Origin of the sequence: Acrocarpospora phusangensis (genome assembly GCF_016862995.1) — a bacterium.
GTDB lineage: Bacteria > Actinomycetota > Actinomycetes > Streptosporangiales > Streptosporangiaceae > Acrocarpospora > Acrocarpospora phusangensis.
The window spans coordinates 1-90,076 of the sequence record NZ_BOOA01000035.1; the positions used below are offsets into that span (position 1 = coordinate 1).

Below are 90,076 nucleotides of genomic sequence, written 5' to 3' on the forward strand. Positions count from 1 at the left end.
AAGCGCGCTGCCAAGCTGCGCTACACCCCGGTGCGAGGGCCTTGAGTGCCCTGCGCCTCGGCAAGTCTAGCGGACTTTGGGGATGCTTGCGTCACCGTTAACGGGTGGGTCGGGCGGGGACCAGGGTCAGGAGGGTGGCTTCGGGGGGGCAGGCGAAGCGGACGGGGGCGGTGGGGGAGGTGCCGAGGCCGGCGGAGACGTGGAGGTAGGCGGAGTCGTGGCGGGAGAGGCCGCGGACGCGGGCGCGGTCGATGCCGCAGTTGGTGACGAGGGCGCCGTAGAAGGGGACGCAGAGCTGGCCGCCGTGGGTGTGGCCGGCCAGGAGGAGCTGGTAGCCGTCGGCGGCGAACCTGGTCATGTTGCGGGGTTCGGGGGAGTGCATGACGCCGAGGCGGAGGTCGGCGTCGGCGGGGGCCGGGCCGGCGATGTGGTCGTAACGGTCCAGGTCGATGTGGGAGTCGTTGATGCCGCCGACGTGGAGGTCCAGGTGGCCGACCTTCAGGCGGGCGGTGGCGTTGTTCATGTCCAGCCAGCCGGCCGAGGTCATCGCGGTGCCGAGCTCCTGCCAGGGCAGGTTGGGGATGGCCCGGCGGGAGTCGCCCTTGGACGTACGCCACAGGTAGCGCGCCGGGTTCTTGAAGTGGGGGGAGTACATGTCGTTCGAGCCGTACACGAACAGGCCGGGGAGGTCGAGGAAGGGCTCGACGGCGCGCATGTACGCGGGGATGGCGTCGGGGTGGGCGAGCGTGTCGCCGGTGTTGACGATCAGGTCGGGGTCGAGGGAGGCGAGCGAGCGGACCCAGTTGATCAGGCGGGTGCGGCGCGGGGTCAGGTGCAGGTCGGAGATCTGCAGGATCCTGATCGGTCGTACGCCGGGGGGCAGCACCGGGACGTCGAAGCGCCGGAGGCGGAACCAGTTGCGTTCGACGACACTGGCGTAACCGAGCCCGGCGACGCCCAGGCCGAACAGGGACAGAGGTACCGCGACAGCTTTCCGCACCCCTTCATCATGCCCGAATCCGCGCGCGCCTCAGGATTAACTACGCGAGATGCGGCCGTACGACACGGCAAGATAGACGCATGAGTGCGTTGAAGGACAAGCTGAAGGCCGACCTCGCGGCCTCGATGAAGGCCAGGGACGAAGTCCGGTTGCGGACTGTCCGGATGGCGCTGGCGGCGATCGGTGTCGAGGAGGTGGCGGGCAAGACGGCCCGTGAGCTCTCCGACGACGAGATCATCAAGGTGCTCACCAAGGAGGCCAAGAAGCGGCGCGAGGCGTCGGAGGCGTTCGCCGGGGCCGGGCGGGCCGAGCAGGCGCAGGCCGAGCTGGACGAGCAGGCGGTCCTGGAGGAGTACCTGCCGGCGCAGCTGTCGGACGAGGAGCTCAACCGGCTGGTGGACGAGGCGATCGCGGAGAGCGGGGCGTCGGGTCCGCAGGCGATGGGCCAGGTCATGAAGGTCGTGAACCCGAAGGTGGCCGGCCGGGCCGAGGGCGGCCGCGTCGCCGCCGCGGTCCGCGCCCGCCTCGCGGGCTGATCCTGCGAGGTCGTCGCCTCTCGCGCCGTGATCCGGCGTCGTTGCTCGCCGACACCAAGATCAGTCGCGCACCGGGAGGCGGGTGTAGCGGCCTCGCCCCAGATGTGCGAAGGGGCCCTCCCGTGACGGGAGGGCCCTTCGTGTGTCAGCGGTTGATGGGGACCACGACGTCACCGTCGCCGGGGCCGCCGTCGTCGGGACCGCCACCGGGCCCCCCGTCGTCGTCTCCGGGGCCGGGTCCGCGGCCGTCGCCGCCGTCCTCGTCACCGTCCGGCTTGGGCTTGGGCTTCGGAGCGCAGAAACTAGGCGAACACCCACCGAATTCCGACATGTCCACCGGAGTGAACTCGGTCGGGTCGACCTTCTTCAGGGCGCCCAGCATGGTGTCCTTCCAGATCCGGCCCGAGATCGTGGCGCCGTACACGTACGCGTACGGCTTCCCGCCGATCGTCACTCCGGTCAGGTCGTAGCGGAAGGCGCCGCGGGGGTCGCCGATGCTGACCGCCGAGGCCAGGTCGGGGGTGTAACCCGCGAACCAGGCGGCGGTGTAGCCGTCGGTGGTGCCGGTCTTGCCGGCCGCGTCCCGGCCGATGCCGCCGACCTCCGTCATGGTGCCCTGCGTGAAGACACCGGACAGGATGTGGGTGGCCGCGTCGGCGACCTTCTCGTCGAGCACCTGCTCGCACTCCGGCTCGTACGGCGTCGCCTTGCCGTCCCGGTCCACGATCTCCGTGATGACCATGGGCGCGCAGTACTTGCCCCGGGCCGCGAGCGTCGCGTACGCGTTGGACACCGTGACCGGGTCCATCTCGTTGACGCCCAGCGTGAAGGTCGGCACCTCGCGGAGCTTGGTCCCGTCCGCCCGCTGGATGCCCAGCTTCTGCGCCGTCTTGACGACCTTGCAGAGCCCGACGTGCTCCTCCAGCTTCATGAAGAACGTGTTCACCGAACCCCAGGTCCCGGTGGTCAGGGTACGGAACCCGCCGCTGCCCTCACTGGAGTTGAAGACCTCGTGCGTCTCGCCCGAACGGTTGCCCTTGCAGTCGCGGAAGGGCGTGTGCGCGTTGTCGGGGATCGCGTACGTCGACCCGGTGCTGAAGCCGTCGTTCAGCTTCATGCCCTCGTCGAGGGCGGTGACCAGGGTGAACATCTTGAAGGTGGAGCCCGCCTGGAAGCCTTCGCCGCCGCCGTGCACCCCGTTGGCGGCCAGGTTGTAGCTGATCTCGTTCTTCTTCTTGTTGTCGCCGAACTTGCGGCTGGCGGCGAGCGCGCGGATCGCGCCTGATCCGGGCTCGACCAGGGCCTGCGCGGCGACCTGCTTGTCGGAGGCGTACACGTACTTCTTGATCGCCTTGTCGGCGGCCTTCTGCATGTCCCGGTTGAGGGTGGTGCGGATGGTGAGGCCACCGCGCTGGAGGAAGTTGCGGCGGGCTTCCTCGGTCTTGCCGAAGTCCTTGTTGGTGAGGATCTCCTGCTGGACGTACAGGCAGAAGTAGGGGAACTCGCTGACCTCGCAGCCGCCCGGGATCTTGCGGCCCAGATACCCGAGCTTCTCGGCCTTGGCCTCGGTGGCCTGCGCCGGAGTGATGATCTTGAGTTGGGCCATCCGGTCGAGCACCACGTTGCGCCTGGTCAGCAGGGCCGCGCGGAACTCCTTGCCCCGGTCGGGGTCGGTGGCGCTGGGGCTCTGCACGGCGCCGGCCAGGGTGGCGGCCTCGGACAGGTCCAGTTCGGAGGCGTGCTTGCCGAAGAACCGCTTTGAGGCGGCCTCGATGCCGTACGCGCTGGCGCCGAAGTAGGAGATGTTGAGATACCGGTTGAGGATCTCGTCCTTGGTGTACTTCTCCTCGATGGCCATCGCGTAGCGGATCTCGTTGAGCTTGCGCGCGTACGTGGCCTCGATGGCCTTGGCCTGTTCTTCCTTGGTCTCGGCCGAGTTGAAGATGACCAGCTTGACGTACTGCTGGGTGATCGAGGAGCCGCCCTGCACGACGCCGCCGCCGAAGAGGTTGCGGGTGAACGCGCGGAGCGTGCCCTCCACGTCGAGGGCGCCGTGCTCCTTGAAGCGGAAGTCCTCGATCGCGATGATCGCCTGCTGCATGATCGGTGCGATCTTGCTGAGCGGGACGGACTCGCGGTTCTGGAAGTAGAACTGCGCGATCTGCTTGCCGGAGGAGTCCAGCAGCCGGGTCTTCTCGGGAAGCGGGGGCTCGTTGAGCTCCTTCGCCTCGATCTCCAGCGCCTGGACGCCGGACTTGGCCGAGTACCCGGCTCCGCCGACCGCGGGCAACGCTATGGCGGCGACGAGCACCCCACCCGCGCCTGCGGCGGCCAGCAGTCGCACGACGTTCGCGATCTGGGTGCCGACCCCGCGCGGGCGCGCTCCCGATGCCTGAGCTTTGCCTTGAGCTTGCACAAACCCAAGGGTACGTCGAACCAGGGAGTCAATCGGTACCAAAACCACCACCCGGGATTACCCCGGGAGGAGGTGACTAGTCATTCCCGGACATCCCCAGGTCGTAAATTTGGTCCCTGCGGGTCTGTCACTCCGACAGCCTGGTTGCGTACGTTCTCCTCTGCGGCAACTGAATAAGGAGGCTCGGCGACCGCGCCCGTCGGCCCCAGAAGTCACGACTGACCACCTAAGGGGAGTGGGGTCGAAATGTGGATCACGGATTGGACCTCCCGTGCCGCCTGTCGAGGTGCGGATCCTGACGCTCTGTTCGTACAGGGCGCCGCACAGAACCGGGCGAAGCTGATCTGTCGAGGGTGCCCTGTCCGGACCGAATGCCTCGCCGATGCGTTGGACAACCGCATCGAGTTCGGCGTATGGGGCGGAATGACCGAGCGGGAACGGCGTGCGCTGCTGCGCCGCCGGCCGGACGTCGACTCATGGCGAGACCTGCTGGAGTTGGCCAAAGAAGAGTACGAGCGCACCAACGAGCTGATCGCGGGCTGAGACGCTCGGGTGGCGCTCGGCACCGTCATCGTGCGGTGAGCAGTTCCCCGATCTGGCGCAGGCCTGCCAGGTCGTGAACATCCTCCGACATCGCGGGCACCTGGGAAATCGGCACTGTGGGGTGGGCCGAGGTGAAGTGTTCCTGTTCCCGGTGCTCGCGGGCGGCGAGTTGCATCCGCCCGGCGTGCAGGCGAAGCACGGCGGCGGTCAGCTCGTGTTCGCCACGTGACTCCAGGTCCTCCGCGGCGGCGGTGCTGCGGGCCGCGGACAGGGCCGGGGCCGGGGAGCGGTGTACCCGGTTGACCACCAGGCCGGCCAGGGGCATGCGCTCCTCGGCGAGCCGCTCCACGAAGTACGAGGCCTCCCGCATCGCGTCCCGTTCCGGCGCGGCGACGACCACGAACGCGGTGCCGGGCGCCTGGAGCAGCCGGTAGGTCTGCTCCGCGCGCTGCCGGAAGCCGCCGAACAGGGCGTCCAGGGACGAGACGAAGGTCTGGATGTCCTTGAGCACCTGGGCGCCGAGCACCTTGGTGAGCGCGCCCGCGACCAGGCCGAACCCGGCGTTGATCAGTTTGAACGCGCTCCTGCCCCCGGCTTTGGCGGGGGCCATCAGGATGCGGATGAGCCGTCCGTCCAGGAACCGGCCGAGGCGTTCCGGCGCGTCCAGGAAGTCCAGCGCGGACCGGGACGGCGGCGTGTCGACGACGATCAGGTCCCAGTCACCGGAGCGGCGCAGCTGCCCCAGCTTCTCCATCGCCATGTACTCCTGGGTGCCGGAGAAACTGGACGACAGCGACTGGTAGAAGGGGTTCGACAGGATCAGCCGGGCCCGCTCGGGGTCGGCGTGCGCCTCGATGATCTCGTCGAAGGTGCGCTTCATGTCGAGCATCATGGCGTGCAGCTGGCCGTCCCCGTCGATCTCGGTGATCCGGCGCGGGGTGTTGTCGAGCGAGGTGAGGCCCATCGACTGGGCCAGCCGCCTGGCCGGGTCGACGGTGAGCACGACCACGTGGCGGCCGCGTTCCGCGGCGCGCAGGCCGAGCGCGGCGGCCGTGGTGGTCTTGCCGACGCCGCCGGCGCCGCAGCACACCACGATGCGGGTGCTCGGGTCGTCCAGGATGGCGTCTAGGTCCAGCTGGGGGGCTTTCACGGCTCTCTTCCCGGTCGTCATGCGGCGCCTTGGCTTCTCATGGCCTCGGCTAGTTCGTACAGTCCGGCCAGGTCGGCCCCGTCGGCCAGCAGGGGCAGCTCGTAGCGGCGTGCCCCGGTCGTGGCCAGTTCCTCCTGCTCGCGCAGTTCCAGGTCGGTACGGGTGACGTGCTCGGCCACCTCCTGCGCCAGCGCCTCGGCGATGGCGGCGGCGTCCTTGCCGTCGGTCAGCCCGGCGGCCTTCAGCCCGAGGGCCAGCTCGGAGTGGTCGACCGGCCCGGCCAGCGCGGGGTCCATGGTGCGGACCATGTTGACGAAGATCCCGCCGACGGGCAGCTTGACGGCGCGCAGCTCGGCCATGCCGTCCAGGGTCTCCTGGACGGGCATCTCCTCCAGCAGTGTCACGAAGTGCACGGCGGTCTCGGGGGAGCCCATGACGCTGCGGACCATGTCGGCGTGCGTCTTGACCGGCCCGACCCGGGCGAGCCCCGCCACTTCCTGGGTGACATTGAGAAACCGGGCGATTCGCCCGGTCGGCGGAGCGTCCATGACGACGGCGTCGTACACACGTCGGCCCGACTTGTCCTTGCGCCTGACCGCCTCGCTGGTCTTCCCGGTGACCAGGACGTCGCGCATGCCGGGGGCGATGGTGGTGGCGAAGTCGACCACGCCCATCTTGGTGAGCGTCTTGCCCATGCGCTTGAGGCCGTAGAACATGTCGAGGTAGTCCAGCATGGCCTCTTCCGGATCGATGGCCAGGGCGAACACGTCACCGCCGCCGGGCGCGACGGCGATCTTCCGTTCCTCGTACGGCAACGGCGGCAGGTCGAACACCTGAGCGATGCCCTGGCGGCCCTCCACCTCGACCAGGAGCACCTTCCGGCCGCCGGCGGCGAGCGCCAGGGCCAGGGCGGCGGCGACGGTGGTCTTCCCCGTGCCGCCCTTGCCGGTGACGACGTGGAGGCGGACCCCATCCCAGTCGGTGTCACGAGAACTCACACCTCGAAGGCTACCCAACGGTTAATTTCCGAGACGTCGCAGGGAGCGGGTGGCAGGGGTCACAGATCGTCTCCGGTCCCGGCAAAGGATCGGCTCGCGCCTCGATAGCCTTGGCCGCATGACCAAGTGGGAGTACGTGACCGTGCCGCTGCTGACGCACGCGACAAAGCAAATTCTGGACAACTGGGGCGAGGACGGCTGGGAACTGGTGGCCGTCGTTCCGGGGCCGAACCCCGAGCAGCTCGTCGCGTACATGAAGCGGGCGAAGTCGTGACGCCGGAGGAGCGGCTGGCCGAGCTGGGGCTGAAGCTGCCCGAGGTGGTGCCGCCGCTGGCCGCGTACGTGCCGGCGGTCCGGTCGGGTGACTACGTCTACACCTCGGGGCAGCTGCCCATCGCGGCCGGGGAGCTGGTCGCCACCGGCAAGGTCGGCGCCGAGGTCACCGAGGAGCAGGCCAAGGAGGCGGCCCGGCTCTGCGCGCTCAACGCGCTGGCCGCGGTGGCGTCGCTCACCGGCGGCCTGTCGTCGATCGTGCGGATCGTGAAGGTGGTCGGCTTCGTCGCCAGCGCGCCGGACTTCACCGGCCAGCCGGCCGTGATCAACGGCGCGAGCGACCTGCTCGGCGAGGTCCTGGGCGAGGCCGGCACGCACGCCCGCAGCGCCGTCGGGGTGGCGGTCCTGCCCAGGAACGCGCCGGTCGAAGTGGAGCTCATCGCCGAGGTGCGTTGATCTGCTGGTACGGCGTCCGCGACACTGCTGAAACAGAGCGATGTTCTAGGAGGGCCGATGGGGATTCCGCTGCCGGGTGAGTTCGGGCAACGCGCGCGGGACATCCTCGCCGGCCGGCTGGCCCCGGTCGCCGCCAGGGACGCCGCGACCGTGGTCGTGCTCCGGGACGACCCGCTGGAGGTCTACCTGCTCCGCCGCAAGGCCACCATGGCCTTCGCGGCGGGGGCGTACGTGTTTCCCGGGGGTTCCGTGGACCCCCGGGACGCGGACCACGCGGTGGCCTGGGCGGGGCCGTCCCCGGCCGAATGGGGCGAACTGCTGCGCGCCGACGAGGGGACCGCGCGGGGGCTGGTGTGCGCGGCCGTACGGGAGACGTTCGAGGAGTCCGGGGTGCTGCTGGCCGGTCCGGCGGAGGACACGCTGGTGGCCGACACCACCGGCTGGGAGGCCGAGCGGGAGGCGCTGATCGCGCGCACGCTGTCGTTCGTGGACTTCCTGAACGGCAACGGGCTGGTGCTGCGGTCGGATCTGCTCAAGCCGTGGGCGCACTGGATCACGCCGGAGGTGGAGTTCCGGCGGTACGACACCCGGTTCTTCGTGGCGGCGTTGCCGTACGGGCAGCGGACCAGGGACGTCGGCGGGGAGGCGGACTCGGTGGCGTGGATGCGCCCCCAGCAAGCCATAGATCTCGCCAGATCCGGGGAAATATCGGTGCTCCCGCCGACATTTCATACGTTGAGCGAGATGGCGGCGTTTGACAGGATCGCGAGCGTGTTCGGGACGGATCGGGAGATCGTCACGTTCATGCCCCAGGTGGTGGAGGTCGACGGCGAGATGCGGCTGGATGTGTCCCGATGAGCGGCCTGTTCCTCCCGATCGACGGCTCGGGTACGGCCAGCGCCACCAACGTGCTGGCCCCCAACGCGTCCCCCATGACCCTGGACGGCACCAACACCTGGGTGCTCGGCCAGGGCGAATCGGTGCTGGTCGTCGACCCCGGCCCGGACGACGACGCCCATCTGCGCCGGGTCGTCGAGCGCCTCGGCGACCGCCGGGTGGCGACGATCCTGCTCACCCACGGACATCCCGACCACAGCGCCGGAGCAGCGACCTTCAGCCACCTGGTCAACGCCCCCGTACGCGCGCTGGATCCGAAGTTCCGCCTGGGCGAGGAGGGCCTGGGCGACGGCGACGTGATCAAGGCCGACGACCTGGAACTCCGGGTGATCGGCACCCCGGGGCACTCGTCCGACTCGCTCTGCTTCTGGCTGTCCGCCGACGCCGCCCTGCTCACCGGGGACACCATCCTCGGCCGGGGCACGACCGTCATCGCCCCGGACGGCGACCTCGCCGACTACCTCCGCAGCCTGGACAAACTCCGCGCGATGGCCGAAATCGCCGAAGCCCGGGCGCTGCTGCCCGGCCACGGCCCGATGCTCGCCGACCCGATCGGCAAGCTGGACGAGTACCTCACGCACCGCCGCCGCCGTCTGGACCAGATCCGCGAGGCCATCCGCGCGGGCGCCCGAGACGTGCCGGAGATCGTGGCCATGGTCTACGCGGACGTGGACCGCAAGCTCTGGCCGGCCGCCGAGATGTCGGTGGCCGCCCAGCTCAACTACCTGAAAAGCCTCTAACGCGAGCGGTTGTAGAGCCGCTCCATATCCATGATCACGACGGCCTTGGCCTCGATCCGCAGCCAGCCGCGCCCCGCGAAGTCCGCCAGCGCCTTGTTGACGGTCTCCCGGGAGGCGCCCACCAGCTGGGCCAGCTCCTCCTGGGTGAGGTCGTGGTGCACGCGCACGCCGTCGTCGACCTTCTGCCCGAACCGGTCGGCCAGGTCGAGCAGGGCCTTGGCCACCCGTCCAGGCACGTCGGTGAAGACCAGGTCGGCCAGGACGTCGTTGGTCCGGCGGAGCCGCTGGGCCAGGGCGCGCAGCAGGTGCAGCGCCACCTCGGGGCGGCCGGTCAGCCAGGGCCGCAGGTCGTCGTGGCCGAGGCCGGCCAGCTTGACGTCGGTGAGCGCGATGGCGGAAGCCGTACGAGGGCGGGGGTCGAACAGGGAGAGTTCGCCGAACATCTCGCTGGGGCCGAGCACGCTGAGCAGGTTCTCCCGGCCGTCCGGCGCGGTCCTGGCCAGCTTGATCTTGCCCTCGAGCACCACGTAGAGCGTGGAGCCGGTCTCGTTCTCGCTGAACAGCGTCTGGCCCTTGGTGAGGGACATCTCGGTGATACTCGTCCGCAGGGCCGCGGCGCTCTCCCGGTCCAGCGCGGCGAAAAGGGGCGCCCTGCTCAGTACGTCTTCGGTGCTCACGGTGCCTCCCTTGCCATGGTCGCACTCGTCGGGTCCGCGGCGATCCCAGGGGTCCCAGGGGATCTCCGTGCTAGCCATTGTGACCTACGGCATCCGCGTAGGCTTACGGGGTGCCCCAGAAGGAGTCCCGGCTAGCCCTCGTACGCCGCGCCCGGCGGATCAACCGCATCCTCGCGGAAACCTATCCTGACGCCCACTGCGAACTCGACTTCGCCAACCCGCTTGAACTGCTGGTGGCGACGATCCTCTCGGCGCAGTGTACGGACAAAAGGGTCAATATGGTTACTCCGGTACTTTTTGCCAAGTATCGGACAGCTGCTGACTACGCCGCCGCGGACCGCGAGGAGCTGGAAGAGATCATCAAGTCCACCGGCTTCTTCCGCGCCAAGACCAACAGCATCATGGGCATGGCCCAGACCCTCTGCGACCGGTACGGCGGGGAGGTCCCCGGCAAGCTCAAGGACCTGGTCACCCTGCCCGGCGTCGGCCGCAAGACCGCCAACGTGGTCCTCGGCAACGCCTTCGGCGTGCCCGGCCTGACCGTGGACACCCACTTCCAGCGGCTCACCCGCCGCTTCGGCTGGCTCGACGAGACCGACCCCGTCAAGATCGAACACGAGGTCGGCACCCTGATCCCGAAAGCCCAGTGGACGGTCTTCTCGCACCGGATCATCTGGCACGGCCGCCGCATCTGCAACGCCCGCAAGCCCGCCTGCGGCGCCTGCCCGCTGACCGCCCTCTGCCCGTCGTACGGCACCGGCCCGACCGACCCGGACGAGGCTCGCAAACTCGTCAAGACCGGGCCGTTCTCCTGACGGGAAGCTCCGGGGACGCCCGAGGGTTGAACACCGGGGGAGGTGCCATGAACGACATGCCGGAATGGCTCACGGGGCTCGCCGCGCGGCCCGCGCCGGTGCCGATGGGCTTACGGCCACCGGCCGAGGGCGGACGGCCCGCGGCCGTGCTGATGCTCTTCGGAAACGGGCCCTACGGGCCGGACGTGCTGCTCATTCAGCGCAGCTCCAACGGCCGCAACCACGCCGGCCAGCCCGCCTTCCCCGGCGGCGGCGTCGAACCCCAGGACGCCGGGCCCGTCGAGGCCGCCCTGCGCGAGGCCGCCGAGGAGACCGGCCTCGACCCGGCCGGCGTCACCGTGGTCGGCACCATGCCCGAGCTGTACGTCTGGCGCAGCGACTACCGGGTGACCCCCGTGCTGGGCTGGTGGCACACCCCGTGCGCCGTGCACGCCGCCTCCCCCGACGAGGTCGCCGCCGTCGAACGGGTGCCCGTGGCCGAACTCGTGGACCCCGCCAACCGTCTCAAACTCCGCCATCCCAGCGGCTTCGCCGGGCCCGCCTTCCGGGTGCGCGGCCTGCTCGTCTGGGGCTTCACGGCCGGCGTCCTGGACGGCCTGCTCACCGCCGCAGGATTCGAGCTCCCCTGGGACCGGTCACGGGTCGAGGACCTGCCGCCGGACATCGTCGGCATGGCCGCCCGCTAGCGCGATGCCCAGGGACGCCCAGTCGGCCACGTCCTCGTCGGGGTCCGCGGCCAGCCGGCGCAGGGCGGCCAGGCCGGTGGGGTCGGCGGGGCGGCCCAGGATGTTGGGCAACGCGTAGGCGGCGCCGTACCGGACGGTGACCTCGGGGTGGGTGGAGAGCTCGATCACCGAGGGGAGGGCGCGCGGGTCGCGCAGGTGGCCGAAGGCGATCAGCACCGAGTAGAGGACCGAGGTGTCGTCCTCGCTGGCCGCCAGGTAGCGCAGCACCGGGATGGTCTTGTCGGTGTACGGGCGGTCGCATCCGAGTTCGCCGAGGATGTCCACTCCGAGCACCCGCTCGGCGGCTGTAGCGCCCGCACAGAGCCGTCTGGCGGCGGTGAAGGTCTCCAGGTCGCCGCGCTCCTGCAGGGCGGCGATGGCCCGCCAGCGGCTCGGGCCGTCCGGATCCCGGTCGGCCAGCGCGGCCCTGATCAGATCATCAACTGATGCCCCCATGACGTCACGATATAGGCGAGACCTCGGAGAACCCGTGCACGCGCGCGTGTGGCGCTGGATACCGTAAAGGGTGGGGCACCGGGCTCAGGTCGATAGGGGTGTAATTCAGGCGTGCAAGGCGACGTGCTCGATCTCATCCTGATCGGCCTGGTGCTGGCGTTCGCCGTGTCCGGCTATCGGCAGGGCTTCATCATCGGAGTGTTCAGCTTCGTGGGCTTCTGCGGGGGCGCGCTCGTCGGGATCTTCATCGCGCCGCCCATCGCCGGGGCCCTGGTCGGCGGCGACACCGAGAAGGCGCTGCTGGCGATCGTGATCGTCTTCCTCTGCGCGACCGTCGGGCAGTTCGCCTCCTCCACCATCGGCGCCGTGGTCCGCAGCCACGTGACCTGGGAGTCGGCCAGGACGGTGGACTCCTTCGGCGGCTCCCTCGCCAGCGGCCTCACCGTGCTCGTGTTCGCCTGGCTGATCGGCTCGCTGATGATCTCCACGAGCCTGGCGTTACCACGGCAGCAGATCAACGACTCGCTGCTGCTCAAGTCCGTGGACTCGGCCATGCCCCAGGCCGCCAAGGACCTGACCCGGCGGTTCCGGGACTTCGTGGACGCCTCGGACTTCCCCGAGGTGTTCAGCGCCATCGGCGGCAGCCGTTTCGTGGACGTGCCCGCCCCCGACGAGAGCATCATCAAGGACCCGCGCATCGCCCGCGCCCGCCGCGCGATCGTCAAGGTCCAGGGCACCGCCCCCGAATGCAAGAAGCGCATCGAGGGCACCGGCTTCGTCTACTCCCCGCACCGCATCATGACCAACGCCCACGTCGTCCAGGGCGTCACCCAGGAGTTGCGGGTCACCGACTACACCGGGGCCGTCCACGACGCCCGCGTGGTGCTCTTCAACCCCGACCGCGACATCGCCATCCTCTACGTCGCCTCCCTCGACGTGGCCGCCCTGCGCTTCGACTCCACCGCCGAGTCCAAGGACGACGCGATCATCGCCGGCTTCCCGAAGGGCCACGGCTTCACCATCAAACCCGCCCGGATCCGGGTGAAGCAGCACGCCGAGTCCTCCGACATCTACAACGACCACAAGGTCGACCGCGAGGTGTACGCCATCCGCGGCATCGTCCAGCCCGGCAACTCCGGCGGCCCCCTCCTCACCCCGGAAGGGCGCGTCTACGGCGTCATCTTCGCCGCCGCCACCGACCAGGAGGACACGGGCTACGCGCTGACCGCCGACGAAGTCCGTACGGACGCGGAGGACGGCAGCGCCGCCATCGCCCGCGTCAACACCCAGACCTGCGACTAGCTCAGGGGCGACCAGGTCAGGGGCGGGGCAGGCAGGCGCGGAGGGCTTCGATGGTGGCGGCCGTGGTGGCGGCCTCGGTGTCGATGCCGTAGGCGGGGCGGGAGCCGTACGAGCGGATTCTGGCGCGGCCGCGTTCGAGCAGGGCGGTGGCGCCGCGGGGGTTGTCGCGTTGCAGGTGGGTCAGGCCGACGCAGATCTGCGCGAGGCCCTGCCAGAGTTCGCGTTCGGCCTGGGGGCAGCATTTCCAGCGGCCCTCGAAGACCTCGTGGGCGTGGAAGGGGCGGCCGGCGTCAAGGAGTAGGGCGGCCTCGGCGATGGCCTCGGCGGCGCTGGGGGCGTAGTCGTCGGGCACGCGCGGCACGCCCTGGGCGCCGCGGGGCAGGGGACGGCCGAATTCGTCCCGCGGGCGCGCGTTTCTGGCTCGGCCGGACTCGTCGCGGTCCCGCGGGCTCATCGGTCGGGTTCCGGGTCGGTGAGCCAGGAGATCAGCTCGGCGTCGAACTGCTCGGGACGCTCCTCGTGCGGGAAGTGGCCGACGCCGTCGAGCAGCCGCCAGCGGTAGGGCGCGGCCACGAAGCGGCTGGAGCCCTGGGCGGTCCTGGGCAGGATGCACGGGTCGAGGGCGCCGTGGAGCTGGAGCGTGGGGGCCTCGATCTCGGTACGCATCTGGCGGGCGAACCGCAGCCCGTCCGGGCGGAGCTGGGACCTGCCGAACCAGCGGTGGTACTCCAGGGCGGAGTGCGCGGTGCCCGGGATCTGGAACGCGTCCCGATACGTCCGGGCGACCTCCTCGGCCGGCCAGTCCGGGCCCGACCACTCGTCCAGCAGACGCCCCACGAGCGAGCCGTCGTGCGCGACCAGGCGGCGCTCCGGCAGCACCGGCAGCTGGAACCCGAAGCTGTAGCCGCTGGCCCGCAACTGGCCGAACGGATCGGTCAGCAGGGCCGAGCGCAGCCGGAGCGGATGCGGGGCGGCGACGGCCACCAGGCGGCGGACCACTTTGGGGTCGAACACCCCCATCGTCCAGGCGAGCAGGCCGCCCCAGTCGTGGCCCACGACGATCGCGCCGGTCTCGCCGAGCGCGCGGATCAGGCCGGCGGCGTCGTTGGCCAGGGTCGGCAGGTCGTAGCCGCGCGGGGGCTTGTCGCTCGCGCCGTACCCCCGCAGGTCCACGGCGACCGCGCGGTAACCGGCCTGCGGCAGGGACTCCAGCTGGTTCCGCCAGGTCCACCAGAACTGCGGGAAGCCGTGCAGCAGCAGCACCAGCGGTCCCTCGCCCGCCTCCACCACGTGGAAGCGGGTACCGCCGGCGTGCACGGCACGGTGGGTCCACGGGCCCTCGACCCGGACCACCGACTCATCTCTGGACGTGTTCACCTCGGGGTGCTCAGGGCACGGTCTCGCGGACCGGCTCACGGTGCGAGCCGATCTGGCCCGCGGTGGGCCCGTCCAGGCTCGCCTGCTCGGACCCCTTCAACGTCTGGAACGACCGCCGCGTACGGCGGAAGCCGGCCAGCCCCTTTAAACGCCGATATCCGACGTATCCCAGCAACGCCGCCACCAGCAGGTAGAACACCGTGACGATCAGGAACGCCAGCCACTGCGCCAGCCCGACCGCGTCCACCAGCACGTACGCGATGGTGAAGGACGCCAGGATGAGGCACAGGTGCAGGATGAACGCGGCCGCGGCGAACAGCCCCGACGCGGTCCCGATCCGGCGCGCGTCGAACTTGAGCTCGGACTTGGCCAGTTCGATCTCTGACCGGACGAGGGTCGATATGTGGTTGCTCGCCTGGGCGACCAGCGCGCCGAGCGATTCGTCCTCGGGCATCGGGATCTCCTATCTGCGACTATCAAACATCATCTCGCGCCCTTACGCGCACCCGGATCCGCAGCAACGCCGCCGCCACCCCGGACGCGATCACGCTGGCGATCAGCACGGCCGTGGTGACGCGGTCGTCACCCGGGAACGCCTTGTCACCGATGAGCAGCGAAACGGTGAATCCGATCCCGGCCAGCACGGAGACGGCCGCGATGTCGCGCCAGCTCAGTTCCGCACTGAGTCCGGCGAATCCCAGTTTGACCGACAGCCAGGCGCCGCAGAACACCCCCAGGAACTTGCCCAGCACCAGCGCGATCATGACGGCGATCGCGATCCGGTCCACGAAGACGTCGCCGAGGGCCCGTACGGTGAGCGGCACCCCGGCGGCGAAGAAGGCGAAGACCGGCACGCAGAACCCGGCGGAGATGGGACGCAGGTGGAAGTCCGCGCGTTCCGCCGGAGAAGGATCGCCCCTGACGCTGGTGAGAAGGCCGCAGAGCACGCCCGCCACGGTGGGATGAACGCCGCTCTCGTGCACGAACAGCCACGCGGCCACACCGAGCACCACGAAGACGAACGGTTTCCGGACGTCGGCGCGCATGAGCAGCCAGTAGACGAGCAGGATGACGGCCGCGGCCAGCAGCGGGGCGTAGTTCAGCTGCTCGGTGTAGAAGACGGCGATCACGATGATCGCGCCCAGGTCGTCCACCACGGCCAGGGTGAGCAGGAAAGCGCGCAACGCGTCCGGGAGCGTGGAGGCGGTCACGGCGAGGACCGCCAGCGCGAACGCGATGTCGGTCGCCGTGGGGATCGCCCAGCCCTTGCCGACGCCGTCGGAGCCCCAGGCCACCGCGACGAAGATCAGCGCGGGGACCGCCATGCCGGTGACGGCGCTCACCACCGGGAGCAGGGCGTGTTTTAACCGCGAGAGCTGGCCGTATGCCAGTTCCCGCCTGACCTCCAGTCCGGCGACGAAGAAGAAGACGGCGAGCAGGCCGTCGGCGGACCAGTCGTACAAGCTCATTCCGAATGGGCCCGGTACGGCGTCCCGGATCGCCAGGTACCCATTGGTCCAAGCGGAATTCGCCCAGATCAGGGCGAAACCCGTGGCCAGCAGCATGATGACGCCGCCGACCGTCTCAGCGCGCAACGCCTCGGCGATCTGGCGTGCGTACCGTACGGCCGGCCGCAACGGCCAGTACTCCGCGGCGCGCGGCATGTCCCCCCTTGGTCGCTTAGTGTGAACGATATGTACCTGACTGTACACATATGTCCAGAACGGATGAGGCGCGGGTGCCGGAAGCACCCGCGCCTCATCTCCGCGCGACCTGGGGCTTTAGTCCTCGCTCGCCGCCGAGGGCAGCTTCTCGGCGATCAGGTTCATCACCGAGCTGTCGGCCAGCGTGGTGACGTCACCGATGCTGCGGTTCTCCGCCACGTCACGCAGCAGCCGGCGCATGATCTTCCCGGAGCGGGTCTTGGGGAGCTCGGGCACGATCAGGATCTGGCGGGGCTTCGCGATCGGGCCGAGCGTCTTGGCCACGTGGTCGCGCAGCTCCTTGGCGATGTCCGCGCCCTCGTCGGCCGCGCCGCGCAGGATCACGAACGACACGATCGCCTGCGTGGTCACCGGGTCGGTCGCGCCGACCACCGCCGCCTCGGCCACCTTCGGGTGGCTGACCAGGGCGCTCTCGACCTCGGTGGTGGAGATGTTGTGCCCGGAGACGAGCATGACGTCGTCCACCCGGCCGAGCAGCCACAGGTCGCCGTCCTCGTCCTTCTTCGCGCCGTCACCGGGGAAGTAGAACCCGTCGAACCGGGACCAGTAGGTGTCGATGTAGCGCTGGTCGTCGCCCCAGATCGTGCGGAGCATGGACGGCCAGGGCTCCCGTACCACCAGGAAACCGCCGCCGCCGTTGGGCACCGACTGGGCCTGGTCGTCGATCACGTCCGCCACGATGCCCGGCAGCGGCTGCATGGCCGCACCCGGCTTCGCCGCGGTGATCCCCGGCAGCGGGCTGATCATGATCGCGCCCGTCTCCGTCTGCCACCAGGTGTCCACCACCGGCGTACGGCCGGCGCCGATGTGCTGCCGGTACCAGACATAGGCCTCCGGGTTGATCGGCTCGCCGACCGACCCGAGCACCCGCAGGGACGACATGTCGAACTTGGCGGGGATGTCGTCCCCCCACTTCATGAAGGTACGGATCGCGGTGGGCGCGGTGTAGAGAATCGTGACCTTGTACTTCTGGACGATCTCCCAGAAGCGGCCGCGGTGCGGGGTGTCCGGAGTGCCCTCGTAGATGACGCTGGTGGCGCCGTTGGCGAGCGGGCCGTACACGATGTAGGAGTGCCCGGTCACCCAGCCGATGTCGGCCGTGCACCAGTAGATGTCGGTCTCCGGCTTGAGGTCGAAGACGGCGTGGTGCGTCCAGGAGGCCTGGGTGAGGTATCCGCCGGTCGTGTGGAGGATGCCCTTCGGCTTCCCGGTCGTCCCGCTCGTGTACAGGATGTACAGCGGGTCCTCGGCGTCGTGCGGCTCCGGCGTGTGCTGGTCGCTCTGCCGCTCGACCACGTCGTGCCACCAGACGTCCCGCTCGTTCTGCTCCACGTCCTGGCCGGTCCGCCGGACCACCAGCACGTGCTCGACGCTCTCGCAGTCCTTGACCGCCTCGTCCACCGTCGGCTTCAGCGCGCTCGGCGCGCCCCGCCGGTAACCGCCGTCCGCCGTGATCACCAGTTTGGCGTCCGCGTCGTCGATCCGGCTGCGCAGCGCGGTCGCCGAGAACCCGCCGAACACCACCGAGTGGATCGCGCCGATCCGCGCGCAGGCCAGCAGCGACACCGGCAGCTCGGGGATCATGGGCATGTAGATGGCGACCCTGTCGCCCTTCCCCACCCCCAGCTCGGTCAGCGCGTTCGCCGCCTTGGAGACCTCTTTCTGCAGGTCAGCATAGGTGATCGTACGGCTGTCGCCCGGCTCGCCCTCCCAGTGGTAGGCGACCTTGTCCCCGTTCCCGGCCTCCACGTGCCGGTCCACGCAGTTGTAGGCGACGTTCAGCTTGCCGTTCACGAACCACTTGGCGAAGGGCGGCTGCCAGTCCAGCGTCGTGTCCCAGCGCTGCGCCCAGGTCAGCCGCTCCGCGGCCCGCTCCCAGAAGCCGAGCCGGTCCCGCGCCGCCTCCTCGTACGCCTCCGCCGTGACGTTCGCGGCCGCGGCCAGGTCGGCTGGTGGCTCGAACCGCCGGTCCTCGCGCAGCAGATTCGACAGCGTCTCCTGGGTCTCACGCTCGGGGGCCACTGGGCACTCCTTCACCATTGTGTTGCTTATCTGGATCTATCGGTGTGAGGTCCCACTTCACCAGCCCGGCTGGGTCAGCGACAAGCCTCCGCACATCGTGGTGTTTATGACATGTGACCGTGCCCGTTGTCGTCAAACAGGGATGCGCTCAACGGTGGCAGGTCATCGTTGAATGGCTCGTACGCGTCGGTAGGGTCGGGGCGTGACTGATCCACTGGCGGCGATCGCCGAAATGGTGCCGGAAGCCGTAGAAGAGGCACGTTCCGCCGTCGACCGGCTGTACCGGCATCGGGTGCTGCGGCGACGCGGGCCCGAGGTGTCGGCGGAGTCGGCTCTGCGCGGGGCGCGGGCGTCGGCGGCGCTGGACGGGGTCGAGGTGCCGCTGGGGTCGTTGCGGCAGGGGGAGGTCGCCGATGCGGTGGCGCAGGGGGCGCTGAGGGTGTCGGCGGAGCTGGGGCGTCTGGGGGGATTGTGGCGGAGTGCGCCGCGGCAGGCGCTGGCGCGGTTGCACGCGGTGGCGGCGGCCGGGGTGAGCGCTGAGCCTGGGCGTCCGAGGGGTGTGGACACGTCAGCCGATCCGCTCGGGCTGGGGGCGGCGCCGGGAGCCGAGGAGGTGTCGGTGCGGCTGGGGGCGCTGGCCGAACTGCTGGCTTCGTCGAAGGCGCCGGCGGTGGTGCTCGGGGCGATCGTTCACGCGGAGCTGGTGGTGCTGCGGCCGTTCGGGACGATGGACGGGGTGGTGGCGCGGGCGGCGGAACGCTTGACGCTGATCGAGCACGGGCTGGATCCGAAGAGCCTTGTGGTGGTGGAGATGGGGCATCTGGAGTTGGGCGAGGGGTACGCGGAGGGGCTTCGGGGGTATCTGCGGGGGACGCGGGAGGGTGTGGGGGGATGGGTGTCGCATTGCGCGCAGGCGATCGTGCTCGGGGCGCGCGAGACCACCGCGATCTGTGAGGCGCTGTCCCGCTGAGTTACAGGTCGAGTGGATCAACCAGGGACGTGGTGGCGGTGGCGGTCGGCGTCGTGGCGAAGGCGCCGAGTTTGCTTCGGATGTCGTGGTTGCCGGGGTTCTCCCGCCCACCCACCCTTGCGGGCTTCGCCCGGGCCCGGCTCTTGCGGGCTTCGCCCGGCCCCTGGCTTGGGCTTCAGGGGCCTGACGGGCTGTCTGGGTGTTCATTGAAGCGCTGTCCCGGTGATCTCCCCCGGTCGGAGAGGGGGCGCCTGGGCGTGGGGGCGCTGTCCGGGTGACGTCCGGATGGCCATCGCCGGTGCTCTTGGGCGCTGTGCGGGGGGATCCGCCGGAGTGAATGTTCCGCAGTGGTGAGGAACCTGTGGCCTGTGAGGGCCGCTGCCGCTAGGCTCCGGGGGAGAGATTCGGACAAAAGCTGACGGCGTCCCTGGAATGGGACGCCGCCGCCAGTACGTCAAACCGGGTTACCAAGCGTGCACCTTTATCTGTCTAGCGGGGCAAGCCCGTGTCGACACGCCTCCCGCGGCTGGTCGCGCGTGGGTACCCGGAAGCCGTACCCGGACACCTAGTCCGTGTCACCTTTCTACGTCGGATCCCTGCACTTGGGAACCCCTTGGAGCAAGACCTTTACCGGACCGGGGAGCAAGGTTGCTGACACAGCTGATCTGTTTTGTTACACATTGCGGCAATGGATCGGTATAGTGAGCAATGATCACGGACTGTGATTGATTGGCGCAATCGAACTTCTGACAACCGAGCAAGCTCCCGCGAAAAAATCTGGCGCAAATTGCAGATTGCTCCTCGACGAAACTCGCGTGGATCGGGCAGCATACGGTGGTATCTCCCAGTGTGGGAGTGACTGCGTACAGGGTGGCTATCCAAGTCCCTTGCCATGCCCTGGTTAACTGATGAAAGCTTTCTTCTGAAACGGGACCGGCTCTACCCCCCCGGAGCCGGACCGGTCGGCGACCCCCGCTCTCCCCCCCGGCGGGGGTCGCCTTTTTTCTTGACGCGACCCCAACACCCTCGGTCGGATCTCCCGGTTGCAGCGAGATGAAATTGTTATCTTTGGTGTGTCCAGTTTGTGGGTCTAGGTCGGGGTTGAGCGGCTGCGGTGCAGTGAGCGCGGCGCGTAGGACAACGACCGGGGGGATGGCCTGCCGGGCAATGGGCGGGGGATAGCCCGTAGGGCAAATGGTCGGGGCGGCCGGTAGGGCAATGGGTGGCCCGCAGGGCCAGAGGCCTGGACTGGCCGCAGGGCCAGAGGCCTGGGCGGCCCGCAGGGCAATGAAGGGTGGGCGGGTGGGAGAACCACCCCAAGGTTTTCCACAGAACCCGAGTTATCCACAACCCGCCCCCCAAGCCCCCACCACCCCAAGAAATTCTCGCAAGGTGGTCTCCCTCACTCCGGACGGAGACCCCCCATGCAACGCCCACTGGCCATCACCGACGACCAAGACCTACTCGACGACCTCCTGCGCATAGCCGCCGCAGCCGGCGTCGAACTGGACGTGACCCATGTCGCCTCCCGCGCAAGACCCCAATGGCGTACCGCCCCCCTCATCGTCGTAGGCACCGACCTGGCCGACGACCTAGCAGCCACCGCCCCACCCCCACGCCAGAACGTCCTCCTGGTAACCCGCACCCCCGACGACCCCACCAGCTGGCGCAAATGCGTAGCCGTAGGCGCCCAAACCGTCCTGGAACTCCCCGCAGAAGAACGCCTCCTGGTCGCAGAATTCGCAGACGCTACCGAACCCTCCACCCGCTCCGGAACCGTCATCTGCGTAACCGGCGGCCGCGGCGGCGCAGGAGCCACCGTGCTCTCCGCCTCCTTGGCGCTCTCCGCCTCCCGCACCGGCCTCCGCACCCTCCTGGTAGACGCCGACCCCCTCGGCGGCGGCATCGACGTCGTCCTGGGCGAGGAGGACGCGATCGGCGCCCGCTGGCCCGACATCGTCGGCCGCGAGGGCCGGGTCAGCTACGCCGCCCTCCAACGCGCCCTCCCCACCTTCGGCGAACTCACCGTGCTCTCCTGGCACCGCGGCGAACCCATGCGCATCCCCCGCGAAGCCATGCGCGCCGTCCTGGACGCAGCCCGGCGCGGCTGCGACCTGGTCGTCGTCGACCTCCCCCGCCACGTGGACGAGGCCATCGCCGAAGCACTGGCCCGCGCCACGGCCACCCTCGTCCTCATCCATGCCGACGTCAGGGGCGTACTGGCCGCCGCCCAGACCCTGGCCACCCTCCGCCCCCACACCGGCGACCTGAGAGCCGTCATCCGCCCAGGCACCCTCGACCCCGACATCGTGGCCACCTCCCTCGGCATCACCGGCGGCCTCGTCTGCCCCCAGCAGCGCGGCCTGACCCAGGCCCTCGACCGCGGCCTCGCCCCACCTCTGGGCCGCACCCCCCTCGGCAAGTTCTGCACCACCCTCCTCGACACCCTGGGAGCCACCCGTGACCCAGACGGCCGATGAGCCCACCGGCGTACCCAAGGCCGCTCCCGAACTGGTGGAAGCCGTCCGCGTACGCCTTGCCAGAACGGGCGCCCAGCCGACCCCGGCCCGGGTCGCGGCCGCGTTGCGCGCCGAACGCGCCATGCTCGGCGACGCCGAAGTCCTCGCCATCGCCCGTACGCTGCGCGCCGACCTCATCGGCGCCGGCCCCCTGGAAGCCCTCCTGGCCGCACCCGGCGTCACCGACGTCCTCGTCAACGGCCCCCACGACGTCTGGATCGACGACGGCACCGGCCTCCGCCGGACGACCGTCACCTTCCCCTCAGACGACGACGTCCGCCGTCTGGCCCAGCGCCTCGCCGCCGCCGCCGGCCGCCGCCTCGACGACGCCTCCCCCTACGTGGACGCCCGTCTCCCCGGCGGCGTACGGCTCCATGCCGTCCTCCCCCCGATCGCCGCCGAAGCCACCTGCCTCTCCCTCCGCCTCCCACCCCGCCACACTTTTACCCTGGAACAACTCGTCCCCGGCCCTGCCGCCACCATCCTCCGAGCGATCATGGCCGCCCGCCTCGCCTTCCTGATCACAGGCGGCACCGGAACCGGCAAAACCACCCTGCTCTCCGCGATGCTCTCCCTGGCCACCCCCGGCGAACGCCTCCTCCTGGTGGAAGACTCCGCCGAACTCCGCCCCCACCACCCTCACGTGGTCCGCCTCGAAGCCCGCCCGCCCAACCTCGAAGGCATCGGCGGCGTCACCCTTCGAGACCTCGTCCGCCAAGCCCTCCGCATGCGCCCCGACCGCCTGGTCGTCGGCGAAGTACGAGGCCCAGAGGTAGTTGAGCCGATAAGCAAATAAACACCTATACTTCTGGTCATGGTCTCCTCAGCCTTAGGTCGCGCGATCGTCAAGGCCGCCTGCATCTACTGCCGGCTCTCCTACGCCCCCGACGGATCGGTGGAGAAGGTTGAGCGGCAAGAAACTGATGGTCGCGCGGTGGCGGAACGGCTCGGCTGGCCGGTGTGCTGTGTCTTCAGCGACAACAACAAGTCCGCTTGGCAGCGCACCCGCAAGCGCGCCGACTGGGACCGGATGCTTACGACCCTCACGCCGGATGCGTCACACTCCCATGACGCGATCATCGTCTATCACGGGGACCGGCTCATTCGGCAGCCGTGGGATCTGGAGTTGTTGCTGCAACTCGCAGATGACCAGCACCTCCACCTGGCCAGCGCGTCCGGGGTCCGCGACCTGATGAGCGAAGACGATCGTTTCATCCTGCGCATCGAGGCCGCCCAGGCATGCAAGGCCAGCGCCGACACGTCGCGCCGGGTCAAGCGCGGATGGAAGGCCAACGCCGAGCAGGGCAAGCCGATCGGGGGCGGGAAGAGAGCCTTCGGCTGGGGCGTCCCGACCGGCAGGACTGGGCGGACCGGGATGCCCATCTACGACATGACGCAACCGGTCCCCAGCGAGCGGGCTGTTCTACGAGAAGCCGTCGAACGACTGATGGCCGGCCAGTCGCAGGGCGGCGTCGTGGCGTGGATGTCCAGCGTCTCGACCACCACGGGCGGAAAGCCGTGGACGTGGCGAGCGCTCCAGCACCTCCTTGAGGCGCCCCGGATCGCGGGTATGGTCCGCGCCGACGGCGTCCTGTACAAGGCCTCCTGGACGGGTGTGGTCACCCCAGAGGAGTGGGAGGACCTCAAGTTCGTGCTCAAGGAGCGGAGTGCCGGCTACGACTACCACGGCCGGGAGCGACGCTACCTGCTGTCCGGGATCGCCGAATGCTGCAACTGCGAGACTCACATGCGGACCAAGCCGGTCGGCGGGCGAAATCGCAAGAACACACGCCTGTACCACTGCTGGAATCCGGCGTGCGCGAAGAAGGTGTCCAGGAACGTCGCGCACCTGGACGCCTACGTGAAATGGCGGGTGCTGACGGTCTTGGGCGACCCTGGGATCCTGGACGGAATCCTGGTCAAGGATCCCGGGGTGGCGGCGGAGATAGTCACCCTGGAGCGGCGCCGAGACGAGTTGAAGCTGGCGTTCGCGAAGCTCGCCGACCATCCCGACCTGGACCCGATGGTCCTCGCCGGGCAGCTCACCAGGATCGGCTCCCGCATCCAGGAGGCGCGAGCTCGGCAGACCTCCAGCGAGCGGGAACGGCTGCTGGCCCGGATGCACGGGATCGACGACGAGGGCTGGGAGGACACCCCCCTGGATGTGCGCTCCGCAACGGTGCGGGCGCTGTTCCGCGTGGTCGTCCTCCCAGCGACGTGGAGGGGTCCCGGGTTCGACCCGGACAGCGTCCAGTTGATCCGCGTAACCACGTAACAGCAGCTCAGAACAACGTATAGCAATATGGCCATAGGCTTCGGACCGCCTGTAGCCGAATACGGTGCCGGGCGTGACCGTCGACCGAACCGCGTACGAGCCCATGTACCGGCAGGTCGCGCGCATCCTTCAAGAGCGGATCGACGAGGGCGCCTACCTGCCGGGGGAACTGCTGCCGTCGGAGCGGGAATTGGCGATCGGCATGGGCGCGAGCAAGGACACCATCCGGGATGGGTTGAAGGTCTTGCGCGCCCGCGGCCGGGTGGTCACTGTCAAGGGCGTGGGCACCAAGGTCGCTGCCCGGCATGAGGTTCAAGAGCATCAGATCCCGCCGGGAGCGAAGGTGACGGCGCGCATGCCGAGCCGGGCCGAACGCCGGCGGTTCAACATCCCCGAAGGCATACCGGTCCTGGTTGTCGAGAGCGCCGGGGAGCAGGTCGTGCTACCTGCTGATCGCGCGGTCCTGCGCGGTTCGGAGGAGTCAGAGACGAGGCGGGAATCGTAGCCGTTCCACGCGCCTACGCCCCCGCCTTGAGCGGGTGACCCCGGGCAATTCACCTGTCCGGGGCCACCCGCGGGCCGCACCGCGTGCCGGAGGCGACCCCGGGCGGAGCGCCCGGCGACGCGGTGCGGCGGCCCGAGCGACCCTCGCCGATCACGTCAAAACGCGCGATCTCGGACATCGTAGATGTGGGCGGGACGGATGTCACCATCCTCTCTTCGGCACTTCTCACCACAATCCACCCTTACTTCTCGGTGAGAACTCCCTGGCTGTTCTCGGGCGCAGCGGACATGGATTTAGGACATCCGGTAGAAAATATGTTCGTCTCCGACTACATGTAGTAATCCCAGATGGGCGTACTGGTGAGTAGGAAGGAACCCATGCCTGCAACGGTCCACTAGGTGCCGACAAAAGATGCTTTCGCGTCACGCTCGGACGACCTAAAGTGGTCCTTTGCGATGGCGACCCCGGGAAAAATCGTCCGATCGCACCGAAGGGACTGTCCTCTGTGGGGGAGGGACGATCTCGAAGAGAGCAAGGCGCCGAATGAAGCTGAGCAAGACGAACCCGTTGTCCGGGAAGACCCTCACTCTCATCTGGTGTGCGGCAGCAGTTCTGTGGGGAGCTGCCGTCATCGAACTCCTGGTCGGAGTGCCTAGCCGGGACATTCTGATCGTGGCCACGGCCGGGGCTCTGGCCTTGACCGTAATCGCGGGGGTTGCTGGGGTCGCGCTGTACGCGATCACCGCCTTCAGGCAGGCACAGTGCGATAACAGGGAGTACGTGAAAGGCGTCAGCGCCGACGCGGTGGCCGAGGTCAAGGAGGCCATCAAACACAACGCCCTGGAGGAGATGGTGGAACGGCTCGCCAGGGGAAACGCGCTGGCACACATCGATGCCACCAGGGCGTACGCGACCATGGAAGACCAGGCACAGGAATGGCCCGACACAGGGCCCTTCTCCACCCGGCGCTTCACGGGATGAACGACGTGGGGGAGACGGCGCAGGAGATCTACCTCTTGCGCCGCTTCTCCTCAAGCACCGTCTCAAAGACGTTTCGGCGCATATTCGCGTAGATCACGAGGAGCCGGTTGCGAGTCTCCTCGGAGGTGTCGAGCTCAAGGATCTCTCGGGCGACCGGGTCGTTGACGATCTCGTCGCTCAGGTTGAGATCCTCGGGCCGGGCCAATCCGCGTTCGATCAGGAGGTCTCCGAGGGTGCGGGGTCCGGTCTGGTTCGCAACGGCCGGCTCGCCGCCCTCCTGGATCGCCGCGATGCTTCCGGGGGCCCACTGGAGCACCTCCTCCAGTTGGGCGTAGACCACGTCGCTGGCACCGACGAGTCCCGCGCGAATGTTCCGGAGGTGAGCTACGGAGATCCCGGCGCGCTTGGCGATCGTCTCCCAGCGCAAGCGTAGTTCGATTGCCCGCTTGGCCATCGCGTCCCCGAGCCGGGTGCGCGCAGGCGTCTCTCGCGCCATCGGCTGGCCCTCCGGGAACATCGGCGGTTGCGCTATTGAGCGCACTGTATCGCACACTGCCTGCTCAGCAGCCATTCGGATGCCCCTCGCATAAGACTGTCAGGAAGAATCTAAAGCGCCATATTGCGCTACCCAGCGCTACTGCTCTAGCGTGTGGTCTATGGCCGCAACGCGACGAACCAGGAGCCGGAGCCTCGCCCTCAACTTCGATGGCAGCCGCGCCCGCGAGACGCGGGAACGGCAGGGCTTGACGATCGCCAACCTTGCTGACCGGTGTGAACAGGCTGGGCAGCGCATCCACCACACCACCATCTATCGATGGGAAAACGGCACTTTCTGGCCCACTGCGCCGCGCCTGAAGGCTCTGGCCGAGGCGCTGGGAGTTTCGATCGACGACCTCTTGATCCCGTCGGGGGAGACCAGGGCGGAGTCTGCCTGATGCGCGGAGCAGCGCTCAATAGCGCAACAGATACAGGTTTCTATCTGTGGAGATCACAGTGAGACCGCCGCGCCTCTGCATGACCACCGAAGAGATCTGCCGCGCGGGCCGGGAGGACGGTGCCGCCGACGCTCCGCTCACCGATGAGGAGCGGATCCGCCTGGTGGCACTACTCGGCCCTTACATCAGGGCCTCGCTCGCCAAACGAGCTGTCCAGCGCAGCAACGCCGCCTGAACTACGGCGGGCCCGCCGGTCGCACCCGGACGAGCCCGCAAATCCCCAGCTCAACCAATCCGTTCAACCAGAGAGGAGCCGGGAGTGACATCGTCTCACACCCCCGCCCCGACCCCGGGAATCACGTTCGCCGTCCGCATCAAGGACGGGGCGACCATCGTGGCCGACCACACCGAGCCGACCGCCGACCTGGCCGTGGCCCGCACCCGGCTGTCCGCCCTCCGGCGCGCCTACCCCGAGTCGCTCCTGCTGGTACGCCCGCACGACGGCAGCGACGCGGACTGGCGGGTGGCCGACGACGACGAGCTGAAGCGAATCTCGTACGGCCGCGCCGCCTCCGTGATCGGACACCTCGTCGCGAACCGCGACCTGCCCCTGCTCGACTGGGCGATCTCCGATCTGATCGGTGACGACCAGGTCGGCGTGTCCGTCCACGTCGTGCGTACGGAGATGGTGGAGGCCGTCGCGGGAGTCCTCGGCTGCGAGACCGTGACGGAGTCCCGGCTCATGACCGCGACCGCCACCTACCGGGGTGTTCAGGTCTCGATCCGCTGCTACCTGCCCGCCGAGAGCAAGGCGGCGGCGTAATGGCCGAGACCATGACCAGCCCGACCGAACTCCGCGAACGCCTCACCCTCCTCACCGCCTTGACGGCGGACCTCGCCCCGGACGCGCACCGCCCGCTCATCCACTCCCTGAACATGCTCGTCGACATCGCCGCCCAGCTGCCTGTCGCCGCCCTCGACCTCAGCGATTACACCGCCACCCGCGCCGACGCGATGATCTACGTCCAATCGATGGAGACCGCCCGGCTGGCCGGGGAGCCGTTCCAGGAGTATGGCGGCGAGCTGCAGGGGCGTCTCGCGCTGCTGGCCGGGATCCTCGGCCGGGCGCTGGACACCGCCGAGCCGCCCCAGGAGGACGCCCCCGCCAGCGGTCCGTGCATCGGATGCGGCACCCGCGACGGGGTTGCCCAGCACCTCAACGAGCCAGACCAGCCGGACAAGGTCGTGTGGCGATGCGACGACTGCGACCCCTGCACGTGCCGCAAGGGCGACCAGCACCTGTGTCCCGTGCACACCTACCCGGTCGAGGACGTGCCCGAACGGTGGCCGATGAGCACCCAGACATCCATGCCCGCAGCGCTCGCCGTGAGGGTCGCCACCCTGCTGGACGGCGCCAAGGTCAAGGACTGCGAGCCCGTCATCACCGTGCCCGAGTCCAGGCCCCACGCCCTCGTCACCTGCCTCCTCGACGAGTTCTGGCACGCCATGCCGTACACCACCCAGGACCAGCTCACCCACCAGGCGCTCCAGCATTGGGGGCTGGCGCTCCACGCCGCCGGTCTCGGCGTGGACGTCTGGTCGGGGAACGGCCGGGGCTACGAGGCTCTGATCGTCGCCGACTGCGAGGACATCGAGGCCGAGGGGGCTTGGGCCGCGAAGGTCCTGTTCGAGCAGAACCCGGGCGGTGGCCGATGACCGCCCTCCCTGATCTCGCCGCCGTTGAGCATCCCGCCCCACGGGCTCCGGCGGCGACCCCCGGCCCGGAGGCTGGCGCTTCAGTCTCCGTGCCGGGGCTTCCCGGGGAGACTTCCCCCTCCCCGGGCCACCCCTCGGTTGAAGAGGTTCTCGGATCCCTCGCGGTCGCGTGGCTCAACGAACTGTGGACGGTCGAGTTCGACGTCGCCCTGATCGCCCTGTCTCACCGCTCCTACAGCGGGGACCCCGAGGCGATGTGGGCGGACTTCGAGGAGTTCGCCAGCGCCGTCTACCTCCGCAACGGGGTGGACAACGGCACCGTCCACTGGTCCCAGGTGGACGACGAGCTGGCCTGTTCGGAGCCGTCGGCGGCGGCGTTCAACATCGCCTGCGATCGGGTGTCTGAGGCGGCCCGCGTCCTGCTGTGCGGGAGGCGGACGCGATGAGCGACACCGTGACCATGAGCAAGGAAGAGTACGACCGGCTGGTCCAACAGCTGCGCGACCTGCGTGCGCCGTTCGCGCCGGACCAGATCGGCAAGCTTCCGCGCGTCACCTGTAGCGCCTGCTCCAACTTCAGGACCAAGTGCGACAAACACCAGAAGCAGCGCTGCAAGGACTGCCAGGCGTGGGTGTCCACCCAGCACATCCACATCGACTACGTTGGCCACGCCGACGTCACCGAACGCTTCCTGGAGATCGACCCGTTCTGGAACTGGGAGCCGTTCGCCCTCGACGAGGACGGGCTGCCCAAGCTGGACGTGGACGACCTCGGCAACCCGGTCGGCCTGTGGATTCGCCTCACCATCCTCGGCGTCACCCGCCCCGGATACGGTTCCTGCCCTGCCAACCAGTCCGACGCAATCAAAGTCCTGATCGGCGACGCACTCCGCAACGCCGGCCAGCGCTTCGGCGTCGCACTCGCGCAGTGGCAGAAGGGCGACCGGGACAACCCGGCCGCCGAGAACCCCGTCGCCGACGCCGGCCGCCGCGCCGCACCGGCCCGCCAGCAGGCCGCCGACGCGGCCGTGGTTGTCGATGAGACGTGGGTGGCCGGGTTCGAGGCGCGGTTGGCGAACGCCACCCTCGACAACGTCGGCGGGTTCCGCCAGGACGTGATCGACGGCATGCGCTCGCAGCGGATCAACTCCGAGACCGCCAACCGGCTGCTCGCCACGGTGAAGACCCGCGCCGACGAGCTGGAGAAGGCGTCCAGGGTCCTCCCGAACGGCCTGCCCGGCAACAAGGACGGGTCCGTGTCCCGCTCCCAGCTCACGGAAGAGCAACTGGCCGCGAACGGGCTCATGACAAAGGACCAGGTCAAGGCACACAACAAGCTGGAACGCGACACGATCGCCAGCCCGCGCAAGGCGGAGCGGCTGGACGCCGTACCCGAGGGCGAGCCCTGGACGGCGGAGAAGGATCAGGCGTGGCTGGGCTCGGACAAGTCGGGTGGTGATCCGGCATGAGCGAGGCCGCCTACTCGGTGAATCAGTCCGGGTTCCAGTTCCGGAACCCGGGCGAGGTGCTCAGCCCGTTCGAAACCAACGCCTACCTGCAGTTGCTGACCAACGCGATCGGCCGCGCCCAGCTCGAACTTCGCAGGGCCAGGAGAGGCGAGGCAGACGCCGAAGAGAAGTACCACCGCGCGAAGGCTCCCTACAACGACAACGCCCCCGAGGTGGGAACCCGGGCGGGCCAGGTCTCGCAGAAGGCCCGCGACGCCTGGTTCGCTGACCGCCTTCCGGATGAGTTCCTGGCTCTGCGTCGGGCTACGGCTGCGCGTCAGGCCGCCTGGGATTTCGTGGACGCGCTCAAGGTGCAGTCGATGCTCATGGGCGGCCTCAACAAGACCGCGCTGGTCATCGAGACCATCACCACACGAGGTGGTGGCGCATGAAAACCCGCGTCAGGCCCTGCTGCCCTAAGGAGACGTTCGCCACCGAAGAGGAGGCGCGCCGCCGGCTGGACCGCGTCCGGTCTCTCGGCCTGTCCAACCCTTCCCCGACCGGCGTGAAGCATTGCCGCAACGGGTGGCACCTGACCTACCCGGCCACGGACACCGGGCCTTCCGATAAGACCCGGGCTCAGGTGGAGGGGCGCGACGGTTACCGCTGCGTCCGCTGCGGCGGCCCTTGGGTCAAGGGAGAGGACTCGATCCAGCATCGGATCCCGCGCGGCCGGGGCGGCACGAACGCTCTGGAGAACCTCCTGCTCTTGTGCGGGGACGGGGTCACGAAGTGCCACGGCGACGTGGAGCACAACCGCGGCGAGGCATACCGAGCGGGCTATCTCGTACTGACGGGACTCGACCCGGCCGCACAGCCGGTGCTCGTCCATGGACGCGACTGGATGCTGCCCACCCGGGACGGGTCGTGGGCGACCGCCACCGAACCTGGGGAGGCGGCATGACCACCGGTATGCACCTGGTCACCGGACCTCACAGGCCGGCCGCTGAGCGCCGCTGGCGCGCCGAGGGCGCGAGCATCGAAGAGGCGGCCGAGCGGATCGGCGTACACCGCAGAACCGCGGAACGCTATGAGCAGCGGATTCGGCAGGAGCAGGGCGTCCCTGGTCCCCGCCGCCCGGATCGGTGGATGGACCCGCTCATCCTCGACCACCTGCGTACCCACCCCGGCATCCGGGTCAGCGCGTACGACCTGGCCCGGGTGATCGGCGGGTCGATCTCGTACTGGTCCACCGCGTGTGCGGCGATGGGGCGGCTGGTCGCCAGCGGGCAGGTCGAGGTGGTCATCGAGCCCTGCGACCAGTACGACCGCCGACCTGTTCGCCGCTACTTCCTGTGCGCCCGGTCGGCTGATCGGAGGGCGGCATGACAATCGCCCTGGTGGTAGCCAAACTGCTCGACCGCACCACGCACCTCGACATTCCGACCAGCGCGGTTGCGTCAGCCGCTGGGACCTCTCCCTCGGCCGTGAGGAAGTGGCGCACGGCCGCCGCGGCCCCCTCATACCTGCACGTGTGTGCCTGGGCGGATCTCGTGCGCCTTCGGGTCGCCGTAGTTGACGGGGCGGATGTGGCCTCTGAGGGCCTCGCTGTCCTGACGGACCTGGCCGCCCTGCGGAGGCGTCGCGGCCTTTCACAGCGCGACTTGGCAGCTAAGCGCCGGGTGCCGCAGTCCGCGATCGCACTTCTGGAGCGCCGCCCCGTAGTCGCCCGTGGAGTGGGCGTCCTCACGCTTGATCGGCATGTGTCGGCCATGGGGTACCGCCTGACGCTTCTGTGGGAATCCGCCGACACCGCCAACCCGGCCGATCGGAGGGTCGCATGAACCTGAACACGCCCGTGCGGCACGGATACACGTTGGACGACCTCGACCGGTTCGCCCGCAGCGCAGTCAGCCGGGAGATCACGCGTGGCTCTTGGCGCGGCACCCAGATCGGCGAGCGCTACGAAATCGCATGGTCGGCAATCGCCTGGCACGTGTCCGCAGCCGAAGAGGCGCCGACAGCGTCAGAACTCGCGGTGGTCGGGATGCGAGCCCTGAACGACACCCTCTCCCAGCACCGCAAGCACCACGGGACGAGGGACAACGCCCGGGCCTTCGCCGCTTACTGGCTCGACCTCGGGGCGCCCTCAGGTTCCCCCGAGGGTGCGACGGTGGAGGCTCTCGCGCTCGCCCAGATCTGGCCCCGCCTGACCCCTCGCGAGAAGGACGTCCTCGTCGCCCTGGCCACGTATGACGACCACCGCGCGGCGGCCGCGGTCGTCGGGCTGTCCACGCGCGCCTTCGCTTGCCAGCTCAGCTTGGCCCGCAAGCGGTTCCTCGCCTTGTGGCACGAGGGCGAGATCCCATCCCGGCCCTGGGGCAACGACCGCCGGCGCAAGGCGGGAGCACGCCACCAGGCCATGGCCACCCGGTTGCGCGCTCGCCCCAGCCGCAAGGCTGGCCGTTCCGGATCGCCCTCCCCATTACCGCGGGAGGCGGCGTGAAGACCGAGACCTACCGGGGCGTGAAGCTCAAGGTCAAGAAGGGTCGGGAGTGGGGTTACCTCACCTACTTCGTGAACGGCGTCTCCTGGGGCGACCACCTCGGCCGCGACGAGGAGAAGGCGCTGGCCTCGATGCACGGCTACGTCGACATGGCCATCGAGAGGCCGGCCGACTTTGAGCCGTACTGGCAGCCCGGCTACCGCAAGCCCAAGCCGCGCCCTGAGTCCGAGGAGTCGTGGTGATGGACATGCGCTTCTGCCCCTGGGAGGGGCAAACCCTCCCAGCCGACCACGACTGCATCGCCGGCCCCGCACCTTCGATGGCGCTGACCCTCGAAGAGGTGGAGGCCGCCTACGGCGACTTCCTGGAGGAGTCGTCCCTTCTCGGCGAGCACGGCCGCACGGTCGTCAACGCCGTCCCCGGACTGATCGCCCGCCTCCGCCGCGCTGAGCGCGAGCTGGAGGGCTGGCGGTCTACCTATCCCTCGACTGGAGGCCCCCAGTGAGCGACGAGCGCGATTACTGGCAGGAGTACAAGGACGAGCAGCTCATGGGCCCGCCCCGTGAGGAGCCGGACTGGGACGACGACTACCCCGTTGACCTGGACGAGGTCCAGACCAGGCACGAGGCGGCGATGCGCACGGAGAGCACCGCGATCGGCGAGGACGCCCAGTTCGTCATGTGGGAGGCCGTCCCTCGCCTGATCGCCGAACTTCGCGCCGCCCGCGCCGACCTGGGCCGCTGGCAGAGCCTCGCCCGACGCTACGAGTACGCGATCACCGCCGACGGCAGTGTGCCGCCGCAGGATGCCCCGCTGGTCGCCCCCGAGGCCACCGACCCGGTCGTCAATGACCCGTCACTCGGCAAGGCGTGGCAACGCGCCGTCCTCCTGCCCGAATGGACCGAGCTCGGGCTTCCCCCGTTCTGATCTGGAGTTTCCGATGACCGAGACCGACACCCAGACCTTCCCCGCAGTGCCGCCGCCGGTGGTCACGCCTCCGCACGTGAAGCGCCGTTTCGCCGAGGTCGCCGCCCTGGAAATTGCGGCCGCCAAGGCTCGCTACGAGGCCGAGGTGGGCTGGTGGCAGGCCGTTGCTGAACGTGTCGAGCGGGACGTGCCGGACCCGGCCGCCTACCACATCGGCCGCCCGCCCTACGGCGACCCGAGCATCCCGCCCTTCCTCGACTCGCACGAATCCGGGAGGACGACGCCGTGAAGGACAACCACACCGTCACGATCGACATCGACCCCGGCCACGCCGGCGTTACGACAAGACGGCCGCCGCGGACGCGGTCCCGAAGCAGCCGGTGTACGACCGCAAGACCCTGCTCGCCAAGGGCGGTGAGCGCCGTGGGTAGCCGGACCCTCGCCGAGATGGCCGAGCGGTTCGCCAAGGAAACCGCCGAACACGAGCTGACGATCCTTCACAACGACGGGATCTACCGCCATCTGCGGTGCAAGAACCCCCGCCACGGCATGTACTGGTTCGACTTGGTCACCTGGCCAGGCAGCCTCGCCATCCGAGGCGACGTGGACGGCTACATATTCACGCGGACCACGGACATGTTCGAGTTCTTCCGCAGCGACGGGGCGCGGGTCAACCCGCACTACTGGTCGGAGAAGACCGAGGGCGGGAGGCGTGCCTGCCGGTCCTACTCGGAGGACTACGCGAAGGCGCGCGTCCTGGGCGAGATCCGCGACCTGGAGGAGCGCCCGCCCGGCCTGTTCCTGGCCCTCCAGCGTGACCTGTTCGACCACCTGCACTTCGAAGATGAGGCCCACGAGGCGCTCGAACGCTTCGACTACCAGGGCGTCCGCTTCTACGACGTGTGGGAGTGGGACCTGCACGACTACGACTGGTCGTTCCTGTGGGCCTGCCACGCGATCGTCTGGGGCATCGCCCAGTACGACGCCAGCAAGGCCGCCGCTGGAGCCGAGCGGGAGGCGGTGACCTCCCATGCCTGAGCAGACGACCGCACTGACATGCGATCACAGCTTCCCGATCCAGCCGCCGCACGGAAGCCTGGCCCACCCCGGCCCGTGCCGGTACTGCGGACTGTCTCACCTGATCGCGGACATGATCGGGGACTTCCGGGACGCCGGTCAGGCCCTGAACGACCAGGCCATGGACGACCACCGCGACCACGCTGGCGAACTCGCGGCGTGCGACGAGCAGCCGTGTGCGACCATCCTCGCCCTGTTCCGCGGCTACGGTTCTGCCCCCGCGCTGGGCCAGCGCATCGCCGCCCTCGTCGGCTGGCTCGACAAGTCCAACCCCCGCACCGACCACGAGATCGCCATGCGAATCCTCAAGGTGGTCGAGGAGGCGGGCGAAGCCTCGTCGGCGTACATCGGCATGACCGGCCAGAATCCCCGCAAGGGGGTCACCCACACGGCGGCCGACGTGCGAGCCGAGTTGCTCGACGTTGTGGTGACCGCACTCGTGGCCATGGCCAGTCTGATGGGGCCTGGCGAGGAGCACGGCATTGACCGTGCGCTGGCGGGTCACCTCGCCTACCTCTGCGAGCGGGTCGGAGCGGCGGTGACCCATGGCTGAGCAGATGACCGACACGCAGAAGCGCCGTCGCGGACGGGGCCGGGCTCCCATCCCCTTGGGCCGGCGCGTGCACCACGTGGTGGTGACACTGGATCGTCGTACGGCCGAATTGGGCATGCCCAGCATCCAGGTTGCGCCCCTCCTCGGGGTGGCCCCGACCACGCTGAGCTCGTGGCGGACCGGCACCCACTCCCCGCCCTACCTGGAGACGTGCACGTGGGCCGACCTGGTCGGCTTGCGCCTCGCCGTCGTGCTCGGTGCCGAGGTTCTCGCCGAAGGCCCTGAGGTGGTTGCCCGTCTCCGGGAGCTGCGGCAGAAACTGGGCCTACCCACTGCCGAGGTGGCCGCCCGCCGTCGCATCGCACCGACGAAGGTGACCCACCTGGAGCGGACGGCCACGACGATTCCCCCGCAGTTGATCACCATCGACGCCCAGATCACCGCTCTCGGTCTCAGGCTTACCGTGCTCAACGGCCGTGACAAGAGGGAGGCGTCGTGACGCTCCCCACCTACGAAGAGGCGTACGCGAAGGCTCTCGACCGGCCCGCGTTTTCCAACGGTACCGAGAGCGAATGCTGGTTCGAGTCCAACTGCTACCGGTGCGTCCACGACGCACCATTCCAGCGCGGCACCGCCACCGAAGGGTGCCCGCTCATCATGGTCGCCTACATGGAGCGGACCCCAGCCGAGTGGATGGAGAAGAACCGCTCCCGGCTCGGCGACCAGTACACGTGCATCTACTTCCGGGACGAGGACGACCCCGGCCCGGACGAGCCGACCCCCATCCCCGACCCGCCCGGCCAGGACGCGTTGTTCCCCCGTGAGTCGTTCGAGCGGCCATGCCGGATGTTCGCCGACACGCGGCCGGTCGATGCCGAGGTGGTCGCATGATCCGCCTCCGCACCTACGCCTTGGAGTGGGGTCCGCTCCCGGTGGTCGCGCTGATCGCCGGGTTCGCGATGGGACGCTCCGAAACCCCCGTGCTCGTCCTCGGCGGCTTCTACACCGCGCTCGCGGTCATGCAGTACGCCGTGGTCCGCGCGGCCTGGGAGCGGGACTGTCTCGCCGAAGAGGTGAGGGCCCTGCGCGGGATCAGCGACAGCCACGAGCCGACTCCCGAGGAGACCGCACGGCTGTATGCGGACATCGAGGCCCTGGAGCGGGGTGAACGGCCGTGACGATCCCCGCCTGGATTGTGTGGGCCGGAGCGTACTTCGCCGTGGTCGGCCTCGTCGCCCACCTCGTGCTGGGCGGATTGGGCTGGCTGGCCCGCGCTGACTCCCGGATCGACCGCCGCGAGCAGCGGCACGCCGCCGCCCGCCACTCCAAAAAGCCATCCGCTCCTGCCGACACTCCGCTCGACCAAGCCGATGGCCTGATCTCCGACACCACGAGAGGAGTAACCCGGTGAGCCCATACCGCCACGACGGCAACATGATCGAGGTCTCCGACTGGTTCTGTGGTGCAGGCGGGTCCTCGCAGGGCGCCGAGCAGGTGCCCAACGTGAAGGTCACGCTGGCCGCCAACCACTGGCAGCTGGCCCTCGACACCCATCAGACGAACTTCCCCGACGTACGCCACGAGCAGGGGAAGATCCAGGAATCGCCCGTCCACGACTGGCCCGTCTCGCACATCCACTGGGCGTCGCCCGAGTGCACCAAGTGGTCGATCGCCAACGGCGAGAAGAGGACCTTCCACCGCTCGCGCCAGGACGAACTGTTCTCCCGGGAGAAGACCGACAAGGAGATCACGGCGGAGGAGTCCCGGGCCCTCATGGAACAGGTGCCCACTTACCTCGAAGGCGTCGCCTCCCGCGGGCGGCTGGTCCTGGCCGGCGTTGTCGAGAACGTCACCGACGAACGGGAGTGGGACGGCTTCGACGACTGGCTGCGCCGCTTCCACCGCCTGGGGTACAAGACGCGCGTCATCGCCCTGAACTCCATGCACGCCCAGCCGGTGCGCACGCTGGCTGCCCCGCAGAGCCGGGACCGGCTGTATGTCGGTTACTGGCACCGCTCCCTCGGCCGCGACCCCGACTGGGACAAGTGGCTCCGGCCGCTCACCTGGTGCCCGGCATGCGACGAGGTGGTTCACGCCGTCCTGTCGTTCAAGAAGTCTTACCGGGACATGGGCCGGTACCGCTCCCAGTACCTCTACCGGTGCCCTCGCATGTCGTGCCGGAACACCGTGGTGGAGCCGCCGGTCCTCCCGGCGTTGGAGGCGATCGACCTTTCCCTGCCGACCAGGCGGATCGGCGACGGCAAGCCCGGCAAGAACTTCCGCCCGTACGCGCCGAACACGGTCGCCAGGATCGAGGCCGGGGTCAAGAAGTTCTGGGTGCCGCTTCTCGTCCCGGCGGGCGGCACGTGGAACACGACCGCCTACCCGGTGACCCAGCCGCTGAGGACTCGCACGGCCAGGGAGAACGACGCCCTGGCGGTGCCGCCCCTTCTGGTTCCCGTGGAGGGGCGGGACGGCAAGGCCGCGTTCCCGGCGACCGAGCCGGGGCGGACGCAGACCGCGCGCAACGAGACCGGTGTGGCCTTCCCGCCGTTCCTGACCCTGCTGCGGTCCGGCCGGCCGCGTAACACCGACCCGGCCGTGGATCCGCTGGCGACGATCGTGGCGGACGGCTCCAACCACGCCCTGGTGGAACCGCCGCCGTTCCTGATCCCGATGCGCGGCGGAGGCGACAAGGAGCGTGCCCGGCCGATCGACGGCCCTCTGCACACGGTCACCGCGGGCGGCAACCACCACTACCTCGCCCAGGCGCCGGAAGCCCTGCTGGTCCCGTACTACAGCAACGGTGTGGCCAAGCCGGCGTCCCAGCCGATGGGCACGGTCACGACCCTGGACCGGTTCGGGCTGGCGTCCGCCGACCTGCCCGAGATCGACATCAACGAAGTGCGGTTCCGGATGCTGGAACCGAGCGAGATCGCCCGGGGCATGGCGTTTGCCGCCGGATACGTGGTGCTGGGAGACAAGCGCGACCAGGTGACCCAGCTCGGCAACGCCGTCACCCCTCCCGCCGCCGAGGTGCTCGTCTCTGCTCTGGTGGAGGCCATCACGGGCGAGGAGCTGGAGCGCTTCCCGGGGGTGGCAGCGTGACGGTATCCCAGCTGCTCCGCCACGCCCCCGAGTGGCTCAGCCGCGGCGCCTGCGGCGGCCAGTCCAAGCTGATGTACGACGAGTCCCGGCCGGAGATGGCCCGCGCCGTCTGCTACGGCTGCCCCGTCCTGGACGACTGCCGGGCCTGGGTCACCGCTCTGTCCCCGGACCAGGACCCGGGTGGCGTCATCGCCGCAACGACCGAGAAGGAACGCGCCGGACTGGCCGGTACGAAGGTCTGCTCGTCGTGCGGCGTGGAGCAGGTCGTCACCGAGTACGCCGTGCGAAACAGCAGGACGGGACTCCGCAGGGCGACCTGTAAGGGTTGTGTTCACGCCCAGAAGTGCGCCCGCCAGACAACCCAGAGGCGGGTGGCCGCATGACGACGATCACCCTGCCGAACGGCTGGATCCGCCCCTGGTACCCGTCCGGGCTGACCGGCCACGCCGACCCGGAATGCCCCGACCTCCTGGCCTGGGAAGGCCCCGAGCCCGCCGAAGGCCCTGGCTGGCTCAACCCGAACGTAGAGACCGACTCCGCCCGCAACTGCCGTTGCGTTGAGAGGGCTGCCCAATGAAACTCACCATCGACCCGAAGGTCTTCGCGGAAGCGGTCACGTGGGCCGCCCGCAACCTCCCTGGACGTCCCGCCGTGCCGGTCCTGTCCGGGCTGCTGCTCGTCGCCGAAACCGACCAGCTGACCGTATCCGCGTTCGACTACGACGTGTCCGTCCAGGCGACAGTGGCCGCCGAAGTCGCCACCCCCGGCCGTGTCGTCATCCCCGGCAGGGTACTCGCCGAGATCGTCAAAAGCCTGCCGGGCGAGTCGTGGGCCGAGCTCGTCCTGGACGGATACGAGGTGGCTCTCACCTGCGGGCGCGTCGCGTTCACCCTGATGACGCTCCCCGAATCCGACTATCCGACCATCCCCGCACCGCCCGCACCGTTGGGCGCTGTAGATGGGCCGGCCTTCCGGGTCGCGATCGAACAGACCGCCATCGCCGCATCAGAGGACGACACCGTGCCGGGCCTCACCGCCGTCCGCATCGACGCGGAGGGCGACCGCCTCACGCTGGCCGCTACCGACCGCTACCGGATCGCAGTCCGCGACCTGCCCTGGAGCCTGCGCGGCATGCCTCCCGGCGGCGTACTCGTCCACCACGATGTGGTGCTCGACCTGGCCAAGGGCGGCATCTCCGGTGAGGTCGCGCTCGGATGGGACGACAAGCTGATCGGCTTCTGCGCCGACGGCCGGGTCGTGACCGCCCGCCTGATCGACGACAAGTACATCAACTACCGGGCGCGCATCGGGTGGGACCACCTTCCCATCGCCGCCACCGTCAACCGGGCCGCCCTGACCACCGCGATCAAGCGGGTGTCCCTGCTGGCCGACAAGGGCATGTCCGTCCGCCTGCATTTCACCTCCGACGGTGTCCTCGTCCAGGCAGGCACTGGGGACCTCGGGCGCGGGACCGAGACAGTCCCGTGCACGCTCGACGGCGCTGACGCCCGCGAGATCGGCTTCAGCCCGGCCTTCCTGCTGGACGCCGTCGGCGGAGTCCAGCAGGAGAACGTGGTCCTCCACATGGACCCGGACCACCTCCAGGTCCTGGTTCGGGGCCAGGACAGCGACTCCTACCAGTGCCTGGTGCTGGCCTTGAGGCTCGCATGAAACCGCCCATGCCGTACTACGGCTCCAAGCAGACGCTGGGTGACCAGATCGCCGCCCTGCTGCCTCCTCATGAGCACTATGTGGAGCCCTACGCCGGGAGTCTGGCGGTGCTCCTGGCGAAGAGTCCTAGCCGGATGGAGACGGTCAACGACATCGACGAGGACTTGATGGTCTTCTGGCGCGTCCTCCGTGAGCGGAGCGGCGAGCTGGAGCAGATCTGTGCCCTCACGCCGCACTCCCGAGCCGAATATCGGACGGCGAAGTACGCCGATCTGTCTGCCATGGACGACCTGGAGCGTGCCCGAATGGTGTGGATCATCCTCACCCAAGGCCGCGCAGGGACCATGAAGTCCACTGGCTGGCGACACTTCCAGGACCCGGCTGGTTCCAGTAGCGGCATGCCCCGCTACTTGGCCGGGTACGTGGGGCGTCTCGCACCGGCCGCCGAACGCCTGGCCCAGGTCAGCCTGGAATGTAGGCCCGCCCTGGAGCTGGTCGCCGCCTACGGTCGCCACGAGGACGTGCTGCTCTACGTGGATCCGCCCTACCTGGGCAGCACCCGCGCCCGAAACTACCGGCACGAGATGGGTTCAGAAGCGGCGCACCGTGAGCTGGCCACCGCACTCGACGCCTGCCGCTCCGCCGTCGTGCTGTCCGGCTATCACAGCGACCTTTACGACGAACTGTTTGAGGGCTGGCACCGGACCGAGCTCGACGCCCATACGGGCCAGTCGAACGGCTACCAGAAACGCACCGAGGTCCTGTGGTCCAACCGGCCATTCCCGCAGCGCGAGGCACTTTTCGACGAGGTGGCCTATGTCTAGCTACGCCGCGTTCCTGGAGCGCAAGCGGAACCGCGTGACGCCCATCGGGCGCATCGTCGCTCCCGACGACATCCACCCGTCCCTGCACGACTGGCAGCGCCAAGAGGTCGCGTGGGCCGTCCACCGCGGCCGGGCTGCCCTGTGGTGGGACACCGGGACCGGGAAGACCCGCGCCGAACTGGAGTGGGCCCGCCTGTCCGGGGATCGTTCGCTCATCGTCGCGCCGCTCGCGGTCTGCCACCAGACCGTGGAGGAGGCCGCGTCCATCGGAATCGCCGCCGCCTATGCCCGATCCGACGAGCAGGCCCACGGTTCGGGGGTGTGGGTCACCAACTACGAGATGGTCGACCGGTTCGACCCGGCCGGCCTCGACGCCGTCGCCCTGGACGAGGCCTCGATCCTGAAAAACAGCGACGGGGCAACCCGTAACCGGCTGATCCGCCATTTCGCCGACGTGCCGCGACGCCTGGCCGCCACAGCCACGCCCGCGCCGAACGAACCGACCGAACTCACCAGCCAGGCCGAATTCCTGGGAGTGATGAGCAGGGCCGAGATGCTCGCCACCTACTTCGTCCACGACAGCGACGGATGGCGCCTGAAAGGGCACGCCCGCCAGCCGATGTTCCGGTGGATGGCCTCGTGGGCGTCCGCGCTCCGCCGGCCGTCCGACATCGGGTACGCGGACGACGGCTACGTCCTGCCGCCGCTCACAATCCACACACACCTGGTGGAGACCGAGGGGGTGCAGACGGAGGGAACCCTGTTCCCCGTCCATTCGGCTGCCGCCTTGGGTGGTGTCCGCGGTCGGGCGCAGGTCCGCAAGGCCACCGTCGCCGACCGCGTGGCGAAAGCAGTCGAGCTGGTGAAGGCCGAGCCGGGCGAGCCGTGGCTGCTGTGGGCCGGACGCAACGACGAGGCCCAGATGCTCGCCGCGGCGCTGCCGGGGGCGGTGAACGTGGAGGGCTCGTGGAAGCCAGAGGCGAAGGCTGAAGCGCTGCTCGGGTTCGCCCGGGGTGTGATCCAAATTCTGGTCACCAAGCCGTCTATTGCCGGGTTCGGCATGAACTGGCAGCACTGCGCGCGTACCGCCTTCGTCGGGCTCTCCGACTCATGGGAGGCGTACTACCAGTGCATCCGCCGCTGCTGGCGGTACGGCCAGACCCGTCCGGTGGACGCCCACATCGTCCTCACCGACGTGGAGGCGCCGATCGCCGCCAACGTCGCTCGCAAGGAGGCGGAGGCCTCCGCCCTGGTGGCCGAACTGGTCGCCTCCATGAACGAAACCAGGAGAGGACGGGCCGCGTGAGCGTGACCGAAGACGAGACGTTCATCCAGGACGTGGCCAGCGGCGACGGCTGGACCCTCTACCTGGACGATTCCTGCGAACGCCTCGGCAAGCTGGCCGACGAGTCGGTGGACCTGTCGGTGTACAGCCCGCCTTTCGCCGACCTGTACGTCTACTCCGACTCGGTGCGTGACCTCGGCAACTGCCGGTCCCCGGAGGAGTTCTTCGAGCACTACGACTTCGTGGTGCGGGAACTGCTGCGTGTCACCAAGCCGGGCCGGCTGTGCGCTGTCCACGTCGCCGACCTGCCCTTGACCAAGGCCCGCCACGGCTACATCGGCACCTACGACTTCCCCGGCGACGTCATCCGCGCCCACGAAGCCGCGGGATGGATCTACAACCGGCGCTGGACCATCAACAAGAACCCGCAGTACCAGGCTCAGCGGGCGAAGGCACACCAGCTGATGTTCGTCACGCTGCGGTCCGACTCCTCCCGCACCGCCCCGGCCCTGCCCGACTACCTGCTGCTGTTCCGGAAGCCCGGCGACAACACCACGCCGATCAGCACCGACGTCACCAACGACGAGTGGATCGAATGGGCCGCCCCCGTCGCCCGGCTCACGGATGAGGTCACCGAGCTGGCGATCGCACCGGCCTGGCTGGACATCGAGGAGACCAACACCCTGAACGCGGCCGTGGCCCGCGAGGAGGCCGACGGACGGCACACCTGCCCTCTCCAGCTTGACCTGATCGAGCGCTGCGTCCGCCTGTGGTCCAACCGCGGCGAGGTGGTGCTCTCACCGTTCGCGGGCATCGGCTCCGAGGGGTACGTCTCGCTCCTGCAGGGGCGCCGGTTCGTCGGGTGCGAGCTCAAGCCCAGCTATTGGCGGACCGCCGTCGACAACCTCCGAGCCGCCGAGCGGCGCGCTTCGATGCCGTCCCTGTTCGACGACCTGGAGCTCACCGGGGAGTCGGCGTGAAGGGCCAGGACGGGGCACCGACCCTGTTCGACGCCGACGACGAGGTCGCCGAACTGCGCGCCGAGCTCGACATCGCCCATCGCGAGAACTCCCGCCTCCGTGACCTGTGGTACCGCCAGCTCCACGGGCGCGACCGCTGGGCTGACGCGGTGCGCGCCGCCGCCGCGCGTGACGCGCGCAACCAGGCGTACGGCCTGGTTGCCGCAGCGATCCCCGAGACGCTGGAGCCGCTCCGCCACCTGGCCCGCGCGATCCTCGCCCTACCCGCACACCCGGCACCGTCCGACCTCGAACGGTTGCGGGCATTGGCGGCGGATGTCGACTGCCACGATCCCCGCCGCGGGGATGAGGTCAGCGCCATAGCGACCATCCAGGCGAGGGCCGACGCGGAGATCGACAGCTGGCGCCGTCGCGCGCAGGAGTACTGGGATCAGGCCCAGCGCACACACAGGCAAGCCCTCGACTCCGACGAGGCTTACACCTTCCTCGTTGGTGCGGGATGGGAACCGCCCTCGTGGCTGGCCAAGGAGCGTCGCGCACGGATCAAGAAGGTCCATGCAGACATTCCGGCCGACTCGGGGGTGCACATCCATGGCTGACGTTCGCCCCCCGATCCCGCTTCGGCTCACCGACCGCCCCCAGGTGGGCGGCCTGGTCTGCCCATGGGTGAACGTCCGCCTCGCCGACGGCACCACCGACTTCCGCCAGACCTACGGCCAGCACTGGCGCCGCGCCTGGCTGGAGCAGCTCTGCCAGGTCGACGGCCAGCGCATCGCCGGAACCCTGGTGTTCTTGGGCGGCCCGAACCAGTTGGCCGAGGACGGCTACTTCGACGAGCCGCCCCTCCACCCGGAGTGCGCGGCCTACGTGACCCGGGCCTGCCCGATGGTCGCCGGCCGGATGACCCACTACCGGTCCGGGCCCGCTCTCACCGAGGGCGCCCGGGGTGCGGTGTGCCCGGACCCGGGCTGCGACTGCGGCGGCTGGCAGCCGACCAAGCAGATCCTGCACGGGGACGGCTCCTGCAGCGTCCTCGGGGACGACCAGCGGGCCGACCCTACCGGGGAGCCCGCCCACGCCTGGTTCGCGGTCTGGGCCCGCTCCTACGCCCTCGCGCAAGGCACTGACGGTCGGCTGCTGGGCGGCATCCCTCACGACGTCGTAAGGGTCCGGGAGGTGAGCCGGCCGTGAAGTCGAGAACCGCGACCAAGAACCGCTCCTGCGTCGGCAAGCGCGCCTACCCGACCCGGGCCAAGGCTGAAGCCGCCCTTCAGAAGCTGGTCGCCGCGGGCACCTCTGCTGAGCGGCTGAAGGTGTACGCCTGTCGCCACTGCTCTGCCGGATTCCACATCGGCCACCTGGGACGTGACCGGAGGCGGCAGTGATCCACAGAGTTATCCACAGATCCCGGGTTATCCACAGACCTGGTCGAGCTGAGGCGCAAGCACGCTGGCTGGTTCAGAGTGCTCCCAAGCCGGCGATTCGCCCGGCCCGTAGCCCACGGACGGGAGCCCGCGATGGCCGTTAGCAAGAGCCTGCGCATGCAGATCCTGCGCAGGGACAACTACACCTGCCAGGCCTGCGGCGCGAAGGCGCCCAACGTCGAACTTGAGGTCGACCACGTGCTGGCGGAGGCTCTCGGGGGCACGGACGAGGCGTCCAACCTGCAGACACTCTGCGACCCCTGCAACTCGGGCAAGGCCGCTACACCGCCGGACGCGGCCACCGTGGCGAAGGTCGCCGGCGATGCGGCTCGGTGGGCCCAGGCGATCGAAGCCGCAGCGGAGAGGATGCTGGCTGCGCGGGAAAGTCAGGCTGCGGAGCATGCCCAGTTTGATCAGTGGTGGAACGCGTGGACCCTCGCCGAGGGTGGTGCCGGTGGGCGCGCCGTGCATAGGGACCCAGGATGGCAGCAGTCCATCAGCAGGTTCCTCGCGATGGGGCTGCCGCTCCCGATCCTCAAGGACTGCCTGGATATCGCCATGTCCAGGAAGAAGATCAGGGCGGCAGACGTCTGGCGCTACTTCTGTGGGATCGCCTGGGGCAAGGTTCGCGAGCTTCAGGCCGCCGCCGCTGAGGCCATCCGCCCGGAGCAAGACCCCAGCGACGAGGACTACGAGCCGAACTTTGACCACCGTCTGATTCCCGGCCGGGTCAGCCTCGCCAACGAGTTGCTCTCCTGGTTCCAGGCGGACGCCGTCGAGGTGCTCATCTCCGAGGCTCGCGAATGGTACGACGACGAGCTGTTCGCGGACTTCGATCCGCCACCTTCGGACGACCAGATCACCATCCACGCCGGACTGGATGCGATGAGCACCTCTCGGTGGGCAGTCCTTTCCCTCACGCGCGCCGTATCCGACCTTCTCGAAAGCTTCTCCGATCAGGAGATCGACACAGCTAGGAACCAGGCTGTGGCCGTCCTTGGTGACGAGATCATGTCGCGGCCTGCCCAACTTCGTGACGCCCAGTACTACGGGCAACTCGCGCACTGGCTCGCCGTTGGCCACGCTCGCAGCCTCATGGACGGGCTTTCCCTTGAGGCTCGGGCGGAGTGGCTGGGGTATGTCGCGGCGTGCCGGGAACCGGACCCCTGGGGAGACTCGGCTCCGCTTTCCGAAGACCTGCAGATCAAGTACGTCGGCGTGAACATTCGCCTGGCCAGGTCCGGCTACAGACACCCCCGGATGTGTGAGTCCCGCGGGGAGCACATCGAAGCATGTCCCCGTGTGGCGAGCTTCCGTGCCTACATCGTCGAACTCGACTGTTGCTCGGTTGGGGACGAGCCCGGACACGAAGGCCATCGAGTGTGCGAGCAGCACCTGGAGCAGCTCGTGGACGGCACCTACACGAACACCAAAGGCACGCGCTTCACGGTGCGCGACTACCGGCCGATAGAAGGAGCCGACACCACGTGAACGCCCCGCTCCTCAGCGACGGGACCTATCGCGCTCATTGGCTGCGGGAGGTTCTCAGAAGCACGCAGATTACCGATTCGGTGCGCGTGCTTCTAATGACCCTCGCTCTCTACATGGACGCGTCAGGGCGCGTTTCAGTGCCGCGCGAAGAGGTGGCGGGAGTCCTTGGCCGGAATCCGCGAAAGGTTGGGGAGAAGATCCGGGCCACGATTGATTCCGGATTCCTCGTGCAGTTGGCGCGCGGGCAGAAACATCAGACAGCGGTGTTCCAGGCGGCCATTCTCGGGCGGGTTCTCAGTCGGACCCCCGGGGAACCGACTGAGAACGGGATGGCTGCCGACCTCAGCAGGCTCCCCGGGGACCCTGCTGAGACCGAGGGCGAAGTAGAAGTCAGTGGGTCCCCCGGGGGCCCGGCTGAGAATTCTCAGGGGGCCGATATCTACGACCCTGAGAATTCGGCTCAGGGTACTAGAAATCGGCCCCCTGAGCCTCAGGGGGCCGATTTCAGGGAGACCCCCGGGGGTCCGCCTGAGAATTCTCAGCAGGCCCCCCGGGGGACCTCCCAGTTCTTTAGTAGTGGTGATGTAAGTGAGGAAGTTGATCTCTCTGATTCTTCCTCTGGTCAACTCTTCGACTTGCGCGCCGCTGCGCGGCGGCGCGAGCAAGAAGAAGATCCCGAGTCAAAGCCGTCACGTCGCAAGCCAGAACGGCCCATCCCCGCCGACTTCGCCGTAACCCCGGCGATGCGGAAGTGGGCCGCAGACAAGGGCTACGACGTCGACCTCGACCGGGAGACCTTCCGGTTCATCAACCACGCCCACCAGAACGACCGCCGCTGCCGCGACTGGCTCGCCGCTTGGCGCAACTGGATCGACAAGGCACAAGAGCAACAGGCCAGGGCCACACGTCGCCCCGTCGCCGCCTTCCCTGCTCGTGGCACCTACGACAAATCCAAGGTCTTCGGGAACAGGAACCGCACATGATCACGCCCCTTGACGACTGGCAGGACCAACGCCGTCTGCGCCGCCTCGCCGAATTCCAGGCCCGGCGCCCGCTGCTGCTCCGGCACAAGGGCCCACTCCGCGACGAGATCGCCGAGTGGGGCAGCCGCCTGTTCGACGGCACCGCCCGCACAATGGTGCTCGTCGGCGGCACCGGCACCACCAAGACCTGGAGCTTGTGGGAGGTCCTGGAGCGCGCGGTGGCCGCCGGGTACGCGGACACGATCGTGTTCGCCACGGCCGCCGACTGGCAGGAGGCGGTGGGGCCGCCCGTCGACCGGCAGGCGCTCCGCGTGATGCGCCGGGCCGGCGTGCTGGTGCTGGACGACTTCGGGTCCACGCGGATCAACGAGTGGGCGGTGGACTGCCTGTCCCCGGTCGTTGACGAGCGCTGGTCGTGGGGTCGGCCGACCGGCATCACCTCCAACTTGGAGGACTTCGACGAGGCCCTGGGCGAGCGCGCGGAACGCATCACCTCCCGGCTGGGGCACGAGGCCACCGTCGTGGTTCTGGACGGGGCGGACCGGAGGGCGGCCGGATGACCGAGGCTTCGACGGGCGTCGAGGGGTTCTTCGAGGGGTGGACGGCAGGTCCGGGCGTGCTCGCGGCGGAGATGGCGATCGCAGGGGCCGTGATCCAGTCGCAGGCTTGCCTGGAGGAGGCGGTCACCCTACTCCGCCCCGATGACTTCTACAGCCGAGCGGGGCTGGTGTTCGCCGCCGCGAAGGCAGTGCTGGACGACGGCCGGAAGGTCGAGCCGACGGCCGTGCTGATTGAACTCCAGGACCGTGGGGAACTCGCCCGGGTCGGCGGCGGCGCCTACCTGCATGACCTGATGCCGCACGCGGCGCTGCCCGACTCCATCGGCTGGTGTGCTCGCGAGGTGAGGGAGGATGCGGATCGGCGGAACACCCGGGCGGCTCTGGGGTGGGGTACACAGCAGACCGAGGAAGATCGGTGGGATGGCGACGCCACGCTGGATCTGATCCGTAAGCGCCTGGACGAAGTGGCCGCCGGCCGGGTGGGCGACCTGCCTCCGAGCGTCGCCGACGACATGGTGTCCCTGCTGGAGGATTTGGAGAATCCGCCGGAGGCGGTCCCGGGCGTGGTTCCGCCGTACCTGGATCTTGCGGCCTTGCTGACGGCGCTGCGGCCCGGCGAGGTGGTCGTCGTGGGGGCGAGGCCAGCGATCGGGAAATCGACAGTGGCCACCGACCTCCTCCGGTCCGCCGCGCTGCGGCAGGCTAAGCGCTCGGTGATGTTCACGTTGGAGATGTCTCGCCGCGACGTGCTCACTCGCATGGTGTCCGCCGAGTCCCAGGTCCCGCTCAAGTCGATCCGGGACATGCAGGTATCGGCGAACGACCTGGACCGGGTGGCGGAGGCGGGGTCGAGGATCGCGGCGGCCCCGCTAGTGATCGACGACACGCCGGGGTGCTCCATCGAGCGGATACGTACCGTGCTGCGGACCCTGTCCCGGTCGGGACCGCTGGGCTTGGTGGTGGTCGACTATCTGCAGTTGATGACACCGCCGAAAGCGGAGAGCCGGCAGCAGGAGGTGTCGGGTCTCTCCCGGGAGTTCAAGCTGCTGGCGAAGCAGTTTCAGGTGCCCTTGGTGCTGCTGTCCCAGCTCAACCGCGACCCCGAGAAGCGCTCCGACCGGCGCCCGGTCATCGCGGATCTGCGAGAGTCGGGGGCGATCGAGCAGGACGCCGACATCGTGATCCTTCTCCACAGGGACGATGCCTACGACGTCGAATGCCCCCGCGCTGGCACGGCCGACCTGATCGTGGCGAAGAACCGGAACGGCCCCATCACGACGATCACCGTGGTCAACCAGCTCCACTACGGCAAGTTCGCCGACTTCGCGAAGGTCGAAGAGCCGCGGGGGCGCCCCGATCTGCGCGCCGTGCGCACCGATCCGCCGAAGTCTTCACAGCCCGCTCCTTACCGACCCTGGGAGGCCAACGTTGGCCAGTGACCGAGACCTGCAGAACGCCCTCGCCCGTCGGGACATCGGCGCCGTGGTGGAGGGTGTCGCCGGCCGTCTCGCCCTGCCGGACGACGTCCAGGCCGACGCAGCCATGAGCGTCCTGATGCGGCAGGTCCCCGCCTGGGTGGACACCAGGACCCGCGAGTGGATTGCCGCGTTCCTCCGCGAACACGCGGCGACGGCCGGGCTGCTGGCGATCCGGTGGATGACGGTGGTGGAGGTGGCCAAGGCGCTGCGCGTCAGCAAGATGACCATCTACCGCCTCGTGCATACGGGCGCCCTGGCGTCCATCAAGGTGGGCGAGACGATCCGCATCCCGGAGTCCACGGTGGCCGCCTACATCCGTGCCCAGCTCGCTGAAGCCGCGGAGGTGGGGCGAAGTGCCTGACACCGCAGCCGTACGGTGCGAGCTGACTGAGCGCATCACGTCGGAGTGCGCGCACTGCCGCCCTGCTCCGGAGCCCGAACCGGAACCGGCGCCCCCGAGCAGGTGGTTCGCGGCCTGCCTCCCCGGCCGCTGCTCCGAGTGCGGCGATCACTTTGACGAGGGCGACCCTGGCAAGGCGGATGCCTGGTGGGAGTATTCGTCGCGTTTCTGGGTGGTCGCTCCGCCCGGCCTGATCAGACCTGAGGAGGTTCCGCCCGGATGGGGGCTGATGGAGCCGCGATCCTCGGGGCGTCGCATGCGGGTAGTGGTACAGCCGGAGACCAGGACGCCGAATCTGTCGCTGGCGCTGATGACCGCGCTCGTGTCCCGTACGGACAACATCCGGCTCCGCGAGATCGACCAGATCCGGCAGAGCCAGCGCGACGAGATCTACCGGGCGGTCGAGGAGGATCGCAAGGCCCGAGGCAAGACCGCGCTCAGCCATGGCCTCCAGGAGAACCTGAGGCTACTGGAGCTGCTGGAGAAGGCACTCGGCTGCAAGATCAGCGGATGGGCGGGCCTCGACCTGGCCCGGATGAGCGCCGAGGAGATCGGCGAGGCGCTCAGCGAGTACACCCGTGACCATGTCGCTCTTCAGCGCCGCGCAGGCGAGGTCGCCTTTGCCGAGCAGAGGCTTCGCCGATCGGCAGAGCTCGCCATTGAACGGTTGAGCGGGGCGGTCGATGCCTGACACCCTCCGCGTCCTTGTGACCGGCTCCCGCACCTGGAAAGACGTCCTGATGCTGGCGGCCGTCCTGCTGGACACCTGGCACGATGCCGTGATGCTCGGCGTGAACATCCTCTGGGTGCACGGCGACTGCGAGCAGGGCGCCGACTCGATCGCGGACGCACTCCTGTGCAGCTGGGGGTTCAAGCCGGAACGCCACCCCGCGGATCGGCACCGGTGGGGCCGTAGCGCCTTCACCAAACGGGACGAGGAGATGGTGGACGCCGGGGCGCACCTCTGCCTGGCGTTCATCGACCTGTGCGTGAAGTCGACGTGCCAACGGAAACGCCCGCACGGCTCCCACGGCACGTCCTACACCGCGGGCCTGGCCGAGCGGGCGGGCATCCCCACGCAGCGGTTCGGGGTGATGGCCAATGCCTGAGACCGACGCAATGCTTCCGGCTGCAGAGCTGAGGGCCGTCCGGGCTGAGGCCGAAGTCGCGCGCCTCCGCGCCGGCGAAGCCTCCAAGCCCGTGGCCGAAGGCGTACGGCTCGACCCTGCCGCGTGGATCCGCCGCTGGAATGATGCCTCACCCGAGAAGCGTCTCGCGTGGGCGAACCGCATCCTCGACCTGCTGGCAGAGGAGAGCAGGTGCTTCCTACTCGACCACGATGGCGCTGTGGAACGGGTGTCCGAGATGGAGCTGACGTTGAGCCGAGTCATGGACCTCGTCGACCAGTTGAACGTCCGAGCCGCTGAGGCGCAGGCTGCGGGCGCATCCGGCGAGGAGAAGCGGTGGCGCTCCCTCGCGGACATGGTGAGCACGGCGCTCGACCCGGGGGCAGAGCAGACGTGAGCGACCAGATCCTTGCCGACCTCAAGTCTTGGCTTCAGGCACTAAAGGACTCCGAACGGACCGTCGTCTGCGCGTCTGCCGACGAGTCAGCGATCCGCGAGGCGCTGGGGCGACTCTGGCTGGGTGGCCTCTACAAGGTCCTGGTCAACGATGCACTCTGTCCGCCGGGAACCGCCTATGTGATTGACGAGCGGGCCATGGAGGCATACGCCAACAAGGCGGGCCAACTCTGGCGGTGGCAGGCGTGAAGGTCCGCTTCCGCACCTACTGCTACCCCTGCCGCCGGATGGCGCCGCGCCACCGACGCCCGCACCGCTGGGAGTGGGAGTACTGGATCTCCTGCGAGGGCGTTCGGCTGGTTCAGCGCCAAGGGTTCGGAAGTTTCGACCGTGCGTGGATGTCGGCGGAGCGGTCGTGGTTCAAACTGGCTGCGCTCTCGTGCGTAGCCCCGGAGTCGACAAGGATGGATCCATGAGCACCCCGATCAAGGTTGACGCCGCCAGCTACGCACCTCTGATCAGTGGCTTGAAGGCCCTGGCGAGTCAGCTCATCGCAGCCGCAGACACCGTCGACCTCGAATCCGCTCGGGCCGTGGTCGCTTCGGCCGGCCCGCCCGAGGATCCGGAGGTCGGGCAGCACCTGAAGTTCCTCGACGCAACGATCGCCTACGTGGCGGTCCTGCGAGACCTGGACGGTACCGCAAGGAGCCAGTCCTTCACCCACACCGAGGGCGGCGCGATGGGCATCTACAGAGACACGCCGGCGGACATTGAACCGTGAAGTAGTGCCAGGAAGTAGCAGTTCGCACCCGTACTGGCTGGTAATTACATGGAGGCTGGCCCCCTATGGGATCTTGTCCTACATTCGGGACGGGTTTGTTCCGGACAAGTGGGCTTCGGGTCGTGCACAAAGGCAAACAACCAGGCAACATGGTTGAATGGATTGGCGACAATTCTCTGTAGCGATACTTGGCCAGGTCTTTTCGTGGCCATGCGCTGTCCTGGTAGCTTTTCTGATCTTCCGGAAACCCATCGCTGGTCTTCTCGGAAAGCTGAGTAGCGTCGAAGGGTTCGGCCAAAAGATCACTTTCGGGCAGATCCTCAGCCAGGTCGAAGAAGATGTCGAGACGCTCGTGGCTCGCACGGGTGCATCATCAGCCGAACCCTCAATCCCAGACCTTGGCGCGGCACGCTGGAGTGGGACGTCGTTCGCGCCGACGAGAGTCTCGGGAACGATTCAGCGGCGACCGCTGAAGTCATCCCCGGGGGAACTGCTAAAGGCTCATGGACCCGCAGGAGCCGTGATCACGTCTTGGAAAGCTGTGGAGGATGCGCTGCGGCGACTCGCCAGTGTAGATCAAGTATCAAGCCGTTTGGCCTCCTACTCGCGCGAGTCGGACCTCATAGCTTCGACCCCCACAGCGAAGTTGGTTCGCGTTCTCGTTACTGCAGATATCGTGCCCGCGTCGCTAGAGCGTGTCTTCCAAGACCTTCGGAGGTTACGCAACGATGTTGCCCATGGCGGGCACTCCCCAGTTGAGGGAGAGGCAATCGCGTATGCCCAGGCGGCCCTCGATGTATCGGATGCCCTGGATTCCATCGCCACTGTGGTTAGGCAGGATGTTCTGAACCGGCAGATGGAGGAGACTTTCGGCACAGAGCCGTCGCCTCTGCCGTATCCGGACATAGAACCGTGAATGAGTGTCAGTAGCCCGCAGGTTACGGTCGTTAGGCCGCACCCTCGCCGGGGTCCGCGACAACCAGTCGTCCATGTGGACCCGCCGCTGAGAAGACTGGGCGGCCCCGAGGGGAATCGGAGCCGCCCAGTCCCGAGCTCCGTACAGCGGGATACGCGACCCGAGCTTTCCACACCTGGAGAGTCCCACTGACTCGCTTTCCGCCGTACGGGCATCCAAGGACCGACTAGTCCATGAGGTAGTGCAGCCCTGCCGCCACCGCGGCCAGGGCTGTCAGGCCGGCTATCGCGGCGAGCGGGACCGAGACTCCGCCCAGCACGCTCAGTCCAGCGATGGACAACCCCGAGACCACGCTTGAAAACAGGATCAACACGGCGCGACGGGACAGGAGCGGTCCCGGTTGGTGATGGCCGACGTCGTCCGTGGGTAGAGTCACGGCGACTCCTTTCTTGGCAACGAGCAGGGGATCATTGGGCGGCCTCCCTGCACGGAGGCTGCCCTCTGTGTTCGGCGGCACGACGCTATCCCCCGCCGCACAAGTGTCAATTCCCGCGCAGCTAGGCAAAACCCCAGTAAGCGGGCGACACGATATCCACCACCCACCAGGCCCTCACGTCGGGATGAGCCAGGAAACCCGCAGCGTACGTCCAGGGACGGGCTCGTCGTGATTGCGCAGGAAGATGCCCCACGGCGTGCCCTCCCGCCGATCAAGTTCGTCGCGCGAACGTAGAACAGCGAACGCTTGCGCCCCGCCCTTCTCCCGTCGATCTCACCCTGTGAAGGCACCCCGGACGGGGACCGCCTCCATACCGGGTCGGACGACCAGGGAGACGACGGATGTCGAGGACCTACCGCGCAAGCCGCCGCATGAACGGCGAGCAGCGCGCTGAACGCGCCGCACAGGCGTACGAACTGCGGCTGCAAGGTTTGACGATCGCGGTCATCGCCCGCGAGCTGGACCTGGCCGGCTCGACTGTGCACGAACTGCTCACTGAGTACTCCGCCGCCAGGCTGGACCCGCTCACGGACGAGTACCGCCGGATCGAGCTGGACCGCCTCGACGACTACACGGCCAAGGCCTACGAGGTGCTCGTCGCAGAGCACGTGCTCGTCCAGCACGGCAAGGTCATCTACGACCCGGAAACCGAGGCCCCGATGCGGGACCTCGCCCCGAAACTGGCCGCGATCGACCGGCTCGTCAGGATCTCCGAACGCCGCTCCCGCCTCCTCGGCCTGGATGCCGTCATCAAGGCCGACGTCACGGTCACCCCCGTCGACCCGACCGACCTCGCCCTGATGCAGCTCGTCACGGAAGCAAGAGCGAAGACCGCCGTGGAGGAAGCCCGACTGAAGGGCGAAGGCGCATGAGGGACGACGACGTGGTCACCGTGGTTCAGGACAGATTCCGCCTGCACGCTGCGGCCGTTGAGCCGCAGCCCATCACCAGCGTGATGCGCCTCCAAGTCCTGGCCCTGCCGGATGGCCGGTTCGTGCTCGTCGTCACGGGCGGCGCACTCTCCACTGACGACCACGACACGCTCGCGGGCCTCGCGGAAACCCTCGGAGCTGCCGAGCTGGTCGTGCTGACGCAGCCGATCGAGGTGGGCTGACGTGCCCACCCCGGTGATCCCCACGCGGGTGAAGATCGGCTACGCCCGGTACGGGGTCGTGGTCTCCAACGACGCGATTCACAAAGCCGACAGCGAGAACCACACCAACTACGCCGGCTTCTCCAACGGCTCCACGCAGAAGATCGTGCTGCGTGAGGACAACCCGCCCGACTACCAGGCGGAAACCCTCCTCCACGAGATCCTCCACCAGTGCTTGCGCGTCGCCGGCGTGGACGCGGACGTGGACGCCAAGGCGGGCCTCGCGGATGTTGAGGAGCGCGCCGTCAGGGCGATAGCCCCGAACCTGCTCGCCGCGCTCCGCGAGAACCCCGACCTGGTCGCCTACCTGCTCCACGACGGCCAGCCGGAGGGGCCCCGATGAAGGTCACCGCCGGCGCGCTCGCCTCCGTCCGGCGGCAGACATCGCCGCCATCTTCTTCGCGCCGTACTTCTTCCGGCCGATCGCCGCGGCGAGCGCCTTCGGATTCCGGGCGCCGCGCGCCTTCAGCGAGCGGGACAACGCTGCGAACCGCTTCCCGCTACCCAGCTTCGGCTTCCTGGCTCGCCCCTTACGTCGGGCCATCACAACCACCTCCTACCAGGGAGATCGACGACATGGAGTCTTCGCGATGAGCATCGACCTGGTCACTAGGAAGGCGTGGGGAGCCCGCGCACCACGCGGCGCCTACTCCCGCTTGACCTCCACGCGCGGCGTCAAGGTGCACTACACGGGCGGGCGCATCGACCCGAGGATGCTGGACGACCACAGCCGCTGTGTCGCCGCGGTGCAGGCCATCCAGGATCACCACCAGTTCGGCAACGGGTGGATCGACACGGGGTACAGCGCGCTCACCTGCTGGCACCGCAAGGTGTTCGTCGCCCGAGGCCCTCACGTCGTCCCGGCCGCTAACGGCGCCGGGCTCAACAGCGGCCACTACGCCGTATGCGCCCTCGCCGGAAACTCCGGCCTGGTGGAACCGACCGACGACCTCCTGCTGGGCATCCTCGACGCGATCGAATGGCTGCGCGCCGAGGGCGGCGCGGGACGGGAGGTCAAAGGCCACCGGGACGGGTACTCCACCGACTGCCCCGGAAAGCCGCTCTACGCGTGGGTCAAGGCCGGCGCTCCGAGGCCGGGAATCGTTCCGCCGCCGGCGAGCCCCCCGTCGAACGCGCCCAGCTGGCCGGGTCGGCTGTTGGAGTTCCCGCCCATCACCCGCGGCTCGGACGTCATGCAGTGGCAGCGCCAGATGCGCGATGCCCACGGGTTCGAACTCGCCGCCGATGGCGCGTACGGGCAGCGCTCCCGTGATGTCTGCAAGACCTTCCAGAGGAGGGCCGACCTCGACGACGACGGGATCGTCGGCCGCCTCACCTGGCGGGCCGCGTTCGCCGACCAGGACGAGACATGACGCCCACAGAGCAGCGGAACGCCCGCGCCGCGGCCGTCACAGCGGCCGTCCAGTTGCACGCCGCGCTCGGCCTGCCGCCCCTGCAGACCGGCGTCTGCGCGTGCGGAGCGATCCGCCTCGCAGAACGGCGCGTCCGCCACACCGCCGACGTACTCGCCGCCTTCATCGTCGGCACCACCGTCATCCGCCTCAAGCCGGTCGTGATCGTCGAAGAGGCGACATCGACATCCATCAACCCTCCAGAGGGAGCCACCACCATGCAGATGAACACGGGACAGAAGTTCTTCGTCGAGGTCGACACCGAGGACGCCTCGGGCTTCGACACGCACGAGACGATCGAGTGGGGCATCAGCGACGAGGCCGTCGCCACCTTGCAGATCTCCGAGGACACCCAGTCGGCATGGGTGGTGTCCGGTGCGCCCGGCTCCGCGGTGCTCACCGCCTCGATCCCGAACCTCAACCTGTCCGCCACCCTCGCGGTCGACGTGGTCCCGGCCGGAACAGCCACGATCGAGATCGCCGCCTCCGAGCCGGTCAACGAGTAGTTCGGCCGCCAACCCCCTCCCGCAGAAGGAATGCGCCATGAGTGTCCGAGCCAAGTTCCGGTGCCGGTCAGTGGAGACCTACGGGCCCAACGCCCAGCAGCGCACCTACCGATTCGGGGCGGTAGCCGACGACGGCATCCCCGAGAACCAGCGCTACGCCAGGTACACCCCCATCGGCGAGTTGAGCATCTCGGTGGACAACCCGGACGTCGTCTTCGAGCCCGGCAAGTGCTACTACCTCGACTTCACCCCGGCCGAGGACTGACCCCCCACAAACTCGGCCGCCACTTGGAAGTGCGGCCCCTACCCTCCAACGGAGGTTGCACGTGAAGATCTTCGGTCGCGAGCCCGACGGTCTTCTGCGGGCTTGCCACAAAAACGTCGGATTCACCTGGGAAAATGAACTGACATTCGAAACCCGGGCGAGTGCTGTAACACTCCCCGGGCGCGGCGATCACCTGACTGGAGGTGCTCGCGTGAGCGAGCGTACCTGTGAGTACTGCCAAGAGTCATTCGTTCCAAGTCGGCCTACCCGGCGTTTCTGCAGCGTGGCCTGTTCCACCAAGAGCCACCGCAGGAGCAATGAGTACGCACACCTCGTAGCGCAGGGCAAGAAGGAGTGCGCCACATGCGGGGAGACGAAGCCTCTCGACGAGTTCCACCGGCGGACGTCCGCCGGGCGGGACGGATGGGCATCCCAGTGCAAGCCCTGCACATCGGTCCGCTGCGCCGCTCGCAACGCCACCGAGGCGGTGCGTCAGCGGAGCCGTGAACGGAAGTTGGTCAAGCGATACGGCATCTCGCTGGCTGATTACGACCAGATGCTTGCCGATCAGGATTTCGCCTGCGCCATCTGCGACCGCGCACACAACGACGAGCAGGGCCCGCTGTACGTCGACCACTGCCACGCGACCGGCCGGGTTCGGGGGCTTCTCTGCCGCCCTTGCAATACAGCCATCGGTCACTTCGAAGACAACCGCCAACGGCTGATCCAGGCTGCGGCCTACCTCGAAAGGAACAGCACATGAAGATATTCGGAAGAGAACCGGCCGCGTGGCTGCACGCGCTCCAGGCCGTACTCGCCTTCGCCACCACGCTCCCGCTCGTCCAGGCGTGGGGGCTCAGCGAGGAAGCCGCCGCGGTCGTGATGACCATCGCGGGTGGCGTCGTCGCCGCGTGGGTCGCCATCGCAACCCGGCCGTTCGTCGTCAGCGCCCTCACCGGGGGAGTGCAGACGATCCTCACCGGGATGATCGCCTTCGGCCTGCCGCTCTCGCAGGAGTCGGCGGGCGCCGCGGTGGCCGCCCTCAATGTCGTCCTCATGCTGCTGATGCCGCTCGGCTTGACGCCGACAGCCGACCCTGCCCCCGACTTCGTGCGAGCCCGACGCCAGATCGTGCGCTGACCGCACCCGTCGAAAGCGGAGAGGAGGCGAGACCCCGTGACCATCACCGACACCTACCTGGCCGACGTGGACGCGTCCACGTTCGACCTGGAGGCGTACGTGCTGGAACGCGTGGACCCTCGCCTCCTCGAATCGGCAGAGGGCCGTCGGGCGCTCACCCGCCTCGACCCGCTCCTGTTCGCGGTCCTCTACACGCCGCACCTGATCAAGCACGACGGCAAGGTCTCGTTCGCCGACCTGCACCTGTGGCTGTGCCGCCACGCACGCCGGTGGCTACGCAAGCCAGGCCCGCGTGAAGAGCGGCATGCCATGGTCGCGCCGAGAGAGTCGGGGAAGTCCAGCTGGGCGTTCAAGATTCTCCCGCTCTGGGCCGCCGCGCACGGGCACCTGCGCTTCGTCGCGGCATTCTCCTCGTCAGCCACCCAGGCGGAAGGCCATGTCAGCGCGGTCCGCAACGAGATGGACACCAACCAGCTGCTCCGCCAAGACTTCCCGGACTTGTGCGCTCCCGCGCGGCGGCCGAACGGCTCGCCCGTGGCCGACTCGCGGCAGATGCTCTACACCCGGTCCGGGTTCTCCTTCGCCGCGCGCGGCCTCGACTCCGAGGTGCTGGGCCTGGTCAACGCCGATAACCTCCGACCGGACCTGATCATTCTCGATGATGTCGAGCCGGACGAGTCGAACTACACCCCGTACCAGGCGAAGAAGCGCCTGACGACGATCGTCGACACGGTGCTCCCGATGGCCGAGACGGCACACGTCGCCCTGGTGGGCACGGTCACTATGCCGGGTTCGATCGTGCACCAACTCGTCAAGACGGTCACCACCACCGAGAAGCCGGCCGACTGGATCGAGGAGGAACGCTTCCAGGTCCACTACTTCGAGCCGATCGTGAAGACGGAGGACGGTGAGGAGCGGAGCATCTGGCCGGCGAAGTGGCCGCTCGACTACCTGCGCTCGATCGAGCGCACCAGGTCCTACAAGAAGAACTTCCTGAACCAGCCGGTCGCGGTCGACGGCGACTACTGGACCCAGGAGGACTTCCGGTACGGCGACGTCCAGGCGGCCCGCGTGCTGCTCCAGATCGACCCTGCGGTGTCGACGTCCCGCACCTCGGACTTCTACGGGCTGGCCGTGGTCGCCTACGAGCGATCGAGCGGCGTGCGCCCGCCCGAGGCCGGGCATGGGATCGCCGCCGCCGTGGCCGCATTCGATGAGTATCGGGGCACGAAACCGATGCCCCGATGCGTGGTCCGCTACGCCCGCGCCCTACGCATGACGCCGGAGCGGCTTCGGGAGAAGGTCCTGGAGATCCTCACAGTCTTCCCGGAGATCGGCGCGGTCCGGATCGAGGTCAACCAGGGCGGCGACACCTGGCGGAGCGTGCTTCACGACCTGCCGGTGCGGCTGCTCGTCCACACCGAGTCGGCGCCGAAGCACGTACGGGCGACCTGGCTGCTGAACGACTACCAGCGCGGGCGCGTGCTCCACGCCGAGAAGCTTCCCGAGGCCGAAGAGCAGATGTGCGCCTACCCGCACGTCCTCCACGACGACCTGATCGACGCCGTCGGTGCCGGGGTCCGCTACTTCCTGGCCAGGCCCAAGCCGCGGCGGGCCAGCGCCACCACGACCAGCTACACGAGAGGTGCCGCATGATCCGCCGCTACATGACCCGACCTGCCGAGGTCGAGGTCATCACATGGATGGGCGACAACCTCGATGACGTCGTCGAGTTCCTCAGATTCGCGTCGCTCGGCCCTGAATACGCAGGTGTCCGGGTGACCGAGAACCGCGTGAAGATGCTCCTGCTCAACACCCCCGACAACCCGGTCACGCCCGTTCAGGTGAGGCCGGGCTGGAAGCTGGTGCGACTGGAGGGCACGGTCACGGCCTGGGCGCCGGAGACGTTCGCGGTCCTGTTCGAGCGGGTGGGCTGATGTACGCCTGGGTCACCAACCACGGCAAGCACGGCGGCGCGGCCAAGGCGTGGATGCACCGCAGCTTCTACCTGCACGGCCTGCCGCGCTCGGTCCTTTGGTGCCGGATCTTCGGTCACCGCCCGGTGGTGGACGGGTACGGCCCGGTCCGGCCTGGCTTGCACGCGGCGCGGTGGGTGTGCTGCGACCGGTGCGGCGTGCGCCCCGACCCCCAGGGCAACCTCGACGAGTCGGTGTGGAGCCTCGGGCAGCGGTATGACGGGCCGTTCGTGGAGCCATCCGGGCAGCTCGACCGGGCCACGGTCGAGCGCGTGGCCGAACTGATCTGTACTGGCGAGAGGAAGCCCGGACCTTGGCCGAAGAAGCCGACCGGCGACGTGTCGGCTGAGCTGGTGGTCGGCCGTACCTTCAGGGCGTTCAGCGTAGAACTGAAGATCGGCAATGCGGGTTCCGAGAATAAGGTCGCCGCCCACCTGCAGATCTGGCCATTCGGGGCGCTCTACCTCTCCTTCGGAAGCTTCGGGACCTGGCTCCAGCGACGACTGAACCCAGTCGGATACGACTCCCGGGGGATCGAACTCTCAGCTGGAGAGTGGCGGATCAGCTGGAAGTTGTGGGCCAAACGAAACGAGTGGTCCCGGGACGACCCGAAGTGGATGCAGGGCAGCATCAGCCTCGACCTGATCGAGCACATCTACGGGCCGAAACGCTACAACTACGAGAACGTCGGCGAGCCCCAACAGATCACGGTCCGCATGCCCCACGGCGATGACCACGAGGCGACCGTCCAACTTCAGCGGCAGACTCTCGGCCGCCGTCGAGGCCGCAAGCGGTACGCGTGGGTGGTGGACTGGACGGCCGAGGGGGGTATCCCTACCCGGCCAGGGGAGGATCGCGGCGGGGTGTGGAGCTCGGCTGTCGAGGTCCCGGACGCGGCAGTCGAGGACGGCGGGTGGCCGATGGTCGCCGCCGCCTGCATCGCGTCGGCACTGACGGCCGACCGGGTGCGGCGTGGATATCGGGTGGCCACGTGATCGAGGATCTGATCCCCGCACTCGCTGAACTCCGCGCGGCTCGTCCGGCGTACGAGGAAGCCGAGATGTACCGGGAGGGCGAAGCCCCCGAGAAGTTCGCCTCGCCCGCGATTCAGCGGGCGCTCCGGGGCGGCACCAAGGACTTCGCCGTGAATCTGGCCGCGCGCCCGGTTGACGCCGTCCTCGACCGGCTGGAGATCACAGGCGTCGTCTGCACCCCCGACCAGCACACCGCGCTGTTCGAGACGGCGGTCTGGGAGGCCAACGAGCTCGACATCGAGTACCCGGAAGTGCACGACAAGACGCTGACATTCGGCGACGGCTACCTGTTCGTCTGGCCCTCGGAGAGCAGCCGCGACGAGGAAGCGGACGGCGAACAGGTCGCGAGAATCGACGGCGTCGACATCTTCTTCAACTCCCCGCTGACCTGCCGGGCGATCTACGACGACGAGAACCCGCGCCTGATACGGCTGGTCATCAAGGCATGGTGCCGGGGGGACGGCAAGGAGACGGAGACCCGGGTCAACCTCTACTACGCCGATCACTGCGAGAAATGGGTGACCAGGCCGGACTCCCGGGGCAAGGACGAGGACCGACTGACGGCCGCCGACTTCGAGCCGTACACCGACGAGCACACCGACGAGCAAGGCCACATCGACAACCCGTACGGCCGCCCGCCGTTCTTCCACTTCCGGACCCGCCGCCCCTACGGTCGGCCCGTCCACAAGGGCGCGTACGGGTCGCAGGACGCCATCACCAAACTGATCACGAACCAGATGGCGGCCTCGGATTTCGCCGCGTTCCCTCAGCGGTACGGCCTTCTCGATCCGACGGCCGGTTCGGACGACGACATCGACTGGGGCGACGAAGACGAGACCGAGCCGGAGGACCGCGACTCCCAGCTCGTCGCGTCCCCGGGCAGCATGTGGAACCTGCGGCACTACAAGGAGGTCGGCCAGTTCGCCCCCGCCGACCCCGACGCGTTCCTGAAGCCGCAGGGCCAGTTCATGCGGTTCATGGCCGCGACCACCACCACGCCGAGCCGGTGGTTCGACCCGTCCGGCGATGTCCCGTCCGGCGAGAGCCTGAGGGCGGACGACGCGCCGCTCAGCAAGAAGGCCAAGTTCATCGCACGCACCTTCGGGGCGACCTGGAAGGACGCCTTCGAGTTTGCGCTGCGCATCCTCGGCGCGACAGCCAAGGTCGCTGTCCAGTGGGCGCCCCCACAGGCCACCGACGACCTGGAGTTCTGGCAGGCCGTCCAAGCCCGTCAGGACGCCGGCGTGCCGGTCCGGCAGACACTCCTGGAGGCGGGCTACACGGACGCCGAGGTCACCGCGTGGGGCTACACCGAGGACCAGCCGAACGGACCCGACTGGAGCAGGCCGTCCCGAGAAGAACCGCCCATTCCCGTCCCGGTGCCACCCGCTCCGCCCGGGGATGACACGTGACGCCCGACGAGGCCGAGCGCGAGATCACAGACCTGGAGGACTCGACGGCCGCCCGGGTACGCCGGATCGTGGCCGACGCCCTCGCCGGCGGGGTGGACGCAAGCCGCCTCAGGTCGTTGGCCCGGAGGCTGGCCGACATCCTGAGGGGCGTGGTCGTGGGTGCGGCCCAGCTCGGGGCCCGGATCGCCCAAGCCCTGGCCGGGCTGCGCCCGCGACGCGTCGTCATCCCGCCCGCCGTGCTGCCGCCCGTGACGCCCCCCATCGAGCGGGTCGTCGCCCGCGCGGTGGCCGACCTCGAACATCGCCCCCGGCGGCAGGTCGCCGAACGCGCTGCCGACCAGCTCGCTGACGTCGGGCAGGGCCTCGTCACGCGCGCGGTCGCCGCAGGCACGGAGGTCGTGGCCCGGCGGCGACCGGACGCCGAGGTGATGTGGATAGCCGAGCGGGACGCCTGCCTGACCTGCCAGCGGCTGTCCGGCCACATCATGCCGCCCGGCCGCCGGTTCCCGGCCAGCGTGACCTACGGCGACAAGCCGCTGAAGTGGGACAAGTTCGACGGCCACCCGCCCCGGCACCCTCACTGCCGGTGCCGGATCCGCGTCGTCATCGGCGACATGAGCGCAGCTTCGGCGGCCCTGCAGCGGGAGGCCCGGCGGAGTGTGGTCCGCGGCTTCAGCATGCCGGGCGAATCGGGTGCGGCCCGGGTGCGCGCTGCTGACCGGCTGCTCCGCCGCGGCGCTGGCCTCCCCCGGTCGGTCGAGGAGTACGGCCGCGCGGCTGTTGCGGCGGGCCGGTTCCTGCGCGGCCGCCAAGTACCTGCGGGCGCTGGACGGCGCCCACGATGAGAGGAGTCCGGATGGACTGCACAAACACCCAGCCCAAGACCCTGCCGGTCCACCCGTGGACTGGCCTGCGGGCGCTGGCTGTCATGCCGTCGGGCCGCGTCATGTGGCCGGTCGTGGGCGGCTCGGGAGACGACGACCCAGAAGGTGATCCGGAGGCCGACCCGGAGAACGACCCCGAGGCCGATCCGGAGGGCGACCCCGAAGCTGATCCGCAAGAGGATCCCGACGAGGGGAAGAAGCCGAAGCCCGCGAAGGGCGACACCGTGCCGCGCTCCGAACTGGCCAAGGTGATCGCCGCTCGGGATGAGGCGAAGAAGAAGCTTCGCGAGAGGGACCGGGAGCTGGAGGACCTGAGGCGGCAGGGGGAGACCGCCGAGGAGACCGCACGCCGTGAAGCGGCCGAGGAGGCCAGGAAGACGGCCGACGCCCGTTACAAGCCGATCTCGGTACGGGCGGCCCTGCTGGAGGCGGGCGTCCTGCCCTCCCGGGTGAAGGGCGCGCTCAAGCTGGTGGACCTGGAGCAGGTCGACGTGGATGAGGACGGCGAGGTGTCCGGACTGGACGGTCAGCTGGCCAGCCTGAAGGAGGAGTGGCCGGAGCTGTTTGAGGCGCCCAAGGGCGACGGGAAGCCGGAGCCGCGCCGCCCGCCGAGTAGGGGCGCCGACGGGGCTGACCGGAAGCCGCCGTCGAAGAAGCCGCCGACCGCCAGCGAGCTCCAGGCGGCCAAGCTGCTCGGCAAGGCGGTGTAGGAGGGCCGATCCTGCCGCGCTTGCGCGGCGGGTACCTCGTGTCGATCTCCTTGGTAGACCGCCCTGGACGGGGCGGCGGTAAACGGACCCGGACGGGCCAGATCCCATCGCTACCGAGGATGAAGGACCCGACCGTGGCCCGTAAGAGCGGCTGGCTCGCCCCCATCGGCTGGATGCCCGAACCGGGCGACCTGATCGGCTACCGCAAGGATGGCCGCCCCATCTACCTGGCTGGTGGTGGCGCGGTCAACAACGTGGACGACTGGATCCCCGAGGAGTTCTCGGGTGAGGTCATCCAGCGCGTCAACCAGATGTCCGTGGTCGAGCGGTTCGCTCGCCCGTGGGCGATGTCGACCCTCACCCGCAGCGTCCCCCGGTCGGCGGGCATGGACGTTGAGGGCATCGCCAAGGGCGGCACCTACGGCGAGGACACCAGCAACAACGACGAGGTGATCCTGCGAGCCCGCAAGATGGGCAAGGCGCTACGCCTGGACGACGAGGACCTCCAGGACTCGACCCTGGTCGACATCCTGAACACCAAGAAGCGCGACTGGGCGACTAGCTACGCCAAGTTCTACGACCAGGCATGCCTTGGTACGACCGGCGCGGAGAACGGCACCACGATCCTGTTCACGAGCCTCTACAAGTCGCTCCGGACGACGAACTCCGAGACCGGGTACACCGCGGACGCCAACTACGTGGCGAGCGCCTCCGGCTCTGCCGTCACCTACGCGAACCTGTCCAACGTGCTGGGGCTCGCCGAGCAGGGCGACTACTGGGACGACTCCCAGGCCCTGGTGATCGCCCACCCCGGCTACAAGCAGAAGCTGCGCGGCATCGTGGACTCCCAGCAGCGGCCGATCTTCGTGGAAGGCCAGGGCGGGGACAAGGGCACGCCGTCCACGCTGTTCGGACACGAGATCGCCTGGTCACTGGGGGCGAAGACTCACGCCACCAACACCTCCAACCCGACCGGCAACCAGCTGCTGATCGTCGGCAACCGCGACTACCTGTACAAGGGCGTCCGGTCCGGCCCCGAGTCCTACGTCGCCGGGGCCGACACCGGCATCGGCTTCCTGACCGACCAGGCCGTCCTCAAGATCCGGTCCCGTCGTGGGTTCGCGGTCGCCCACGAGGCCGCGTTCGCGGTCCTTGAGGACCTGTAGACCTCCGTTGGTGCGGCGGAGGGGCGCTGAGGGTGCGCTAGGGGCCCCAGATCCCCAGGACTGGGGCCCCGGGCCCGACACGAAAGGGACGAGCAGGTGAGCGACGCGAAGGGCCGCTGCCCGGAGTGCGGGACCGACGATGTCAGGCTGACCAACGCCGGCAGGCTGTACAAGCATCCGGGCAGCGATGGCGAGGCCTGTCTGGGAACGGGGCAGGAGCCCGCACCAGCGGACGCGGTCGTCCCCGTCGACCTTGTGGACGAGGACCCCGACGACTGGGGTGACGAACCCTCCGAAGACGCCGGCAAGCCCGAGCCGACCGCCGCCGACTCCGCGGGGAGCGCCTCGGTCTACGACTGGGTGCTCCCCATCCAGCAGCCCGCGCTCTACCTCGACGACGTGGCGTGGCACTACGCGAACGCCCAAGCCGCGGCGGCGGCGGCCGAGGCGGCCGGCCACACCGTGGCGGGCGAGGCCAAGTGCACCAGCATCCAGGCCAACGAGGACGGCACCGGACTCGACCTCACCTACACGGTCCCTCTGGAGGCACCCCGTGGCTAGATCACTCGTCCTCCGCCGGCGGCAGGACGGCACGCTCCGGCCGATCGGCGGCTGGCCCGAAGAGCACACGTTCGCTCTCTCATTCCTCACGCGGGAGATTGCGGCAGGTACGGCCAAGGTCACCGTCACCATCGAGGGGGCGGACGGCCCGGTGAGCTACGCCTTCGAGGGCTTCGATCCGCACGTCGATCAGCACGGCGAGCCCGTTCCTGACCCGGTCACGGGCGAGCCGAAGCCGAACTACACCGCCTGGCGCTGCACGAAGGTGGAGAGCTGACGTGGCTGACCTCATTCTTAACAACGCCCTCGGCCGCATCCGCACGTTCGCCGAGCTGGCCGGCTCGAATGACGCCATCGTGGTGGTTCCGCTCGAAGCTTCCGGCCTGGAGGCGGATGCCACCCTGCGCGACTATGACGATCTGGCGTCCCTGCTCGCGGGCTCCAGCAACGAGCAGACCACGCTCGGCCGGAAGTCGCTCACGTCGGCGCTCACGGTGACCGTGGACGACACCAACAACCGGGTGGACATCGACGCCCCCGACCAGGTGTGGACGGCCACAGCGGGCAACGCGGTCGGCGCGCTGCTCTGGTGCTACGACTCGGACACGACGGGCGGCGGCGACGCCTCGATCGTCCCGATGTCCAAGCACGACTTCTCGTTCACGCCCGACGGCACCGACGTGACCGCCGTGGTGGCGGCGGCCGGGCTGATGCGGTCGTCTGGCTAATGGCAACCGGCTCGATCCCGCTGCTCATCGCCGCCGCGACACCGCCTGACGGCACGACCAACAACGCGGCACCGAGCACGCAGAGGGTGAAGACGTCGGCGTCGGCGCCGACACCGTACTTTTTGCAGGCCGCGTTCGACGCCACGACCAAAGAGCAACTGACCTGGTCGTGGCGGATGCCTGCGAACTACGCCAGCGGGCTCACAGTCAAGGTCACGTACAAGATGGCGTCCGCCACCACGGGTGGTGTTGTCATCGAGGCCAGGGTGGCGGCGATCTCGCCGGGGGACGCCACCGACGCGGACGCGAAGGCGTTCGGCAGCGCGAACACATCTTCGACCAGCACCGTTCCTGGGACGGCCGGTCACGAGGCGGAGATCTCGCTGGCGGTGGCCAACAACGACTCGCTCGCCCCCGGCGACCACGTGGTCTTCTACCTGGCCAGAGACCCCGGAGCGGGCGGGGACACGGCGGCCGGCGACATGGAAATTGTCGCGGTCAGTCTCGACTACACGACCACGTAGGGGCGGATTATGGCGGTGTTGTCCGAACAGGCACGCGCGAGGCTCGGGGCCGCGTGGATGCGGGATGCGAGCGAGCAGCGGCAGTCGTGCGCCTTCACGAAGCCGGACCTTGCCGCAGCGATCGCCGCCGTGGACCAGTGGGTGGAAGACAACCAGGTGGCCTTTAACCAAGCTCTGCCGCAGCCGTTCCGAGGCGCCGCCACCACCCCGCAAAAGATCGAGATACTCGCGTACGTGCTCTGGCGGCGCATCGGGAGGCTCACAGTTCCCGAGGACGGCTGATGGCCCGGTCGTTCAGCGGCGCGAACCTGGTCACCTCGATTGGAGGGTTGAGCGGGATCAACGGCGGTGACGTCACGCTCGCCGTCATCCTCCGGCTCAACGCGACCACGGGCGGTGTGATCGACGTCCGCAACAGCGGAGGCACCTCGATCAGCACCATCAACACCGACGCAGGCCAGTACTACTACGCCACGAGGGGCGCCGGAGAATTTTCCACGATCATGGCGTCGAGCACCACCGACAGCTGGCACTTGATCGGAGCAACGAAGGCAACGGGGACGGTGGCGCCCCGGGGCCACAAATATGTGTACGGCACCAACACGTGGTCGCATGCCGCCGGCGGGGCCACAGTCAGGGACGACACGGGCACCCCGGGCGCGTCGGGGACTGTGAGGTTCGGACTCCTATTTTCCGACCAGTTGAATGGCGATCTTGCTGCGGCGGCCGTTTGGACGCGCGTGCTCAGCGACGCCGAGATGGAACTCCTCCCGTTTTCGCTGGCCATGTGGCACGGGCTGTCGCCGGCCGCGTTCTGGGTGTTCGACCAGGCGGCGACCGGGATTGCGCTGAATGATCTGACGGGGAATGGTGCCCAGCAGTCCTCGCTGTCCGGAACCAGCGTCGCCACCGCCGGCGTCCCCCTCCTCTCGTACGGAGCGACCGTCCCGATGGTGGCCTCCCCGTCCGCGCAGAGCATCGACCTCGGGCAGGCCGTAGAGACGGGACTCGCGCAGCCGCTCGGTCGGATGAAAAGCCTCACCCTGGGGCAGGCGCTCGCGACAGAGGCGGGTCAGCAGGTGCGCCCGGTCCGGCATCTTCCGTTCGGGCACGCGGCGGAGGCTGTGGTCGGCGGAGCCGTCGCCCCGGCCAAGTCCGACATCCTCGGCGTGGCCACCGAGACTGCGATGGGGCAGCCGGTCGGTAAAGCCAAGCAGGACACTCTCGGCCAGGCCAGCGCGTTGGAGGTCGGCCAGCCGGTAGCGGAGACGAAGGCCCGCTTGCTGGGCCAGGCCGCTGAAGCCTCGACCGCGCAGCCGCTCGCGAGGACGAAGGCGGGTGCTCTCGGCCAGGCCGTCGAGTCCGGAACCGCGGCACCCATCGCGTGGGCTCGCGCTGTGCTGTTCGGCCAAGCCGTGGAGACCGCGACAGCGGGCATCGCCACCCCGGCGAAATCCGACGGCATTGGCGTGAGCACCGAGACCGTAACGGGCCAGCCTCTCGGCAAGACCAAGCACGGCGCCCTCGGACAGGCCGCAGCCTCGGAGACCGGCCAGCCGGTGGCCAAGGCGAGGTCGCGCATCCTCGGCCAAGCCGCAGAAGTCGGCACCGGTCAGGCGCTCACGGCCAGCAAGGTCCGCGCCCTGGGGCAGGCGAGCGCGGCCGAAACGGCTGCTTCGGTGGCGTACGCCCGCGCCGTCCTCTTCGGACAGGCGGCAGAAGCTACGACGGCTGGGGAGGCCGACCCGGCGAAGGCGCGCACGCTCGGTCAGGCAACCTCCGTGGAGACCGCTGAGCACGTGGGTGGGCTCTCGGACGTGCAGCTCGGCCAGGCCGTTGCCCTGGAGACTGCGACGATCCTGGGGCGAGTCAAGCAGAGGTTGCTCGGGTCGGTGACTGAAACGGCGGCGGGGCTCGCGCTGGCCCGGGTCAAATCGGCCACACTGACGACTGCCATCGAGGCGTCCGCCGGCGGTGACCTCACCGCGCAGAAGGCACGGCAGATCGGCCAGGCCGTCGAGGTTGAGAGCGCACTCCCGGTTTCCACCAACGAGCAGCTCATGCTCGGCCAAGCCGTCAGCGCTGAAACCGCCGGCGCGTTCGCGGAATCGAAGGCCGGCCATCTCGGCGTGGCCAGCGAGCAGGCTGCGGCCTGGCCGACGGACCCCCGGAAGGAGCGGTTCCTCGGAGTCGCTGCCGAAGGTTCGAACGCTTTCAGCAGCGACGTGGTCAAGGTGCGGGTGGTGGGCACGGCGGCGGAGGTTGTCGCCGCGGTCGTGTTCGGGCTGGCGAAACGTCACCTCCTCAGTCAGGCGGCCGAATTCGACGTGGCGTTCGCCATCGGGAGCGGCCTTCACGTTGACCTCGGCCAGGCGGCGGCAGTCGAGGAGGCCCGACCAATGCAGACCGGGCGGCAACAGCTCCTGGCGCTCGCAGTCGAGGCGACCACGGCAGGGCGCATCTGGCGTCGGCCCCGCGCCGGGTCGATCTACCAAGGTGAGGCGGACGTCGCCGGAACCTCGGGTGAGGCCGGGGTTGACGGAAATTGGGGCGGGTCTGCCCGCCGGAGGGAGGCGTGATGGCACAACTGCTGAAGCTGCGCCTCATCGAGGGCAACGACGACACCGTCGAGCTGGCGATCACCCGGAACGGCGCAGCGGTCCCTCTCGCGGACGCCGACATCGAGCTGCTGCTGAAGACGACCGAGTACCAGACCGACGACGACGCCGTGCTGCTCAGCCGGGACGGCGGGGAGATCACGGTCACCGACGCGGATGCCGGTCTGGCGGAGGCCACCTTGGACGGCAGCCTCATCACCGCCGATCTCACCTGGTGGCGATGCGACGTCATCGACGCGGGAGCCCGCCACACCGCCCTGTACGGCGACCTGGAGGTGACGAACGTATGACGTGGACAACCCCGACGCAGGCCTCCAACTGGACACGGAAGGCGCTCGACCAAGAGGACTTGGACGCCGCCTACCCGGTCATCGAGATCGAGTCCGGCGTCACCCTCGAAGCGGCGCCGGGTCTGAAGCCGCGCGACCTTCGGCTGCTGAAGTACGCGGAGGCGTACCAGGCGGCGTGGATGGCCGCGCAGGTGGACGTGGCCACACGGATGGACGTCGACCAGGTGGTGCAGGACGGCATCCAATACAGCAAGGGCGACCCGGACGCGCACGTCCTTGCCCCGTTGGCGGCTCGGTGCCTACGCAAGCTCTCGTGGAGGCGATCGCGCTCCACACAGGCGCTCACGCCCGCCCAGGCGGCGGCCCGCAGGGGCGTCATGCCTCCGGGGACCGTGGACGGCACTGAGGAGTGGCTGGACGACCAGCAGCTGTGGGAGCCGCTGTGAGCGGGTTCCTGCCGACCACCACCGTGGCCGTGCTGCGCGGCGAGACGACGGACGAGTACGGCGACGTCGTCGACTCAGACGCGCCCGTGAAAGGTCACGTCCCGATCTCCCTCAGCGAGCGCGACAAGCGGGTGTGGGTGCCGGCCGAGAACCGGACCACCGTCGTACGGCAGATCACGGGGCGAGCCCGGCCGAACGCGGACATCCGCGAGGGCGACCGCTTGCGCGACGAGGGCGACCAGTCGATCTACCTGGTTGAAGGGGTCTCCCGCCCGCAGTCGCCCATCGGGGCGGCTGACGTACGGCTGACCCTCAGGCGGGTCGACGACCAGCCCCGGTAGACGGGGAGACGGCCCGCAGCCCTGGACGTAGAGGAGGGGGCGGGCATGGCGGTAGTCGTCGTGTTGGCGCCAGGCTGGCAAGCCAAGCTGCGCCCCTACGTGTCCCGCTTCATGGACGATCTCGCCTCCGACATCGCGGCGGACGCCCGCCGGTACGCCCCTATCGACACCGGCCGCCTGGTCGAGTCCATCCGAGTGCACAGGCGCGGCGCCTACACCCGCCGGATCCACGCCCACGCGCCCTACGCCGCCTGGGTGGAGTACGGAACCGCGCCCCACATCATCCGGCCGAACTCGAAGAAGGCGCTCCACTGGCCGACCGCGCGCCACCCGGTCGCCGTCGTCCACCACCCGGGCACCCGGGCACAGCCCTACCTGCGGCCGGCCGTCTACCAGAGGCGGACGCCGTGACCTTGCGCCCCCATTCCGAACTGGTCGCCGTCGCCTGGCTCCGGGACGTCCCCGGCGTCCCGGACGGAGCGGTCGGCACCACGCTGCCAGGCGACGCCTCGAAGTGGCCGGACGGGTTCCTGCAGGTGTCCGTGGTCGGCGGCGACAAGGACCGCGACATCCCCGTGCACAAGCCTGTCCTGCAGATCGACGCCTGGTACGCCAACCAGGGATCGAAGCCCTCGTGGGGCCGGGCCAACCAGCTGCTGGAGATGGTCGCCGCCCACTGCTGGTCGGACAGAGTCGGGGAACCCTCCCCGTCTCAGCGGCCGGTCACCCTCCCGTCCGGCTACCAGGGCGCGCGGGTGCAGGCCGCGATGGCACTCACCGATCCGCGCCGGGTGCCAGCCGACGAGGCCAGGTACGCCCACTACGAGATGGACCTTGCCCTGCACTGGGTGGCGATCCCATGAGGTACGCGATCAAGGGCGAAATGTCGGGCGAACTGCTCACCTTCGGCGGCCAGGTCCTCGTGCACGACAACCGCGGCGAGCTGGAGTACCTGCTCCCCGGCGCCCGCGTCGTCCCCTACGACGGCGACCTGCCGACCTTGCCCATCCGCGACCACCCGTCCATGGCCTCCGTTCAGTGGCCGCTCCGAAGGGAGGACTTCCGGTGAAGGTCCGGACCACGATCCGCCCCGACCAGGAACTCGACGTCGATGAGGCCGAATACACCGACCTCCAGCGCCAGGGCCTGCTGCTCCCCGGAATCCATGCGGAGCAATTCGACATCGCTGAGCAGGTCGCCAGCGAGGCGGCCAAGCCGAAGTCCGCCAGCAAGAAGGAGGCCGAGTAATGGCCGTCACCGCAACGAACCTGATCCAGGGCCCCGGAGTCCTCTACTCCGGCGTGTTCGGCGCCACCGAACCTACCGACGCTCAGGTCAACACCACGCCGGCCACCTCCGCGTGGACGGACACGGGCGGCACCAAGGACGGGCTCAAGCTGGTCCACAACCAGGAGTTCGCCGAACTGACGGTGGACCAGATCGTGGACGTCATCGCCCGTCGGCTGACCAAGCGCGAGCTCACCCTGGAGACGAACCTGGCCGAGCCCACACTGGCGAACCTGGCGCTGGCGACCAACAATGCCGCTCCGACCGCTTCGGCGTCGTACGCCTTCCTGGAGCCCGCCAACGACAACTCGGCGACCCAGCTGACCTACAAGGCGCTCATCGTCGATGGCTACGCGCCGCAGGACGCGAACGGCACCACGATGCGCCGCCGGGTGATCGTCCGTAAGGGGTTGTCCACCGACAACGTCGAATACGCCTACGGCAAGGGCGACCAGACCGTTTTCAAGGTCAAGTGGAGTGCGCACTTCGTGAGCAGCTCCATCCGGCCCTTCCGCATCATCGACCAGACCGCGTAGGAGTCCGGATGCCCGCCCCAAAGAAGCGATCCACTCGCGCGGTCCGCTCGATCCGGCGCGACGACGAACCGATGGTCGTCCATTTCAAAACCCGGGCCGAACCGGCCGAGGTCGAGACCGAGCCGTTGTTCTACATCGACGACGTTGAGTACCGCATCCCCGTAAAGCTGCCAGTGAACCTCGGGCTCCGGTACCTGCGTTTGATCCGCCAGCAGGGCCGAGATCTCGCGGCCGACTGGCTACTGGAGCAGGTCCTCAGCGAGGAAGGGTACGAGGCCCTGGCGAACCAGGACTTCGATGACGACGAGGAGCAGTTCGAGCACCTGTTCCAGATCATCGAGCGCCGCGCGCTTGGCCAGAAGGAGGGCGCGGCGGGAAACCGTCGGAGCGGGTAGTAGAGGTCGCCTGGGTCCTCGATCACCTCCTGGATCTCGAAGCCGATTTCCTGGCCTTCTACCGGATCGGCCCAGGCTGCCCGCTCTCCATCGACGACCTGGACGGGGCGACCTTCTTCTCTCTCGCTGTCCGCACGCCCGCATACGGAGGGGTGATGGCTGCGCGCATCGCCGAGCAACAGCAGACTGCCGCGCCCTCGCAGCCAACTGCCCAGGCCGGTGATCAGGTGCGGGAGCTGCCGTCCACGCGCGCGGTGCTGCTGAGCGAGTTCGGCGACCTGGTCGAGCACGTCCAGGTCCCGGGGGTGCCGGGTGCCTGAAGGGTTCAAGATCGCCGATGCTTTTGTCGATATCCACGCGCGCGGCCACGACCGCGTCGGGCGTGAAGTCCGCGACGAGATCCGCGGCGACCGCAGCTTCGAACAGGCCGGGCGGACCGCCGGGGCCGACTTCGGGACCGGCTTCAATCGGTCGGTCGAAGGGCGGCTTCGCGACGCCAGAAGCCGGTTCACAACTGCGGGCCGTGAAAGCGGAGAGGAGTTCGGCCGAGGGCTCGGCGACGGCATCGACCGTGACAGGGGTGGGCTACTCGGCAGGATCGGCGACCTAGGCACCTCGCTTGGCCAGCGCCTCTTCAAGAACATCCGTGGCTCAGCAGGTGACATCGGCTCCTCCATCGGCGGCGCCGTGCTCGACGGCCTCAAGCTGGGCGGGATAGCCGTCGGAATCACCGCCATCGGCAGCTCGGCGGCGGCGTCGGTCGGGTTCGTCACCAGCTTCGTGGCCGCGCTCATGCCCCTCCTGGGCATCACGGCCGCCTTGCCCGGCCTGGCGTTGACCGCCGCCGCGGCCTTCGGCGTCTGGAAGCTGGCGACGGGCGGCCTCGGCGAGGCGATGGCCGCGGCCCGCTCCGGCAACGTCGAGGCGCTGGCCGCCGCGATGAGCAAGCTGTCGGACGGTGGCCGGGCGTTCATCAGCGAGTTCGACCGGCTGCTGCCCAGGTGGCAGGAGTTCAAAGCCTCAGCCCAGGACGCCTTCCTGGCCCCGCTCTTGGGTCAGATGGACCGCTGGTACTCCCAGATCACCGCGCTCCATCCGGCCATAGGCGGGCTGGCCGGGGAGTTCGGCATCCTCACCCGCCGGTTCATGGACTTCGTCACCAGCGGCCGTTCCCTCGACCGGATCAAGGCGCTGTTGGGCGACACGCGGACCCTGGTCGCCGCGGTCTCGGCGGCCATGGTGCCGCTCCTGGCCGGCTTCCTGGATCTGGGGACGGTCGGCTCCTCCTGGCTGGCCTCCCTCGCTCCCGGACTGCAGGAGGTGCTGACCAAGTTCGGTCAGTGGATGTCCGAGGTGTCCGCCTCCGGTCAGGCATGGGCGTGGATGGACGGCGCGCTCAAGGTCTTGAAGCAGCTGTGGGCCATCGGCGGAGACCTGATCGGCATCTTCGGCGGGATCTTCGACGCGGCCAACTCGGCAGGGACCGGGGTCTTGGGGGTTTTCGGCCAGCTCTTGGCCGGGGCCAACGAATGGGTCAACTCGGCTCGCGGCCAGGAAGTCCTCGTCAAGATCTTCCGGTCGCTTCACGAGATCGGAAGCGCCCTCCTTCCGGTCTTCGGCGCGCTGGCCGACGTGGCCGCCCTCGTGGCACCCCACATCGCCTCCGTGGCCACCACCCTCGGGCCCGGACTGGAGGCGGGGGTCCGCGCGATCGGCGCCGCCCTCAACGCCATGGGCCCCGGACTGGTGTCGCTGGCGGACGGCTTCTCGAAGGCCTTCGCCGACCCGGTCCTGGCCGCCGGGCTGCTGGCTCTCGGTCAGGCGATCGGCGACATCCTGTTCCAGGTCTCGCCGCTCCTGCCGCTGGTGGCCCAGCTCGCGGGGGCCTTCCTGAGCGCCCTCGCACCCGCCCTGCCGCCCCTTGTTGGTGCCGTGGTGCGCCTGGCCGAGGTGCTGGGTCAGCAGCTGATCCGCGTCCTCAACGAGATGGCCCCCTATCTGCCGGATCTCGAGATGGCCGTCGGTGAGCTGGTCATAGCTCTGGTGCCCCTGATCCCGTCGCTGATGAACCTGGTGATCGCCGCCCTGCCCCTGATCCCCGTGGTGACGGACCTGATCCGGCTGTTCACGATCGTGGTCCAGATGGTGTTGCCGCAGCTCACCAGGCAGATCGACGCCACCGCTCAGGGCATTTACGACTTCAGCAAGATCATATCCACGGTGGTCGGCTGGGTGGTCGACGCCTTCCAGTGGCTGTACGACACCCTGGTCGGCCACTCGATCATCCCCGACCTGGTGAACGGGATCGTCCGCTGGATCTCGTCCCTTCCGTCCCGTTTTGTCGAGTTCTTTGGCCGGGCCAAGGACTGGGCCGTCACCAAGATGCAGGAGCTGCTGAACTGGCTGCGCGGCCTGCCGGCCGCCATCCTCTCCGCCATCGGCAACATCGGAAGCCTGATGACAGGAGCGGGACGAAGCCTGGTCGAGGGCTTCTGGAACGGCATCCTGTCGATGTGGAACTGGGTGGTTGACCAGTGGAACCGCATGGTGGGCGGCCTGGTCGACGCCGCCAAGCGCATCCTCGGCATCGCCTCTCCCGCCAAGCGGCTGGCCGACGAGGTCGGCGCCCCCGTTTCCCAGGGCGTCGCCGTCGGCATCCTCAAGGACAGCCACCTCGTCCGGTCCGCCGCCCAGCAGATGGCCGAAGAAGCCGTCATTGGCAGCGAGGCTGCCATCGGCGCACCCGGCATGGCGAGCCCCAGCACGGTCGGCCAGGGCGGACTCAGCATCGCCAACCTGCACCTGCACCTGCAGGGCATCCTCGACCTGCGCAGCCCGGACGCGGGCACCCGCAGATTCCTGCTCGAACTGCGCGACCTGCTGCGCCGCCTGGAGGCTGATTACGCGTGAGCTGGGGAACCGTCAGCATCGGCCGGATGACCCTCCGAGAAACGGTCACTGCGGAGGAGAGCGTGCACGCCACCACGGGGGAGCGCACCGTGCGCCTGGCCGGACAGGAGTCCGCCCCGCCCCTGACCGAGGATCAGCTGCTGGACCGCCATGCGGGCCTGCTCGGTTTGCACGGTGCCCTCGTCCAGGCCACCTTCACCGACAAGTCCAGCCTGGACGGGTTCTACGGGGTGACGGACGCGAGCGCCCAGCTGGTCGACCACCAGGGCGAGATGCAGGCGTGTACGTGGACGCTCTCGCTCCGCCGCATTGGGTCGCTCGGTGAAGCGGACCTCGAATCCCGGCTGACCGGCATCCGGCGGGCCAACGACTTCGCCCTGTCCGGCGAGTCCTGGCATGCGCCGGCGATCGGCCACCAGGCGTACTACACGGGCTCCTCGGTGGCGTCGTCGATGACCCGCTCGACCGCGGACGGCACCATCACCGTGTACCGGTCGCTGGCGGCCGGAGCCAACCCGCGCTGGGCCTGCCCTCCCGCCTCCTACCTGCTCGGCCGCGCCCGGTTCATCTCCGGCAGCCTGGAGAAGACGGGCACCAACCAGCCGCTGCCCACCACCGGGTGGGAGCTGTCCAACGGCCTGGTGAGGGTGACGCCCGGCGGGTCGGGGACGATCGTCGTGGCGGCCTGGGGCGGCTCTGCGTGGGAAACGAAGAACTGGTCAATCTCCGACGGCACGACCATCACCGCCTGGGACGGGCTGTCTCTGCTGCGCAACGACGTCGAGCACGTCATCGTCCGCCTGGTCCGAGAGCAGGGTCCTGGAGAGGCCGGGCGGATCGTGCTCGACCTCGGCCTGCGGCGCGGCTCGCGGTTCGTCGAGGGCTACCTGCAGCGCTCCGCCTCGGCCACCCTGAGCGCGTTCCTCACCGCCAGCGAGACGACCACGAACAACGCCGCGTCCGGGTATGTGGTGGCCACCAGCAACGACGCCGACGGCAACCGGTACACCGCGGGAAGCGCGCGGTCGTTCACCAACCACGCCAACGGCGGCGTGTCTAAGGCGGCCGTGACTGCGCTGGACTTCTACCTCGGCGTCGTCTTCAACGGCGGCTCTGCGGTCTCCGGGGACGCGGCCACGGACCTGCGCAACCAGTACATCGGGGCGTTGCCTGAGGTGACGGCGGGGGTGCGGCGATGACGGTCACGGAGGTCAAGCAGGGGCTGGGCAGGTGGACGATCGGCCTGCGGCCTTCGATCCCGCGGGAGAAGCTGGACGCGCTGGAGTTCTTCGGCCACATCGCGGTCATCGAGGGCCGGGTCAACCCGGTCGAGTACGGGGACCAGCTGCTCTCGTCGGCCCGGTATGTCGGGGTGTACCGGAGCCGGCGGAACGACGTCGACAACCGCACCCACAACGTGGACGGCAAGTACGAGCTGTCCGGCGTCGGCATGGCGTACTGGCTCGGCGATGAGGGCGGCAAGGGCTCGGTGCTGGAGTCGCCGACGCCCTTTTCGGGGACGGCGTTCGCGGCGACGGTCAACGCGCTGCTGCCGTCGGCGGTGCACGCGGGCACCTTGCACACGGTGGCCGGAACCTACAGCGGCACACACCAGTGGGTGACCAGGCGGAACGCGATCGACTACGTGTGTTCGACCTTCGGCGCGGAGTGGAGGCTGAACGGGGACGCCACCTTGGACGCGGGCACAGTCGCCCAGCTGTACCCGGCCACGCCGACGGCGATGCTGGTGAAGCACGGCTACGGCCGCGACATGGCCGTGACCGCCTACCAGGGCAAGCTGGACACCGGGGAGGACGCGGAGGAGTTCTCGACCCGCGTGGTCGTGCTCGGGAGGGGTTCGGGGGAGTCGGTCGCGACGGGGGCGGCGAACGTCGGCGCGAACCCGTACAAGGACCGGTGGGGGAACGCGGTCGTCGTCACCCGCCTGGTTTCGGAGTCGGGTACGGAGGCGACGAACGCGGCGGCCCGCGCCCAGATCGAGCTGAACGCGGTATCGGGGACGAGGCGGGCATTACGTCTGGCCTCCTCCGATTTCGACGTCTCCGGCACGCTCAGGGTCGGGCATTGGGTGTGGGTGTACGACCCGGACACGGGCTTGTTCGACACGCTGAACGAGGTCCAGTTCAGGGGGGACCGGATCAACCCGGCCAAGTACCGCTGCGTGGAGTTGACCTGGCCGGTGACGGAGACCATGACTGTGGCGTTCCGGGACGGCGACGGCGTGTGGATCGACCTCACCGACCACGTGGTGTGGGAGTCGGGCGACGTCTCGATCGTGGTGGGCGAGCTTCCGCGCTCTCTCACGGGGGGCGGGGTGGAGCAGGTCGGCACCCGGCCGAGCGCCGACACGAGCACCCCGGCCGCGCCGACGTGGAACACGCCGTTCAGCACCAGCACCTACCCCGACGCGTTGGGGATCACGAAGGCGCAGATTCTGCTCAGCTGGGACCTCCCACTGAACTCGGACGGGTCGACGATCCTGGACGGCGACCACTACGAGATCGCTTACGGGGTTCATCCGGCCAGCGAGTGGCAGACCGCGTACGCGGCGTGGGGGACGCTGAGCCTGCTCGTGCAGGAGCTTTCGCCGGGTGTCGAGTACGACATCAGGATCCGGGCGGTGGACCTGTACGGGCACGCCTCGGCTTGGTCGGCGACGGAGGCGGTGACGGTCGCCCCGGACTCGACTCCGCCGTCGACCCCGGCCGCGCCGAGCGTGGCCGCTTCGAGGATCGCCATCCAGGTGTCCCACACGCTGGGGAAAGCCTCCGGGGGGACGTACAACCTGGAGGTGGATCTCGACCACTTCGAGGTTCACGTGGGGGCCTCCAGCGGCTTCACGCCGGACTCCAGCACGCTGAAGGGGAAGCTTCCGGCGAACGTCGGGATGATGCTCGCCCTCGTGCCTGCGGTCGGGACGTTCCCGGTCGAGGAGACGACCGCCCGGCACGTCAAGGTGATCGCGGTCGATCACGCGGGCAACAAGTCGTCCGCGTCCACCTCGGCCAGCGCGACTGCTCAACTCATCGATGACGCGCACATCAGCGATCTCACTGTCAGCAAGGTGACGGCGGGAACGGTCAGCGCGAACTGGCTACTGGCTGCCTCCATCCGAACCGCCGCCTCCGGTGCACGAGTTGAAGTGAATGCGTCGGGCGTCCAGGCATTCACTAGCGGCGGCGTTCAAACCGTTGACATCAGCAATGCCGGAGCATTCACGCTACAGTCGAATTCGTCTGGTGCCAGAATAGCCATTGATACCACGAACGGGATCCGTGCGTTCAATTCCGGTGGAGTGCAGACGATCTCCATCACAACGGGTGGAGTCTTTACTTTCCAGACCGGATCGTCCGGTGCCCGAACCGTGCTCGATGCCGCTGGATTCAGAACCTATAATTCCAGTGGGGCCGAAACGGTAAATATCGAGTCCGCCAATGGAAATGCGACGATCCAAGGAGAGGTCAGATCGGCCGTTTCGGGCAAGCGGATGGTGATCAACCCGTTAGGTGCTCCGGATTCCGAGGTCCGCTTCTATCCGACAACCGGATCCAACTACTCTTTCGTAAACGCCGACGACAGTGGCAATCACACCAGCATACGGGTGAAGTCAAGCACCACCAACGCAGGGCCGTCCGGGAGCAATCGCGCGGGGGAGTTGTTTCTCCATCCGCTGCTGACAGAACTGGCCAACGGAGGGGGCGGCGCCACGAACCCCGCAGAGCTACGGATGCTGCCAGACGGCGGAATAAGCGTAAACGGATTCCTCAACAACGACTACTCGAACGCAGCGTTCGCCGTGGGATCGCCGATCGTCTCCGGAACGTCGGGAACGATAGCCTACGGAATTACATTCACGGGAACAAATCCAACAATGCGTGTGATTGCGACTCCGCAAGCCGGTAACGGAGTTCCCTTCAGTGTGAACAATCCGACGACCACAGGGTTTAGCTGGCTCAACGGTGGCCCAAGCTTCTCGGGATCCGATCGGGTTACCTATTGGGCTCTGAGGATCGGGCCGTAAACCACGAGGATTGGACTGGAGAAATGTGGAAGATGCTGCGGGTAGACGAAGACCTGGAATCCGAGAAGACCCCAAGATGGTTGATGGTCTTTGAGGTCCCGCAAGAGTATGCCCCCGATGGGGTCTACTCGGTGTCCATACCGAAAGGGCTGGTCAACGACTGGGCGGCGGTGTTCGAGTACGACATGGCGCGGCAGGACCACGTGGACGACCTGCTGGACTACCTTGTCTACTTCGCCTACATCAACGAGGCCCTGCGCAGAGAAGGAAGGGCGGACGAGGTCCTATCCGATCCGCTCGCCCTCGATCCAGGTCAGGCGCGAAGCATGATCAAGGGCCAGTTGTCCGAGTTCAAGGCCGAACGCCCGATAGTCCAGGAGGCCGACCTGAACAGAACCATGAGTGCCACGGTCTCTGCCGGTCCCCTCGACGTGCTCAAATCGGCGATGAGGGAGCGGATCGACCACGACCTGATCGGCAAGAACCAGCAGATGATGTCCGCCTACCGGAAGGGTTTGGAGAGATAGGTGGAACCAACCGCAAGCCTCAGCGAACGATCCGTACCGAACGAGTCGGTGCTTCTCGTGATCATAGGACAGAGGAATCAGGCACTCGACGAACTCGCCAAATACACCGCGTACGCCGAACAGTTGGAACGCGAGAACGCCGAGCTGAGAAAGAAGCTCAGCGAACGGGGGTAGCCCGTCCTAAAGGCTGGCCGCCAGCTTCCGGTAGCGGTCCAAGAGCCCGGAGGCGTCCAGTTCGGCGTGCTGGTGGTAGAACGACCAGTGCGCCACCACGGACGTGTCCACGATGATGTTCGACCGGCCCGCCTGCTTGGGCCGGTGCACGCTGTGCCAGAACTCCTCCTCCGCGCCGAGATACCCGGGCGGGTCGAGCACCGTGTAGTCGGAGCCGAGCGTCGCGAAGCAGGAGACGGAGAACTGCTGCCGGTCCGGCAGTGTCACCGTGTGGTGCATGTAGAGGTCCTCGACCGCCCCGGCCTCGATCTTCCCGAGCACGAACTCGTGCAGCTTCACCGCGAAGTCCCCGCTGGCCCAGCCGACCGAGTCCATGCAGTACGGCAACTGGACGCTCTCCCAGCCCTTCGACGGCCCCGGGATACGGCGCTGCTGCTGGAGGTGCCAGGACACCACGGCGTTGTTGATGATGATCGGGAACGCGCACAGCACGCTGTCCGCCAGCGTCAGTTTCGCCCGCACCAGGTTCGGGATCGCAGCCTCGTGCAGGTACACGATGTCGTCGTCAAGCCGCACATAGACGGCGTCCGGATCGGTGCACCCGAGGTAGAACAGACCGGTGTTCTTCTGCTTCGGCGTGAGCACCGGGTAGCCCGCAGGCCGCTCCACCAGACGCACCCAGTCGTAGGTCTCGGCGAGCTCGTGTGCGTACACCAGATCGTCCGCCTGGTCAGGGTCGGTGTTGAGGTACAGCCACCACTCGTCGATGATGCCAGCTCTGTGGTCGCGCTCCATGTAGGCGGCCAGGATCGACGCGACCCGGCGTCGGCCGTACGGCGTCCAAGCGATCACGGGGCGGTCGTCGATCATCAGGGGATCCTCTCTTCGGCCGGGGCCTTGTCCTCGGCTGGCGGGACGTCCTCGACGACGAAGACGGTCGCGATGTGATCGATGGGCACCATGGCCACGCCGTGGTCGACGTCGATAGTCAGCCACCGCGACGTCTGGAGCGCGCGAGCGAGCTGAACCTCTGCAACCCGCCGCAGATCTTCCGCCTCTTCGGACGCGCCGACGATCTCGTCAGCGGACTTGGTGATGATGATGGTCCGGTACTTCACGGCGCGAGGGCCTCCTCCCACAGCGGCGCGATCTCCTCCGCCGTGAACTGGGCGGCGTGCTGGCGGGCGCGACGCCCCATCTCCGTGCGCAGGTCGGCGTCCTCGACGAGCATGCGCAGGTAGGTGTCCCACTCGTGGTCGGCCGAGACCAGGAACCCGGTCTCGCCGTGCACGATCGAGTCGGCGTAGGAGCCCATGCGGGAGGCCACGATGGGGATGCCGAGCGCGGACGCCTCCAGGAACTTGGTGGCAGCCTTCGCCCGGTTGAACGGGGTGTTCCGGTACGGCGCGGCCCACACCTGCCAGTCGATCGCCCGCAGATACTCGCCGGGTTTCGCTCGCGGGCCGTAGTTGGTCACCCGCTCGTGCCGGAGCCCGGCCTTCGCCACCAGCGGGCCCGGGACCCCGATCGTGTGGACGTCCACGTTCGGCTGCCGGTCCAGCAGTTTGCGCAGGTGCCGGGCGGCGAGAGGGAGCTCCGCGATCGTCGAGTCCGTGCCCGACCAGCCGACCAGCACCCGCTCTCCGGCTACGGGCGGCGGCCACGACAGCACCTCCCGGGGCAGACCGTTCGGGACCACCCGGACGTCCCGATGGAACGCCGACATGATCTCGGCGAGCCGGTTGGAGCACGTCGTCACGCGGGTCGCCATCGCGACGTTCTCACGGATCCGCGCCCGCACCTCCCGGGACTGCCAGAACATGCCGTTCGGCGCGGTCAACTCCACATTCCACCAGTCGTCGTCCACGTCGTAGACGAGCCGCCGCCCCTGGTCGGCCCACTCCCGCCAGCGCTTCGACGGGCTCGGCATGCACACCCGCTGACCGACGATCACATCAGCCGAGTCCCACTCGGAGGTGTAGGTGACGGAGTGGCCGACCTGGTGGCCGCGCTTGGCGAGGGTCGCGAACGGCACGGTGACCCGCCACCATCCGCAGCCGGCGTCGTCGGCCCGCCACCCGAAGATCTTCACGGGGCTTCCCTGCGCACCCAGCCGGGCAGCCAGTGCTCGATGTACCACTGCACGGTCCGGTCGATGCCGTCCTTCAGCGGTCGGAGGTCCTCGGCACCGAGGCCGAGGAACTGCAGAGTGTCCGGGTTCACCGTGACGTTCGCGCCCGGCGTCTCGCCCGGCCGCATCGGCAGGTGGACGATCGGTGCGCCCGAGTGGCCGAACGTCTGCACCGATTCGACCACCATCTCCGCGACCTCGTTCACCTGGTGGTGGACCGCGGGCCCGACCTCCAGGATCTCGTGGCACACCTGGCCCTTGGCGGCCATCTCCAGCGCGGAGACCAGCACGTTGGCGACGTCGCCCACCCACACCATGTCGGAGACCTGGGTGCCGTCGCCGTACACCTCGATCGGGGAGCCGGTGAGCGCGCGGGCGATGAACGCCGGGAGGATCTTCCTCACCCGGCTCGGACCGTACGGCGCGGCCATCACCTGGCGGGGGCCGTACGCGTTGACCGCGCGCACCTGGTTGAGGCGCAGCCCGCGGTCCCGGACGAACATCTCCCCGAGGGATTCCACGCACGTCTTCGACGCCGAGTACGGGTTGGCCATGCCCTTGTTGCCGACGCAGATGTTCACGCACGGGATGTCGTACTGGGCGCACGCCTCGAACACGTTGAGCCCGGACTGGACGTTCGTCATGACGGCCGGCCGCGGGTTGCCGACGGTCTCCTGCGTGCCGAGCACCGAGGCCAGATGGATGATGCCGTCCACGTGGGCGGCGAACTCGGTGACCGACACTTCGTCGCGGGTGTCGCCCCAGTGGGCGACCACCGCCTCCCGGTCGTGGGAGGCCAGGCCGTTCATGACTCCGGGGGCGATCCGGCCGTGGTGGTCGAACACGACGACCTCGTGCCCGCGCCTCACCAGGGATTCGATGGTGTGCCCGCCGATGAACCCGGCACCGCCGGTCAATCCGATACGCATGGGGGGATTCCTTTCAGGCGGCCACACCGGACCGCTGGGCGAGGGAGAGAAGCTGCCAGACGCGGCCGCGGGACAAGCCCTGCAACGCCCCGGTCTCGGTCTTGGTGTAGCCCGCGACCAGCAGGGCGGCGATGGCCGGGAGCCGGGGGTCGAGCGGTGCGAGTCGCAGCACGGTGTCCGTGAGGTCCACGCGGGCGCCGAGATCGGGGTTCTCCGGCGGGACCAAGTCGGCGTTGTCGTCGAGGCTGATCAGCGCCGGAAGGTCTTGGCCGCGGCCGGAACGCCGCCGCATGCCGTCGATCATCCGATGCCGGACGCGTAGTCGCAGATAGCCGTGCAGGTCCCGCAGGGCGGGGTCGTAGGCGGCGAGCGCGCGCCAGAGGGCGAGCATGCCGTCGCTGGTCACGTCGTCCCAGTCCGCGTCGTTGCGGCTGCAGAGCCGCCGCGCCTGCTCGTCCACGATGCTGCTGTGCCCGGCGATCGCGTCGTCCATGGAGGTGTGGCAGGGGCAGGGTCCGCAGACGTCCACGAGGGCCTCCGAGGGTTGAGCACGACTCGCCGCGTATGTCGATCTCCTACAGGAGAGGTCCACGTATCGCGTGAGGTAATTGTAGGGTTTCCACAGAGGTGGGGTGGATTCACCCGTGAGACGGTTCCGGTCGCTCGCCGAGCACCCATTCGAGCTGACCTTCGGCCTGCTGTTCGCCCTCGTCGGGGCGGCAGTCGCATTCGGCGGGATTACGCCGACGAGCATCAACGCCCTCCTGCCCGAGTGGGTGGTGAGGGTGTGGGGAGTGGTCCAGGTCGTGGCCGGGCTGCTGGTGGTGGTCGGCATCGTCATCAGGTATTGGCGTCCGGCACTCGTCCTGGTCGGCTTACGGATCGAGCGGGCCGGCCACATCCCGTTCGTGGCGGCCACCACCGTCTACATGGCGGTCGCCGTCGCGTACGCCGGCACCCGCGCCCTGTACGCGGGAGCCCTGTTCCTGGCTTTCGCCGTGGCCAGTGGTGCCCGCGCGTGGGCGACCATCGTGATCGAGCGGGCGATCAATCGGGCGAGGAGGCCTGGTGACACTGGCTGACTGGCTGCTGCCGGCCACTCTGCTGACCCTGCTGAGCGGGATCGGGGGATTCGTAGGGGTGCTGGTGAATCTGCGCATTCAACTGCGGAAGTCGCGCATGGAGCAGCGTGCCGACGATCGCGCGGAAGCCCAGGCACCCGTAGAGGTGAGCGGAAAGATAACGTCGGGCTCCCTGCAGGCCGTCGAGTCTCTTGCCCTGGCCCTGGCCTCCTCGGATCAGCGGATCGCGAATGCGGACAAGCGGATCGCCAAACTCGAACAGGACCTGGCCGCCCGGGACGCCCAGATCGAGGAGATGAAAGTGGAGCACGCGCGGCGAATCGAGGAGCTGGAACGGGAGCACGTGGCCACGCTGGCGAGACTGGCTCGGCTCCAGGCGCGGGTCGAGGGAGAGAAGAACTAGCTTTTGGGGCGGCTTGAGAGCGACGAGCGCCTCCATCCAGAAGGGTGGAGGCGCTCGTTGTGCCCGTTCGGTCAGCGCTCGCAGACGACGCCGTCGCCGTCCCGATCCTGGTACCAGTCGTATTCAGGGTCCACACCTCGGCGGTAAGGGCCGTACCCGGCGTCGTTGGCTTCCCGACAAGTGCCGAACCGAGGGTCGTTCCCGCCTCCTCCGCCTGACGGAGAGGGAGAGGGGGTCGGCTTGGGGGTCGGTGTACTCCCTGACCCGCCGGAACCCGCCGTGCCGTCGCACTTGTCCGACCAGATCCGCAGCCGTTCGGCCTTCGCCTTGGCCTGGTCGGCGCGCATCACCTTGATGTACTTGTCGTTGGGCTTGTACAGGACCGCCTTGGCGTACCCGTACCGGACGAGGTTGCGGTTGACGAATGTCCCGCCGGCGTTCCAGATGTAGAACAGGTAGCGCCCGTACTGGTCCTTGGGGTCCTTGTCGCGCAGCACGTACGCGCCCTTGCCGACGGGGAGGAGCGCCGCCGTACGCGCGGTCGCCGTCTTGTACCAGCACTTGCCGCGCTCGGGCGCATCGATCTCCAGCAGCCGGACACGCAGGGTCTTGCTCTTGTACGTGACGTCCACGGTGTCGCCGTCGACAATCTTCTTGATCTTCACGAGGATGGCGGCTTTCGGCACGCTCTTCGGCCGGGCTGCGGCACCGGCCGGCGTCGCCGCTGAGATGGGCACGAGGAGCGCGACGGAGGCCAGGATGGCGAGCGCGCGGGGCAGTAGTCGCACGGCGGGGCTCCAGGGATGGGAGATACGTCTCTCCGTGGACGGATGACCATGCCGGGCGGGTTACCGGTGCTGAAGGTGGGAGACCGGATCGTGACCGCCATGACCTGCGCTTTACCCGAAATGTCCTAATCTGCCCCGGTGGGTGGGGTGTGGCATGGCCCGAAGGGCATCGAGGTCGAAGTGATCGTGCTCGACAAGCGCCCGCTCATCCGCGTCACCCGCGTCATCCCAGAGCATGGCCGGATGCATCTCGGCTTCTGCGCCACCCCGCGCGAGGTCGCGGCACTCGTGGACTTGGCCAGCCTGGTCGAGGTCATTCAGCTCCCAGAGCTGCCGCGCCGGCGTCGGTGAGGACCAGGCGGCGGCCGTTCTCCCGGTCCACGTCCGCGTCGTCGTGCTCGATCCACCCGGACTTGAGCAGGACGCTCAGCGTCGCGGCCGGGATACCCGACCGCCGTGGGGAGAGAGGGTTGTGGCGTACGACCTCATCACGGATCCGGAGGAGTACGGCGTGCTGGGCGGGTGTGGGACGCCGGGGCGTGGAGCTGGACATCGGAGAGTCCTCTGGTAAGCCAAGGGGGCATTTGGGCCAGATGTCCCGATTCTGCCAGTGCGCGTCAAGCCCTTGGGGTGGCCGGGGCAGGGCCGGGATCGTCTCGTAGGATCCCGCCCGGGACCACTCACTCGGGGAGACGAGATGGCCGACTCAGAATTTCCAGCCGATCTGATCGCCGCTCAGCGCGCGTTCATGGAAGCCGACCGGCGAGTCCAGGAGGTTGACGCCGACTGGCCGTTGCCGACCGCGGTGGCGGCCGGCGAGGCGGTCATCACCACGGAGCAGCACGAGGCCCTGGACACCGCCCGACGGGTACGGCTGGACGCGCTTGACGCCGTACGGCTTCATCCGTTTTGGGGCACCGAACCCGGTGGGTGGATCCACAGGAAGGACGCGCTGAGACGCGCCGCCAGCGGGTCGGCCTGAATCCCGACAAATATCGACAGCATGTTCGGATGTCGCTAGGCTGATCACGGCCCTGGCCGGTGGGGAAGCCGCGCTGGGGCCACCCACTAGCTCGCCGGCGCTCCCACCTCGATGGCCTCGGCCTCCGCGCGGAGCCGTACGGCCTGTTCGGCGATCGGCACCGGCACGACCGCGGCGATCCGCCGGCCCGACTCGTCCGTCAAGAACGTGATGTCCCCGCGGATCAGGGCGTGGGCCGCGAGCTCGTCGAGGGCGTTGGCCGCCTGGGGGATGGCAAGGTCGTCCATCCTGGAACGGTCACTCGCTCAACGTCCGATGTCAAGGCGGGATTGCACAGCTAGGTCGCGGGCTCCCTCCCGAGTTGCGTGCGGTGCCCCCACCGGGCCAGGCGAGGGCACCGCGTCGCGAGTGGCTAGTCCCAGATCAGCCTGGCAACCCGGGCTTTTCCCCCGGAAGTCTCCACCTCCTCCGAGGTGACGAGGTACTTCTGCCAGCCGATCTCGGCGCAACCGTCTTGATCGAGTTGGTAGCGACCGACATGGCCGTCATGGTCGCCGTATCTACACACGATGAGGATCATGGCGTGCACGGTAGGGCAGAAAGCGATTAGCGTCCCCGCTCGACGAGGGCGCGTGTCGTAGTCCGGACAAGATCGGCCACGCCTATCCATAATCCCGGTTATGTATAGGTCCTAGCGATCTAGCTGCCGAGGCTGACTCGAACGGCAACGCAGCAGCGGCCGGACTCGTCTACCAGCGACTGGAGGAACTGTACGGGCGGTCATGGCACGGAAGTGGCTCCCTGTCTCCCCGAACACGATAGAAGGCCCGGACCCCGCAATGGTGTCCGGGCCTTCTTCTTATGCGTCTACGACGCGTGCTGATCCAACCAGCCCTTCTTGATGGCAGGAGCGGGCACTCTCGGTTGTTCGACGGCGTCGAGGTCGGTCATGTCGAGCATGATCTGGAAGAGATACAGGACACGCACAGCTTTGATCGCCGCCAGGCACACGGCCGATTCAAAGATCCATCGCGCGACGGTGAGCCCGCCCGATCGGCTTCCATCGAGCGCCATGGCCACCACACAGGTCAGAGCGGCAAGCATTGGGAGGGCCAGCGTCCCGAGCCACTGTCCGCGCAGAGTGTCGCCGAACATCCGCTTGACTGTTCGCGCTCGATCACCCTGAGCGCTGGAGTAGTGGGCAACGGCTCCCGTCGCGAAGCCGAAGATGATCGCGATGACGGTTCCGCCGGCGGCGTACAGGTCCTTGCGGTCGTCCTGCGGGATCCACCCGATGACGTCCCCGTGGCCGAACTTGAGGACGATGAACAGGTGGGAGCCGACGAGTACAACTGCGATGATTAGGTCCATCCACGGGTGCTCGATGATCAGGTCTACCAAGCGACGCTGAGACGTCATGGTCCACCCTTTCTTCGTTCGCCCTCCCGGCCGAGATTAGCCTTCGGTGGCGTCAACAGCCAGGCGCAACTCGCGTTCGCTTCCGGCCGCTACGCCCATAATGGCAGCCACTGCCGACGAATTCCGGATGAGCTGGCCCTCCTCGTCGCGGCTGGGGACACGCCTCTTCGCGGTGATCCGTTCTTGCATGAGATTGACGCTCTCCGCCTTCGCGTCGTCGGTTTCGTCGAAGTAGGTAAGGTTCGCCTTGGCCCGCTCGGCGACGTCGGTGATCTCGGCGAGCTGCATGACATCTTCGAGGAGTTCGTGGCGGGCACGCCGGAACGCCTTGTCCTTGGGGATGTCCACGATGATAGTGATCATCGCGTCGCCATACTCCTGGCGCAGGGTGTGGATGGTGCGGCCGAGCCGGTTGCCGGCGTCGGCGACTGCAGCGGCCTTGCTGGTCCCCACCCGGAACTCCATGGAGCGCGCGCCGTCCGCTTTCTTGATCCTCTCCATCGCTCCCCGGCTGACGATCGCGCGGACATCGACGTCACCCTCAAGGAACCCGAGACCGTTGATCCACTCTTCGAGCGCGCTTGCGCCGGGGGCCGACGTGGACCCGCGGATCATGCCGACGACGTTGCCGTAAGGGAGGAAGCACACGACGGTGGTTTCGAGCAGCCCGCGATTCTCAGCGTTGTCGAACTGCTCGATCGAGCCGTCCTCGAAGTTCACCTGCTCGATCCACTCGTCAGCGTCTTTGACCTTCCCGAGAAGCAGGTGATCGGTCTCCTGGTAGGTCACGACCTGGCCGACCAGGGTCCGAAGTTTTCCCTGGACCATCCGGTCCTTGATCGGGGCAGTTGAGAGCCCGGCGAGGAGCTTCGGCCAGTCGACTTGCCCCATCCGCTCGTGTTTCTCGGTCACGATCTCGTAGAAGGCGACCGTCCGCTCCCGGTCTTTCTTGGCTGTCATGGAAGGACACCGCCTTTGAGAGAAGTGGGAATGGGAGTGACTATCCCACAATGTGGACGCAGGTGAATCGGAGCTTCCGGGCAATCCACAACCATGCGGACATAGAAGTTAGTTCTAGCCTCCAGCCACCTGAAAAATGACCACGGTGGCGTCGTCTCGATAGCCGCGCTCGTCGGTCTCTACGGCCGCCACGATCGCGTCGGCTAGGGCCTGAGGATCGCCCTCGTGCTCGCGGATCAGCCTGATCAGCAGCTCCTGGGGCGCGCGCTCGATGCCGTCTGAGAACAGGATCACCAACTCGTCGCCGGTCTCGGCGGGGTGCACGGTGGCCGGGGTCGAACGTCCGAGGGTGGTCCTGATCCAATTGTCGTGCTGTTGGGCCAGTAGCTCGATGTGCTCGCCGCCGTTGTACCTGAGGTACTCGCCGATCGTTTGCGGGGTGGTGAGGAGCTGGAGTTCCTCCCCGTTCCAGCCGTACGCGCCGGCGTCACCCGTCCACGCGATTGCCGTGGGGCGGCCGGGTTCGGCAACAGCCAGCACGGCCACTCCGTCAGGTCGGATGGACCGGCCGGGCGAGGCGTTGTTGAGGGTGGCCGCCGTAAGCAGGCCGACCGTGGCGGTACGGCGAGCACCGACTCGTGCGGCGACCTCTGCGGCCACGTGTGCCCACTCGGGTGTGCCCTCGTCGTGTCCGATGCCATCCACGATGGCCGCCGAGACGATCTCGGTTTCGGGCATGCGGTGGACGGCGGCGGCATCCGCGTTGTTGGCTTCGGTGCCTTGGCGGGTAGCGGTCGCAAACCTGATCACTGTGGTCTCCTTCGCCGGGTTAATTGATCCTGAGCGGTCATCCGAGAACGGCAGCGACCAATTGGGAAGGATCTCTTTCCAGTTGGTCGCGGGCGTGGATGTAGATGTCGGTGGTGCTCGAGCTGGCATGGCCGAGGGCGTGCTGCAGCTGCTTGACCGAGGCGCCGCGCTCCTCGCCGACCGTGGCGAACGTGTGGCGGAGGCTGTGCGGTGTGACCGACTCAGGATGCTCGAGGCCGGCCCGGCGGGCGAGCCGTACGGTGAGCTCCGCGACCTGCTGGCGGGTCATCCGACCGCCGGTCGAGGTCGCGAACAGCGGGGCGTCCGGGTCGAGCACCTCCACCTTGAGCGCGTGAGCGCGGGCCTCGAGGTAGGCTCCCAGCGCCGCGGCGGCCGCCGGCGGCACGTTCCGCATCCGGACCTTGTTGCCCTTGCCGACGATGCGCACCGTACGGAAGCCGCGCTCGAAGCCGAGCGACCCGACCGTCAAGGCGAGCGTCTCCGAGACGCGCGGGCCCAGCTCGAGCATGAACCGGATGAGGGCGCTTGAGCGGAGCCGCGCCCGTCCGTCGTCCCGGTCCGCGGCCGCGATGAGGTCGCGCGCCTCGTCCTCGCTCAGCCCTCGGGTCTCGGCCTGCATGCGGTCGACCTTCGGCCGGGTCGTCTTGCGGACCCGGTTGGGCGTAATCTCCTCCGCCTCGAGGTAGGCGTAGAAGGAGGAGACCGCCGACAGCTTCCGGGCCGCAGAGCGCGGCTCGAGGCCGCGGTGCTCTTCCAGCCATCGTCCGTACGCGTCGCCGTGGCCGCGCCGAACCTGGAGCGGGTCGACGTCTCGGTCGGCCAGGAACGTCAACCACTGGGTGAGGTCCCGGCCGTACGCCTCCCGGGTGTGCGGTGAGCGCTGGGCCAGCAGCCACGCCCACACCAGTTGCTGTACGGACACGTCCATGCGGCCGATCGCGCCGGCCAAGTTCCGGCGCCACGCCGGGAGCGGGACGGGCTGCTCGACGGTCGCCCCGGCGGGCACGTGATCGATGACGGTCATCTGGGCGTCGTCACCCCTGCCCGCGCAGGTCGGCCAGGAGGCCGGGCAGGCC

119 protein-coding genes and 1 pseudogene are annotated in these 90,076 nt (G+C 68.6%); 95 read left to right on the top strand and 25 right to left on the bottom strand.

Annotated elements, in window-relative coordinates:
- Positions 1 to 97: 97 nt before the first annotated feature.
- Entirely contained in the window at positions 98 to 1,000 is a 903-nt protein-coding gene (locus Aph01nite_RS21150) for a metallophosphoesterase (RefSeq protein ID WP_204042674.1), read from the bottom strand.
- 80 nt (positions 1,001 to 1,080) lie between these two features.
- On the opposite strand from Aph01nite_RS21150, the gene Aph01nite_RS21155 reads away from it, so the two are divergent.
- A complete protein-coding gene (locus Aph01nite_RS21155; protein WP_204042675.1) occupies positions 1,081 to 1,536 on the top strand; it encodes a GatB/YqeY domain-containing protein in 456 nt (151 codons plus the stop codon).
- Between the two features lie 145 nt (positions 1,537 to 1,681).
- Here the strand turns inward: Aph01nite_RS21155 and Aph01nite_RS21160 are convergent, their stop codons facing one another.
- Positions 1,682 to 3,952 carry a transglycosylase domain-containing protein gene (locus Aph01nite_RS21160; protein ID WP_239161859.1) on the bottom strand — a complete coding sequence of 757 codons (2,271 nt, stop codon included), beginning with the start codon at positions 3,950 to 3,952 and terminating at the stop codon, positions 1,682 to 1,684.
- 246 nt (positions 3,953 to 4,198) lie between these two features.
- Here Aph01nite_RS21160 and Aph01nite_RS21165 point away from each other — a divergent pair, with 246 nt between their 5' ends.
- The gene (locus Aph01nite_RS21165; RefSeq protein ID WP_061296783.1) at positions 4,199 to 4,495 is read left to right on the top strand and encodes a WhiB family transcriptional regulator; all 297 of its coding nucleotides are present in this window, start codon (positions 4,199 to 4,201) and stop codon (positions 4,493 to 4,495) included.
- Between the two features lie 25 nt (positions 4,496 to 4,520).
- Here Aph01nite_RS21165 and bagB read toward each other — a convergent pair whose 3' ends face one another.
- Positions 4,521 to 5,666 carry an ATPase BagB gene (bagB, locus tag Aph01nite_RS21170; protein ID WP_204042676.1) on the bottom strand — a complete coding sequence of 382 codons (1,146 nt, stop codon included), beginning with the start codon at positions 5,664 to 5,666 and terminating at the stop codon, positions 4,521 to 4,523.
- Entirely contained in the window at positions 5,663 to 6,643 is a 981-nt protein-coding gene (gene bagA, locus Aph01nite_RS21175; RefSeq protein WP_204042677.1) for an ATPase BagA, read from the bottom strand. The genes bagB and bagA overlap by 4 nt, the downstream gene beginning before the upstream one ends.
- 118 nt (positions 6,644 to 6,761) lie before the next feature.
- Here bagA and sp36 point away from each other — a divergent pair, with 118 nt between their 5' ends.
- The 4 genes from sp36 to Aph01nite_RS21195 are packed head-to-tail and all read left to right on the top strand — an operon-like array spanning position 6,762 to position 9,009.
- The gene (sp36, locus tag Aph01nite_RS21180) at positions 6,762 to 6,917 is read left to right on the top strand and encodes a Sp36 family protein (RefSeq protein WP_204042678.1); all 156 of its coding nucleotides are present in this window, start codon (positions 6,762 to 6,764) and stop codon (positions 6,915 to 6,917) included.
- Positions 6,914 to 7,372 (top strand): RidA family protein, encoded by a 459-nt coding sequence (locus Aph01nite_RS21185; RefSeq protein WP_204042679.1) that lies wholly within the window; start codon positions 6,914 to 6,916, stop codon positions 7,370 to 7,372. The genes sp36 and Aph01nite_RS21185 overlap by 4 nt, the downstream gene beginning before the upstream one ends.
- A gap of 57 nt (positions 7,373 to 7,429) precedes the next feature.
- Positions 7,430 to 8,230 carry an NUDIX hydrolase gene (locus Aph01nite_RS21190; RefSeq protein WP_204042680.1) on the top strand — a complete coding sequence of 267 codons (801 nt, stop codon included), beginning with the start codon at positions 7,430 to 7,432 and terminating at the stop codon, positions 8,228 to 8,230.
- Positions 8,227 to 9,009: an MBL fold metallo-hydrolase gene (locus tag Aph01nite_RS21195; RefSeq protein ID WP_204042681.1), complete on the top strand. Its 783-nt coding sequence runs from the start codon at positions 8,227 to 8,229 to the stop codon at positions 9,007 to 9,009. Before Aph01nite_RS21190 ends, Aph01nite_RS21195 begins: the two co-directional genes overlap by 4 nt.
- Here Aph01nite_RS21195 and Aph01nite_RS21200 read toward each other — a convergent pair.
- Positions 9,006 to 9,686, bottom strand: coding sequence for a Crp/Fnr family transcriptional regulator (locus tag Aph01nite_RS21200; RefSeq protein WP_239161860.1), 681 nt, complete (start codon positions 9,684 to 9,686; stop codon positions 9,006 to 9,008). The two genes, Aph01nite_RS21195 and Aph01nite_RS21200, sit on opposite strands and share 4 nt — an antisense overlap.
- Positions 9,687 to 9,796: 110 nt before the next feature.
- Between Aph01nite_RS21200 and nth the strand changes: the two genes are divergently transcribed.
- Both nth and Aph01nite_RS21210 read left to right on the top strand, forming a co-directional pair.
- Entirely contained in the window at positions 9,797 to 10,501 is a 705-nt protein-coding gene (nth, locus tag Aph01nite_RS21205; protein ID WP_204042683.1) for an endonuclease III, read from the top strand.
- A gap of 47 nt (positions 10,502 to 10,548) precedes the next feature.
- Positions 10,549 to 11,187 carry an NUDIX hydrolase gene (locus tag Aph01nite_RS21210; RefSeq protein ID WP_204042684.1) on the top strand — a complete coding sequence of 213 codons (639 nt, stop codon included), beginning with the start codon at positions 10,549 to 10,551 and terminating at the stop codon, positions 11,185 to 11,187.
- On the opposite strand, the gene Aph01nite_RS21215 is transcribed toward Aph01nite_RS21210, so the two are convergent.
- Positions 11,137 to 11,682 carry a HEAT repeat domain-containing protein gene (locus Aph01nite_RS21215; RefSeq protein ID WP_204042685.1) on the bottom strand — a complete coding sequence of 182 codons (546 nt, stop codon included), beginning with the start codon at positions 11,680 to 11,682 and terminating at the stop codon, positions 11,137 to 11,139. The genes Aph01nite_RS21210 and Aph01nite_RS21215 overlap by 51 nt on opposite strands.
- Before the next feature lie 111 nt (positions 11,683 to 11,793).
- On the opposite strand from Aph01nite_RS21215, the gene Aph01nite_RS21220 reads away from it, so the two are divergent.
- Positions 11,794 to 12,984: a MarP family serine protease gene (locus tag Aph01nite_RS21220; protein ID WP_239161861.1), complete on the top strand. Its 1,191-nt coding sequence runs from the start codon at positions 11,794 to 11,796 to the stop codon at positions 12,982 to 12,984.
- Between the two features lie 16 nt (positions 12,985 to 13,000).
- Here the strand turns inward: Aph01nite_RS21220 and Aph01nite_RS21225 are convergent, their stop codons facing one another.
- The 5 genes from Aph01nite_RS21225 to acs all read right to left on the bottom strand — a co-directional run bounded on the left by Aph01nite_RS21225 (position 13,001) and on the right by acs (position 18,107).
- On the bottom strand, positions 13,001 to 13,438 hold the full coding sequence (locus Aph01nite_RS21225; RefSeq protein WP_204042686.1) for a DUF309 domain-containing protein: 438 nt from the start codon (positions 13,436 to 13,438) through the stop codon (positions 13,001 to 13,003).
- Positions 13,435 to 14,361: an alpha/beta fold hydrolase gene (locus tag Aph01nite_RS21230; protein ID WP_204042687.1), complete on the bottom strand. Its 927-nt coding sequence runs from the start codon at positions 14,359 to 14,361 to the stop codon at positions 13,435 to 13,437. The genes Aph01nite_RS21225 and Aph01nite_RS21230 overlap by 4 nt, the downstream gene beginning before the upstream one ends.
- Positions 14,362 to 14,371: 10 nt before the next feature.
- Positions 14,372 to 14,815: a phage holin family protein gene (locus Aph01nite_RS21235; RefSeq protein WP_239161862.1), complete on the bottom strand. Its 444-nt coding sequence runs from the start codon at positions 14,813 to 14,815 to the stop codon at positions 14,372 to 14,374.
- A 22-nt stretch (positions 14,816 to 14,837) separates the two neighbouring features.
- Positions 14,838 to 16,025, bottom strand: coding sequence for a Na+/H+ antiporter NhaA (nhaA, locus tag Aph01nite_RS21240; RefSeq protein WP_204042688.1), 1,188 nt, complete (start codon positions 16,023 to 16,025; stop codon positions 14,838 to 14,840).
- A gap of 117 nt (positions 16,026 to 16,142) precedes the next feature.
- Positions 16,143 to 18,107, bottom strand: a complete 1,965-nt coding sequence (gene acs / locus Aph01nite_RS21245; protein WP_239161863.1) for an acetate--CoA ligase — start codon at positions 18,105 to 18,107, stop codon at positions 16,143 to 16,145.
- Positions 18,108 to 18,309: 202 nt separating this feature from the next.
- On the opposite strand from acs, the gene Aph01nite_RS21250 reads away from it, so the two are divergent.
- The 6 genes and pseudogenes from Aph01nite_RS21250 (at position 18,310) to Aph01nite_RS21275 (ending at position 25,357) form a co-directional block, all read left to right on the top strand.
- Positions 18,310 to 19,077 (top strand): Fic family protein, encoded by a 768-nt coding sequence (locus Aph01nite_RS21250; RefSeq protein ID WP_204042690.1) that lies wholly within the window; start codon positions 18,310 to 18,312, stop codon positions 19,075 to 19,077.
- Between the two features lie 1,424 nt (positions 19,078 to 20,501).
- Entirely contained in the window at positions 20,502 to 21,557 is a 1,056-nt protein-coding gene (gene ssd / locus Aph01nite_RS21255) for a septum site-determining protein Ssd (protein WP_204042691.1), read from the top strand.
- A pseudogene (locus Aph01nite_RS21260) lies at positions 21,538 to 22,377 on the top strand (TadA family conjugal transfer-associated ATPase); the annotation flags it as partial. The gene ssd and the pseudogene Aph01nite_RS21260, both read left to right, overlap by 20 nt.
- 33 nt (positions 22,378 to 22,410) lie before the next feature.
- The gene (locus tag Aph01nite_RS21265; RefSeq protein ID WP_204042693.1) at positions 22,411 to 23,871 is read left to right on the top strand and encodes a recombinase family protein; all 1,461 of its coding nucleotides are present in this window, start codon (positions 22,411 to 22,413) and stop codon (positions 23,869 to 23,871) included.
- Positions 23,872 to 23,944: 73 nt separating this feature from the next.
- Complete coding sequence (locus Aph01nite_RS21270) at positions 23,945 to 24,376, top strand: GntR family transcriptional regulator (RefSeq protein WP_204042694.1); 432 nt, start codon at positions 23,945 to 23,947, stop codon at positions 24,374 to 24,376.
- 543 nt (positions 24,377 to 24,919) lie between these two features.
- The gene (locus Aph01nite_RS21275) at positions 24,920 to 25,357 is read left to right on the top strand and encodes a hypothetical protein (RefSeq protein ID WP_204042695.1); all 438 of its coding nucleotides are present in this window, start codon (positions 24,920 to 24,922) and stop codon (positions 25,355 to 25,357) included.
- 28 nt (positions 25,358 to 25,385) lie between these two features.
- Here Aph01nite_RS21275 and Aph01nite_RS21280 read toward each other — a convergent pair whose 3' ends face one another.
- Positions 25,386 to 25,928: a hypothetical protein gene (locus Aph01nite_RS21280; protein WP_204042696.1), complete on the bottom strand. Its 543-nt coding sequence runs from the start codon at positions 25,926 to 25,928 to the stop codon at positions 25,386 to 25,388.
- An 85-nt stretch (positions 25,929 to 26,013) separates the two neighbouring features.
- On the opposite strand from Aph01nite_RS21280, the gene Aph01nite_RS21285 reads away from it, so the two are divergent.
- The 76 genes from Aph01nite_RS21285 to Aph01nite_RS21660 all read left to right on the top strand — a co-directional run bounded on the left by Aph01nite_RS21285 (position 26,014) and on the right by Aph01nite_RS21660 (position 79,301).
- The gene (locus Aph01nite_RS21285; RefSeq protein WP_204042697.1) at positions 26,014 to 26,292 is read left to right on the top strand and encodes a helix-turn-helix domain-containing protein; all 279 of its coding nucleotides are present in this window, start codon (positions 26,014 to 26,016) and stop codon (positions 26,290 to 26,292) included.
- A 58-nt stretch (positions 26,293 to 26,350) separates the two neighbouring features.
- Complete coding sequence (locus Aph01nite_RS21290; RefSeq protein WP_204042698.1) at positions 26,351 to 26,527, top strand: hypothetical protein; 177 nt, start codon at positions 26,351 to 26,353, stop codon at positions 26,525 to 26,527.
- A gap of 84 nt (positions 26,528 to 26,611) precedes the next feature.
- Positions 26,612 to 27,115, top strand: a complete 504-nt coding sequence (locus Aph01nite_RS21295) for a hypothetical protein (RefSeq protein WP_204042699.1) — start codon at positions 26,612 to 26,614, stop codon at positions 27,113 to 27,115.
- Positions 27,115 to 28,008 carry a hypothetical protein gene (locus Aph01nite_RS21300; RefSeq protein ID WP_204042700.1) on the top strand — a complete coding sequence of 298 codons (894 nt, stop codon included), beginning with the start codon at positions 27,115 to 27,117 and terminating at the stop codon, positions 28,006 to 28,008. Before Aph01nite_RS21295 ends, Aph01nite_RS21300 begins: the two co-directional genes overlap by 1 nt.
- Positions 28,005 to 28,454 carry a hypothetical protein gene (locus Aph01nite_RS21305; protein WP_204042701.1) on the top strand — a complete coding sequence of 150 codons (450 nt, stop codon included), beginning with the start codon at positions 28,005 to 28,007 and terminating at the stop codon, positions 28,452 to 28,454. The genes Aph01nite_RS21300 and Aph01nite_RS21305 overlap by 4 nt, the downstream gene beginning before the upstream one ends.
- A complete protein-coding gene (locus Aph01nite_RS21310; RefSeq protein ID WP_204042702.1) occupies positions 28,451 to 29,476 on the top strand; it encodes a hypothetical protein in 1,026 nt (341 codons plus the stop codon). The genes Aph01nite_RS21305 and Aph01nite_RS21310 overlap by 4 nt, the downstream gene beginning before the upstream one ends.
- Complete coding sequence (locus Aph01nite_RS21315; protein ID WP_204042703.1) at positions 29,473 to 29,907, top strand: hypothetical protein; 435 nt, start codon at positions 29,473 to 29,475, stop codon at positions 29,905 to 29,907. The genes Aph01nite_RS21310 and Aph01nite_RS21315 overlap by 4 nt, the downstream gene beginning before the upstream one ends.
- Complete coding sequence (locus tag Aph01nite_RS21320) at positions 29,904 to 30,419, top strand: HNH endonuclease (protein WP_204042704.1); 516 nt, start codon at positions 29,904 to 29,906, stop codon at positions 30,417 to 30,419. Before Aph01nite_RS21315 ends, Aph01nite_RS21320 begins: the two co-directional genes overlap by 4 nt.
- The gene (locus Aph01nite_RS21325) at positions 30,416 to 30,844 is read left to right on the top strand and encodes a helix-turn-helix domain-containing protein (protein WP_204042705.1); all 429 of its coding nucleotides are present in this window, start codon (positions 30,416 to 30,418) and stop codon (positions 30,842 to 30,844) included. Before Aph01nite_RS21320 ends, Aph01nite_RS21325 begins: the two co-directional genes overlap by 4 nt.
- Positions 30,845 to 31,295: 451 nt before the next feature.
- The gene (locus tag Aph01nite_RS21330; RefSeq protein WP_204042706.1) at positions 31,296 to 31,961 is read left to right on the top strand and encodes a hypothetical protein; all 666 of its coding nucleotides are present in this window, start codon (positions 31,296 to 31,298) and stop codon (positions 31,959 to 31,961) included.
- Positions 31,958 to 32,203: a hypothetical protein gene (locus Aph01nite_RS21335; RefSeq protein ID WP_204042707.1), complete on the top strand. Its 246-nt coding sequence runs from the start codon at positions 31,958 to 31,960 to the stop codon at positions 32,201 to 32,203. The genes Aph01nite_RS21330 and Aph01nite_RS21335 overlap by 4 nt, the downstream gene beginning before the upstream one ends.
- Entirely contained in the window at positions 32,200 to 32,466 is a 267-nt protein-coding gene (locus Aph01nite_RS21340; protein WP_204042708.1) for a hypothetical protein, read from the top strand. The genes Aph01nite_RS21335 and Aph01nite_RS21340 overlap by 4 nt, the downstream gene beginning before the upstream one ends.
- Complete coding sequence (locus Aph01nite_RS21345) at positions 32,463 to 32,888, top strand: hypothetical protein (RefSeq protein WP_204042709.1); 426 nt, start codon at positions 32,463 to 32,465, stop codon at positions 32,886 to 32,888. The genes Aph01nite_RS21340 and Aph01nite_RS21345 overlap by 4 nt, the downstream gene beginning before the upstream one ends.
- 13 nt (positions 32,889 to 32,901) lie before the next feature.
- Positions 32,902 to 33,177: a hypothetical protein gene (locus Aph01nite_RS21350; RefSeq protein ID WP_204042710.1), complete on the top strand. Its 276-nt coding sequence runs from the start codon at positions 32,902 to 32,904 to the stop codon at positions 33,175 to 33,177.
- Between the two features lie 134 nt (positions 33,178 to 33,311).
- Positions 33,312 to 33,926 (top strand): hypothetical protein, encoded by a 615-nt coding sequence (locus Aph01nite_RS21355; protein ID WP_204042711.1) that lies wholly within the window; start codon positions 33,312 to 33,314, stop codon positions 33,924 to 33,926.
- Positions 33,919 to 34,518 carry a MazG-like family protein gene (locus Aph01nite_RS21360; RefSeq protein ID WP_204042712.1) on the top strand — a complete coding sequence of 200 codons (600 nt, stop codon included), beginning with the start codon at positions 33,919 to 33,921 and terminating at the stop codon, positions 34,516 to 34,518. Before Aph01nite_RS21355 ends, Aph01nite_RS21360 begins: the two co-directional genes overlap by 8 nt.
- Positions 34,511 to 35,017: a hypothetical protein gene (locus tag Aph01nite_RS21365; protein ID WP_204042713.1), complete on the top strand. Its 507-nt coding sequence runs from the start codon at positions 34,511 to 34,513 to the stop codon at positions 35,015 to 35,017. The genes Aph01nite_RS21360 and Aph01nite_RS21365 overlap by 8 nt, the downstream gene beginning before the upstream one ends.
- The gene (locus tag Aph01nite_RS21370; protein WP_204042714.1) at positions 35,014 to 35,409 is read left to right on the top strand and encodes a hypothetical protein; all 396 of its coding nucleotides are present in this window, start codon (positions 35,014 to 35,016) and stop codon (positions 35,407 to 35,409) included. Before Aph01nite_RS21365 ends, Aph01nite_RS21370 begins: the two co-directional genes overlap by 4 nt.
- Complete coding sequence (locus tag Aph01nite_RS21375) at positions 35,406 to 35,696, top strand: hypothetical protein (RefSeq protein ID WP_204042715.1); 291 nt, start codon at positions 35,406 to 35,408, stop codon at positions 35,694 to 35,696. The genes Aph01nite_RS21370 and Aph01nite_RS21375 overlap by 4 nt, the downstream gene beginning before the upstream one ends.
- Positions 35,693 to 35,929: a hypothetical protein gene (locus Aph01nite_RS21380; protein ID WP_204042716.1), complete on the top strand. Its 237-nt coding sequence runs from the start codon at positions 35,693 to 35,695 to the stop codon at positions 35,927 to 35,929. Before Aph01nite_RS21375 ends, Aph01nite_RS21380 begins: the two co-directional genes overlap by 4 nt.
- Positions 35,926 to 37,626: a DNA cytosine methyltransferase gene (locus tag Aph01nite_RS21385; protein WP_239161864.1), complete on the top strand. Its 1,701-nt coding sequence runs from the start codon at positions 35,926 to 35,928 to the stop codon at positions 37,624 to 37,626. Before Aph01nite_RS21380 ends, Aph01nite_RS21385 begins: the two co-directional genes overlap by 4 nt.
- Positions 37,623 to 38,009, top strand: coding sequence for a WhiB family transcriptional regulator (locus tag Aph01nite_RS21390; protein ID WP_204042717.1), 387 nt, complete (start codon positions 37,623 to 37,625; stop codon positions 38,007 to 38,009). The genes Aph01nite_RS21385 and Aph01nite_RS21390 overlap by 4 nt, the downstream gene beginning before the upstream one ends.
- Positions 38,006 to 38,203: a hypothetical protein gene (locus tag Aph01nite_RS21395; protein ID WP_204042718.1), complete on the top strand. Its 198-nt coding sequence runs from the start codon at positions 38,006 to 38,008 to the stop codon at positions 38,201 to 38,203. The genes Aph01nite_RS21390 and Aph01nite_RS21395 overlap by 4 nt, the downstream gene beginning before the upstream one ends.
- Positions 38,200 to 39,297: a DNA polymerase III subunit beta gene (gene dnaN, locus Aph01nite_RS21400; protein ID WP_204042719.1), complete on the top strand. Its 1,098-nt coding sequence runs from the start codon at positions 38,200 to 38,202 to the stop codon at positions 39,295 to 39,297. Before Aph01nite_RS21395 ends, dnaN begins: the two co-directional genes overlap by 4 nt.
- On the top strand, positions 39,294 to 40,121 hold the full coding sequence (locus tag Aph01nite_RS21405) for a DNA adenine methylase (RefSeq protein WP_204042720.1): 828 nt from the start codon (positions 39,294 to 39,296) through the stop codon (positions 40,119 to 40,121). Before dnaN ends, Aph01nite_RS21405 begins: the two co-directional genes overlap by 4 nt.
- Positions 40,114 to 41,427, top strand: coding sequence for a DEAD/DEAH box helicase (locus Aph01nite_RS21410; protein ID WP_204042721.1), 1,314 nt, complete (start codon positions 40,114 to 40,116; stop codon positions 41,425 to 41,427). Before Aph01nite_RS21405 ends, Aph01nite_RS21410 begins: the two co-directional genes overlap by 8 nt.
- Positions 41,424 to 42,386, top strand: coding sequence for a DNA-methyltransferase (locus Aph01nite_RS21415; RefSeq protein WP_204042722.1), 963 nt, complete (start codon positions 41,424 to 41,426; stop codon positions 42,384 to 42,386). Before Aph01nite_RS21410 ends, Aph01nite_RS21415 begins: the two co-directional genes overlap by 4 nt.
- Positions 42,383 to 42,985: a hypothetical protein gene (locus Aph01nite_RS21420; protein ID WP_204042723.1), complete on the top strand. Its 603-nt coding sequence runs from the start codon at positions 42,383 to 42,385 to the stop codon at positions 42,983 to 42,985. Before Aph01nite_RS21415 ends, Aph01nite_RS21420 begins: the two co-directional genes overlap by 4 nt.
- The gene (locus tag Aph01nite_RS21425) at positions 42,978 to 43,577 is read left to right on the top strand and encodes a hypothetical protein (protein WP_204042724.1); all 600 of its coding nucleotides are present in this window, start codon (positions 42,978 to 42,980) and stop codon (positions 43,575 to 43,577) included. Before Aph01nite_RS21420 ends, Aph01nite_RS21425 begins: the two co-directional genes overlap by 8 nt.
- Positions 43,574 to 43,771, top strand: coding sequence for a hypothetical protein (locus tag Aph01nite_RS21430; protein WP_204042725.1), 198 nt, complete (start codon positions 43,574 to 43,576; stop codon positions 43,769 to 43,771). The genes Aph01nite_RS21425 and Aph01nite_RS21430 overlap by 4 nt, the downstream gene beginning before the upstream one ends.
- A gap of 132 nt (positions 43,772 to 43,903) precedes the next feature.
- On the top strand, positions 43,904 to 45,301 hold the full coding sequence (locus Aph01nite_RS21435; RefSeq protein ID WP_204042726.1) for an HNH endonuclease: 1,398 nt from the start codon (positions 43,904 to 43,906) through the stop codon (positions 45,299 to 45,301).
- A gap of 635 nt (positions 45,302 to 45,936) precedes the next feature.
- Positions 45,937 to 46,284, top strand: coding sequence for a hypothetical protein (locus Aph01nite_RS21440; protein WP_204042727.1), 348 nt, complete (start codon positions 45,937 to 45,939; stop codon positions 46,282 to 46,284).
- Entirely contained in the window at positions 46,281 to 46,844 is a 564-nt protein-coding gene (locus Aph01nite_RS21445) for an ATP-binding protein (protein WP_204042728.1), read from the top strand. Before Aph01nite_RS21440 ends, Aph01nite_RS21445 begins: the two co-directional genes overlap by 4 nt.
- Entirely contained in the window at positions 46,841 to 48,283 is a 1,443-nt protein-coding gene (locus tag Aph01nite_RS21450; protein ID WP_204042729.1) for a replicative DNA helicase, read from the top strand. The genes Aph01nite_RS21445 and Aph01nite_RS21450 overlap by 4 nt, the downstream gene beginning before the upstream one ends.
- On the top strand, positions 48,273 to 48,683 hold the full coding sequence (locus Aph01nite_RS42800; RefSeq protein ID WP_444978690.1) for a helix-turn-helix domain-containing protein: 411 nt from the start codon (positions 48,273 to 48,275) through the stop codon (positions 48,681 to 48,683). The genes Aph01nite_RS21450 and Aph01nite_RS42800 overlap by 11 nt, the downstream gene beginning before the upstream one ends.
- 304 nt (positions 48,684 to 48,987) lie before the next feature.
- Positions 48,988 to 49,413: a hypothetical protein gene (locus tag Aph01nite_RS21460; protein WP_204042730.1), complete on the top strand. Its 426-nt coding sequence runs from the start codon at positions 48,988 to 48,990 to the stop codon at positions 49,411 to 49,413.
- Positions 49,406 to 49,831, top strand: coding sequence for an SLOG family protein (locus tag Aph01nite_RS21465; protein WP_204042731.1), 426 nt, complete (start codon positions 49,406 to 49,408; stop codon positions 49,829 to 49,831). The genes Aph01nite_RS21460 and Aph01nite_RS21465 overlap by 8 nt, the downstream gene beginning before the upstream one ends.
- The gene (locus tag Aph01nite_RS21470) at positions 49,824 to 50,246 is read left to right on the top strand and encodes a hypothetical protein (RefSeq protein ID WP_204042732.1); all 423 of its coding nucleotides are present in this window, start codon (positions 49,824 to 49,826) and stop codon (positions 50,244 to 50,246) included. The genes Aph01nite_RS21465 and Aph01nite_RS21470 overlap by 8 nt, the downstream gene beginning before the upstream one ends.
- On the top strand, positions 50,243 to 50,494 hold the full coding sequence (locus Aph01nite_RS21475; RefSeq protein ID WP_204042733.1) for a hypothetical protein: 252 nt from the start codon (positions 50,243 to 50,245) through the stop codon (positions 50,492 to 50,494). The genes Aph01nite_RS21470 and Aph01nite_RS21475 overlap by 4 nt, the downstream gene beginning before the upstream one ends.
- Positions 50,495 to 50,717: 223 nt before the next feature.
- Positions 50,718 to 51,026, top strand: a complete 309-nt coding sequence (locus Aph01nite_RS21480) for a hypothetical protein (protein WP_204042734.1) — start codon at positions 50,718 to 50,720, stop codon at positions 51,024 to 51,026.
- Between the two features lie 157 nt (positions 51,027 to 51,183).
- Entirely contained in the window at positions 51,184 to 51,942 is a 759-nt protein-coding gene (locus Aph01nite_RS21485; RefSeq protein ID WP_204042735.1) for a hypothetical protein, read from the top strand.
- A gap of 837 nt (positions 51,943 to 52,779) precedes the next feature.
- The gene (locus Aph01nite_RS21490) at positions 52,780 to 53,310 is read left to right on the top strand and encodes a hypothetical protein (RefSeq protein ID WP_204042736.1); all 531 of its coding nucleotides are present in this window, start codon (positions 52,780 to 52,782) and stop codon (positions 53,308 to 53,310) included.
- Positions 53,307 to 53,552: a hypothetical protein gene (locus Aph01nite_RS21495; RefSeq protein ID WP_204042737.1), complete on the top strand. Its 246-nt coding sequence runs from the start codon at positions 53,307 to 53,309 to the stop codon at positions 53,550 to 53,552. The genes Aph01nite_RS21490 and Aph01nite_RS21495 overlap by 4 nt, the downstream gene beginning before the upstream one ends.
- Before the next feature lies 1 nt (position 53,553).
- Positions 53,554 to 53,934 carry a hypothetical protein gene (locus Aph01nite_RS21500; RefSeq protein ID WP_204042738.1) on the top strand — a complete coding sequence of 127 codons (381 nt, stop codon included), beginning with the start codon at positions 53,554 to 53,556 and terminating at the stop codon, positions 53,932 to 53,934.
- Between the two features lie 247 nt (positions 53,935 to 54,181).
- Positions 54,182 to 54,964: a peptidoglycan recognition protein family protein gene (locus Aph01nite_RS21505; RefSeq protein ID WP_204042739.1), complete on the top strand. Its 783-nt coding sequence runs from the start codon at positions 54,182 to 54,184 to the stop codon at positions 54,962 to 54,964.
- Entirely contained in the window at positions 54,961 to 55,509 is a 549-nt protein-coding gene (locus Aph01nite_RS21510; RefSeq protein WP_204042740.1) for a hypothetical protein, read from the top strand. The genes Aph01nite_RS21505 and Aph01nite_RS21510 overlap by 4 nt, the downstream gene beginning before the upstream one ends.
- 37 nt (positions 55,510 to 55,546) lie before the next feature.
- Positions 55,547 to 55,774, top strand: coding sequence for a hypothetical protein (locus Aph01nite_RS21515; RefSeq protein WP_204042741.1), 228 nt, complete (start codon positions 55,547 to 55,549; stop codon positions 55,772 to 55,774).
- A 514-nt stretch (positions 55,775 to 56,288) separates the two neighbouring features.
- Positions 56,289 to 56,537 (top strand): endonuclease VII domain-containing protein, encoded by a 249-nt coding sequence (locus tag Aph01nite_RS21520; RefSeq protein WP_204042742.1) that lies wholly within the window; start codon positions 56,289 to 56,291, stop codon positions 56,535 to 56,537.
- Positions 56,534 to 56,914 carry a hypothetical protein gene (locus Aph01nite_RS21525; protein ID WP_204042743.1) on the top strand — a complete coding sequence of 127 codons (381 nt, stop codon included), beginning with the start codon at positions 56,534 to 56,536 and terminating at the stop codon, positions 56,912 to 56,914. The genes Aph01nite_RS21520 and Aph01nite_RS21525 overlap by 4 nt, the downstream gene beginning before the upstream one ends.
- A gap of 36 nt (positions 56,915 to 56,950) precedes the next feature.
- The gene (locus Aph01nite_RS21530) at positions 56,951 to 58,570 is read left to right on the top strand and encodes a hypothetical protein (RefSeq protein WP_204042744.1); all 1,620 of its coding nucleotides are present in this window, start codon (positions 56,951 to 56,953) and stop codon (positions 58,568 to 58,570) included.
- An 11-nt stretch (positions 58,571 to 58,581) separates the two neighbouring features.
- The gene (locus tag Aph01nite_RS21535; RefSeq protein ID WP_204042745.1) at positions 58,582 to 58,851 is read left to right on the top strand and encodes a hypothetical protein; all 270 of its coding nucleotides are present in this window, start codon (positions 58,582 to 58,584) and stop codon (positions 58,849 to 58,851) included.
- Complete coding sequence (locus Aph01nite_RS21540; protein WP_204042746.1) at positions 58,851 to 59,885, top strand: hypothetical protein; 1,035 nt, start codon at positions 58,851 to 58,853, stop codon at positions 59,883 to 59,885. The genes Aph01nite_RS21535 and Aph01nite_RS21540 overlap by 1 nt, the downstream gene beginning before the upstream one ends.
- Positions 59,882 to 61,336, top strand: a complete 1,455-nt coding sequence (locus tag Aph01nite_RS21545; RefSeq protein ID WP_204042747.1) for a phage portal protein — start codon at positions 59,882 to 59,884, stop codon at positions 61,334 to 61,336. Before Aph01nite_RS21540 ends, Aph01nite_RS21545 begins: the two co-directional genes overlap by 4 nt.
- A complete protein-coding gene (locus tag Aph01nite_RS21550; RefSeq protein ID WP_204042748.1) occupies positions 61,333 to 62,181 on the top strand; it encodes a putative phage head morphogenesis protein in 849 nt (282 codons plus the stop codon). The genes Aph01nite_RS21545 and Aph01nite_RS21550 overlap by 4 nt, the downstream gene beginning before the upstream one ends.
- Before the next feature lie 11 nt (positions 62,182 to 62,192).
- Positions 62,193 to 62,930: a phage scaffolding protein gene (locus Aph01nite_RS21555; RefSeq protein ID WP_204042749.1), complete on the top strand. Its 738-nt coding sequence runs from the start codon at positions 62,193 to 62,195 to the stop codon at positions 62,928 to 62,930.
- Between the two features lie 134 nt (positions 62,931 to 63,064).
- Positions 63,065 to 64,096: a phage major capsid protein gene (locus tag Aph01nite_RS21560; protein ID WP_204042750.1), complete on the top strand. Its 1,032-nt coding sequence runs from the start codon at positions 63,065 to 63,067 to the stop codon at positions 64,094 to 64,096.
- Positions 64,097 to 64,192: 96 nt separating this feature from the next.
- The gene (locus Aph01nite_RS21565; protein WP_204042751.1) at positions 64,193 to 64,657 is read left to right on the top strand and encodes a hypothetical protein; all 465 of its coding nucleotides are present in this window, start codon (positions 64,193 to 64,195) and stop codon (positions 64,655 to 64,657) included.
- The gene (locus Aph01nite_RS21570) at positions 64,650 to 64,934 is read left to right on the top strand and encodes a hypothetical protein (RefSeq protein ID WP_204042752.1); all 285 of its coding nucleotides are present in this window, start codon (positions 64,650 to 64,652) and stop codon (positions 64,932 to 64,934) included. Before Aph01nite_RS21565 ends, Aph01nite_RS21570 begins: the two co-directional genes overlap by 8 nt.
- A gap of 1 nt (position 64,935) precedes the next feature.
- Positions 64,936 to 65,385, top strand: a complete 450-nt coding sequence (locus Aph01nite_RS21575) for a hypothetical protein (RefSeq protein ID WP_204042753.1) — start codon at positions 64,936 to 64,938, stop codon at positions 65,383 to 65,385.
- Positions 65,385 to 65,909: a hypothetical protein gene (locus tag Aph01nite_RS21580; RefSeq protein ID WP_204042754.1), complete on the top strand. Its 525-nt coding sequence runs from the start codon at positions 65,385 to 65,387 to the stop codon at positions 65,907 to 65,909. The genes Aph01nite_RS21575 and Aph01nite_RS21580 overlap by 1 nt, the downstream gene beginning before the upstream one ends.
- Before the next feature lie 9 nt (positions 65,910 to 65,918).
- Positions 65,919 to 66,191, top strand: a complete 273-nt coding sequence (locus Aph01nite_RS21585) for a hypothetical protein (protein WP_204042755.1) — start codon at positions 65,919 to 65,921, stop codon at positions 66,189 to 66,191.
- The gene (locus Aph01nite_RS21590; RefSeq protein ID WP_204042756.1) at positions 66,191 to 68,488 is read left to right on the top strand and encodes a hypothetical protein; all 2,298 of its coding nucleotides are present in this window, start codon (positions 66,191 to 66,193) and stop codon (positions 68,486 to 68,488) included. Before Aph01nite_RS21585 ends, Aph01nite_RS21590 begins: the two co-directional genes overlap by 1 nt.
- Positions 68,488 to 68,817: a hypothetical protein gene (locus tag Aph01nite_RS21595; RefSeq protein WP_204042757.1), complete on the top strand. Its 330-nt coding sequence runs from the start codon at positions 68,488 to 68,490 to the stop codon at positions 68,815 to 68,817. Before Aph01nite_RS21590 ends, Aph01nite_RS21595 begins: the two co-directional genes overlap by 1 nt.
- On the top strand, positions 68,814 to 69,263 hold the full coding sequence (locus tag Aph01nite_RS21600; RefSeq protein ID WP_204042758.1) for a hypothetical protein: 450 nt from the start codon (positions 68,814 to 68,816) through the stop codon (positions 69,261 to 69,263). Before Aph01nite_RS21595 ends, Aph01nite_RS21600 begins: the two co-directional genes overlap by 4 nt.
- The gene (locus Aph01nite_RS21605) at positions 69,260 to 69,604 is read left to right on the top strand and encodes a hypothetical protein (RefSeq protein ID WP_204042759.1); all 345 of its coding nucleotides are present in this window, start codon (positions 69,260 to 69,262) and stop codon (positions 69,602 to 69,604) included. The genes Aph01nite_RS21600 and Aph01nite_RS21605 overlap by 4 nt, the downstream gene beginning before the upstream one ends.
- Before the next feature lie 45 nt (positions 69,605 to 69,649).
- Positions 69,650 to 70,015 carry an HK97 gp10 family phage protein gene (locus tag Aph01nite_RS21610; protein ID WP_204042760.1) on the top strand — a complete coding sequence of 122 codons (366 nt, stop codon included), beginning with the start codon at positions 69,650 to 69,652 and terminating at the stop codon, positions 70,013 to 70,015.
- A complete protein-coding gene (locus tag Aph01nite_RS21615) occupies positions 70,012 to 70,467 on the top strand; it encodes a hypothetical protein (RefSeq protein ID WP_204042761.1) in 456 nt (151 codons plus the stop codon). The genes Aph01nite_RS21610 and Aph01nite_RS21615 overlap by 4 nt, the downstream gene beginning before the upstream one ends.
- Positions 70,464 to 70,673 (top strand): hypothetical protein, encoded by a 210-nt coding sequence (locus Aph01nite_RS21620; protein WP_204042762.1) that lies wholly within the window; start codon positions 70,464 to 70,466, stop codon positions 70,671 to 70,673. Before Aph01nite_RS21615 ends, Aph01nite_RS21620 begins: the two co-directional genes overlap by 4 nt.
- Positions 70,670 to 70,852, top strand: a complete 183-nt coding sequence (locus Aph01nite_RS21625; RefSeq protein ID WP_204042763.1) for a hypothetical protein — start codon at positions 70,670 to 70,672, stop codon at positions 70,850 to 70,852. The genes Aph01nite_RS21620 and Aph01nite_RS21625 overlap by 4 nt, the downstream gene beginning before the upstream one ends.
- Positions 70,852 to 71,427 (top strand): hypothetical protein, encoded by a 576-nt coding sequence (locus tag Aph01nite_RS21630; protein ID WP_204042764.1) that lies wholly within the window; start codon positions 70,852 to 70,854, stop codon positions 71,425 to 71,427. The genes Aph01nite_RS21625 and Aph01nite_RS21630 overlap by 1 nt, the downstream gene beginning before the upstream one ends.
- An 8-nt stretch (positions 71,428 to 71,435) precedes the next feature.
- Complete coding sequence (locus Aph01nite_RS21635; RefSeq protein ID WP_204042765.1) at positions 71,436 to 71,822, top strand: hypothetical protein; 387 nt, start codon at positions 71,436 to 71,438, stop codon at positions 71,820 to 71,822.
- A 152-nt stretch (positions 71,823 to 71,974) separates the two neighbouring features.
- The gene (locus Aph01nite_RS21640) at positions 71,975 to 72,142 is read left to right on the top strand and encodes a hypothetical protein (RefSeq protein WP_204042766.1); all 168 of its coding nucleotides are present in this window, start codon (positions 71,975 to 71,977) and stop codon (positions 72,140 to 72,142) included.
- A complete protein-coding gene (locus Aph01nite_RS21645) occupies positions 72,135 to 74,732 on the top strand; it encodes a phage tail protein (protein WP_204042767.1) in 2,598 nt (865 codons plus the stop codon). The genes Aph01nite_RS21640 and Aph01nite_RS21645 overlap by 8 nt, the downstream gene beginning before the upstream one ends.
- Before the next feature lie 26 nt (positions 74,733 to 74,758).
- Positions 74,759 to 75,931, top strand: a complete 1,173-nt coding sequence (locus Aph01nite_RS21650) for a hypothetical protein (RefSeq protein ID WP_204042768.1) — start codon at positions 74,759 to 74,761, stop codon at positions 75,929 to 75,931.
- On the top strand, positions 75,928 to 78,774 hold the full coding sequence (locus tag Aph01nite_RS21655) for a phage tail protein (protein WP_204042769.1): 2,847 nt from the start codon (positions 75,928 to 75,930) through the stop codon (positions 78,772 to 78,774). Before Aph01nite_RS21650 ends, Aph01nite_RS21655 begins: the two co-directional genes overlap by 4 nt.
- 23 nt (positions 78,775 to 78,797) lie before the next feature.
- Positions 78,798 to 79,301, top strand: coding sequence for a hypothetical protein (locus Aph01nite_RS21660; RefSeq protein ID WP_204042770.1), 504 nt, complete (start codon positions 78,798 to 78,800; stop codon positions 79,299 to 79,301).
- 180 nt (positions 79,302 to 79,481) lie between these two features.
- On the opposite strand, the gene Aph01nite_RS21665 is transcribed toward Aph01nite_RS21660, so the two are convergent.
- From Aph01nite_RS21665 to Aph01nite_RS21685, 5 genes are read right to left on the bottom strand one after another with little or no spacing between them, the layout of a single operon-like run.
- A complete protein-coding gene (locus tag Aph01nite_RS21665; protein WP_204042771.1) occupies positions 79,482 to 80,345 on the bottom strand; it encodes a hypothetical protein in 864 nt (287 codons plus the stop codon).
- Complete coding sequence (locus Aph01nite_RS21670) at positions 80,345 to 80,593, bottom strand: hypothetical protein (protein ID WP_204042772.1); 249 nt, start codon at positions 80,591 to 80,593, stop codon at positions 80,345 to 80,347. The genes Aph01nite_RS21665 and Aph01nite_RS21670 overlap by 1 nt, the downstream gene beginning before the upstream one ends.
- The gene (locus Aph01nite_RS21675; RefSeq protein ID WP_239161865.1) at positions 80,590 to 81,567 is read right to left on the bottom strand and encodes a glycosyltransferase family 4 protein; all 978 of its coding nucleotides are present in this window, start codon (positions 81,565 to 81,567) and stop codon (positions 80,590 to 80,592) included. The genes Aph01nite_RS21670 and Aph01nite_RS21675 overlap by 4 nt, the downstream gene beginning before the upstream one ends.
- Positions 81,564 to 82,535, bottom strand: coding sequence for an NAD-dependent epimerase/dehydratase family protein (locus Aph01nite_RS21680; RefSeq protein WP_204042773.1), 972 nt, complete (start codon positions 82,533 to 82,535; stop codon positions 81,564 to 81,566). The genes Aph01nite_RS21675 and Aph01nite_RS21680 overlap by 4 nt, the downstream gene beginning before the upstream one ends.
- 13 nt (positions 82,536 to 82,548) lie before the next feature.
- A complete protein-coding gene (locus tag Aph01nite_RS21685; protein WP_204042774.1) occupies positions 82,549 to 83,028 on the bottom strand; it encodes a sigma-70 family RNA polymerase sigma factor in 480 nt (159 codons plus the stop codon).
- Between the two features lie 151 nt (positions 83,029 to 83,179).
- Here Aph01nite_RS21685 and Aph01nite_RS21690 point away from each other — a divergent pair, with 151 nt between their 5' ends.
- Entirely contained in the window at positions 83,180 to 83,617 is a 438-nt protein-coding gene (locus Aph01nite_RS21690; RefSeq protein WP_204042775.1) for a hypothetical protein, read from the top strand.
- A complete protein-coding gene (locus Aph01nite_RS21695; protein ID WP_204042776.1) occupies positions 83,604 to 84,020 on the top strand; it encodes a hypothetical protein in 417 nt (138 codons plus the stop codon). The genes Aph01nite_RS21690 and Aph01nite_RS21695 overlap by 14 nt, the downstream gene beginning before the upstream one ends.
- A gap of 71 nt (positions 84,021 to 84,091) precedes the next feature.
- Here Aph01nite_RS21695 and Aph01nite_RS21700 read toward each other — a convergent pair whose 3' ends face one another.
- A complete protein-coding gene (locus Aph01nite_RS21700; RefSeq protein ID WP_204042777.1) occupies positions 84,092 to 84,808 on the bottom strand; it encodes a thermonuclease family protein in 717 nt (238 codons plus the stop codon).
- A 138-nt stretch (positions 84,809 to 84,946) separates the two neighbouring features.
- Here Aph01nite_RS21700 and Aph01nite_RS21705 point away from each other — a divergent pair, with 138 nt between their 5' ends.
- Positions 84,947 to 85,159, top strand: coding sequence for a hypothetical protein (locus Aph01nite_RS21705; protein ID WP_204042778.1), 213 nt, complete (start codon positions 84,947 to 84,949; stop codon positions 85,157 to 85,159).
- On the opposite strand, the gene Aph01nite_RS21710 is transcribed toward Aph01nite_RS21705, so the two are convergent.
- Positions 85,122 to 85,361 (bottom strand): hypothetical protein, encoded by a 240-nt coding sequence (locus Aph01nite_RS21710; protein WP_204042779.1) that lies wholly within the window; start codon positions 85,359 to 85,361, stop codon positions 85,122 to 85,124. The two genes, Aph01nite_RS21705 and Aph01nite_RS21710, sit on opposite strands and share 38 nt — an antisense overlap.
- Before the next feature lie 144 nt (positions 85,362 to 85,505).
- Here Aph01nite_RS21710 and Aph01nite_RS21715 point away from each other — a divergent pair, with 144 nt between their 5' ends.
- Positions 85,506 to 85,790 carry a DUF8825 domain-containing protein gene (locus tag Aph01nite_RS21715; protein ID WP_204042780.1) on the top strand — a complete coding sequence of 95 codons (285 nt, stop codon included), beginning with the start codon at positions 85,506 to 85,508 and terminating at the stop codon, positions 85,788 to 85,790.
- 86 nt (positions 85,791 to 85,876) lie between these two features.
- Here Aph01nite_RS21715 and Aph01nite_RS21720 read toward each other — a convergent pair whose 3' ends face one another.
- The 6 genes from Aph01nite_RS21720 to Aph01nite_RS21745 form a co-directional block, all read right to left on the bottom strand.
- Complete coding sequence (locus Aph01nite_RS21720; RefSeq protein WP_204042781.1) at positions 85,877 to 86,077, bottom strand: hypothetical protein; 201 nt, start codon at positions 86,075 to 86,077, stop codon at positions 85,877 to 85,879.
- Positions 86,078 to 86,202: 125 nt separating this feature from the next.
- A complete protein-coding gene (locus Aph01nite_RS21725) occupies positions 86,203 to 86,370 on the bottom strand; it encodes a hypothetical protein (protein WP_204042782.1) in 168 nt (55 codons plus the stop codon).
- 287 nt (positions 86,371 to 86,657) lie between these two features.
- Positions 86,658 to 87,209: a hypothetical protein gene (locus Aph01nite_RS21730; RefSeq protein WP_204042783.1), complete on the bottom strand. Its 552-nt coding sequence runs from the start codon at positions 87,207 to 87,209 to the stop codon at positions 86,658 to 86,660.
- 36 nt (positions 87,210 to 87,245) lie between these two features.
- On the bottom strand, positions 87,246 to 88,169 hold the full coding sequence (locus Aph01nite_RS21735) for a hypothetical protein (RefSeq protein WP_204042784.1): 924 nt from the start codon (positions 88,167 to 88,169) through the stop codon (positions 87,246 to 87,248).
- Positions 88,170 to 88,283: 114 nt separating this feature from the next.
- Positions 88,284 to 88,979, bottom strand: a complete 696-nt coding sequence (locus Aph01nite_RS21740; RefSeq protein ID WP_204042785.1) for a SpoIIE family protein phosphatase — start codon at positions 88,977 to 88,979, stop codon at positions 88,284 to 88,286.
- A 37-nt stretch (positions 88,980 to 89,016) separates the two neighbouring features.
- Positions 89,017 to 90,076, bottom strand: a 1,060-nt coding sequence (locus Aph01nite_RS21745) for a tyrosine-type recombinase/integrase (RefSeq protein ID WP_204042786.1), incomplete at its 5' end; no start/stop codon positions are given.

What these genes read in the sequence shown, in the direction of transcription:
- Aph01nite_RS21155 (WP_204042675.1), top strand. Translation starts at nt 1,081, where the DNA reads ATGAGTGCGTTGAAGGACAAGCTGAAGGCCGACCTCGCGGCCTCGATG.
- Aph01nite_RS21165 (WP_061296783.1), top strand. Translation starts at nt 4,199, where the DNA reads ATGTGGATCACGGATTGGACCTCCCGTGCCGCCTGTCGAGGTGCGGAT.
- bagB (WP_204042676.1), bottom strand. Translation starts at nt 5,666, where the DNA reads ATGACGACCGGGAAGAGAGCCGTGAAAGCCCCCCAGCTGGACCTAGAC.
- sp36 (WP_204042678.1), top strand. Translation starts at nt 6,762, where the DNA reads ATGACCAAGTGGGAGTACGTGACCGTGCCGCTGCTGACGCACGCGACA.
- Aph01nite_RS21190 (WP_204042680.1), top strand. Translation starts at nt 7,430, where the DNA reads ATGGGGATTCCGCTGCCGGGTGAGTTCGGGCAACGCGCGCGGGACATC.
- Aph01nite_RS21195 (WP_204042681.1), top strand. Translation starts at nt 8,227, where the DNA reads ATGAGCGGCCTGTTCCTCCCGATCGACGGCTCGGGTACGGCCAGCGCC.
- Aph01nite_RS21210 (WP_204042684.1), top strand. Translation starts at nt 10,549, where the DNA reads ATGAACGACATGCCGGAATGGCTCACGGGGCTCGCCGCGCGGCCCGCG.
- Aph01nite_RS21215 (WP_204042685.1), bottom strand. Translation starts at nt 11,682, where the DNA reads ATGGGGGCATCAGTTGATGATCTGATCAGGGCCGCGCTGGCCGACCGG.
- Aph01nite_RS21225 (WP_204042686.1), bottom strand. Translation starts at nt 13,438, where the DNA reads ATGAGCCCGCGGGACCGCGACGAGTCCGGCCGAGCCAGAAACGCGCGC.
- Aph01nite_RS21235 (WP_239161862.1), bottom strand. Translation starts at nt 14,815, where the DNA reads ATGCCCGAGGACGAATCGCTCGGCGCGCTGGTCGCCCAGGCGAGCAAC.
- nhaA (WP_204042688.1), bottom strand. Translation starts at nt 16,025, where the DNA reads ATGCCGCGCGCCGCGGAGTACTGGCCGTTGCGGCCGGCCGTACGGTAC.
- ssd (WP_204042691.1), top strand. Translation starts at nt 20,502, where the DNA reads ATGCAACGCCCACTGGCCATCACCGACGACCAAGACCTACTCGACGAC.
- Aph01nite_RS21265 (WP_204042693.1), top strand. Translation starts at nt 22,411, where the DNA reads ATGGTCTCCTCAGCCTTAGGTCGCGCGATCGTCAAGGCCGCCTGCATC.
- Aph01nite_RS21275 (WP_204042695.1), top strand. Translation starts at nt 24,920, where the DNA reads ATGAAGCTGAGCAAGACGAACCCGTTGTCCGGGAAGACCCTCACTCTC.
- Aph01nite_RS21280 (WP_204042696.1), bottom strand. Translation starts at nt 25,928, where the DNA reads ATGGCTGCTGAGCAGGCAGTGTGCGATACAGTGCGCTCAATAGCGCAA.
- Aph01nite_RS21285 (WP_204042697.1), top strand. Translation starts at nt 26,014, where the DNA reads ATGGCCGCAACGCGACGAACCAGGAGCCGGAGCCTCGCCCTCAACTTC.
- Aph01nite_RS21300 (WP_204042700.1), top strand. Translation starts at nt 27,115, where the DNA reads ATGGCCGAGACCATGACCAGCCCGACCGAACTCCGCGAACGCCTCACC.
- Aph01nite_RS21305 (WP_204042701.1), top strand. Translation starts at nt 28,005, where the DNA reads ATGACCGCCCTCCCTGATCTCGCCGCCGTTGAGCATCCCGCCCCACGG.
- Aph01nite_RS21310 (WP_204042702.1), top strand. Translation starts at nt 28,451, where the DNA reads ATGAGCGACACCGTGACCATGAGCAAGGAAGAGTACGACCGGCTGGTC.
- Aph01nite_RS21315 (WP_204042703.1), top strand. Translation starts at nt 29,473, where the DNA reads ATGAGCGAGGCCGCCTACTCGGTGAATCAGTCCGGGTTCCAGTTCCGG.
- Aph01nite_RS21320 (WP_204042704.1), top strand. Translation starts at nt 29,904, where the DNA reads ATGAAAACCCGCGTCAGGCCCTGCTGCCCTAAGGAGACGTTCGCCACC.
- Aph01nite_RS21325 (WP_204042705.1), top strand. Translation starts at nt 30,416, where the DNA reads ATGACCACCGGTATGCACCTGGTCACCGGACCTCACAGGCCGGCCGCT.
- Aph01nite_RS21330 (WP_204042706.1), top strand. Translation starts at nt 31,296, where the DNA reads ATGAACCTGAACACGCCCGTGCGGCACGGATACACGTTGGACGACCTC.
- Aph01nite_RS21350 (WP_204042710.1), top strand. Translation starts at nt 32,902, where the DNA reads ATGACCGAGACCGACACCCAGACCTTCCCCGCAGTGCCGCCGCCGGTG.
- Aph01nite_RS21360 (WP_204042712.1), top strand. Translation starts at nt 33,919, where the DNA reads ATGCCTGAGCAGACGACCGCACTGACATGCGATCACAGCTTCCCGATC.
- Aph01nite_RS21365 (WP_204042713.1), top strand. Translation starts at nt 34,511, where the DNA reads ATGGCTGAGCAGATGACCGACACGCAGAAGCGCCGTCGCGGACGGGGC.
- Aph01nite_RS21375 (WP_204042715.1), top strand. Translation starts at nt 35,406, where the DNA reads ATGATCCGCCTCCGCACCTACGCCTTGGAGTGGGGTCCGCTCCCGGTG.
- Aph01nite_RS21395 (WP_204042718.1), top strand. Translation starts at nt 38,006, where the DNA reads ATGACGACGATCACCCTGCCGAACGGCTGGATCCGCCCCTGGTACCCG.
- dnaN (WP_204042719.1), top strand. Translation starts at nt 38,200, where the DNA reads ATGAAACTCACCATCGACCCGAAGGTCTTCGCGGAAGCGGTCACGTGG.
- Aph01nite_RS21405 (WP_204042720.1), top strand. Translation starts at nt 39,294, where the DNA reads ATGAAACCGCCCATGCCGTACTACGGCTCCAAGCAGACGCTGGGTGAC.
- Aph01nite_RS21410 (WP_204042721.1), top strand. Translation starts at nt 40,114, where the DNA reads ATGTCTAGCTACGCCGCGTTCCTGGAGCGCAAGCGGAACCGCGTGACG.
- Aph01nite_RS21425 (WP_204042724.1), top strand. Translation starts at nt 42,978, where the DNA reads ATGGCTGACGTTCGCCCCCCGATCCCGCTTCGGCTCACCGACCGCCCC.
- Aph01nite_RS21435 (WP_204042726.1), top strand. Translation starts at nt 43,904, where the DNA reads ATGGCCGTTAGCAAGAGCCTGCGCATGCAGATCCTGCGCAGGGACAAC.
- Aph01nite_RS21445 (WP_204042728.1), top strand. Translation starts at nt 46,281, where the DNA reads ATGATCACGCCCCTTGACGACTGGCAGGACCAACGCCGTCTGCGCCGC.
- Aph01nite_RS21450 (WP_204042729.1), top strand. Translation starts at nt 46,841, where the DNA reads ATGACCGAGGCTTCGACGGGCGTCGAGGGGTTCTTCGAGGGGTGGACG.
- Aph01nite_RS21465 (WP_204042731.1), top strand. Translation starts at nt 49,406, where the DNA reads ATGCCTGACACCCTCCGCGTCCTTGTGACCGGCTCCCGCACCTGGAAA.
- Aph01nite_RS21470 (WP_204042732.1), top strand. Translation starts at nt 49,824, where the DNA reads ATGCCTGAGACCGACGCAATGCTTCCGGCTGCAGAGCTGAGGGCCGTC.
- Aph01nite_RS21480 (WP_204042734.1), top strand. Translation starts at nt 50,718, where the DNA reads ATGAGCACCCCGATCAAGGTTGACGCCGCCAGCTACGCACCTCTGATC.
- Aph01nite_RS21485 (WP_204042735.1), top strand. Translation starts at nt 51,184, where the DNA reads ATGGATTGGCGACAATTCTCTGTAGCGATACTTGGCCAGGTCTTTTCG.
- Aph01nite_RS21490 (WP_204042736.1), top strand. Translation starts at nt 52,780, where the DNA reads ATGTCGAGGACCTACCGCGCAAGCCGCCGCATGAACGGCGAGCAGCGC.
- Aph01nite_RS21495 (WP_204042737.1), top strand. Translation starts at nt 53,307, where the DNA reads ATGAGGGACGACGACGTGGTCACCGTGGTTCAGGACAGATTCCGCCTG.
- Aph01nite_RS21505 (WP_204042739.1), top strand. Translation starts at nt 54,182, where the DNA reads ATGAGCATCGACCTGGTCACTAGGAAGGCGTGGGGAGCCCGCGCACCA.
- Aph01nite_RS21510 (WP_204042740.1), top strand. Translation starts at nt 54,961, where the DNA reads ATGACGCCCACAGAGCAGCGGAACGCCCGCGCCGCGGCCGTCACAGCG.
- Aph01nite_RS21515 (WP_204042741.1), top strand. Translation starts at nt 55,547, where the DNA reads ATGAGTGTCCGAGCCAAGTTCCGGTGCCGGTCAGTGGAGACCTACGGG.
- Aph01nite_RS21525 (WP_204042743.1), top strand. Translation starts at nt 56,534, where the DNA reads ATGAAGATATTCGGAAGAGAACCGGCCGCGTGGCTGCACGCGCTCCAG.
- Aph01nite_RS21535 (WP_204042745.1), top strand. Translation starts at nt 58,582, where the DNA reads ATGACCCGACCTGCCGAGGTCGAGGTCATCACATGGATGGGCGACAAC.
- Aph01nite_RS21540 (WP_204042746.1), top strand. Translation starts at nt 58,851, where the DNA reads ATGTACGCCTGGGTCACCAACCACGGCAAGCACGGCGGCGCGGCCAAG.
- Aph01nite_RS21555 (WP_204042749.1), top strand. Translation starts at nt 62,193, where the DNA reads ATGGACTGCACAAACACCCAGCCCAAGACCCTGCCGGTCCACCCGTGG.
- Aph01nite_RS21580 (WP_204042754.1), top strand. Translation starts at nt 65,385, where the DNA reads ATGGCAACCGGCTCGATCCCGCTGCTCATCGCCGCCGCGACACCGCCT.
- Aph01nite_RS21585 (WP_204042755.1), top strand. Translation starts at nt 65,919, where the DNA reads ATGGCGGTGTTGTCCGAACAGGCACGCGCGAGGCTCGGGGCCGCGTGG.
- Aph01nite_RS21590 (WP_204042756.1), top strand. Translation starts at nt 66,191, where the DNA reads ATGGCCCGGTCGTTCAGCGGCGCGAACCTGGTCACCTCGATTGGAGGG.
- Aph01nite_RS21595 (WP_204042757.1), top strand. Translation starts at nt 68,488, where the DNA reads ATGGCACAACTGCTGAAGCTGCGCCTCATCGAGGGCAACGACGACACC.
- Aph01nite_RS21600 (WP_204042758.1), top strand. Translation starts at nt 68,814, where the DNA reads ATGACGTGGACAACCCCGACGCAGGCCTCCAACTGGACACGGAAGGCG.
- Aph01nite_RS21610 (WP_204042760.1), top strand. Translation starts at nt 69,650, where the DNA reads ATGGCGGTAGTCGTCGTGTTGGCGCCAGGCTGGCAAGCCAAGCTGCGC.
- Aph01nite_RS21620 (WP_204042762.1), top strand. Translation starts at nt 70,464, where the DNA reads ATGAGGTACGCGATCAAGGGCGAAATGTCGGGCGAACTGCTCACCTTC.
- Aph01nite_RS21630 (WP_204042764.1), top strand. Translation starts at nt 70,852, where the DNA reads ATGGCCGTCACCGCAACGAACCTGATCCAGGGCCCCGGAGTCCTCTAC.
- Aph01nite_RS21635 (WP_204042765.1), top strand. Translation starts at nt 71,436, where the DNA reads ATGCCCGCCCCAAAGAAGCGATCCACTCGCGCGGTCCGCTCGATCCGG.
- Aph01nite_RS21650 (WP_204042768.1), top strand. Translation starts at nt 74,759, where the DNA reads ATGACCCTCCGAGAAACGGTCACTGCGGAGGAGAGCGTGCACGCCACC.
- Aph01nite_RS21655 (WP_204042769.1), top strand. Translation starts at nt 75,928, where the DNA reads ATGACGGTCACGGAGGTCAAGCAGGGGCTGGGCAGGTGGACGATCGGC.
- Aph01nite_RS21660 (WP_204042770.1), top strand. Translation starts at nt 78,798, where the DNA reads ATGTGGAAGATGCTGCGGGTAGACGAAGACCTGGAATCCGAGAAGACC.
- Aph01nite_RS21665 (WP_204042771.1), bottom strand. Translation starts at nt 80,345, where the DNA reads ATGATCGACGACCGCCCCGTGATCGCTTGGACGCCGTACGGCCGACGC.
- Aph01nite_RS21680 (WP_204042773.1), bottom strand. Translation starts at nt 82,535, where the DNA reads ATGCGTATCGGATTGACCGGCGGTGCCGGGTTCATCGGCGGGCACACC.
- Aph01nite_RS21685 (WP_204042774.1), bottom strand. Translation starts at nt 83,028, where the DNA reads ATGGACGACGCGATCGCCGGGCACAGCAGCATCGTGGACGAGCAGGCG.
- Aph01nite_RS21710 (WP_204042779.1), bottom strand. Translation starts at nt 85,361, where the DNA reads ATGTCCAGCTCCACGCCCCGGCGTCCCACACCCGCCCAGCACGCCGTA.
- Aph01nite_RS21715 (WP_204042780.1), top strand. Translation starts at nt 85,506, where the DNA reads ATGGCCGACTCAGAATTTCCAGCCGATCTGATCGCCGCTCAGCGCGCG.
- Aph01nite_RS21720 (WP_204042781.1), bottom strand. Translation starts at nt 86,077, where the DNA reads ATGGACGACCTTGCCATCCCCCAGGCGGCCAACGCCCTCGACGAGCTC.
- Aph01nite_RS21725 (WP_204042782.1), bottom strand. Translation starts at nt 86,370, where the DNA reads ATGATCCTCATCGTGTGTAGATACGGCGACCATGACGGCCATGTCGGT.
- Aph01nite_RS21730 (WP_204042783.1), bottom strand. Translation starts at nt 87,209, where the DNA reads ATGACGTCTCAGCGTCGCTTGGTAGACCTGATCATCGAGCACCCGTGG.
- Aph01nite_RS21735 (WP_204042784.1), bottom strand. Translation starts at nt 88,169, where the DNA reads ATGACAGCCAAGAAAGACCGGGAGCGGACGGTCGCCTTCTACGAGATC.